Source organism: Ensifer sp. SL37, assembly GCF_026672675.1.
Lineage (GTDB): Bacteria > Pseudomonadota > Alphaproteobacteria > Rhizobiales > Rhizobiaceae > Ensifer > Ensifer adhaerens.
Map to the genome: position 1 here is coordinate 2,454,094 of NZ_JAPPRN010000006.1, position 114,038 is coordinate 2,568,131.

The window sequence follows — 114,038 nt, forward strand, 5'->3', positions numbered from 1 at the left end:
CCGCCGAAGCAGGCTGTGAGCGGTTCTTAGCCTAGCTTGCGCGTCGCTTCAATGGTCATTGCAAGAGATTGTGGTAGAAACCGCCATCCTGTGCTTGCGTTGTGGTCGCGGCGCATCGCTTCGGGCAATGGCGCCGGGCGACGGCCAACCCATCTGACGGGATCACCCACCCGATGTAGCTAGAATTGGTCAGGCGAACGTCCTTGCGACGAAAGGCGGCGCGTTATAAATTCTGCATTAAAGATAATTCTAAATTAAAGTGCCAGTGCTCAAGTAGGCAAGCGTTCCAGTAACCAAGTGCTCCAGTACCCAGTGCTCGCGTAATTGTTTCAGGCGAGGGGGCAAGTTTTGGTCAACCGATATCTCACGACCGGCGAACCGGCGTTGGAGAGGCTGCGCTCCGATCCCGCATTGATGTTTCTTGTTGCTCTCGCGGCCGTGCTTTTCGTGCTGAACACCTGGAACGGTATCGGCATCCTCCCGGATTCGACGCGTTACATGCAGATCGTCAGCACGCCCTATGACGCGCCGCTTTACGCGTGGATGCTGGGTGCCGGGGGATCCCTTGGGTTTGCGCTTGAGCATGTCGCGCTCGGCATCGCCTTTCTGCTTTATCTTCTCAATACCTGGCTCGTCTTTTCGCTGTTCAGGACGGCGCTGCCGGATCAACCGTTCTTCGTGACTGTCGGAACGCTTTTGATCATCGTCAATCCGACATTCCTCTGGACGAGCACGATAGCGATGTCGGAGGCGCTGTTCCTTGCGCTGACATTTCTCGCCATCCGTTTCTTCATTCGCTATATGCGCGGTGAAGGGCGGGGGCCCTTGCTTGCCTCGTCTGCCTGCGTCGGGCTTGCCATGCTCGCTCGCTTCGTGGCGCCTCCGGTCGGGGCGGCCTTTGCCACAATCGCGCTCTTCTACAATTCGGCGCGATCCCTTCGCCAAAGGCTCCTCGACGTCGTCCTCCTGTTCGCTGGTAGCGCCGGTATCTTTCTCGCCTGGGTGATCGTCAGCAAGCTGCTTATCGGCCGGTCGGTTGGCCGCGCGCTATGGTTCTATGGCAATGCCGATGCCGATCGCTGGCTAGGCGGGCTGTCGCTTCTGGCGAGCTTTCTCCTGCCGAGCCAGGTGCCGCAGGTGATCCGCATCCCGGTGCTGCTTCTCGCGCTTGTCGCGGCGACGGTTGTTCTGGTGCAGACGCTGAAGCGAAACTGGCCCGAACGCCGGCCGGACGACCACGATCTGATGACCCTCATCTTCGGCCTGTTTGGATATTTCTATCTGCTGTTCGTCGTGCTCGCCGTGCATGTGGAGGCGAACCTGCAGCTTAATTCGCGCTACTCGCTTCCCTTCTATGTCGCCATCATCTTCGTTCTGGTAATTGCGGCGGCGGACTATTGCGGTCGCGTCGATGCAGCACCTGTCGTCCGGCGTTCGCTTGCGCTGATCCTGCTCTGCCTTCTCGCCATCCATGGACTGCGCAGCACCGCCCAGACGGCGGAGGCCTTCCGTGACGGGGTGGGGTTTCAGAGCACGGCCTGGAAGTCGTCGCCGATCGTGCGCGCAGTCAGGGCGTTGCCGGCAGATGCGGTCATCTTCACCAATGCGTGCGACCCGCTCAATTTCCTGACGCGCCGCGCGACGGACTGGATCCCCTCCCACAGCGAAAGGCGAACCGGCCTTGAGAGTGACGCGGGTTCGCTCGACGTACAGCTAGAGCGGTTTCGCGAGGATATGGCGCAGAAGAATGCCTATGTCGTCTTCGTCGATGCGATCGACTGGCGGTTCTACCTGGTGACGGAGAAAGAGCTCGTCAAACTCGCCAAGCTGAAGCTCGTGCGCTCCGAGAGGGACGGTCGCATCTACCAGACGGCAAGTACCGGCGCGCCGTAGGCGTCCCGACTCAGGCGCGTGGTCTCTAGACAAGGAGAGGGACATGCCAGCAAACCCGGAAGAGACGACGCCTATCGAGGCGTTGGGGCCCCAACCGCGGGGGAGGGCAAGCGACTACCTGTCGCTGGCCCGGTTCGACCATGTCACCAAGCACGTTTTCATCCTGCCTGGGCTGATCCTTGCCTGTGCCCTCAGCGAGCCTGATCCGGCCGCTCTCGTCATCAATATTCCCGTGGGGCTTCTGAGCGCCGTCTCGATCGCATCGGCCAATTACGTCATAAACGAGTGGCTCGACCGGGAACGCGACGCGGCCCATCCGACCAAATCGCAGCGTCGCGCCGTCGTCGTCGAGATGCAGCCGCGCATCGTCTACGGCGAATATCTGCTGCTTGCCGTCATCGGACTGCTGCTTGCGTCGGTCGTCGGTAAGCTGTTCTTTGCCACGTCGCTGCTCTTCCTGCTGTCCGGCATCCTCTACAACGTCGAGCCCATCCGGGCGAAGGACAAGCCCTATCTCGATGTGCTGACGGAATGCCTCAACAATCCGATCCGCTTCCTGCTCGGCTGGGCCATCGTCGATCAGGTGACCTTGCCGCCGGTCAGCGTGCTTGCGGCCTACTGGATGGCCGGCGCCTTCCTGATGGCGGCCAAGCGGCTCGGGGAGTATCGCGACATCGCCGCGAATGCGGGGGTCGCCGTCCTGAAGAAATACAGGCGGTCGTTCGAATACTACACCGAGGAGAGCCTCACCGTTTCCTGCTTCGTCTACGCGATGATGACGGCGTTTCTGCTTGGCGTTTTCCTGGTGAAATACCGGGTGGAATACATCCTCGTCTTTCCGTTCATCAGCGGCCTCTTCGCCGTCTATCTCTGGCTTGCCACGCGCCCCGGATCGGTGGTGCAACGGCCGGAAAGGCTGTTTCACTCCCGGCGGCTGGACGTCATGCTGACCTTGACCATCGTCGTCTTCCTGTTCGCGAGCTTCGTCAACGTGCCGGTGCTGGACTTCCTGGCCGCTTCGTTCCTCGTGCCGATATCGTCGCTGCAATGACCGGTTCGACGCTGCCGAACGGGGCCTTGCCAAATGGACCGGTGGATTGGGATCGGGTGCGCCTCGTGGTGTTCGATCTCGACGGCACGCTCTACGACCAGCGGCGGCTGCGGGCGCGGATGCTGCTGCGGCTTGTTGCTGACGCGGCGCGCAGGTGCAGCCTTGGCACCATCCGCGTCCTGCGCGCCTTTCGCGACTGCCGCGAGGAACTGGGCGATGCGTTGGCGACCGATGTGGCAGCCCGGCAATACGAACTGACTGCGGAGCGGTGCGGGCAGTCGCCGCAGAGCGTCCGGAAGACGGTCGAGGAATGGATCGAACGGCGTCCGCTCGATCTCCTTCCGGCTTGCCGGTGCCGCGGCGTCGAGCGGGTGTTTGCCGGCCTTGCGGTTCAGGGAAAGACGATTGCGGTTTTGTCCGACTATCCGGCGTCGGAGAAACTGAAGGCGCTTGGCCTTGGCGCCAGCATCGTCGTCTCCGCCATGGATCCCGAAGTCGGCGCTTTGAAGCCGCATCCGGCCGGTCTTGCCCATGTGCTCAATCGTGCGCAGGTGCCGGCGGAGCAGGCGATCATGATTGGCGACCGGGTGGAGCGCGACTGGGCGGTGGCGCAGAGCCACGGCATGCGCGCCCTGATTCGCAGCGCAAGCCCAATTGCCGGCGTCGATACGTTCCGCGGCTATGACGACGAAATCTTTTGGCCAGTGACGGAGCCGCAGCCGATGGGCGCGCCGGCTCCGGCGCCCCGCTCGCTTACGATATCATCTTGAGCAGCCAGAGCGCGCCCTGCTTGAGCGGCGCGCGGTGCGGGCTCTTTGCGGTGACGGTTGACGCGAGCTTCGCGCTTTGGCGATACCAGTCGTAGCTCTCCTGCAGCATGGCTTCGTTGGAGTATTTCGGCCGCCAGCCCATGGCAAGCAGGGGCTCGACGTCGAAGTAGCATTCCTTGTGGTAGGTGAGGTAGTGCCAGGGCACCAGCGGCGAGACCCTCAGCCAATGCAGCGCCCGCAGCGTGTTGATGGTGGCAGCGGTCGGAAGGCTCCGGACTTTCGATGTGCTGCCGGCATAGCGGATCAGGGCCTCCAGGTCATGGCGCAGCGTGCCGAAGCTGTCGGTGCCGACATTGTAGGTGCCGCTCCGACCGGCCTTGAGCGCCAGCATGTAGAAATCCATGAGATCATGGGCGTGGACGAACTGGAACTTGATGTTGCCGGATCCGATGACATAGACGGCGCGGTTCTCGCTGATCCATTCAAAGAGGATCTGGAAGATGCCGAGCCGGCCGCCGCCAAGGGTGGCGCGGGGCCGGATGGTGATCAGGGTCATATCGGCGGCCGTGCAGATGGCCTCGGCCACTTCTTCGCCGGCGCGCTTCGATTTTCCATAGGGCTCCACCGGGCGAAGCGGGGTTGTCGCCGTGATGGGGCCGGAAGGCGGGATGCCGTAGGCGGCGGTCGAACTGACATGGATCAGCGACCGGACGCCCGCTCTTGCGGCTTCCTCGCAGACGATACGGGTCCCCTCGACGTTGACGTTCCAGTAGTCGCGCCCCGCATCCGTCTGCGCCACCAGCGCCGCATTGTGGTGGACGACGTCGACGTCGCGCATGGCGGCGCGCACGCCGTCGCGGTCGAGCACGGAGCAATTGACGAACTCGATATCCGCCGGGCGGGAGCGATCCTCCCAGAGGTCGAGCACCCGCACCTCGTCGCCGTGTTCGCGCAACCGTCGAGCTGCGAGGTTGCCGATGAAGCCTGATCCGCCGGTGATGAGATGTCGCATATGTCCCTCCAGCCCCTGTCTGCGGAAGTTTTCTGATCAGATCGCCCGATCCTCGAGCGCGCGTGTGATGTTGCGATGCGCGACGGCCATCACTGTCCCTTGTGGATTGACGACCGTCGGCCCGCACAGAAGCGAAGCGTCGGCGATGTAGAGATTGCTGGCGCCATGCACGCGTCCGAACGAACTCGCAGCGCATTTCTCGGCGTCCTCGCCCATCGGGCAGGAGGAGAAGAGGTGAAGCGCAGTGGCGTTTGCCTGCTTGGGAGGGAGCGTTTCGGGAAGCTTGGCGATATCGGCCAGCGATTTCAGCACCGGATAGCCCGGAATGCTCGGATAGACTGCAAGGGCACCGGCGGCAAAGAGCACTTCGGCGAGGCGTGCAAGGCCGACGGCCAGTTCCTTCAGGTCCGACGGTTGAAGGCCGACCCGCACCAAGGGATCGCGAAAGCCGGGCAGGGATCTCACCTTGCCGGATCCGCCGGTGCTCTGCACGTAGTAGATCGCCATGCGCCGCCAGTCCCGATCGACCGCATCGATCATCTCCGGGTGTGCCGCCATGGCCAGCGCCAGCGCCGGCCGTTTGCTCATCGAGCAGCCCATGCTGAAGCGCGGGTCGAATTCCTTGATCTGGTGGACGGGTTCGAGTTCGCCAGGGGTGTTGAGTTCGTCGGGGAAGACTGCCACCACCTTCAGCATCGGATGGAAGCGCAAGCTGTCGCCGACATGGCGCGTGATGCCTGAGCGGCGCAGCAGCCACGGGGTCTGCACCGCGCCGCCGGCAACGAAGACGGTTTTTGCCTTCAGTTCGATCTGGCGCGTGCCCGCCGGTCCCTTGCTGCGCGCATGCACCGTCCACTGCCCGTTCGCATGGGTAAGCTTGGTCGCGCAGGTATCGGCGAGCAGCATACCGCCGGCGTCGAGGAAGCGCGGCACGAAGGTTGCCGACATCGATTGCTTGCGGCCCGGAGATCCGCCGGCCCCGGCGGCGGCGTAGGCAAAGAGGCGCGGCACTTCGAGGGAAGACCATCCGAGCCGCTGCGCACCCTCATCGAGCCGTGTCGACAGCTGCGGCGCAGGGCCGGGCAGGTATTCGACCCGGGCTACTGCCTCGCAGGCATCGAAATGCGGGGTCAGTTCTTCGAGCGTCAGGGCATCGACCCGATAGTCGCGGTTCCAGCGGTCGAGCACCGCTTGCGGCGTGCGGTGGTAGAGGCCGCGGTTGATCTCGCTGCCGCCGCCGACGCAGCAGCCCTCGACATAGGCGATCTTCGTCGCGCCGAAGCCGATGTTGATGCCGGCGTTGCGGTACTTCTGAAGGATTTCCTCGCGGGAGAAATGCGGCGCAGACTCGAGCGCCAGATGCGGACCTTCCTCGATCATCAGCACGGACTTGCCCGCCTCCGCGCAACGGGTGGCGGTCACCGCACCGCCCGGGCCGGAGCCGATGACGATGATGTCGGGGGCAAGCCTCTCAGGGGCTAGCAGGTGCTCCGGTTGCAGGTTCATGCTGGTAATCCTGGCCGTAAAGGTCTGAGTAAATACAGAATAATGCCAATGACATATGGAACTCGACGAAGCGCCGCCGGAACTCGAGGCGGGATTGCCGCCATTTGTCGAGTTCGGCCAGTCGGTCGTCGAGCGAAAGCTGATGAAAGAACTTGCCTCTGCGCAGCAGCGGCCAGGCATTGAAAAGAAGCACGAGACTATGGAAGGGCGGGCGCAGATAGTCGGGCATCTGACGATGAACTTTCAGCAGAAACTCTGCCGCACGTACGCCCAGGGCGCCTCGGCTGTCATCGGTAGCGCCGCGTTCATGGGCAATCGCCTCGCCGAGCGCCAGGATGGCCTGTTGAAAGTGCTGCGACATGGCCGAGCCCCGTTATCAAGCCGGCCCCTCGAAAGGAGCCTGGCGCTGCTTTGATGAATACGGTTGTCTGCTCTTTACTGCCTGTATTTCTAGCTGCTCTTATAAGCAAAAGCTACTAAAACGTTGTTTTCGACCAGGCGGCGACCATCTATGCGCCAGCCGCTGGATGTCGCTCGATGCGAAAGGCACCGGATGAGACGCCTTCTGGATATGAGCTTTGTTCGCTATTTCGCCTGCGGCTGCATCGCGGCGAGCCTGCAGGTGGCTACGCTCGCCGTCCTGGTCGAGACGGCGCGGCTCGAACCGGTCTATGCGTCCACCATCGCTTTCTACTTTGCCGTCGTCGTCAACTATTTCCTGCAGCGGCGTTTCACCTTCCGATCCGACGAACCGCACCTGAAGGCGTTGCCGAAGTTCTTGGCGGTGTCGACCTTCGGCGCCGGAATAAACGCGGTCGCCTTCACGCTGCTATCGGCCGTCATGCACTATGTCGTTGCCCAGGCGCTGGCGCTGCTCCTGGTCTTTTCGGTGAACTATGCGCTGAGCCGGACGCTGATCTTTCGCGCCGGCAGCGCGGGGGAAGGGCGCGGCACAGAGCCGGCCCGTGCTGCGGGGCGAGCCCCATCGGGCAAATAGAAACGCCGCGCCCGGGGGGCGCGGCGTCATTGAGAGGGTGGTCTTGTGCGACGCTGGGCTTACGCCACCTGCATGGCGCCTGGGCCGGGGATCGCCTTTGGCGGCACCTTGCCCATGATGATCATGCCGAGCACCTCGTCCTTGGTGACGTCCTCGGTGCGGGCCTGGCCGACGACCTGGCCATTCTTCATGACAGACACGCGGTCGGCGAGGTCGAAGACGTCGTGGATGTCGTGGCTGATCAGGAAGATGCCGATGCCTTCGCGCTTCAGCTGCTTGATGAGATCGCCGACCTGGGCGGTTTCCTGCGGCCCAAGGGCTGCCGTTGGCTCGTCCATGATCAGGATGCGGGCGTCGAAGAGGATCGCGCGCGCGATCGCCACCGATTGCCGCTGGCCGCCCGAAAGCGCCTTCACCGGCTCCTTGAAGCGCTGGAAGTTGGGGTTGAGGCGCCCCATGACTTCGCGGGCCTTGGCCTCCATCGCCACGTCGTCGAGCGTGCCCCAGGGGGTGCGCAGCTCACGGCCGAGATAGAGGTTGGCGGCGGCGTCGACATTGTCGGCGACGGCGAGCGTCTGGTAGATCGTCTCGATGCCGTATTTCTTGGCGTCGCGCGGGTTGTTGATGTCGGCGGCCTCGCCATTGATCAGGATCTCGCCGGCATCGCGCTTGTAGGCGCCCGAGAGGATCTTGATCAGCGTCGACTTGCCGGCACCGTTGTGGCCGAGCAGCGCCACGACCTCTCCGGGGTAGAGGTCGACGGAGGCGTTGTCCACGGCGTGAATGCCGCCGAAGGAGATGGAAATGTTCTTCATTTCCACAAGCGGAGTGCGTTGGTCTTTCATGGATCGTACTCCTTACTTGGCGCGGGCGCGGTAGACGGTGTCGAGCCAGACGGCGACGACGAGGACTACGCCGACGACGATGCGCTGGAACGGACTGTCGATCCCCAAGAGCACCATGCCCGACTGTAGGGATTGCATGACGAGCGCGCCGATCATGGCACCGGCGATCGTGCCGACGCCGCCGGCAAGCGAGGTGCCGCCGATGACGGCTGCAGCAATCGTGTAGAGCTCGTCGAGTTCGCCTTGCGCGTTGGTTGCCGCATTGAGGCGGGCGGTCGAGATCGCCGCGGCGATGGCGCAGAGAATGCCCATCAGCGTGAAGATCTTGACGGTAACCCAGCGGGTCTTGATGCCGGCGAGTTCGGCCGCTTCCGGGTTGCCGCCGAGCGCAAAGACGTAGCGGCCGAAACGCAGGCGGGTGGCGATGAAGGTCATGACGATGCCGACGGCGATCGCCATCAGCACCGGAATGGCAATGCCGTGCGAGATCAGCAGACCGCCGTCCGGCCAGGCGATGCCGTTGGCGTCGGCATATTTGCGGGCGATGTTGGTCGGCCAGTAGTAGCTGTTGGCAACGGCGATCGCGCCGAGAACCAGGATACAGCCGAGGATCGCCAGGAAGTACTCCGCCCAGATCGGACGGAGCGGGAAGCGGAAGCGCTTGCGCTGCTTGCGCGAATTGAGGATGGCGGCGACGATGGCGATGCAGGCAAGGATGCCGACGATCCAGCTTGCCGTTGCGCCGATCGAGCCTTCAGTGCCGCCGCCCATCAGGCGGAAGGTGGCGTTCATCGGCGCGACCGTCTGGCCGCTGGTGACGAACCAGGTGGCGCCGCGCCAGACGAGCAGGCCGCCCAGCGTGACGATGAAGGCGGGCACGTTGAGGAAGGCGACGATCGAGCCCTGCAGCGCGCCGATGGCGGCACCGACGGCGATGCCGCTCAGAAGGGTGATGATCCAGATGGCCGGGTGTTCGAGGCCGAGATATTGCGGCAGGAACTTCGCCTGCATGACCCCCATGACCATGCCGCAGAAGCCGAGCACGGAGCCGACGGAGAGGTCGATGTTGCGGGTGACGATGATCAGCACCATGCCGGTCGCCATCACGGCGACGGAGGAGGTCTGAACCGTCAGGTTCCACAGGTTGCGCGGCGTCAGGAACAGCCCGCCGGTCATGATCTGGAAGCCGACCCAGATGATGACGAGCGCGCCGACCATGCCGAGCAGCCGGGTGTCGATCTCGGTGGCGCGGAAGAAACGTTTTACCGGGTTCTCGTCCGCTGTACGGGCGCGATTTGTCTGTGCGCCCTTTGTGTTGCCTTGTGTGATGTCGGCCATGGACGTGCCTTCCCCCCACTTATGTTGTTGATGTCATCGCGTCAGTGGCACCAAGAGCCCCAAGTGGACGCGACAAGTCCGGTACGACGGCAGAAACCGAGCCTTCGTGCTGATTGTGCGGTCGCGGTAGCGGTATTGTCCGCCGCGTCCGCACCTTGCGCAAGCGCCGCAACGGGTTGCGTTGCGGCGCTTGTCTTTTGTCAGCGCTCAGTTCTGCTGGTGCGGCTTATTTGCAGGCCGCGACGTCGCCCTTGACGCCCTGGCAGGCTTCAGCCTTGGAGATCCAGCCCGCGTCGATGACGACGTTCAGGTTGTCCTTGGTGATCGGCAGGGGAGCCAGGAAGACCGACTGCATGGCCACGCCCTTCGGGCCGCCGTTGAAGGTAGTGACGCCAGAGACTTCTTCCATCTTCTTGCCGCCGGCAAGTTCGACGGCGACTTCTGCGGCGCGCTTGCCGAGTTCACGGCTGTCTTTCCAGACCGAGACGGTCTGCGTGCCGAGAGCAACACGGTTCAGGGCCGCCTTGTCGGCGTCCTGCCCGGAGACCGGAACGGAGCCGGCCAGGCCCTGGGCATCGAGGGCTGCGACTGCACCGCCCGCGGTGCCGTCGTTGGAAGCGACGACCGCATCGACCTTGTTGTCGTTGGCGGTCAGGAACTGCTCCATGTTCTTCTGGGCGTTTTCAGGCTTCCAGCCGTCGGTATAGGCTTCGCCGACATTCTTGATCTTGCCGGCGTCGACGGCTTCCTTCAGCACTTCCATCTGTCCGGAGAAGAGGAAGTCGGCGTTCGGGTCGGAGGACGAGCCCTTGATGAAGACATAGTTGCCTTCCGGCTTGACCTTGAACACTTCGCGGGCCTGCATGCGGCCCACTTCCTTGTTGTCGAAGGTGATGTAGAAGGCGGCCGGGTTTTCGATCAGGCGGTCATAGCCGACGACCGGAATGCCTTCGGCAGCGGCCTTTTCGATCGCCGGGCCGATGGCGTCGCTGTCCTGGGCGAGCACGATCAGTGCGTTGGCGCCCTGAGCGATCAGCGACTCGATGTCGGTCAGCTGCTTGGCGGCGGACGACTGGGCGTCAGCGGAGATGTACTTGTCGCCCGAGGCTTCGAGGGCTGCCTTGATGGCGGCTTCGTCGGTTTTCCAGCGCTCTTCCTGGAAGTTGGACCAGGATACGCCGACGACCAGGTCCTTCGCCTGGGCAACGGAATGCAGGGAAACGATGACGGCAACCCCTGCCATCAGCTTCAAAACGGTTTTCATTTCATCCTCCCGAGTGAGGGCCGGCCAAGCGTGCGAACCTCCCGCACCATCCTCCGCCAGCCTTAAGACGCTGTCGTAGATCGTGCCGCTACATTGTGCGGAATTATTTTCTCGACAGTCGAGAAAATGAATGTCATGGATTTTTGAGGCTGTCAACACGGTGCGAAAGCGGTGGTTGCGGCATCAACAAGGTGCTCCGCGAGCGGTCGCGTCCGATGTTTCTCGACCGCCCTGAAAATCGGTGCCACAAGGCTGTCGACAAGGCGTTCTGCTCCTTGTCTTGCCGTTCAACAGATGCTTTGGGAGGGGCATGTGTTCGAAGGATCCGCCACTGACAGGGACGTCTCATGCTGACCAAGTCCAGCACTGAGCTCGTGCGTCAGCAAAACAGCGCGCTGGTCCTTGCGGCGCTCAGGCGCGCCGGCAATCTCTCCCATACGGAAATCTCTGCCGAGACCGGGCTTGCCTCCGCGACCGTTTCGGCGATCACGGCGGAACTGGAAAAGGCTGGTGCGCTCGCCAAGGCAGAGCAGCAGGTCCAGGGCGGGCGCGGGCGGCCGCGGGTGCTGTTCACGCCACGCCGCGATCACGGTCATCTGATCGTCGTTCGGATCTCGTCCGACATCGTGCAATATTCGCTGGTCGACTACGGCGGCACGTTGCTCGACCGCTTCGACGAAAGCCGAAACCACGACGAGCGCGGTACGGCCCCTTTCGCCCGGGCATTCGTCGATGCGCTCGAGCGCCTGTTGCAGCGGTCGAGACTGGAGCGGAACCAGGTACTGGCCGTCTCTATCAGCAGCAAGGGCCTGGTCGACGGCGCGTCCGCGCGGCTCTTGTGGTCGCCGGTGTTCGGGCGGGAGGAGCTGGATTTCGCCGCGCTGCTCGCGCCGGACTGGCGGGCGAAGGTCATGCTCAGCAACGAAACCCTTCTGGTCGCGCAGGCCCTCGCCGCCCAGGCAGAGCGCAAGCCGGAGAGCGGCTTCAGGGCGCTTGCGGCGATCTCGCTCGGCCACAGCATCGGCCTTGGTGTTGCCCGCAAGAGCCAGAGCGGCGATATGGATGTCAGCGCGCCGAATTTCGGCCACATGCTGCACGCGCCGTCCGCGGGCCTTTGCCGCTGCGGCGCCTATGGCTGCATCGAGGCGGCGGCCGGCTTCTACGGCATCCTGCGCGCGGCCTTTGAGGTGCCGGCAGACACGATCCCCGCCAAGTTCGTTCCGGTGACGGAGCTCGACAAGATTGCCGCCAGCGCACGACAGGGCCACCGCATGGCCGGCTATGCCTTTCGCCAGGCCGGCATCGCGCTCGGCAACGGCATCTCACGCATGTTGAGCCTCTACGAGCGCATGCCGGTCCATGTCACCGGACCCGGCATCCGATACTTCGATCTGATGCTGCCCGGGATCGAGGAGGGGCTTGCCCAATCGATGCAGATCCGTCTTCAGGGGCCGCCGGAAATCACGGTCGTTGCCGACGAGCAGCGCCTGGTTTTCGAGGGGCACCTGGCGCGGGCGCTGGGTGTGATCGATGGCGACATCGCCAGCGTCGGCGGATCGGCGATGCACGGTTGAGGCGAATTTTCGGGCAACCATTTTTGGGGTTGTACCGAAGGCGAACAATTCCAGTGATACAATTTACAGTTATTTAGCGACTCCTTGTCAAGGTGACCCTGACGCGGGAGACGATTATGTTTTCAGTGATTGCATGCATACGCGACGATCATGACTGGCGCCTCATCCTGGTTGCCGCGATCGTCTGCCTGGCAGGCAGCGTCGCGACGATGCTGCTCCTGTTGCGCGCGCAACGAAGCGAAGGCAGCCAACGCGGTTTGTGGATCGCGGCCAGCGGTTTTGCCTGCGGTATCGGCGTCTGGTCCACCCATTTCATCGCCATGCTCGCCTATGACGGCGGCGTTCCCGTTGCCTATGGCGCCTGGGGCACGCTCCTGTCGGTGGCCGCGGCGATCGCAGCGTCCTGGATGGCCTTTGCGATCGGTCTTGGCGGGCGCTCGCATCTCTCGATGACCTGCGGTGGCCTGCTGCTCGGCGCCGGCATTGCGGCGATGCACTTTACCGGCATGCGGGCAATCGAGATCCAGGGACATATTGCCTACGATCCCCAATCCACCGTCTCCGCCGTCCTCGCCGGGACGGTGCTGGCCGGTGCCGCGCTCTACGCCTTTCAGCTCTTGCGCGGCGTGCGGCGCCTGGTCGTCGCGTCGCTCCTGCTGGTCGTCGGCATCTGCGCGCTGCACTTCACCTCGATGAGCGGCATCACGCTGGTGCCCGAGGCCAATGTCGCCGTTGCCGATACCATCCATCCCGCCTGGCTTGCAGGCGGCGTCATTGCCGCTTCGACCACATTGATCGTGCTCGCCTTCGGCGCGCTCTTCCTCGACCGGCATCTGACGGATCTGCGCGGACTCGCCAATGCATCGCTCGAAGGCATGGCGATCGTCTTCGATGGCGTAATCGTGGACGCCAACGAACGCTTCGCGGGCCTGACAGGTCGCAAGCTCTCGGAGCTTTCCGGACGGCACCCGGCAGACATCTTCGTCTTCGGCGAGGAGGGGTTGGACGCCCACAGACACGGCGACGGTCCGGGCGAAATCGACCTCTTGAACGCAGAAGGTCGCACCATTCCCGTCGAGTTCATGTGCCGGACGATCGAGTATCGCGGCCGGGAATGCGACGTGATCTTCGTGCGTGACTTGCGGGCGCGTAAGGAAGCCGAGCGCACGATCGAACATCTCGCCCATCATGACGCGCTGACGGACCTGCCGAACCGCGCCTTCTTCGACCGCAGGCTGGGCCAGACGCTGGCGGCGGCGGCTGCGAGAAACGAGGAACTGGCGATCCTCTGCCTCGACCTCGACCGCTTCAAGGCGGTCAACGATATCTTCGGCCATGGCGAGGGCGACCGCATCCTGATGAAGGTCGCCGATATCCTGCGCGCAGCCGTCGGCGAGCAGGATACGATCGCCCGGCTCGGCGGCGACGAGTTCGCGATCATCCAGGTGGGCGGCAGGGAGCCGGAGGCGGCGCGGCAGTTGACGGACCGGATCCTGGCGCTGTTTGCTGCCGAGATGGACACCAATCGTGACCCGACCGCCGTCGGCGTCAGCATCGGGGCTGCGATCTTTCCGGCAGACGGGCAGACGGCGGATCAGTTGCGCAACAATGCCGACACGGCGCTCTACCGCGCCAAGCAGAGCGGCAAGGGCATCGCCTGCTTCTTCGACCGGGAGATGGACGAGGCGGTACGCACCCGCCGCCAGATCGAAAACGACCTGCGCCATGCGGTGCTCCGCCGACAATTCTTCCTCGAATACCAGCCACTGGTCGAAGTCCAGAGCGACCGGATCATCGGCTACGAAGCGCTGCTGCGCTGGGAGCATCCGCAGCGCGGGTTGATCGGCCCGGATGTCTTTATCCCGATTGCCGAGGAGAGCGGCTCGATCATCCAGATCGGCGAATGGGTGCTGGAGCAAGCCTGCACGGAAGCGGCGAAGTGGAACGAGCCCCTGCCGATCTCCGTCAACATTTCGCCGGTCCAGTTCCTTTTGCCCAACCTCTTCGACCAGGTTGCGAACATCCTGCGCCGCACCGGCCTTAATCCCTGGCGGCTCGAACTCGAGATTACCGAGGCGGCGCTGATGCACAATCGCGAGGACGTGCTGGCAGTGCTGGTGCGGCTACGGGTCCTTGGTGTGCGGATCGTCATGGACGATTTCGGCACCGGCCATTCGTCGCTGAGCAACCTTCAGACGTTCCCCTTCGACAAGCTGAAGATCGACTGCAGCTTCACCGCGGCGCTGGAAAAGGACCCTTCGGCGCAGGCGATCGTCCGGGCGATCATCGCGCTTGGCCACAGCCTTAGGCTCGCGGTCGTGACCGAGGGCGTCGAAACCGAACGGCAAAGACAGATCCTTGCGGAGGAGGGCTGCCTGCAGATACAGGGCTTTCTCTCCGGTCGGCCGGGTGCCGCGCCCAGCACCGGCCAGGAAACCGCGCGCCGGGAGAAGGTGCCGGCGCGCGCCGACGGTTGAAACGGCCGCGGCCGGGCAGTGCGGATACGAAAAAGGCCCGGCCTTTTTCCTTGATCGGTCGTCGGTCGAAGGCTCAGGCGACGCTGATCTGGCGCTTTTCGACGACGGACTTTACAGCCGCATCGGCAAGCGCGAGAGCCGCGAGACCATCCTTGCCGGACGGCGTGATTTCCGCACCCTTTTCGATCGCGGCGATGAAGCTCTCGATCTCGTTGGCATAGGCTTCGGTATAGCGGGTCATGAAGAAATCGTGCAGCGGCGGGCGGGTGTAGCCGTCGCCATTGGCGATCTCGATCGAGACCGGGCGCTGGTTCTCGGCGGAAGCCACGCCCTTCGAGCCGTGGACTTCGATGCGCTGGTCGTAGCCGTAGGTGGCGCGACGGGAGTTGGAGATGATCGCCTGCTTGCCGGACGCCGTCTGCAGGATGACCGAAACGCTGTCGTAGTCGCCGGCTTCGCCGATCGCCTTGTCGACGAGAACGGCAGCGGTTGCCGTCACCGAGACCGGCTCTTCGCCGAGCAGGAAACGGGCCATGTCGAAGTCATGGATGGTCATGTCGCGGAAGATGCCGCCCGAACGCTTGATATAGTCGACCGGCGGGGCGCCCGGATCGCGCGAGGTGATCGTCACCATTTCGACATCGCCGATCTTGCCGGCGTCGATCGCCTTCTTCACGGCCATGAAATGCGGGTCGAAGCGGCGGTTGAAGCCGACCATCAGCTTGGCCTTGGTCTCGCTCACGACCTTGAGGCAGGCCTTCACGCGCTCGGCGTCGAGATCGACGGGCTTCTCGCAGAAGATCGCCTTGCCGGCGCGGGCGAAGCGTTCGATCAGGTCGGCATGGGTATCGGTCGGCGTGCAGATGACGACGGCGTCGATGTCCTTGGCCGCTTCGATCGCTTCGATGGTGCGGACCTCGCAGCCATACTGCTTGGCGATGGCATCGGCGGCGGCGGGGAAGGCATCGGCGACGGCAACAAGCACAGCGTCGGGATTGCCGCTGACGGCTTTCGCATGAACCTTGCCGATGCGGCCGGCGCCCAGAAGACCAAATCTGACTGTCATCTCTGTTTCTCTCGAATTCCGGTTCGCGACCGGGAAGGGGCGTGATGATCGGCGCTCATCGCGCAAAGGCGCCGCGGAACGCTGCTTCCGCGAATGGTTTGGAGAATTGCCACGAAAGACCGCGCGTTGGAACGCTGCGCTCAGCACCTCTCCCTTGATACCTCCGTTTCTACTCGGCAACTTCCTATTTAGAATGAAGTCGCCGATGTAGATTATTTCGGAATTTTTATTCCATTTTTATTGCGTCCGTCAAGGGAGTCGGAGGCCATGGCCTTGCCGTCAGCGACGAATTTCCCCTAAATGGGACGCACGCGACAAGGCCACCAGAGGACAGAATGCTCAAATTCATCGATCCGGACCATCCCTTCTACCGCCCACTGTGGATCCGTCTGCTGATCGTGGGCTTCTGCGGCGTCTGGACAGTGGTCGAGTTCCTGGGCGAGCAAGCGATGTGGGGGATGATTTTCCTCGCGGTGACCGCCTATGCCTCGGCGGCTCTCTTGGTTTTCTACAAGCCGAGCGAGAAGGGCGTCGAGAAAGCTGGGGACGAGGGGCAAGGCAAGGGCGACGGGAGCGACGCTGCCGGCTGAGGTTCACGGCGCCGGGGTGATGGCGCGCATCTGCTTTGCGGCTTCGTCAATCAGCATGTTGGCGAGTTTCATGCGCACGGTGGCGTTGGCGCGAAACGCGGCCGGCAGACGGTCCGGATGGTTCAGGGCCGCGAAGGCCCGGCGCTTTGCCGCAAGCGTCATTTGTGTTTCGCTGTCGACAAGGGCCAGTTCCTCGGCCACGTCGGCAAGGGTCGTACGGCTGAGATAGTCCGGCATCACCGGCGGAGGTGGCGGCTCCACGAAGGACGCATCGAGATAGGCGCGCTCCACGGCGCCGAAGGCCGCCGAGCGGGCGCTTTCGGCCGCAAAGGCGTTGTCGAATGCCGGGGCGTAAGGCGTGGCGACGCGCGTCGCTTCGGCCGGTGCCGGTTCGATATCCTCTTCCGATTTCAGCCGCTCGAGCACCGACTGAAAGACTGACATTCCAAACATGACGTCTCCGATCGCGGCGCACCATGGCAGGCGGAGATTATCTCGGGCTGATCAGACTGATCATGCCAGGGCTGATCAGGCGCGGCCCTGCTTGAGGATCAGGTCGTAGAGCAGCTTGGCGCTCGGCGGCAGCGCGCGTCCCTCGGCAGTGATCAGCCCATAGGGTTTGATTCGGATCGGGATTTCGGTCTTCAGGATGCGGATTTCGCCGGCCGGCGTACCGTTGCCGGCAATCAGGTTGGCGACGTCGAGTGCCACAGGTGCAATCGCGTTGGTGTTGCGCACCATCGACAGCGTCAGGATGATCGAGGAGGTGTTGATCACCGTCGCCGGCAGTCTCACCCCGGCCGCCACGAAACTGTCTTCGACTGCGCGTCTCAGAAGGGTGCCGGGCGGCTGGAATACCCAGTCATAGGAGGGCAGGTCCTCGGCGACGACCATGGGCTTGTCGAGCAGCGGATGGCCGTCGCGCACGATCAGGCAAACCTCCTCGTAGCCGATCTCTACCATGTTGAAGAGCCGCGGCGGCTGGTCGTCGGGGATGCGGCCGATGATGAAATCGTGGCGGGCGGCGAGCAGTTCCCTTGCCAGCACGTTGCTGTTTTCGATCTGGACGTTGATCTCGATGCCGGGATAGGCGGTCATCACCTGACGGATGGCGGGCACGGCGAGATTGAGCGCCGGGCCCGTGACCGAGCCGAGCGAAACCGAGCCGCCGCTGCCGGTCTTCAACTCGTTGATCTCGCGCGATGCCTCCCGGAGTTCCAGAAAGATGCTGCGCGCGCGTCGCGCCAGCGCTTCGCCATAGGGCGTCAACAGGACACCGCGGGCAACGCGTTCGCAGACCGGCGCCTTCAGCATGGTCTCGATTTCCGAGAGCATGCGCGAGGCCGCCGGTTGCGAGATGCCGAGGGCGTCAGCGGCGGCGCTGATGCGGCGGTGATCGTCGATCGCCAGAATCAGCCGGAGGTGGCTGATCTTCAGGCCCGAGCGGAAAAGCGTCGAATCGAAGAGTTCGCCGGCGGTGCTCGGTTTCTGATCGCGCATTTCAACCTCTGCGTTTTTTTCTTTGGTTTTCAGGGATTTTCAAAAATCACACTGTTTGCGCTCGATATATCATTTTTGGTATGTATTCAAAGCAATATTGTATTTGACAGTTATATGGTTTCATTCCAGTTTTTGCTTATGTGCCAGCGCATGTAGGAGCATGCGAGGCGGGGAGGCCTCTCCTTCACCTTGATCCGCTGCCGGAGACGAAGATCTCGGGCGGCGGATTGCTGCGCATAGACGGAAAGGCTCTCGCCTGCCGGCTTCAACTTTTTTGGGAGAGAACTGATGAAATTGATGACTTCGCTTCTCGCAGCCGCCGCGATTTCGATCGCGTCCTTCGCTGCACCGGCATTTGCGCAGGACAAGGGCACGGTCGGCATTTCCATGCCGACGAAGACGTCGACCCGCTGGATTTCCGACGGCGAGACCATGGAGAAGCTGTTCAAGGAAGCTGGCTACACGCCGGACTTGCAGTTTGCTGACGACGACATCCCGAACCAGCTCGCTCAGATCGAGAACATGGTGACCAAGGGCGCCAAGGTTCTCGTCATCGGCGCCATCGACGGCACCACGCTCTCCGACATCCTGCAGAAGGCCCACGACGCCGGCGTCAAGGTCATCGCCTATGACCGCCTGATCCGCGACTCGGGCAATGTCGACTACTACGCCACCTTCGACAACTTCCAGGTCGGCGTGCAGCAGGCAACGTCGCTGGTCCAGGGTCTCAAGCTCGACGGCGCAACCGAGCCGAAGAACATCGAGCTCTTCGGTGGTTCGCCGGACGATAACAACGCCTTCTTCTTCTACGACGGCGCGATGTCGGTCCTGCAGCCGCTGATCGACAGCAAGAAGATCGTCGTCAAATCCGGCCAGAAGGGCATGGACCAGGTCGGCACGCTGCGTTGGGACGGTGCCGTGGCCCAGGCCCGCATGGAAAACCTGCTGTCGTCGAACTACACCGACGCCAAGGTCGATGGCGTTCTGTCGCCCTATGACGGCCTGTCGATCGGTATCATTTCGGCGCTGAAGGGCGTCGGCTACGGTTCGGGCGACATGGCAATGCCTGCCGTCACCGGCCAGGACGCCGAACTACCGTCGGTCAAGTCGATCCTTGCCGGCGAACAGTATTCGTCGATCTTCAAGGACACGCGCGAACTCGCCAAGGTCACCGTCGGCATGGTCAACGCGATCATGGAAGGCAAGGAGCCGGAAGTGAACGACACCAAGACCTATGACAACGGCGTCAAGGTGGTTCCGTCCTACCTGCTGAAGCCGGTTGCCGTCGACAAGTCCAACATCAAGGACGTGCTCGTCAGCTCGGGCTACTACACCGAAGACCAGATCAACAACTGATCTTTTTGAGCGTGAGGGCCCGTGCATGCGCGCGGGCCCTTTTATCCAGATGACGGAGCCGGTACTCTCTTGAAGACTGCCGCTGGAATGACTGAACATGGACAATATCATTCTTGAAATGCGGGGCATCACCAAGACGTTCCCGGGCGTCAAGGCGCTGGACAATGTCAGCTTCAAGGTCCGCGAAGGCGAGATCCACGCACTCGTCGGCGAAAACGGCGCCGGCAAGTCGACGCTGATGAAGGTGCTGAGCGGCGTCTATCCCGCCGGCACCTATGATGGCGAAATCCACTATGGCGGCGAAGCCCGCCGCTTCTCGACGATTTCCGACAGCGAAGACCTGGGCATCATCATCATCCACCAGGAACTGGCGCTGGTGCCGCTGCTGTCGATCGCCGAGAACATCTTCCTCGGCAACGAGATCGCCAGCAACGGTGTGATTCACTGGCCGCAGACCTTTGCCCGTACGCAGGAACTGCTGAAGAAGGTTGGCTTGAGCGAATCCCCGGCGACGTTGATCACCGACATCGGTGTCGGCAAGCAGCAACTGGTCGAGATCGCCAAGGCGCTTTCGAAGAAGGTGCGGCTGTTGATCCTTGACGAGCCGACCGCCTCGCTCAACGAAACCGATTCCGATGCGCTTTTGAAGCTGCTGATGGAGTTTCGCACCCAGGGCATGACCTCGATCATCATTTCGCACAAGCTGAACGAGATCCGGAAGGTTGCCGACCAGATCACCATCCTGCGCGACGGCGGCACGGTCGAAACGCTCGACTGTCACAGCGAAGACATTGGCGAAGACCGGATCATCAAGGGCATGGTCGGCCGCGCCATGGAAGACCGTTATCCGCCGCGCGAGCCCAAGATCGGCGAGACTCTGCTCGAAGTGAAGAACTGGAACGTCTTCCACCAGCAGCACCGCGACCGGCAGTTCCTGCACGACGTCAATTTCACCGTGCGCGCCGGCGAGGTCGTCGGCATCGCCGGGTTGATGGGGGCAGGGCGCACCGAAACGGCGATGAGCCTCTTCGGCAAGTCCTGGGGCCACAAGATCACCGGCGACGTGACGATGCGCGGCAAGCCCGTCGACGTCAGTACCATTCCGCGTGCGATCGATGCGGGGCTCGCCTATGTCACCGAAGACCGCAAACAGCTCGGGCTCGTGCTGATCAACAACATCAAGGAGAACACAACGCTCTCCAATCTGAAGGCGGTGGCCGCGAACGGCGTCATCGACGATCGCAAGGAAGCGAAGGTCGCCTCCGACTATCGCTCGAAGCTGCGCATCCGTTCGCACTCGATCTATCAGGAAACGGTCAACCTTTCGGGCGGCAACCAGCAGAAGGTCGTCTTGTCCAAATGGCTGTTCACCAATCCGGAAGTTCTCATCCTCGACGAGCCGACACGCGGTATCGATATCGGCGCGAAGTATGAGATCTACACCATCATCAACCAGCTTGCCGCCGAGGGTAAGGGCATCCTGATGATCTCATCGGAAATGCCGGAGCTGCTTGGAACCTGCGATCGCATCTACGTCATGAACGAGGGCCGCATCGTCGCGGAGCTTTCGAAGGCGGAAGCGAGCCAGGAATCCATCATGCGTGCCATCATGCGTTCAGGGGAGAAACACTAATGGTCGCCGATACGAGCACCCAAAACAACAAGCCCTCGATCGGGGACTATCTCAAGAACAACATCCGCGAATACGGCCTGCTCGTCGCGCTCGTGGTGATCATGCTGTTCTTCCAGTTCGTCACCAACGGCGTGCTGTTCAAGCCGGTCAACATCACCAACCTGGTGCTGCAGAACTCCTTCATCGTCATCATGGCGCTCGGCATGCTGCTGATCATCGTTGCCGGGCATATCGACCTGTCGGTCGGCTCGATCGTCGCCTTCATCGGCGCGATCTCAGCGATCATGCTGGTCAAATGGGGCTTGCCCGCCATTATCGTCATTCCCGCCTGTCTGATCGTTGGCGGCATCATGGGGGCGGCCCAGGGCTATTGGGTTGCCTACCAGAAGATCCCATCCTTCATCGTGACGCTGGCCGGCATGCTGGTGTTCCGCGGGCTCACCTATGTGGTGCTCGGCGGCCGCCCGATCGGTCCGTTCCCGAAGGAATTCCAGCTGCTGTCGACCGGCTTCGTTCCGGATTTCCTCTATTTCCTCAATCCGGCGCCCGAGACCATTCAGAACATGGTGGCGCTCGTCGCCGTCATCGCGCTCGTCGGCTACGCGATCTACGCGGGCATTCGTGACCGCAAGATCAACGAGCAGCACGGCACGGAGAACGAGCCGTTCATTTTCTTCGCCGTGCAGATGGCTGTCATCGCTGCCGTGGCGCTGTTCATCGGCTTCCAGCTTGCGACCTATCGCGGCCTGCCGAACGTGCTGATCGCCATGGCCGTGCTGATTGCGCTCTATACCTTCGTCACCACGCGCTCGACGATCGGTCGCCGCATCTATGCCATGGGCGGCAACGTCAAGGCGACCAAGCTTTCGGGCATCAACACCGAGCGGCTGACCTTCTACACCTTCGTCAACATGGGCGTGCTTGCGGCACTCGCCGGCATGATCATCACCGCTCGCCTCAATTCGGCAACGCCGAAGGCCGGCGTCGGTTTCGAGCTCGACGTCATTGCGGCCTGCTTTATCGGCGGTGCCTCGGCGTCGGGCGGTGTAGGCAAGATCATCGGGGCCGTCATCGGCGCCTTCATCATGGGCGTGATGAACAACGGCATGTCGATCATGGGCATCGGCATCGATTACCAGCAGTTGATCAAGGGCCTCGTGCTGCTCGCTGCCGTGTTCTTCGATGTCTACAACAAGAACAAGGGTTGAGCGGAAAGCCATAAGACCCGACGCGAACCAGTAACATTCACCGGCAGCCACAGCTGCCAGGATCGGCGGATTGGTCCGCCGGAATTGGGTGGCGAAAGCCACCCACGGGGACGCTTTTGCCTTGAAGAGGCGAACACAGCGACCCAAGACGATAGGAAGGATAGCATCGTGCTGATTTCGCAGATCAGGAACGAAGACGGGTCGATCACGGTGGCGGTACGGCTGCCGGGTGAGGCGGCGCATGCGGTGAACGGCGCGACAAGCGTCTATGCGCTGGCGATGGAAGCGGCCAATGCCGGACGGAGCCTGAAGCAGACGATCGAGGCCAAGGGGCTCGGCGCCGCCGTCGACCTCGAAAAGGCCTATGCGGAGGGGCGCTTCCTGCCGCCGATCACTCATCCGGATCCGGCACACCTGCACCTGACCGGCACGGGTCTCACCCATCTCGGCTCGGCTGCGACCCGCGACGCCATGCACAAGAAGACGAGCGAGGCGGCCGAGGAAACCCTGACCGACTCGATGAAGATGTTCCGCATGGGGCTCGAAGGTGGCAAGCCGAGGGCTGGCGAAACAGGCGTGCAGCCGGAATGGTTCTACAAAGGCAACGGCACCTCCGCGGTCGCGCCGGGGTCGGCACTCGTTTCGCCCGCCTTTGCCGAGGATGGTGGCGAGGAGCCGGAAATGGCCGGGATCTACGTGATCTCCGAGAAGGGCGTGCCGTTCCGCATTGGTTTTGCCGTTGCCAACGAATTCTCCGATCACAAGACCGAGCGGGTCAACTATCTCTGGCTCGCGCATTCGAAGCTGCGCCAGGCGAGCTTCGGTCCGGAGATCCGCATCGGTGTCGCACCGGAGGACATTCGCGGCATGTCGCGTATCCTGCGTGGTGGCAAGGTGCTGTGGGAAAAGCCGTTCCTGTCGGGCGAAGCCAACATGTCGCACAGCTTCGCCAATCTCGAGCATCACCATTTCAAGTATGGCCTGTTCCGCCAGCCGGGCGACATCCACGTGCACATGTTCGGCACGGCGACGCTGTCCTTCGGTGATGGCATCCGCACCGAGGAAGGTGACGTGTTTGAGATCGAGGCCGATGGTTTCGGCCTTCCGCTCCGCAACGCTCTTGCGATCGCAGCTGACGAAGAGGTCGCGATCCGCCAGCTCTGACACATCTCCTAAGCGCGACCGTTCGCGAGGGACGGTCATGCGCATCTATGAAGGAGGCCTGAGGCCATGACTTTGCACCAGAACCTGATAGCCGGCGAATGGGTCGGCGGTGACGGGGTCGCCAATATCAACCCGTCCGATACCAACGACGTGGTCGGCGAATATGCCCGCGCGTCAGCCGAGGATGCGCGCGCAGCGATCGCGGCCGCCAAGGCGGCGTTTCCGGCCTGGTCGCGCTCCGGTATTCTCGAGCGCCACGCGATCCTGAGGAAGACCGCCGACGAGATCCTTGCCCGCAAGGACGAACTCGGAAAGCTCTTGTCGCGTGAGGAAGGCAAGACCTTGGCCGAAGGCATCGGCGAGACGGTGCGCGCCGGCCAGATCTTCGACTTCTTCGCCGGCGAGTGCCTGCGGTTGGCGGGCGAGGTGCTGCCGTCGGCAAGACCCAATATCGGCGTCGAGATCACCCGCGAGCCGGTCGGTGTCGTCGGCATCATCACGCCCTGGAACTTCCCGATCGCCATTCCCGCCTGGAAGATCGCGCCGGCGCTTTGCTACGGCAACACCGTCGTCTTCAAGCCGGCCGAACTTGTGCCCGGCAGTTCCTGGGCGATCGTCGACATTCTTAACCGCGCCGGTCTGCCGAAGGGCGTCTTGAACCTCGTGATGGGCAAGGGCTCGGTCGTCGGCCAGGCGATGCTCGACAGTCCCGACATTCACGCCATCACCTTCACCGGCTCGACCGGCACGGGCAAACGCGTGGCGCTCGCCTCGGTCGAGCACAATCGCAAATACCAGCTGGAAATGGGTGGCAAGAACCCCTTCGTCGTGCTCGATGACGCCGATCTTTCGGTTGCAGTGGAAGCCGCGGTCAACTCCGCCTTCTTCTCGACCGGCCAGCGTTGCACCGCATCTTCGCGGCTCATCGTCACCGAGGGCATTCATGATCGCTTCGTGGCGGCCATGGGCGAACGGATGAAGGGGCTTGTTGTCGACGACGCCTTGAAGGCCGGCACCCAGATCGGTCCGGTGGTCGATGAGAGCCAGCTCAACCAGGACACCGACTATATCGCCATCGGCCGACAGGAAGGCGCCAAGCTTGCCTTCGGCGGCGAGCTTCTGAAGCGCGACACGCCCGGCTTCTACCTGCAGCCGGCGCTGTTTACCGAAGCGACGAACGCGATGCGCATTTCTCGGGAAGAGATCTTCGGCCCGGTTGCATCCGTCATCCGCGTCAAGGACTACGACGAAGCGCTCACGGTCGCCAACGACACGCCCTTCGGTCTGTCCTCGGGCATCGCCACCACCAGCCTCAAGCACGCGACCCATTTCAAGCGCAATGCGGAAGCCGGCATGGTGATGGTCAACCTGCCGACGGCGGGCGTCGATTTCCACGTGCCCTTCGGCGGCCGCAAGGGCTCGTCCCACGGCTCGCGCGAGCAGGGGCGCTACGCCGCCGAGTTCTACACCACCGTCAAGACGGCCTACACGCTCGCCTGAAGCACGCCGTCATCGGGCCCACGTGAACGGTGCGGGCCGCATAAGGAAGGAAGAGATGAAGAAGAAAGCTGAATGGCCGCGCAAGCTGCGTTCGCAGGATTGGTTCGGCGGTACCGGCAAGAATGCCATCATGCACCGCTCCTGGATGAAGAACCAGGGCCTGCCCGCCGACACCTTCGATGGCCGGCCGATCATCGGCATCTGTAACACCTGGTCGGAGCTGACGCCGTGCAACGCGCATCTGCGTGATCTCGCAGAGCGGGTGAAGCGCGGCGTCTACGAGGCCGGTGGCTTCCCGGTCGAATTCCCGGTGTTTTCCGTTGGCGAAAGCACGCTGCGGCCCACGGCGATGATGTTCCGCAATCTCGCGGCCATGGACGTCGAAGAGGCGATCCGCGGCAATCCGGTCGATGGCGTCGTGCTGCTCGGCGGTTGCGACAAGACCACGCCGAGCCTGCTGATGGGGGCTGCCAGCGTCGACATCCCGGTCATCCTCGTTTCTGGCGGCCCGATGCTGAACGGCAAGTGGCGCGGCAAGGATGTCGGCTCGGGCACGGCGATCTGGCAGTTTTCGGAAATGGTGAAGTCCGGCGAGATGTCGCTCGCCGAATTCATGGATGCGGAGCAGGGCATGGCCCGCTCGGCCGGCAGCTGCATGACCATGGGCACGGCCTCGACCATGGCCTCGATGGCCGAAGCGCTCGGCATGACGCTGCCCGGCAATGCGGCGATCCCTGCCGTCGACGCCCGCCGCCGGGTGATAGCCCAGCTCTCCGGCCGCCGCATCGTCGACATGGTCAAGGAGGATCTGAAGCCTTCGGATATCCTGACGAAGCAGGCCTTCGAGAACGCCATTCGCGTCAACGGCGCTGTCGGCGGCTCGACCAACGCCGTGCTGCACCTCTTGGCGCTTGCCGGCCGTGTCGGTGTCGACCTCAGTCTCGACGATTGGGATCGCCTCGGCCGCGACGTGCCGACGATCGTCAACCTGCAGCCGTCGGGCAAGTACCTGATGGAGGAGTTCTATTATGCCGGCGGCCTGCCGGTCGTGATCAAGGCCGTGGGCGAAATGGGCCTCCTTCACAAGGATGCTGTGACCGTCACCGGTGACACGATCTGGAACGACGTCAAGGATGTCGTCAACTACAATGACGACGTCATCGTGCCGCGCGACAAAGCGCTGACCAAGTCCGGCGGCATCGCGGTGCTGCGCGGCAATCTTGCGCCCAAGGGCTGCGTGCTGAAGCCGTCCGCCGCATCGCCGCACCTGATGCAGCACAAGGGCCGGGCGGTCGTGTTCGAGAGCATCGAGGACTACCACGCTCGCATCAATCGCGATGATCTCGACATCGACGAGACCTGCGTGATGGTGCTTAAATATTGCGGCCCGAAGGGTTACCCGGGCATGGCCGAGGTCGGCAACATGGGCCTGCCCCCGAAGGTGCTGAAAAAGGGCATTACCGACATGATCCGCATCTCTGATGCGCGCATGTCCGGCACGGCCTACGGTACGGTCATCCTGCACACGGCGCCGGAAGCGGCCGATGGCGGCCCGCTGGCACTGGTTCAAAACGGCGACATGATCGCCGTCGACGTGCCGGCCCGCACCATCCATCTCGATGTCTCCGACGAAGAACTGGCCCGTCGTCGCGCTGCCTGGGTGTCGCCGGTGATGCCGCTCAAGGGTGGTTATGCCGGCCTCTACGTCAAGAGCGTGATGCAGGCCGACACGGGCGCGGATCTCGACTTCCTCGTCGGTCCGCGCGGCGCGGAAATTCCGATGAACCGCGACAGCCACTGACGCTGTCGGCGCGAGAGCGGACAGTTCGCTCTTGTCTTTGGCGCTCAACACAGCTCGCGTCATATCAGACGCGCAAAGGCCGCCGTCGCACCGTAATTGCGGTGCGACGGTCCCAGGTGCCAGCGTCGAGGAGGCCGCTGCGAGCTGAGCAGGCTTGGCGCACCCGCAAGCATCGTCGCGGGACGGGACCTGTAACTTTTATGCTGGCACTGACCCGCGACCGTCTTCATCGCTGCAATCAGCCCTAGGGTCAGGACTCGTTAATTACAGCCAGAAGATGACGGAAGCTGCGATGCAGATTGCTGAAAAGAAGGTGTGGGCGCATCGGTCGTAGCGAGTTGCGATGCGTCTCCAATCCTTGAGTTTGGCGAATAGGTTCTCGACCTTGTGTCTGCGGCGATAGAGAGCTTTGTCGTAGGCGTACGGTTTCGTCCGGCTTTTAGAGGACGGAATGCAGGGCTCGATGCCCCTGGCGAGGAGCTCTTCGCGGAACCAGGTGCTGTCGTAGCCCTTATCGGCGATGAGGCAATCGGCCTTGGGTAACGCGTCGAGCACCATCCGGGCGCCCCTGTGGTCGCTCATCTGACCCTCGGAGAGCAGCATGATGATCGGTCGGCCGTCATCATCGCAAACGGCATGGAGCTTCGAGTTCAGTCCGCCCTTGGTTCGCCCGATACGGCGGGGAACATCCCCTTTTTTAGAAGGCTTGCCGCGGTGCGGTGGGCCTTCAGATGTGTCGCGTCGATCATGATGCGCTCAGGCTGAGGACCTTCGCCGGCCAAAGCGGCGAAAATCCTGTCGAACACGCCGAGCCGGCTCCAGCGAATGAAGCGGTTGTAGAGCGTCTTATGTGGCCCGTACTGCGAAGGTGCATCCTTCCACTGCAGACCATTGCGGATCACATAGACGATACCACTGACAACGCGCTGGTCATCGACACGCGCAACCCCGTGTGAAAGAGGAAAATGTGGAGAGATGCGAGCCATTTGGCGCTCGCTTAGCAGAAACAAATCACCCATCAGAACCTCCTTCAACGGAGACTCTGAATCACATCTCAAACGAAATTAATAGGTCCTGACCCTAGTCGGCGGGCCTGTTCATCTTCCCTTACCTCTGGGTAACCACTGACCGCGCGGTGCGTATTGGCGTCGCAGCGTCGACGTCATAGTTTTCCCCCGCGACGTTGCGTGCCTGCAGGTGGGCGGCCGCGGCAGTGCTCCATTGATCGGAGACGATCGAAGGATAAATGCAGCAGCCGAACAGCCGTCAGCTATCTTGCGGCGAGAAGGAGCATGCGCCTCGGCTTGGCCGTCGGAGCGTGTCGGAACCTATGATCTACGGGAGTGAAGAAGCGTGCCGTTAACAGATCTTATCGATTCGTATTGCGCTGCCTGGTCGTCGGAGGACGCCCAGCATAGGCGGGCGTTGCTGGTGCCGATCTGGGCCGATGGCGCAACGTACACGGACCCGACGGTTCATGCCGCCGGTGCAGAAGAACTGCTCGCGCACATTGCAGGTATTCAGGCTGGGCACCCGGGCGCGCGTATTACTCGGACAAGCGACGTGGACGTTCATCATGGGATCGCACGCTTCGCCTGGCGATTTGTGATGCCCGACGGATCATCTTTCCCCGAGGGTCTGGACATCGCATTCCTCGATCCCAACGCGACGCGCATTACGCGCATCATCGGTTTTTTCGGGCCATTGGCCAGCCTTCCAGCGTCATCAGACGTCCTTTGATCGGCTAAGAGCCTCAGAGCGATCACCGCACCACTTTCGGTGCGGCGATCCTGTTTGGGTGCCAAGGTCATCGTTTCGAAAAGACACGCCTTCGGCCGCATCTTCGCCCTGTGTTATCCACACCGGGCAAAACCCTCGCTTTTCGGCTGATCCGCTGCAACCGGCAGCAACCCTGCGACGTATCCCCATTGTCGGGGCCATTCCGACCCTGACCTTGTTAGGAGGACGATCATGCGGAGGAATGTATTTGCGTTGTCGCTCGGTCTTCTTGCGACGGTGGCGCTGTCCCAGCCGGCATTTTCACAGAGTGCGAACGGTCTTGGCGTCGGCGTGTCCGTCGGTGGCCCGAGCGGGCTGAACGCCAATGTCGGACTTGGTGGCTCGAACGGCCTTAAGGCCGATGTCGACGCATCGCTCGGCGGCGCAAACGGCGTCAATGCCAACGCAAACGCCTCGATCGGCGGTGCGCAAGGCGTCAACGCCGATGTGCAGGCGAGCGCCGGCGGCGCCAATGGCATCAACGCGGATGCCGATGTCGGCCTTGGCGGCGGAAAAGGGCTCAACACTTCGGTCAATGCCACGGTCGGTGGACGGAATGGCCTGACTGCTGGTCTCAAGGCCAATGCAGGCGGTGGCAACGGCGTCGGGCTTGGGCTCGGCGTGGGAGTTGGAACGGGATCCGGCGGCGGGAGCTCCGGGGGTGGCGGCAGCGTTGGCGGTGGCACCGGAGGCGGTTCGGGAGGCTCGGTTTCACCAGGCGCTTCGATGGCCGCGTTCAATGCACTGCCCGCCGGCGAGCGGGTCAAGCTGATCAAACGCTGTCGCGATGTCGTTGGCGGCGGTTATGACAGCGGGCTGGTTTCGCTCTGCCGCATCCTGCAGGCGAGCGCCTCGCGGTAGTCGGAACATCCGGTAGCTTCGACGGGGCGTCGCCGCCGCCCCGTCTCCGACCTACTGACTCTGATTTTGGCTCTGGCCCCGGGCCTGGCTTTGATTCTGGCTTTGGCTTTGGCTTTGCTGCTGCTGTTCGACCGTGACCGACACCTTCAGCGTCTCCTTCGCCTCGCCGTGGATCAGCCCGGAGATGGGGGCGGCGTCGCGGTAGCAGAGGCCGGAGGCGATGCGGACATAGCGATCATCTGGGCAGATCTTGTTGGCTGCATCGAAGCCGACCCAGCCGAGCCCGTTGAGATGCACCTCGGCCCAGGCATGGCTGGCCGTCTGTTCGGGGTGCCCCTCCATCATCAGGTAGCCCGAGATGTAGCGCGCCGGTAGATCGAGCGAGCGGGCCGCTGCGATCAGGATATGGGCATGGTCCTGGCAGACGCCTTGGCCGCTTTCCAGCGCATCCTCGGCCGTCGTTTCCGCATGAGTCTCGCCGGGTTTGTACGTCACCGCCTCGTGGATCGTCTCCATCAGCGCATGCATGCGGGCGAGGGCGGTGTCACCTTCGGCGGATTTTGCGAGCTCGCGGATGAGCTTTCCGGCCTTGGTAAGCGGTGTTTCGCGTGCAAAGAGCCACAGCGGCACATAAGACTGGTGCGGGCCGAAGACGCCGGCGCGGTCCTCCGTGTGGACCTCGCCGGAGGCCGTGATATGGATCGTTTCGCGGTCGCCGTCGATGCTGACGAGGTGAACACGGTTGCCGAAGTGGTCGTCGTAGTTCACTTCGATCGCAGCGCCATCGACGAGGGTCTCCCAGCCGAGCACGGTCTGGCCCACCTGGGTGAGCGGCGTCAGCCGCAAGCGCTGAAGGGCATACTGCACGGGCTCGTCATAGTGATATTCGGTCGTGTGGCTGATCTTCAGGTGCATGCCATCCTCCGATCTAGAACGCTTCCGGTCAACGGAGTTGTGAAAGCGCTCTATCTCCTTGTTTTTACGCATTCCAAACGCGAAACGGCGTCACACTTTCGCTGGAACTGCTCTAGTAGAATCGGTAGCCGTCGGAGATTTCCTGTCCCAGGCGGTTGTTGTGGCTGATGAACTCTTCGAGATACTCATGCAGCCCCTGATCCATGATGTCCTTGATCGACTGGCTGCGCAGCGACGCAAGCGTCCGGTCGGCCGTCTCGTGGGCGGCATGGCGTTCGCCATACTCCCGCTCGAGATAGCCGAGGTTGCTGGCGATCTTCTCGTAGCAATAGGCAAGCGAGCGCGGCATGCGGCCGTTGGAAATCAGGAAGTCGGCGATGTTGGCGGGGCGGAGCTCGGCGTCATAGACCCAGCCATAGGCGCGATGCGCCGAGACCGAGCGCAGAATCGATTCCCACTGCACATTGTCCATCGACGAGCCGACGGCTGCGACCGCCGGCAGGAGCACATAATACTTAACATCGAGGATGCGGGCGGTGTTGTCGGCCCGTTCGATGAAGGTGCCGATGCGCGAGAAATTGAAGATCTCGTTTCGAAGCATGGTGCCGTGGAAGGCGCCACGGATGAGGCCGGCGCGGCGCTTGATCATGTCGATGATCTCCGGCATGTCCGTCGGGCGCGCCTTCTTCGACAGCATTGCCCTCATCTCGAGATAGCACTCGTTGGTGGCTTCCCAGGTTTCGCGCGTCAGCGCCGTGCGCACCATGCGGGCATTGTGACGCCCCGCCTCGATGCAGGACATCACGCTTGAGGGGTTGGCCCGGTCGCGCAGCAGGAAGTCGATCGCGTCGATGCTCGTCAGCGTCTCGTGCACCTCGTCATAAAGTTCGCGCACGCCCGCACTTTGCAGCACACCGTCCCAGTCGCCCTCCGTTGCCTCGCTGCGGGTCAGCGCCATGCGCAGGCCGGCATCGATCAGCCGGGCGCTGTTTTCGGCGCGTTCGATATAGCGGAACATCCAGTAGAGGCCGTTTGCAGTTCTTCCCAGCATCTCTCAGTCCTCCAGCACCCAGGTGTCCTTGGTCCCGCCACCCTGGCTGGAATTCACGACGAGCGAACCGGCTTTCAGCGCCACGCGCGTCAGGCCGCCGGGGATGATCTGGACCTTGTCGGAGACGAGGACATAGGGGCGAAGGTCGACGTGCCGGGGCGCGATGCCCTTGTTGACGAGGATCGGCACGGTGGAAAGGGAAAGCGTCGGCTGGGCGATGTAATTGGTCGGGCGGGCTTTCAGCTTCTCGGCGAAGACGGCGCGTTCCTTCCTGGTCGCCGTCGGGCCTACCAGCATGCCGTAGCCGCCTGAGCCGTGGACCTCCTTGACCACCAGCTCTTCCAGATGCTCGAGCACGTATTTGAGACTCTGCGGCTCGGAACAGCGCCAGGTCGGGACGTTTTCCAAGAGCGGCTTGCGGCCGGTATAGAACTCGACGATCTCGGGCATGTAGGAATAGATCGCCTTGTCGTCGGAAATTCCGGTGCCGGGCGCGTTGGCAATGGTGATGTTGCCGGCGCGGTAGACGTCCATGATGCCGGGAATGCCGAGGGCGGAATCCGGTCGGAAGGTGAGTGGGTCGAGGAAGTCGTCATCGACGCGGCGGTAGAGCACGTCGATCGCCTCGTAGCCGCGGGTGGTGCGCATCTTCACCTTGCCGTCGATCACCCGCAGGTCCGATCCTTCGACGAGCTCGACGCCCATCTGGTCGGCGAGGAACGCGTGTTCGTAGTAAGCCGAATTGTAGATGCCGGGCGTCAGCACCGCGACGCGCGGCTTGCCGCTGCAGCCGGGAGGGGCTAGCGACGAAAGGCTCTGCCGCAGCAGGTAGGGGTAGTTCTCGACCGGGCGCACGCGGTTCTGATGGAAGAGTTCCGGGAACATCTGCATCATCGTTTCGCGGTTTTCCAGCATGTAGCTGACGCCGGACGGGGTACGCGCGTTATCTTCGAGAACGTAGAACTGGTCTTCGCCGGTTCTGACGATGTCGGTGCCGACGATATGGGTATAGACGCCGCCCGGCGGGCGGAAACCGATCATCTGCGGCAGGAAGGCTTCGTTCTTCTCGATCAGTTCGCGCGGGATGCGGCCGGCGCGGATGATTTCCTGCTTGTGGTAGATGTCGTCGAGAAAGGCGTTGAGAGCGATGACCCGCTGTTCGATGCCCTGGGCGAGCTTGCGCCATTCGCGGCCGGAGATGATGCGGGGGATGAGATCGAAGGGGATGAGCTTTTCGGAACTGTCTGCGTGTCCGTAGACCGCGAAGGTGATGCCGGTTTTCCGGAAGATGTTCTCGGCGTCCTTGGATTTCGCTATGAGCCGATTTCTGTCCTGGCTGGCATACCAATCATGATAGGTCGAATATGGCTGGCGCGGACTGCTGTCCGCATTCATCATTTCGTCAAATGCCAAAGGCGTGGTCCCCTTATTTTTGACCATTTGAGTACAAGGCTGGTTGCAATGCAAGAAGCGTGCTCAGTCGCCTGAAAAGAAAGTTGGCCACGCCAGAAGCGCCCGTTCGCGGGGAAATCTGCCCAACGACAGGGCAGCCGCATCCGGTCGCAGAAAGTGGTTGCGACCGGGTGGGCAAGAAATATGCACTTGCTCTAAATTTGGACGCGGGCGCCGAAGCTAGCCGAGACCCAGGCAGACGATCGCGAGGACCGCGAGGACACCGAGCACCAGCAGCGACAATGTGGCGGCAGCACTTGCACGCGGCCCGCAATGGGCGAGCGCGCGGATGTCGACCTCAAGGCCGAGGGCGGCCATGGCGATGACCGTCAGCCAGGTGGAGACCGTCAAGGCGTCGGTCGCGAGTGTGTCGGAGATTGCGCCGCTGTTGCGGGCGATCGCAACGGCGAGGAAACCCAGAATGAACCAGGGAACGAAATGGAGGATCGTGGCGAGGCGCGACTTCCGTTGTCCGGGCGCTTTGCATTCCGGCTCGGTATCGCGGCTGCCAATTAGCGAGAAGCAGAAGACGACGGGGCCGAGCATCAGCACGCGCACGAGCTTGACCAGCGTGCCCACCTGGACCGAGAGCGGGCTGAAGGGGCTGGCCGCGGCCAGGACCTGGGGTACGGCATAGACGGTCATGCCGGCAAAGACGCCGTAGCCCTGAGGCGTCATGCCGAGCCAACCGCCGACGAAGGGCAGCGACAGGACGACGGCGATGCCGAGGATGGCGGTAAAAGAAATTGCAGCTGCGACCTCCTCGCCGCGGGCACCGATGGCCGGTGCGACGGCGGCGATCGCCGAGTTGCCGCAGATGGCGTTGCCGCAGGCAATCAAGGTCGCTAGGCGTTTCGGCAGCCCGAGCATGCGCGCAATCACGTAGCCGGTGGAAATCGACAGAAGAACCATGGCGACGATGGTGACGAGCAGGGTCGGCCCGCTCGCGGCGATCGCATCGAAGCTCAGCATCGCGCCGATCAGCACGATCGCTGTCTCCAGCAGGACTTTCGCCGAGAAGTGGATGCCGGAGAGGAAGCGGGGGCCGGGTGTCCAGAGGCTGCGGACGATAGCGCCGAGAAGGATCGCGAGAACGAGCGCTTCCAGCCAGGCGCGGCCGGTCCAGCGCCGCTCGATCCATTCCAGACCGATGGCCGCAAGTGCGACGAGACAGCAGAGGAAAAGGCCCGGAAGAATGCACGTCAGGCGGGAGGCGACTGAGGAAAATTGGGAGCGAAATGGGGAATGCGATCTGGACATGGGCGCAACCTACGCTCATCCATGAATCAGTCTAACGGATTATTCTTGTCATTCTGATCGATTTTTGCGATTGATCTACCATGACACTCGATCAGCTTAAAATCTTCGTCGCGGTCGCCGAGCGGCTGCACATGACCAAAGCCGCCGAGGCGATGAACGTCACGCAGTCGGCCGCAAGCGCGGCCATCGCGGCGCTCGAAACCCAGCACGACATCAGATTGTTCGATCGCGTCGGCCGCGGCCTGACGCTGACCGATGCCGGCAAGATCTTCCTGCCGGAGGCAAAGGCGGTGCTCGCCCGGGCGCTCGCCGCCACTGCCTGCCTGCGCGATCTCTCGGAGCTTCGCCGCGGCGAACTGTCGATCGCTGCCAGCCAGACGGTCGCGAGCTATTGGCTGCCGTCGCGCCTTGCCCGCTTCACCCACGACTATCCCCAGGTCGATGTGAAGCTCACCGTGCGCAACACGGCCGTCGTCGCCGAGGCGGTGGAAGAGGGCACGGCGCAGCTCGGCTTCGTCGAGGGGCGCGTGGATGGCGCCAAGCTCGACCATCGCCGCGTCGCCGTCGATCGCATCGCCGTCTATGCCGCGCCCTTGCACGCGTTCGTTGGGGCTGCCGTCAATCTGGAAATGCTGCTTTCTGCGCGCTGGGTGCTGCGCGAGGAAGGCTCCGGCACGCGGGCAATGTTCCTGCAATCGATGAATGATCATGGAGCAGACGTCGATCGGCTCAGGATCGAGCTTGAGCTGCCCTCGAACGAGGCGGTGCTGACGGCGGTCGAAAGCGGTCCTTTCGTCACGGCCGTTTCCCGGCTCGCAGCACAACCTTTCGTCGATAGCGGCCGGCTCGTGGAACTGCCGTTCGAACTGGCTGAGCGCAGCTTCGAGCTTTTGACCCACCGCGAGAGGCAGTTCAGCCACGCGGCGCGGGCCTTCGTGGAACTGCTTTGAGGCAAATTCCGTTTTGCTCCAGGGCTTGCCATGCGGGAGACCCCTGGCAATCGCTGCAGGATCTCTTTTTTAAGAGGCGACCATGGTGTTCGAAATTGTCGAGAGACCCGCACAGCGCATTTCCGGATCGTTCTGGGAGGGCACCTTCGGCGAGGCGGCCGATGGTGCCGTTCGCCGGCTGATCGCCGAAATGCAGGGGCATCACCAGCATCTGCATCCAGGCGATCATGCAGCCTTGGTCGGCATCTCCTGGAACGATCGCCCGGATGGATTGAACTAAGCCGCTAGTCGCGGCAATTGGTGGCCTCTTTGAGAGATGTCTCCTGTCTGAGAGGATTTGGGTGTTGCAAACCCACCCTTCAGACAGGAGATCCAGATGGCCGAGATGAGCCCTCTGCGTCGCCGGATGATCGAGGACATGACGGTCCGCAATCTTTCTCCGGCCACGCAGCAATCCTATCTTTATGCAGTCGCAAAGTTTAGCCGCCATTTCGGCCGATCACCGGCTCGGCTCGGCCTGGACGAGGTCCACGCCTTCCAGGTTCACCTTGTGTCGACGGGCATCTCCTGGTCCGGATTGAACCAGATCGTCTGCGCCCTCCGGTTCCTCTATGGCGTGACGCTCGGCCAGAATACGATCCCGGAGCATATTCCGTATGCGCGCGAGCCACGCCAGTTGCCGGTTGTTCTTTCGAGCGACGAGGTGGTCGACTTTCTGCAAGCCGTCTCCAGCTTGAAGGCGCGGGTGGCTCTGACAACGGCTTATGCCGCCGGCCTGAGGGTTTCGGAGGTCTGTGGTCTTCGCGCCAACGATATCGACAGCTCAAGGATGGTGATCCACATCACGCGTGGCAAAGGCGGCAAAGCCCGCTACGTCATGCTGTCGCCGGAACTGCTCGGGATCCTGCGCAGCTATTGGCGGTTGGCGCGGCCCAAGGACATTGTGTTTCCTGGGCGCGATCCAGACAAGCCGATCGCGCCGTCGGTGCTGCATTCCGCCTGCCGTTCGGCGGTTGCGGCGGCGGGTCTTTCCAAGCACGTCACCGTCCATACGTTGCGGCATTCCTTTGCCACTCACCTGCTCGAGAACGGGACCGATATCCGCATCATCCAGGTCCTGCTCGGTCACGCCCACCTCTCCACGACAGCGCGCTATACGCAGGTCTCTACCGACACGATCCGGTCGACGGCCAGTCCGCTCGATCGGTTACGACTGGAGGTGACACCGCCGGAATCGTGATCGGTTGCGTCCCACCTTCGAAGTCGCCGACATCTTTCGGCGACATGGGAGCTCCTACAGACGTGAGAACGCCGGTCATCTTGGCCGCGGCGAACGACGCGTCATGGGCGCGATCGAAGCCTGCCGGACGCCGAGGCTCGGCGGTCACGTCGATGCCTGCGACGATTGCGGCAGGACCCGCATCTCCTATAATTCCTGCCGCAATCGCCATTGCCCGAAGTGCGAAGGCGCGGCCCGCAAGGAGTGGGTCGCTGCACGCGTCGCCGATCTGTTGCCGGTCCCGTACTTTCATGTGGTCTTCACGCTCCCACCGGGCATCGCCGAGATCGCTTTCCACAACAAGGCGGTCGTCTATGCATTGCTGATGCGCATCGTGGCCCAGACGCTGCAGACCGTTGCCGCCGATCCCAAGCGGCTGGGCGCCGAGATCGGCATCGTCGCCGTGCTTCACACCTGGGGCCAGGCCATGACCCATCATCCCCATGTTCATTGCGTCGTGCCCGGCGGCGGTCTCTCGCCCGACAGAGCTAGGTGGGTGGCATGCCGGCCGGGCTTCTTTCTGCCCGTGCGCGTACTGTCGCGGCTGTTTCGGCGGCTCTTTCTGACGGCCCTTGCTAGAGCCTTCGCTCACGGTGAACTCCGCTTCTCCAACGAACTCAGCCATCTCAACGATGACGAGGCGTTCACCCGCCATCTCGCGCGTGCGCGCCGCGTCGAATGGGTCGTCTATTCGAAGCCACCGTTCGGCGGCCCCGACCAGGTGCTCGCCTATCTCGTACCGCTACACCCATCGTGTTGCCATCGCCAACAGCCGCATCGTCGAGGTCGATGATGACCACGTTGCCTTCCGATGGAAGGATTACCGTGGCAAGGGTCGCGACCGCGAGAAGATCATGCGCCTTGACCCGCACGAGTTCATCCGGCGTTTTCTTCTACACGTGCTCCCGGACGGCTTCCACCGCATGCGCCACTTCGGCTTTCTCGCCAATAGCCACCGACGGGATCGTATCGGCCTCTGCAGGCAGATCCTCGATCAACCATCATCAGCAGGGGAGCGGTCGCAGGCAGGCAAATCACAGCCCGGGCAATCCTACGAATGCCCTGACTGCCGGCGTCCCATGCGTAGGACAGGAATCACTGTTGCGCCTGTTTCGCCGCCCCGGCCATCATCTTTCTGGTGCGATACATCATGAACTCCGACAATCCGCACCCCCTCCCATATGCCCACAAAACCAAGCGCCGCGCCGGCGCGCGATACCGCGTGGCCCTGGCCACACCGAAAGACCGACAGTGTGCATTGAGAGCGCAAAAATCGCTTCCTATCGTCCGGCAAGCTGCTCGCGAAGGTCGCCAGATCACCACAAAAATCGGCGGTGCGATTGCCGTCCACGACGAATCCGCTATCGGCATCAAGCGGCGTGCTTTACTATTCCCATAACGGCGCCAAACAACCCGCGCCTTACTTCAATCCGGCTTATGTGAGGTCGCTCGAGCTCGCCGCGACGACGGATGCGACCTCACATAACCCTCCAGATTCCGCTATCTCGTCGGCTATGTTTCCGACAAGGCAGAGACGACCGTGCACCCAGGCTTTGTCGACCTGCCGGCCATGCGCTTCGTCACGGCCCTGCATCACCCTGATAGTGGCGACGTCTTTGCCCATTACCAGAGAATGTTCGACTGGATCGCGGCCGAAGGCCACGCGGTCGATACCGCCTTGCTGCACTATCGCGAGGAGTACGATCCCGGTTTCGTCTCGCTGTCGCTATCCTCGCTCAGGCTGATGGTTCCGATTGGCTGATGCTTCCCATCAGAAAAATTGCTTTGACCATCGATACCGGCGCGGATACTTGCATGAGTGCTTAAATCGGAGGGATTTGAGCGCGAAATCAGCGGCAGATCAAAGCGTTACAACAGCCCGACGCGCTTCAGCGAGGGCGGTTCATTGCTTCCACCTGCCGCCGTCATTCCGATAGGCTCACCATGCTCGCCCGTCTGGCTCCCGCCATCTTCGTTCTGCTCTGGTCCACCGGCTGGGTGGTGGCGAAATATGCTGCGGTCTACGCAGATCCGCTGACCTTTCTCGTGTTGCGCTACACGCTGGCGATCGCGCTCTTCATCCTGTTCTGCGTCGTCACCGGCGCACGATGGCCGAAGTCCTGGAAAATGGCCGGTCATGCGATCGTGTCCGGCATGTTCCTGCACGGGCTCTATCTCGGGTCGGTCTGGTGGGCGATCGGCGAGGGCGTGCCGGCCGGCATTTCCGGCATCATCGCCGGCCTGCAGCCGCTGATGACCGCGGTCGCCGCGGCCTTCGTCATCGACGAGAGGCTGAGCACGCAGCAGAAGCTCGGGCTGGTGCTCGGCTTCTTCGGCATTGCGCTTGCCGTCCTGCCGAAGGTGCTGGCGATCGACACGGGGGCGACGCCGATCCACTTTCTGCCTGTGATCATCAACGTGCTCGGCATGGGCGCCGTCACCTATGGCACGCTCTACCAGAAGCGCCATCTGCAGAGCGGTGACATCCGCACCATCGCAGCGCTGCAATATCTCGGCGCGCTGATCGTGACGATCCCGCTGGCGCTGATGCTCGAAGACTTGCACGTCACTTGGAACCTCCAGGTGGTTCTGGCACTTGCCTGGTCGGTTCTCGGGCTCTCGATGGGCGCGATCGCGCTGCTGCTTTATTTGATCCGTCGGGGGCAGGTGTCGCGCGCAGCGTCGCTGATCTATCTCGTGCCGCCGCTTGCCGCCGTGCAGGCGTGGCTCTTCTTCGGCGAAGCGCTGACGCTGCCGATGGTCATCGGCACCATCATTGCCGTTGCCGGCGTCTATCTCACCAACCGCAAGCAGGCGTGAAGCACGACGCGCGAGAGTGTGAAGCGGTTTTGCAATAGCGGCATGCGCTTGGCCCAAAACTAAAACGGCGGGCCGAAGCGACCCGCCGTTCACATTTCAAAGTTCTACGCTGGCTTTTGCGCGCCCGGTTGACGCGCAGCGCCTCGGTCAGCCCTGGTGGCCGCGATTGCCGCCATTGCCCCGACGCTGGCCCTGGCCGCCTTCGCGACGCTCGCCACCGCCGCGGTTTTCGTTGCGGCCGCCATGGTTGCGGTCACGACGGTCGCCTTGCTTCTGGCCGGGACGTCCGTGGTGCTTCTTGCCTTCGTGGTTGCGGTTGCCTTCGCCACGGCCGTCGGTCTGCGGATGGCCGTGATCGCGGCGCTCCTGGCGCTGCGGGCGACGCTCGTCGCGCAATAGGTCGTCACCGGTGAAGCCGCTGGTCGCAGCAACCGGTTCGCCGGCCGGACGCTCACGGCGCGGCGGACGGCCGCCGTTCTGGTGGTGACCGCCGCCATTGCCCTTGCGGTGGCCGGCGCCGTTGTTGCCACGGCCGCCGCGGCCCTTGGCTGGACGCGCCTGGTCGGCGGGAGCCTCGCCGCTGGCAACGGCAATGTTGATGCCCATCAGCTTCTCGATGTCGCGCAGCAGGCGGATTTCGTCCGGCGCGCAGAAGGCGATGGCGATGCCGTCGCGGCCGGCGCGCGCGGTGCGGCCGATGCGGTGAACATAGGCATCCGGCACTTCCGGCAGGTCGTAGTTGTAGACGTGAGTAACGCCGGGGATGTCGATGCCGCGGGCGGCGACGTCGGTCGCGACCAGCACGCGGATCTCGCCGTCACGGAAGGCCTTGAGCGCGCGCTCGCGCTGGCCCTGGCTCTTGTTGCCGTGGATCGAGGCGGCCTTGAAGCCGACGTGGTCGAGATGCTTCATCAGCTTCTCGGCGCCATGCTTGGTGCGGCTGAAGATCAGCGACAGGCCGTCCGGGTTCTCTGTCAGCGTCTTCTTGAGGATGGTCGTCTTCAGGTCCTTGCCGGGAACGAAGTGAACATACTGTTCGACCTTGTCGGCAGCCTTGCCCGGAGGCGTGACTTCGACCTTGACCGGGTTGGTCAGGTACTCGCCAGCAAGCTCTGCGATCTGCTTCGGCATGGTGGCCGAGAAGAGCAGCGTCTGGCGGTTCTTCGGCACCAGCTTGGAGATCTTGCGCAGGTCGTGGATGAAGCCGAGGTCGAGCATCTGGTCGGCTTCGTCGAGCACCAGGTAGCGGCCCTGCGTCAGCGTCACGGCCTTGCGGGCAACGAGGTCGAGCAGGCGGCCGGGGGTTGCGACCAGGATGTCGACACCGCGGGCGAGCTGTTCGGTCTGCTTGTTGATCGAGACGCCGCCTACGACAACGCCGATCTTCAGCGGTGACTTCTTGACGAACAGCTTGAGGTTGGCGGCGATCTGGTTGACCAGTTCGCGGGTCGGCGCCAGAACCAGGGCGCGAATGTTGCGCGGATCGGGGCGCTTGCCTTCGGCAACGAGCTTCTCGATCATCGGCAGGCCGAAGGCGGCCGTCTTGCCGGTGCCGGTCTGGGCGAGACCGATGAGATCGTTGCCCTTCAGCACCAGCGGGATCGCCTGAGCCTGGATCGGGGTCGGCTTTTCGAAGCCGTTGGCAGTCAGGGTTTCCAGAATGTGCTCGGAGAGGCCGAGATCTTTAAAGGTGGACAAATGCATATACCTTTTGGGGGCGCCAAACGCATTCGCCGGAACCGCATTGTTGCTGTTCCGGTGTCGTTCGGCGTCAAGAACCCCGCGTGAATTGGGAACTTGTGGGTTGAATTAAGTCGTCAAGCGCCTGTGCTGTACCGCCTATCGCGGTGATATGTGCGCTATCCTTCTTCACGGCTTTCGATGTCTGCCGAGGGCGCGCTCACGCGGCGGCCGGAAGGTGACGCTGGGCACCATGTCGTTGGTTTGGACGAAAAAGTCAAGGTCCATCTTTTCGCAGGTGCGAAATGAGATCTACTCAAGCGCGAGATCGAAGCCCGCTTCTGCCGCTTCCTGGCCGTTGACGAGGATGACGATGCGATGCGCGCCCGGGTAATAGCGACGGGTGGTAATGGGCCGGATCGCATGGCGTTTCTCGATCTCGATCGATGCGCCGGGGGTAAGCAAAGCCGACGTCCACTTGAAGACTTTCGGCGAGGTCGCACCGTTTGCCTTGCGATGGTGCACGGCGTAGTCGATCATCACCTTCTGGCTCGTCTCGGCGTCATGGCTGACGGCGAGGCGCAGGCCGAGGCTTTCGCCAAGCACGATGTCCGAACGATCGAGCGAAAAGCGCGCATTGATGCCGGCCGGGGGAGCGAAACCGAAATTGCCGAGCGCGTCCGCGTGCCCCTGCTTCAGCAGCGTGCGCGAGGCGTGGCGCAGAAGCTGGCGGCGCTCCGGCGATGCGTCGCCGATATGTTCGGCGACGAAAGCAGCCACCAGATCCGAATGGTCCTTGGCGATGTCGTTGAGGCTGTTGGCAACCGAGCGGCGCACATACTCCTCGGGGTCGTCGAGAAGCGCGGTCAGGATCGGCAGGATCGGCTGCGGATCGCGGATGAGCTGCGGCAGTCGCATCGCCCAGGGCAGGCGCGGGCGGGTGCCTTCGCTCGCCAGTCGCCGGACGTGATGGTTGGGATCCTTCGTCCAGTCCCGGATCGTCGCGAGGGCGCGCTCCTGGTCGCGATCGATGAAGACGCGGATGCCGAACTCGGCTGTGAAATGCGGCGTCAGCGCCCGCAGCAGCGACAGCGAAAGGTCGAAGTCGTCGAGGCCGCGCAAGGCGACGTACTGGCTGAAGGGCAGCAGCGACCAGCCGCTGATGCCGTCGGCGCCGTCGCGAGGAAGGCAGGCGTGGAGGTTGGCGGCCGCCTCCGGAAACGCCTGCGGCAGCGTCTCGACCAGCGCGTCGCGGATCTGCAGCGAGCGCTGCATCAGCTCCAGCGCCTCCAGCCCGTCACCCGCAAGCGCCACGAACCTCTTGCGGTCGAAACCGGCGGCGTTGCGTTCGAGCGCATCGGCGATGGCGATGACGACACCGGGGTGCAGCAGATTCTTCAGTGGTTCGGCCATCGCTCAGGCAGTCCTTTGCTCGTCCAATTCCGGGCCGGTCAGATCCTCTGGCCGCCGCTAAAATGCTGCACGAGCATTACCGCGCTGATCGTCGCTGCGTAAGGTGCGAACTCCGGATCGACCCGGACGCGCTCTCCGGCCGATTGCGCAGCCTCCAGTGTCTCCCATTCGACCAGGTCTGCGAACATGCCCGAGGTCTCGCAGGAATCGACCGCGCGCCAGGAGACGAAGCCCGGATAGCGGGAAACGGCCTGCATCGCTCGCTGGCGCGTGGCTGTGGCCGCCGGCCTGTCGGTGACGATGCAGACGGCAAGTTCAAGGATGTGATCGCTGGTCATGATGAGGCTCCCTGTGAGTTGCCGCTTGATTTAACACAGGGCAACTGACAGCCTTATGGCCATTATCGGCGGTGCCGTGCTTGTGGACACGCGATGCGCGCGGTAGCCTTTTGAACGAAGTCTTGCCGCGGGGAGGCCAGGCATGAGACCCGCCGACCGGCTGTTTCGCATCATCCAGCTCCTGCGCGCGAGCGGCCGGGTGATGACGGCGCGCGAGATCGCCGAGAAGATGGAGGTCGCCCAGCGCACCATCTATCGCGACATGGAGCACTTGATCGCCTCCGGCGCGCCGATCGACGGCGAACGCGGTGTCGGCTATCTCTTGCGCGGTGCGTTCGATGCGCCGCCGCTTGCCTTTACCTTCGAGCAGCTCGAAGCGCTCGCTTTCGGCGCCCGCGCCGTGCAGATGCTCGGCGACGGCAGGCTCGCCCAGGCGGCGCGCGAGGCTATGGAGAAGATCGCCCATCGTCTGCCGCCCGAACATCGGCAGCGGCTGACAGCCGCGCCCCTTCGCGCCTTCCGCTCTTCGCTCCAGCCGGAACCGCCGGCGCTGCTCGGCGAGATCCGCCTGGCGATCGCCGGTCGCCGCAAGCTTCGCCTGGCCTATGACAGCCTCAAGGACGAACATTCCGAGCGCACCATCTGGCCGCTCGGCCTCAGCGTCTTCGGCCACTTCTGGCTGCTGACGGGCTGGTGCGAACTGAGGTCGGATTTCCGCGATTTCCGGGTCGACAGGATCAGCACGCTTCGTGTCCAGCGCGAGCGTTACGAGGTGACGCCGGAACGCAGCTTCGAAGCCTATATCGCGCGGATGTGACCGGCGCATCCGGCCAAATAATCAGCATCATCGCCACCTTCCGATGGAACCGGATCGCCGCTCGTTCGTTTCCTTTACAGGGTCTTCATGACCCTTCGCGATCCACACCTTTCACTGGGAGACAATCGTGCAGAACCGGACTTGGATACTGGCCGCGGATGGCAACACCGCGCGCATCGTCAAGGGCGTGAACCTGTTGAAGGAAGAGCGCCAGCGGCCGGAGGAGGAGACCTTTCACACCGAACCGAAGCGCGTTCAGGACATCATGGCCGACAAGCCGGGCCGGTCGCATTCGTCCGTCGGACACGGCCGCTCGGCCATGGAATACAAGAGCGATCCCGTTCGCGAGGAGCAGCAGCGCTTTGTTGCGGACGTGGCCGGAAGGCTGGAGAGCTACGCCGCCAACCATGCCTTCGACAGCCTGGTGATTTGCGCAGCACCCCGGACGCTTGGCGATCTCCGCAAGCAGCTTTCCGCCCATGTCCGCGAGCGGACAGTCGCCGAGATCGACCGCAACTGCGTGGCTGCAACCACCGAGCAACTGATCGCAACGGCACGGGCCGCGGTGTTCCCTTAAGGCTCGGCCGCAGCCGGACTTCGTAACGCTTTCCGGTTTACCCAAGGCGTCCCGTCAGAAGTCGGTGGGGACGCCGCCCTCGGCCTTGCGCTTGGCGACAAAGGCATCGAGTTCCTCCTCGATCGCCGGATCGAGGGGCGGGCGCTCGTATTCGTTCAGCTTCTGTTTGAAGATCCGGTTGGCGTGATCGTATGTCGTCGGCCGCCCGGCTTCGGTCCAGGTCTCGAAGTTGCGCCAGTCCGACAGGATCGGTGAATAGAAGGCGGTCTCGTAGCGCTGCAGCGTGTGCAGCGTGCCGAAGTAATGGCCGCCCGGGCCGACGTCGCGCACGGCATCGAGGCCCAGCGCATCTTCGCTGACATCAAGCGGGGTCAGGTATTCCGCCACCATCTGCAACATGTCGACGTCGAGAATGAACTTCTCGAAGGAGGCCGTAAGCCCACCTTCGGTCCAGCCGGCGGCATGCATGACGAAATTGCCGCCCCCTTGCGTCAGCGCCCAGAGCGACATGGCGGATTCGTAGGCCGCTTGAGCGTCCAGCGTATTGGCGGTGTTGGTGTTTGAGGTGCGGTAGGGGATGTTGTAGCGGCGGGCGAGCTGGCCCCCGGCGACCACCGCCTTCATGTATTCCGGCGTGCCGAAGGCGGGCGCTCCGGTCTTCATGTCGACGTTGGAGGTGAAGCCGCCATACATCACAGGTGCGCCGCGCCTGACCATCTGGGTGAAGGCGATGCCGCAGAGCGCTTCGGCGTTCTGTTGGACGAGCGCACCGGCGATCGTCACCGGCGCCATGGCGCCGGCGAGCGTGAAGGGCGTGACGACCACCACCTGGTTGCGCGAGGACATCTCGATGATGCCCTGCAGCATCGGCCCGTCGAGCCGGAGCGGCGAGGAGGTGTTGATGATGGTGAAGAGCGACGGCTCGCGCTCCATCTGCTCCATCGTGATGCCACGGCCGATGCGGGCGATCTCGATGCCGTCGGTGTTGCGCTGCTTGCCCAGCGAATAGACGTGGAACACCTTGTCGGTGAGCTTCACCATGTCGGAGAGGCAATCGAGGTGGCGCACCGAGGCATGGATGTCGACCGGCTCGACCGGATAGCCGCCGGTCGTGTGGACGATGTCATAGGACTGCGCGAGCTTCACCAGCTTGCGGTAGTCTTCCTGGTTGCCGGTGCGGCGGCCGCCGTCCCGGTCTGCGACGAACGGCGCGCTGGCGATCTGGGCGAAGACGAGATTGTTGCCGCCGATCGCGACATTGCGGGCCGGGTTGCGGGCGTGCATGGTGAAGGCCGGAGGAACAGAGGCGATCATGTCCATGATCAGGCCCCGGTCGAAGCGCACCCGGTCGGTGCCGGGTGTCACGTCGGCGCCAGCCGCCTTCATCCGCTCGCGCGCCTCCGGCAGGATAACGTCCATGCCGATCTCTTCGAGGATCGTCAGCGATGCCTCATGCACAGATTCAAGTGCATCATCCGAAAGTACGGTGGATTTCGCCAGCGTATTGACAAGATTGAGGTATTTCCCGCCGGGAGACTTGCGCACACGCTCGGCGCTGCGCCCGCCCGGGCGGCGTCGGCGCTCCAGCGGGGTCGAGGCTGCGTCGCCGGTTGCTGCATCGGGAAACTGATCGTCGTTCATGAAAGACCCACCGTGTTGCCGATGGGGAGTGTGTCGCAGATTCGAGACGGCGATGGCCCGCCATTTGCGACAGTTCAGTTCTCTTGTGGAGTAAAATGCTTGCGCTGACGCATTTCTGCAGTCGGGTGGCGCAACCGTTCAAGACAGGCCGCAATCGCGACGAGCGCTAGGGTCGGTCGCCCCGCAACATCTCGCGTTTGCCGGCAAAACCCTTGCGCTTCTCGACGGCAAAGCCTGCGGCCTGCAAATTGCGTCGGACGAAGCCGGCGGCGGCATAGGTGGCGAAGCTGCCGCCGGGCGTGGTCTTTTCGAAGACCAGCCGCATCAGTTCCTCCGACCACATGTCGGGATTGCGCGACGGCGCGAAGCCGTCGAGATACCATGCTTCGAACGGGTCTTCCGCGCGGGCGACGCCGCCGAGTGCCGCGCCGCAGACGACCGTGAGGCTGACGCCGTCACCAAAGTCGATCTGGACGTCACCATCAGGCTCGGCCGGCCAGCGAGAGGCCAGCGCCTGGCGCTCCGTGTCGATCTCCGGCCAATGGCTGAGGGCGCGCGAAATCTCTTTGGCCGCCATCGGAAAGCGTTCGAAGGACACGAACTGCAGCTGATCGCCAGCGGCCGCGGTCATCTTCCACTGGCGCCACGTCTCGCAGAAATTGAGCCCGGTACCGAAGCCGAGTTCGCCGATGCGGAAGGTGCCCGCACCGACCCAACGATCGGGCAGGCCGTTGCCCGACAGGAAGACGTGGCCGCACTCCAGCCGCCCGTCGGTGCGGCAATAAAAGTGATCGCCAAACTCCCGGGAATAGGGCATATCGCCCTCGTGCCAATCAAGGTTCTGGTGCGCCGGGGGCTCGATCGGGTCTGCGGATCCTGTCATGGCCAAGGCGATAATCCGCCGGCCGGAGAAGGTCAATCGATGAGCGAGCTTTTGGTCGTCGGCGGCGGCATCATGGGGCTGTGGGCCGCCATTTGCGCCACGCGCAGGGGCATGACCGTGCGGGTCGTCGAGCAACAAGCGATCGGTGCAGGCGCCAGCGGTGGCCTTTTGGGCGCGCTCATGCCGCATATGCCGGATCGCTGGAACGATAAGAAGCAGTTCCAATTCGACGCGCTTGTGACGCTCGAGGAAGAGATCGCGGCGCTCGAGGCGGAGACAGGCCTTTCGACCGGCTATCGGCGGACGGGTCGTTTGATCCCGCTTGCCAAGCCTCACCTGCGCGATATCGCCCTCCGGCACGAGCAGGATGCACGGAGCCATTGGCGCGCGGCCGACAGGCAGTTCCACTGGCACGTGAAGGACGACGGGCCCGAGGGCTGGCCGGGTGCTGCCGCGGCGGCGCATGGCATGGTCTTCGACACGCTCGCCGCACGGGTTTCGCCGCGTCGCATGCTTGCTGCGCTCCGCACAGCGCTCCTGCAGGCACCGAACGCCTATTTAGACGAGGGCAGGGGCGTGCGCCGGATCGAGCCGGAACGCGGCCGGGCCGAACTCGACGATGGCACCCGGATCGATTTCGAGGATTGCATCATCGCGGCCGGCGTCGGCAGTTTTCAACTGATCGACGACGTGTCGGTGCCGCTGGCGGAAACGAGCGGCACGGCTGTCAAGGGGCAGGCGGCACTGCTGCGGGCGGAGATCGATCCGGCGCTTCCGGTGATCTTTGCCGACGGCGTTTACATCATCGCGCATGACGACGGACATGTGGCGGTCGGCAGCACCAGCGAAAACAGTTTTGCCGATCCCCTGTCGACGGACGAGCAGCTGGATGAGCTGCTTCGGCGCGCCGTAGCGCTCGCGCCGCGCCTGGCAGGTGCCGAGGTGGTGGAGCGATGGGCAGGGTTGCGCCCGAAAGCGACGGGGCGCGAGCCGATGGCAGGCCGGCATCCGGACCATCCGAACGTCTCGGTCCTGACCGGCGGGTTCAAGGTGAGCTTCGGCATCGCACACCGCCTGGCGCGTTTCGTCGTCGAAGAGATCGCCGGTTCTCCGGCGATCGATATTCCCGATTCTTTCTTCTGCCGGAATCACATAGCCGCACTTCGCGAGAAACATCTTTAGGGCCGGACATGCGAAGGGCCCCGCCCGCGGCGGGACCCGAAAGATCGAAAGTCAGGCATTACATCCAGTAGGGCGGCACGCCGTAGTAGCATCACATCCAGTAGGGCGGCACGCCGTAGTAGTCGTAGACACGGCGTCCGTTTTCCGCGTTCCAGTCGTATTCTTCGGTGCCGTGATATTTCGGCGCGTTTTCGACCTGATCGCGAGTCACATCAGTGCGATAGCCGCCGAGCTTCTCGTCATAGGTCAGCTTTGCCCAAGGCAATGGATAGTGGTCTTCGCCGAGGCCGAGAAAACCGCCGAAGCCGAGCACCGCATAGGCGACGCGCCCGCTGCGCTTCTCGATGATCACGCGCTCGATCGAGCCGATGTGTTTGTCGTCGGGGCCATAGACCCTCGTGCCTTCAACCTTGTCGCTTGCGATCAGGTCGTGGGTCTCCTTGATCCGGGCGTCCTGAAGGTTCGCATTGTGATAGGTCACGCTTCTTCTCCATCCTTGTTTTCCTACCTTTTAGGAACGGGCGATGGGCCGGATGGTTCCGAAAAACGAGGGGTGACGTTCGCACCGCTGCCGCGCTCATCCCCGGCCGACTTCGTCAATCTGTCACGCAAATCACCTAAGACGCGGCCATTGGACAAGTCGGGGTGAGGGCGGAAAACCGCAGCTATTGCTCATCCTGCGCTGACGGATACCCGGAGCCAGCCGATGCGCTATGCCATTTGTTTTACGCCGCCGATGGCCGACCCGCTTTCCGCGACCGCTGCAAGCTGGCTGGGGCGCAATGTCTATTCCGGGGAACCTGCCGAGTTGCCGTCGGTCGCGGGCTTGAGCGCCGCGGATGTCGCCTATCACACGGCGGTTCCGCGACGCTTCGGCTTTCATGCAGTGATGATGTCGCCGTTCCGCCTGCATCCGGACATGACGGAACCGAAGCTTCTGAAGGCGCTGATGCATTTTGCCGGCGCCCAGACTCCGTTCGAAATCGATCGCCTGGAGGTCGCCCGCATCGGCCGATGCTTCGGGCTGATGCCGCAGGTGCCGAGCACGGCCATGCATCTGCTTGCCGCCAACGTCGTCCAGGAGTTCGACGCCTTCCGCGCGCCGCTCAGCGAAGACGAGATCGAGCGCTCCGATCCGGACAGGCTGACCGCCCCACAGTTCTCCAACTTGCACCGTTGGGGCGATCCGCATGTGATGGACGAATACCGTTTCCACATGATGCTGACCGGTCCGCTTGCGCCAGACGCGATGCGGCGGGTCGAGGCGCCGCTCCGTGACCTGTTCGAGTCCTGCCTATCAAAACCGCTTTCGATCGGCAGCCTTGCGCTGTTTGTCGAGGAGACGGGCGCACCCATGCGGGTGCATTCGCAGCACCCGCTCGGCAAGATCTCGACGAACACGCGCGCAGAGCGGGCGAAGCGGTCCGCCGCCGACCCGTCGCTGGCGCCGCAAGGCGCGGTCCGGCCGCTGCCGCTGATCGTCGCTGCGCTGATGGCGCAGCGCTAATCGGAAACGGACGCGGGCGAAGCTGCAAAGAGCAGCGCTTTCGGATAGGGCAGGCCGAGGTCCGGCATGTCCGCCGGCGCGAAGTAGCGCAGCGACTTCGTTTCGCCATCGGTGATCGGCTGCTGGGAACCGACGATCCGGCATCGATAGAGGGTAACCACATATTCGACGTGGTCGCCGTTCGGGTAGGTGTAGCGAAACGCTTCTCCGCCGAAGACGCCCAGTATCCGCTCGACCGAGACCGGATAGCCGGTTTCCTCCATGACCTCGCGGATGACCGCATCGACAGGCGTCTCGCCCGGCTCGATCGCGCCGGCCGGCAGGCTCCAGCCTTCGCCACTTGCTTTCTCCTGCAAGAGGACCCGGCCATCGGAATCGACAATGACGGCCGCCACTGACGGGCAGAGAAGCAGGCCGGAACCGACTTTTTCGCGGAGCGCTTGAATGTAGGATTTCATCTCGATGAGGGCCGTTGTCCTTGCCGATCCATTCAACGCTGTTTCGAAAAATCTCTCAACCTCGGGTTCAGCCGAATTTTTCTGGTAATTTCCGTCAGGGCCGTGGCGCTGCCGCTGCCCTGCCTCACGTCATTTCGGTATCGACAATCCGGTCGGCGGTGATACCGTTCCTAAAAATTCGAAGGGTGATTTGATGTCTGAGACTAAGTATCCGCGCGACCTCGTTGGCTACGGCCGCAATCCGCCGAAGGCAAACTGGCCGGGCGATGCGCGCATCGCCGTGCAGTTCGTGCTGAACTACGAAGAGGGCGGCGAAAGCTGCATTCTCGATGGCGACCCAGCGTCCGAGTGCCTGCTGTCGGAAATTGTCGGCGCGCAGCCCTGGGCTGGCCAGCGTAACCTCAACATGGAATCGATCTACGAATACGGTGCCCGTTCCGGCTTCTGGCGGCTGTGGCGCATGTTCACCAGCCGCAACGTCCCGCTGACCGTCTATGGCGTGACGCAGGCCATGGCGCGCAATCCGGAAGCGGTCGCTGCCATGAAGGAAGCCGGCTGGGAAATCGCCAGCCACGGTCTGCGCTGGCTGGAATACAAGGACGTGCCGGAAGAGGTCGAACGCGAGCATATCCGCGAGGTCGTCCGCCTGCACACGGAGCTCACCGGCGAGCGGCCGCTCGGCATCTACCAGGGCAAGCCTTCGGCCAATACGCTGAAACTCGTGCTGGAGGAGGGCGGGTTCCTTTACTCCTGCGACAGCTACGCCGACGAACTGCCCTACTGGGTGCCGGGTCTTTCGGCCGACAAGCCGCACCTGATCATTCCCTATACGCTTGATGCCAACGATATGCGCTTTGCGACGCCGCAGGGCTTTAACAGCGGCGACCAGTTCTTCAGCTACCTCAAGGACACATTCGACGTGCTCTACGAGGAAGGTCGCCAGGGCGACGCCAAGATGATGAATATCGGCCTTCACTGCCGTCTCGTCGGCCGCCCGGGCCGCGCTGCTGCGCTCGCTCGCTTCATCGACTACGTCATGTCGCACGACAAGGTCTGGGTGCCGCGTCGCATTGACATCGCCAACCATTGGTACCAGCACCACAAGCCGGAAGGGGCGCTCTGATGACCGACCGTGATGCCTTCGTTGCCCGTTTCGGTGGCGTGTTTGAGCACTCGCCCTGGGTTGCCGAACGCGCCTACGACCGAGCCGCGGCGACCGGGCTGACGGCGGGCACGGTGCATTCGGCGCTCTGCCAGGCCTTTCGCACGGCGCTGCCGCGCGAGAAGATGCAGGTGCTGCGCGCGCACCCCGATCTTGCCGGCAAGCTGGCGATCGCCGGTAAGCTGACGGCGGACTCGACGGCGGAGCAGGCGTCTGCCGGCCTCGACCGGCTGACACCAGAGGAGCATGAGCGCTTCACCGCGCTCAACGACGCCTACACGAAAAAATTCGGCTTCCCCTTCATCATCGCGGTGAAGGGGCTGACCAAGGGGCAAATTCTTGCCTCCTTCCAAAGCCGCATTGACAATTCGCCCGAAGAGGAATTTGAAACCGCTTGCGCACAGGTCGAGAAAATCGCCCGCCTGCGCCTGCAGTCGATGATTCCTGGAGACGAAAATGCCTGACAAAACCGTTCGATGCCTGTCCCCGCTCATGAGGAGGGCCCTCGAACTGGATCGGACATCCGCAAGCGCAAAATCGTCTTGCGAGGTCTCCGCATAATGTCGCGCCTGCTCAAAATCGAACCGCTGACACGCGAGGCCTTCGCTCCCTTCGGCACCATCATCGAAGCCGATCCGGCAACGATGCGCCACATCAACGGCGGCAACACGGAACGTTTCCACGGTCTTGCGCGTGCCGATGTCGTCGGCGACGGCGCCAATGTCATCATCAACATCTTCCGCGGCCAGCCGCGGTCTTTCCCCTATTCGGTGACGATGATGGAGCGCCACCCGCTCGGCAGCCAGAGCTTTTCGCCGCTCGACGACCGCCCATGGCTCGTCGTGGTGGCGGACGACGAGGACGGGCGCCCGGGCACGCCGCGCGTTTTCCAGGCGAACGGCCGGCAGGGCGTCAACTACGGCCGCAATATCTGGCACCACCCGCTGATGTCCGTCGGCGCCGTCAGCGATTTCCTCATCGTCGACCGCGAAGGGCCGGGCAACAATCTCGAGGAGTTCTTCTATGACGAGCCCTTCGTCATCGAGAGCGCTATCTAGCAGGACGTGCGCGCGGCTTCTGACAGCATCCCGCGCCAATGTGTGAAAGAGAGAAGCCATGAGCAGCACCGGCCGCCTGACCACCCATGTTCTCGATACCGCTCTCGGCAAACCGGCCGAGGGTCTGCGCATCGACCTCTACTGGCTGGAGGGTGAAGAGCGGCAGTTGATCCGCACCGTACATACCAACAGCGACGGCCGCGTCGACGGCCCGATGGTCGAAGGCATCGGCTTCATGGCCGGCAATTACGAGCTGGTGTTCCATGCCGGCGACTATCTGCGCCGGTCAGGCGTAACACTGCCGGAGCCGGCCTTCCTCGACCGCATCCCCTTGCGCTTCGGCATCGCCGATCCGGCCAGCCATTATCACGTGCCACTGCTTCTCTCGCCCTACGGCTATTCGACCTACCGGGGTAGTTGAGGCTTAGGAGGCTTGCGCTCGCTTCGCGTTTTGCCGGAAGGGTCACTCCAAGCTCCCTCATCCTCGCCCTTGTGGCGGGGGTCCAGCGGCCCGACGTCCGTCGGGTCAAAAGACCTTTCAGCCCAAGGACTTGTGCTGGTCCCGCAGTTCCAACGGAACTGCTAGAGATTCCTGTGACAAGCACAGGAATGAGGGCGGGAGTGGCTGGTGCCGCGGCTATTCCGCCAGAATGCTACGATCCACGTCGTTGATATCGCGCTTGCCGCAGAGGGCCATGGTGATGTCCATCTCCTTGCGGATGATTTCCAGCGTCTTGGTGACGCCCTCCTTGCCCATGGCGCCGAGGCCGTAGAGGAAGGGGCGGCCGATATAGGTGCCCTTGGCGCCCATGGCGACGGCCTTCAGCACGTCCTGGCCGGAGCGGATACCGCCATCGATATGCACCTCGATCTGGTGGCCGACCGCATCGACGATGCGCGGCAGCATGCTGATCGAGGAATGGGCGCCGTCGAGCTGGCGGCCGCCGTGGTTGGAGACGATGATCGCGTCGGCACCGGTCGCCGCTGCCATCTTGGCGTCCTCGGGGTCGAGAATGCCCTTGAGGATCAGCGGTCCGCCCCAGCGTTCCTTGATCCAGGCGACATCCTTCCACGAGAGCTGCGGGTCGAACTGTTCCGCCGTCCAGGCGCCGAGCGACGAGAGGTCGGTGACGCTTTTCGCGTGGCCGACGATGTTGCGGAAGGTGCGGCGCTTGGTGCCGAGCATCTTCATGCACCAGCCGGGGCGCGTCGCCATCTGCCAGAGGTGCTTCGGCGTCATCTTCGGCGGTGCCGAGAGGCCGTTGCGAAGATCCTTGTGACGCTGGCCGAGGATCTGCAGGTCGAGCGTCAGCACCAGCGCCGAGCACTTCGCCGCCTTGGCCCGGTCGATCAGGTTCAGCACGAATTCGCGTTCGCGCATGACATAGAGCTGGAACCAGAAGGGTTTGGTGGTAACCGAGGCGACGTCCTCGATCGAGCAGATGCTCATCGTCGAGAGCGTGAAGGGCACGCCGAAGGCTTCCGCCGCCTGGGCTGCCAGCATCTCGCCGTCGGCGTGCTGCATGCCGGTGAGGCCGGTCGGGGCGAGTGCCACCGGCATCGACACCTTCTGGCCGATCATCGTCGTTTCCAGCGACCGGTCGGTCATATCCACCAGCACGCGCTGGCGCAGCTTCACCTTGCCGAAATCCTCCTCGTTGGCGCGATAGGTGCCTTCGGTCCAGGCGCCGCTGTCGGCGTAGTCGAAGAAGAGTTTCGGCACCCGGCGCTTGGCGAGCGCCTTGAGATCGCTGATTTCGAGGATTTGCGTCATGGATAAGGCCTTCGTCCAACGGAGATTGAACGAGCCATTACCATGTTTGGCAGAGGCTTGTTAATAGCCAGAACGCAGAGAGGTCAATTTTCTTGACCTCTTTGGTTTTGGTCGGTCATGCGGCGGCAAGCGCCGATTTTGCCGGCTTGCCGGCGACATAGGTTTCGACGATCGACCGGTCGTCGCCCATGGTCTGCAGCAGGAAGAGTTCGTCTGCCAGAGAGTTGACCACTTCGGCCCGAAGCGCCATCGCCGACGTCGCGGCCATGTCGAGCACGATGAAATCGGCATCGGTGTCGGCTTCCAAGGTTCCGATCTTGTCGACCAGCGATAGCGCCTCGGCATTGCCGCGGGTCATCATGAAGAAGCTGTCGAACGGGTTCAGCCGCTCGCCCTGCAGTTGCAGGATCTTGTAGGCCTCGTCGAGCGTCTTCAGCATGGAATAGCTGGTACCGCCGCCGATATCGGAGGCGACCGACGTGCGCACCGGCTTTTCGCGGCGGCTGAGCGCGCGCAGCGGGAAGAGGCCAGAACCGAGAAAGAGATTGGAGGTCGGGCAGAAAACGGCGACCGAGCCGGTCTCGCTCATGACATCCGCCTCGCGCTCAGACAGATGGATGCAGTGGCCGAACAGGCTCTTGGGTCCGAGCAGGCCGTAGCGGGCGTAGACGTCTGTGTAGTCCTCGGCTTCCGGATAGAGTTCGCAGGTAAAGGCGATCTCGTCGCGGTTTTCCGAAAGGTGCGTCTGGACGTGCAGGTCGGGGAATTCGTGCACCAGCGACTTCGCGACGTCCATCTGCTCCGGCGTTGAGGTGATGGCGAAGCGCGGGGTGATCGCCACATGATTGCGGCCCTTGCCGTGCCATTCGCGGATGACCGCGCGGGTTTCGTCGTAGCTCATCTGCGGCGTGTCGAGCAGGCCTTGCGGGGCGTTGCGGTCCATCATCACCTTGCCGGCGACCATGCGCATGTCACGGCGCAGCGCCTCGGCGAAGAAGGCATCGGCCGACGCCTTGTGAACCGAGCAATAGGCGGTTGCTGTTGTCGTGCCATAGCGCACCATCTCATCGAAGAAGCGCGTCGCGATGCGCTCCGCATGGGCGGTCTCGACGAAGCGGCACTCCTCGGGGAAGGTGTAGGTGTTCAGCCATTCAAGCAAGTTGGCGGCATAGGAGGCCATGACCTGCATCTGCGGGAAATGCAGATGCGTGTCGATGAAGCCGGGCACGATCAGGTGTGGGCGATGGTCCACTTCCGCGACGCCGTCAGGCGCGCTTGCCTTGACCGCAGCATAGGAGCCGCTCGCGGCGATCTGTCCACCCTCAATCAGAAGCGCACCGTCGCTCTCGTAGCTGTAGGCGGCGCTGTCGTCGATCGACGTTGGCGCGCGGTTGAAGCTCAGCAATCGGCCGCGGATGAGGGTGGTCGTCATTGTGTCTTGCCTTCCTCGACGGCGCTTTCGAACCAGGCTGTCAGAAGCTGGCGCTCGTCCGTCGTCATGTCTGTCACGTTGCCGGGCGGCATCGCATGGCTGCGCCCGGCCTGGATATAGATTTCGCGGGCATGGGCGGCAATCTCCGCGTCGCTTTCGAGCATCACGCCCTTCGGAGCCTGGGTGATACCCTCATAAACCGGTTCTGCCGCATGGCACATGGAACAGCGTGTCGAGACCGTGTCCTTGACTGCAGGGAAGTGGGCATTGGCGGCGAAGCGGCTGAAGGCGGGCGCAACCTCGGCCTTTTCGCCGCCGGTCAGCACCTTCGGCACGGTCGAAAGCCACATGATCAGGATGAAGAGGAGGGCGGTGACGAGCCAGGTCCAGGTCGGCCGGCCCTTGCGGGCGTGGGTGGTGTTGAACCAGTGGCGGATGGTGACGCCCATCAGGAAGACGAGTGCGGCGATGATCCAGTTGAACGCGGTGGCAAACGCCAGCGGATAGTGGTTCGACAGCATGAAGAAGATGACGGGCAGCGTCAGGTAGTTGTTGTGCAGCGAGCGCTGTTTGGCCTGCGCGCCGAGTTTCGGATCCGGCGTGCGGCCGGCGATCAGGTCGGCGACGACGATCTTCTGGTTGGGGATGATGATGAAGAACACATTGGCCGACATGATCGTCGCGGTGAAAGCGCCAAGATGGAGAAAGGCGGCGCGGCCGGTGAAGACCTGCGTATAGCCCCAGGCCATGACGACCAGCGCCACATAGAGCAGTGCCATCAACCCCCAGGTGTTCCTGCCGATCGGCGACTTGCACAGCAGATCGTAAAACAGCCAGCCGATGCCGAGCGAGGCGAGCGAAATCAGGATCGCCGTGGTCGCCGAGATGTCGAGCACGTGGCGGTCGATCAGGAACAGATCGGCGCCGCCATAGTAGACGACACAGAGCATGGCGAAGCCAGAAAGCCACGTCACGTAGGATTCCCATTTGAACCAGGTGAGATGCTCGGGCATCGAGGCCGGTGCGACCAGGTATTTCTGGATGTGATAGAAACCGCCGCCATGCACCTGCCATTCCTCGCCATAGGCGCCGACGGGCAGGTGATCGCGCTTCACGAGACCCAGGTCGAGCGCGATGAAATAGAAGGATGAGCCGATCCAGGCGATGGCGGTGATGACGTGCAACCAGCGCACGGCAAAGGCCAGCCATTCCCAGGCGATGGCGAACTCGTACATTCAGATCCCCTTTGTCTCCGTTGCCTCACTTTGCGCATAAACCGCGGAGGGGAAAAGGGGCTTGCGCGCTCCTCAAGCGCTATTTGCTTGCAGGAAGTTCGGCGCGCAAAGTTCGCCGAGGATCCAGTCGCGGAAAATCCTGATCTTGGGTGTGTTGCGGCGGGCGTGCGGATAGGCGAGCCAATAATCGCAGCCATCGCTGCAGCGCAGCTCGAAGGGCTGGTAGAGCCGACCGAGCGCCACGTCATCGGGGTAGAATTCCGGTGTCAGGATCGCCACGCCCTGGCCGGCGATGGCGGCGCGCGCCTCGAAGGATTGCGCGCCGAGGCGGCTGTGCGGCCGTCCTTCGAGATCGGGATCCTTGACGCCGGCGGCCTTGAACCACATCGGCCACCAGGGGTCACCGGGATCGATGATGCGCAGCTTCAGCAGGTCGCGCGGCTCGTGCACGCCGCCAATGGTCTCGGCAAGCGCCGGGCTCAGCATCGGGCTGAATTCCACCCGCATCAGCGGATGCGTGTCGAGGCCGGGCCAGACGCCGGCACCGGAGCGGATGGCGAGGTCGGCCGGCTCGCGGGTAAAATCGGTGAGCGAGTCGCTGGTCGTCAGCCGAACGGCGATGTTCGGATGGGCGAGCTGGAAGCTGCCGATGTTGCGGGCAAGCCATTGCGAGGCGAAGGTCGGCGTCGAGCTGATCAGGAGCGCGCTGTCGATATCGCCACGGGCATTCGAAACCGCTTCCTGCAGCATCTCGAAGGCTTCGGTGACGCGCGGCGCCATGCGCTGGCCGACTTCCGTCAGCGAGATCTGGCGCGGGCGCCGCAGGAACAGCGGCTCGCCGACATTCTCCTCGATCAACTTGACCTGGTAGCTGACGGCCGTCTGGGTCATGCCCAGCTCTTCACCGGCCTTGGTGAAGCTGCCGAGCCTTGCGACCGCCTCGAAGACCCGCAGCGCATTCAGCGGAAACTGCTTCGACATCTTCATGGATAAGTTCTCTTGATGCATCCAGACGGATGTTCGATTGGATTTCGATCCTCCCCCACGGCATCCTTCAAGTCAACTTCCCAAGACGAAACAGGTGCTGAAATGACTTGCGACACTTACGAACGTACTGAAAGAAAAGCATTTCTTTCATTCGAGCCGGTCGCCCGGCTCACAGCCGCCCTGTTCGGCGGCCTTGTTGCCCCCAAGCCGATGCTCGATGTCAACGCGCTCTCCGATCATATCAAGAGAGACATGGGTTTCATGGATGTTCATAGCCCGCACCGCGACGACGAGGAGGCGCTGGCCAACGCTCGCCGCCTGTTCAGCATCAATGAACTGCCGCGGATCTGAGGCAAATCGTGATGGCCGTCAGCGATTTCGCAGACGCTCGACGGCCATCAGCACACGCTCCGGTGTTGCCGGAGCATCGAGCCGCGGGCACTCGCGGTAGTCGGCGACACTCGCCACCGCCATCGACAGGGCTTCCAGAACCGAGATCGGCAGCATGAAGGGCGGCTCTCCCACCGCCTTGGAGCGGCCAATGGTCTTCTCGGCGTTGCTCGACCATTCGGCAAGCTTGACGTTGAAGATCTTCGGCCGGTCGGAGGCAAGCGGGATCTTGTAGGTGGAGGGGGCGTGCGTGCGAAGCCGTCCCTTGTCGTCCCACCAGAGCTCTTCCGTCGTCAGCCAGCCCATCCCTTGCACGAAGCCGCCCTCGATCTGACCGAGGTCGATCGCCGGATTGAGCGAACGGCCGACGTCGTGCAGCACGTCGACCCGGTCGACCATGTATTCGCCGGTCAGCGTGTCGATCGAAACCTCCGAAACCGCAGCGCCATAGGCGAAGTAATAGAAGGGTGTGCCGCGGCCGCTGGCGCGATCCCAGTGGATCTTCGGCGTCTTGTAGTAGCCGGCGGCCGAAAGCTGGATACGGCCCATATAGGCCTGCTTGATGAATTCAGGGAAGGGGATCAGCTCTTCGCCGATCTTTACGTGGTTGGCGACGAAGCTGACATTCTCGGGCGTCGTCTGCCAGCGCTCGCAGGCGAAACCGACGAGACGGTCCTTGATCTGGCGCGCGGCGTCGAAGGCGGCCATGCCGTTCAAGTCAGAGCCCGAAGAGGCGGCGGTCGCCGACGTGTTCGGCACCTTGCCGGTCGTCGTCGCAGTGATGCGAACGCGGTCGAGGTCGACCTGGAAGCTGTCGGCGATCACCTGCGCGACCTTGATGTAGAGGCCTTGGCCCATCTCGGTGCCGCCGTGGTTGAGGTGGATCGAGCCGTCCTGGTAGATATGCACAAGCGCGCCCGCCTGGTTGAAGGCGGTCATGGTGAAGGAGATGCCGAACTTCACCGGCGTCAGCGCGATGCCCTTGCGGATGACGCGGCTTTCCCGATTGAACGCGAGGATCGTCTGACGGCGCGCCTGATAGTCGGCGCTTTCTTCCAGCTCCGCGACGATCTGCGCGATGATGTTGTCTTCGACCTGCTGATGGTAGGGCGTGACATCGCGGCCGGAGCCCTTGTCGCCATAGAAATTCAGCTTGCGGATTTCGAGCGGATCCTTGCCGAGCTGGTAGGCGATTTCCTCGATGATGCGCTCGCCGCCGACCATGCCTTGGGGGCCGCCGAAGCCACGATAAGCGGTGTTGGAGACGGTGTTGGTCTTCAGCGGCTGTGAGGTGAGCTTCACATGCGGATAGAAATAGGAGCTGTCCGCATGGAACAGCGCGCGGTCTGTGACCGGGCCGGAGAGGTCCGAAGAGTAGCCGCAGCGCGCCGCGTAGTTGGCATGGACCGCATGGATGCGGCCCTCGTCGTCGAAGCCGACGTCGTAATCGACCAGGAAGTCGTGGCGCTTGCCGGTTGCCGTCATGTCCTCGTCGCGATCCGGGCGGAATTTGACGGCGCGGTTGAGCTTCTTCGCCGCGACCGCGGCAAGGGCAGCGAACTGGTTTCCTTGCGTTTCCTTGCCGCCGAAGCCACCACCCATGCGGCGCACGTTCACGGTCACCGCATTGGAGGGCACGCCGAGCACGTGCGAGACCATGTGCTGGATCTCGCTCGGATGCTGGGTCGAGGACCAGACGGTGACCTCGTCGTCCTCGCCGGGAATGGCAAGGGCAATATGGCCTTCGAGGTAGAAATGCTCCTGTCCGCCGATGCGCATGCTGCCTTTGAGCCGCCGTGGCGCCTTTTCTAGCTCCGCTTCGGCATCGCCGCGCTGCAGGGTGAGCGGCTGGGTGACCAACTGCCCGCCATGGGCGACGGCATCGAGAATGTCGGTGAAATGCGGCAGGTCGCGATAGGTGATCTTGGCGAGCCTTGCCGCCCGACGGGCGATGTCACGGGTTTCTGCAATCACGGCGAAGGCCGGCTGGCCATGAAACTGCACGAGGCCATCGGCAAGCACCGGCTCGTCATGCAGGTGGCTCGGGCTGATGTCGTTGGAATGCGGCATGTCCTTGGCGGTCAGCACCAGCATGACACCGGGCACGGCGGCGACGGCCGAAAGGTCCATGGCGGTGATTTCCGCATGCGCCCGGTCGGTCATGCCAAGCGCGCCATGCAGCGTGCCCGCCGGCTCGGGCATGTCGTCGATGTAGTCGGCGGTGCCGGAGACATGCTTGTGGGCGCTGTCGTGACGCTGGGAAACATGCATCTCGCCGCGGATCGTCTTGCGTTCCTCGTAGGTGGATTTGTCCATGATTATCGGCCTCCCGCAGCAAAGCGAACCAGTTGCGCCGGCTCGCCGCCGCTTTCCAGGAAGAAACGCATCAGAAGGTTCTTCGCCGCAAGCATGCGGTAGTCGCTCGTTGCCCGCCAGTCGGTGAGCGGCTGGTAGTCGGTCTCGAAGGCGGCTTGCGCGGCGCGGACCGTTTCCTCGGTCCATGGCTTGCCGATCAGCGCCGCCTCGACGTTGCTGGCGCGCTTGGGCGTCGCGGCCATGCCGCCGAAGGCGATGCGGGCGGAGCGGACGATGCCGCCATCCACCGATAGACGGAACGCGCCAAGCAGCGCGGAGATATCTTCGTCGCGGCGCTTGGAGATCTTGTAGGCGGCAAAGAGATCGCCCGCCGGTAGGCGCGGCACGAAGATGCTTTCGACGAATTCGCCGGGTTGGCGATCCTGCTTACCATAAGCGATGAAGAAGGATTCGAGCGGCAACGTCCGCCGACCGGCGGTCGAGCGCAGGGTCACCGTCGCGCCAAGCACGATCAGGGGCGGCGGACTGTCTCCGATCGGTGAGCCGTTAGCGATATTGCCGCCGATCGTGCCCATGTTGCGCACCTGTTCGCCGCCGATGCGGTTGATCAGCGGACCGAGCCCGAGAAACGTCTTGGCGAGGGCGGCATAGGCCATGGTGTAGCTGACGCCGGCGCCGATAATCAGACCGTCCGCGGTTTCCTCGATCTGCTGCAATTCGGTGATGCCGTTGATGAAGATCACCGGGTTGATCGCCCGCATCTGCTTCGTCACCCAGAGGCCGACATCGGTGGAGCCGGCAACGACCGTCGCCCCGGGATGGTCGGCGAGCGCTTCCGCCAGGCCACTGCCGTCGGCCGGCACGATCAGACAATTTTCGCCCTGGCGGAGTGTGATCGTTTCCGTCGGTGCCAGCGCCTTCAGCCTGATGGTGATCGTTTCCCGCTCCCTGGTGATCGGATCGAAGATGTTGGAGGGGCGCGCCTCTGCCGCCGCTTCGGCCGCGCGCACGATCGGCTCATAACCGGTGCAGCGACAGAGATTGCCCTGCAGCGCCTTTTCGATATCGGCGCGGCTGGGGCTGTCGTTGCCAAGCCACAGGCCATAGAGCGACATGACGAAGCCGGGCGTGCAGAAGCCGCATTGCGAGCCGTGAAAATCGACCATCGCCTGCTGCACCGGATGCAGCGTGCCATCCTGACCGGCGAGATGCTCGACGGTGACGACATGGGTTGCCTGCAGCGAGCCGAGGAAACGGATGCAGGCGTTGACGCTTTCATAGACGAGCCGGTCGCTGACCAGCCGCCCGACGAGCACGGTGCAGGCGCCGCAGTCGCCCTCCGCACAACCTTCCTTGGTCCCGGTCAGCCGGCGTTCCAGCCGCAGATAGTCGAGCAGCGTCGTTGTCGGTGCGATGTCGGAAAGAGCGACCTCGCGGTCGTTAAGGATGAAGCTGATTGAACCGGTCGGCTGGGGCATGCCATTCATTCCCTGCTGCTGCATACGTCCTGAAATCACTTTGATCTTAGGTGGTTATGCAGAAAAGCAAAGGGCTGAGCGGACTTTTGCACGCCATGCGGGCAGCGCGGGGGGCATCCGGTCCGCGCTGCCGACCACTTGACGGATGTCGGCCGTTACTGCGCCGTCCAACCGCCGTCCATCGACACATGGGTGCCGGTGATCTGTGCCGCGTCGTCGCCGGCGAGATAGACGGCAAGGGCTGCGACCTGTTCGACGGTGATGAACTTCTTCGTCGGCTGCCCCTTCAGCATCACGTCGTTGATCACCTGCTGCTCGGTGATGCCGCGGGTGCGGGCTTGATCGGGGATCTGCTTTTCGACGAGCGGCGTCAGCACGTAGCCCGGGCAGATCGAGTTCGCGGTGATGCCGCTTTCGGCCACTTCGAGCGCCACGGTCTTCGTCAGACCGAGAACGCCGTGCTTCGCCGCCACATAGGCCGCCTTGAAGGGCGAGGCGACGAGGCCATGGGCCGAGGCGATGTTGATGATGCGGCCCCAGCCTTTCGCCTTCATGCCGGGAATGGCGGCGCGGATCGTGTGGAAGGACGAGGAGAGGTTGATCGCGATGATGCGGTCCCATTGCTCGATCGGGAAATCCTCGACCTTCTCGACATATTGGATACCGGCATTGTTGACGAGGATATCGACGCCGCCGAAGCGGGTCGTCGCGGTGGCGATCAGATCGGCGATCTCGGCTGGCTTCGTCATGTCGGCAGCATGATAGACGACCGTTCCTGTCGTCAGCGCGCTGACGTCGTCCGTCGCCTTCTTGATTTCGTCCGGGCTACCGAAGCCGTTCAGCACGATATTGGCGCCACCCTTGGCGAAGGCCTTGGCGATCGCAAGCCCGATGCCGCTCGTCGAACCGGTGATGACCGCTGTTTTCGTCATTGCTGCTCTCTCCCTTTGTGGCGCCGCGCACTGCTTTGTTGCGGCGCAACAGCGCCAGCCTACGCGGAAAACGCCGGCGCTGACAATTGTGTTTTTGGGTTCGGGACAGCAGAGTTGAGGAGGGGAATGGCGAAGTCGACGGTTGCGTTTTGTTTTCGTTTGACATTCGTTTTGCCATCGTATTGAAGTTTTCGAAATGAGATCCCGCCTTCAGGGCCGGGTGAACAAACATGCGTGTGGCCGGGGAGGGGCATATGGGCGGATATATTCTCGCGATCGATCAGGGTACGACCTCGAGCCGGGCGATCATCTTCGACGGTCAGCAGCAGATCGCCGGGGCCAGCCACAAGGAATTCAAGCAGTATTTTCCGAAATCCGGGTGGGTCGAACACGATCCCGAGGAAATCTGGCAGACGGTGCTTTCGACGGTTGAGGACGCTATCGCCAAGGCCGGCATCAAGGCCGGCGACCTTTCGGCGATCGGCATCACCAACCAGCGCGAAACCGTCGTCGTCTGGGATCGCGAGACCGGCAATCCCATTCACAACGCCATCGTCTGGCAGGACCGTCGCACCGCCTCCTATTGTGATCGGCTGAAGAAGCAGGGGCTGGAAAAGACCTTCACCCGGAAGACGGGCCTGCTGCTCGATCCCTATTTCTCCGGCACCAAGCTCAACTGGCTGCTGACCAACATCGACAGGGCGCCGGCCCGCGCCGCCAAGGGCGAACTCTGCTTCGGCACCATCGATACCTTCCTCATCTGGCGGCTGACCGGCGGCAAATCCTTCGTGACCGACGCGACCAACGCCTCGCGCACGCTGCTCTATAACATCGCCGAAAATGCCTGGGACGATGAGCTTCTGAAGATCCTCAAGGTGCCGCGCGCCATGCTGCCCGAGGTCAAGGATTGCGCCGCCGATTTCGGCGTTACCGATACCGCACTTTTCGGCGCGGCGATCCCGATCCTCGGCGTTGCCGGCGACCAGCAGGCGGCGACCATCGGCCAGGCCTGCTTCAAGCCGGGCATGTTGAAATCCACCTATGGCACCGGCTGCTTCGCACTGCTCAACACCGGCAAGGACATGGTGCGTTCGAAGAACCGGTTGCTCACCACCATTGCCTACAAGCTTGATGGCGAAACCACCTATGCGCTCGAAGGCTCAATCTTCGTCGCGGGTGCTGCGGTGCAATGGCTGCGCGACGGGCTGAAGGTGATCAAGGCTGCGCCCGATACCGGGACGCTTGCCGCAAGCGCCGATCCGACGCAGGACGTCTATCTCGTGCCGGCCTTCACCGGGCTCGGCGCGCCGCATTGGGATCCGGACGCGCGCGGCGCGATCTTCGGCATGACCCGCAACACCGGTCCGGCGGAGTTTGCCCGCGCGGCACTCGAAGCCGTCTGTTACCAGACGCGCGACTTGCTTGAGGCGATGCACAAGGACTGGCGCAACAACGGCAAGGAGACGGTTCTGCGCGTCGACGGCGGCATGGTTGCCTCCGACTGGACGATGCAGCGGCTTTCCGACCTGCTCGACGCGCCGGTCGATCGGCCCGTCATCCTGGAAACGACCGCGCTCGGCGTCGCCTGGCTTGCCGGCAGCCGCGCCGGCGTCTGGCCGAAGCAGGAAGACTTTGCCAAGTCCTGGGCACGCGACCGCCGCTTCGAGCCCGCCATGGACGAAAAGACGCGTAAGGCCAAGTTCAAGGGTTGGCGCAACGCGGTCAAAAGGACGCTGAGCTAAGAGCCGGGCGAGCAGCGATTTTCGCCGCGCGTCCGTTTCTCCCGACCATACTCTGCCTTCCGGGCCGCCGTCAGTCGATGACAGCGACCGCTTCCACCTCGAACAGCATGCCGTCGACCGCCAGCTTGGGCACGGGTACCAGTGTCTGCGCCGGCAGCGTCGCGCCGAACATTTCCTTGACGCTGCCGGTCAGGACCTCGAGCTTGGACATGTCGTGGTCGACCACGAAGATGGTGAGCTTGGCGACCTGGTCCGGCCTTGCGCCGAGCCCCTTGAGCGCTGCGCCCAGATTGGCATAGGCCTGCTTGACCTGAACCGCGAAGTCGGGAGACAGGCCGCCGGTGCTATCCTGGCCGCCCTGTCCTGAAATGTAGGCCACCCGTGCCCCGGCAGGCACGATCACCGCGGTGCTGTAGCCATGCGGCGTCGGGTCGTAGAGGTTCTTGGGGTTGACGACCGTCAGCTTGGCCGCCTGCTCGCTCGCTGTGGCCGCCGTGGAAACGCCCGTAGTCATGATGATGAGTCCTCCGATCATGAGATGTCTGATTGCGCGTGACATGGTGTTCTCTCGTCTCCGAGGTCTGCGCGCGATGCCGCTTGCAGGCCTGCAGGTTTGACCTTTCGCCGTCGCTCTTGCTATTGACTCGTACGGCGTACGATTCATTTACATCGTACGCCGTACGAGTCAATCGTTCAGGATCGACATGCGGCGCGTTGTCGGCGTAAATCGACACTCCAATCAGCAAGGAAGACGCATGGCGGCGAAAGGGAACGGCGGGCAGGGCAAACGCTCCCAGCGGGTAGAGTCGGCAGCCCAGGCCGGGAAGAAGCCGGGCGGCGAGCCGTCCCTGTCTCTGGAGCGCATCGTGGCGACCGCGGTCGAATTGCTGGACGCCGAGGGTATCGACGGCTTGAAGATGCGCCGTCTCGCCGACCGTCTCGGTGCGGGCGTCATGAGCCTCTATTGGCATGTCGCCAACAAGGAGGAGGTCTTCGACCTGGCGCTCGATGCGGTGTTTGCCTATCGCGCCCCCCCGCAAAGGATCGAGCCCGAGGACTGGCGCAGGGATGTGGTTTACATGCTCGAAGACTGGCGCGCAATCATGCTGCGCCATCCCTGGTCGGCGTCGCTGCTGCCGCGACGGGCGCTCGGCGCGAATGTACTCGGCCGCCTGGAAACCATGAGCGAGGTGCTGTCGAGAGCCGGCGTTGCCGACGCGGACATGAATGTCGCGATCTGGTCGCTCTGGAACTACGTGCTCGGCGCCACCGTCACCCGGGCGAGCTTCGCGCTTTCGCACGCCGATCAGGCTGCCGGACAGAAGCGCCTCTCGGCGCTCAGCGAACGCTATCCGACGATCGAGCGCACGCGCCTGCTCCTGGACAGCGATTGGGATGGCACGTTCCGGAAGGGCCTCGACGTCCTGCTTGACGGTCTACCCAGAGGGTAAGGTCTCGTTCGTATGCATCCGGGAAACACAGCGTTTCCCGGATGCGCATTTGCTGCTCATGTGTGCGCCAACTATCTGTTGTGCAAACAGAAAAAGGACAGACCTCATGGAACTCGGGCTTTACACATTTGCGGATGTCGATCCGAACGCGGATCACAAGGGCAGGGAGGGCCAGCGTCGCCTCAAGAACCTTCTCGAGGAAATCGAGCTTGCAGATCAGGTTGGCCTCGATGTTTTCGGGCTCGGCGAACACCATCGGCCTGACTACGCGGCCTCCGCGCCGGCGGTCATCCTCGCGGCCGCAGCGGCAAAAACGAAGAATATCCGGCTGACCAGTGCCGTCACGGTGTTGAGCTCGGACGATCCCGTACGCGTCTTCCAGCAATTCTCGACCCTTGATCTGATCTCGGGCGGCCGCGCCGAGATCATGGCCGGTCGCGGGTCGTTCATCGAATCCTTCCCGCTCTTCGGCCAGTCGCTCGATGACTACGACCAGCTCTTTGCCGAAAAGCTCGACCTCCTGATGGCGCTGCGCGAAAGCGAAAAGGTCTTGTGGGCCGGCGAGATGCGGCCGGCGATCCATGATCGCGGCGTCTATCCGCGGCCGCTGCAGGAGGTGCTGCCGCTCTGGATCGCCGTTGGCGGCACGCCGCAATCGGTAGCGCGCGCCGGCGCGCTCGGCCTGCCGGTGGCGCTTGCGATCATCGGCGGCGAGCCGCGCCGGTTTGCGCCGCTCTTCGACCTCTACCGCGAGGCCGCGCGCCGCGCCGGTCAGGATCCGGCAAAGCTGAAAACCAGCATCAACGTGCACGGTTTCATCGCCGATACGACCGATCTTGCCGCCGACCAGTTCTACGGGCCGCAGGCGGAAGTGATGAACCGCATCGGCCGCGAGCGCGGCTGGGGACCGACGAACCGGGCGCATTTCGACCAGGCGCGCAGCCCCTCCGGCAACCTCTTCCTCGGTGATCCGGAAACGGTGGCCGAGAAGATCGTCGAGAACTGGAAGCTGTTCCGTAACGATCGCTTCCTGCTGCAGATGGCGATCGGTCCGATGCCGCACGACCAGATCATGCGCGGCATCGAACTCTACGGCACCAGGGTGGCGCCGCTGGTGCGCCAGGCGTTGGCCGAGGAAAGGGCAGCAGCGGCGGCCTCCGTCTGACCATTCGACGACCGGGGCTGGGGCCCGGCTCCGGTCGTCCCGCTCGACGCTGGTATAACGCGTTGCGACACGCTACATGTGAGCGCGAAAGCGAGACACGGATGACCCTCAACAACGAAGAAGATCTGCTGCGGCTGAAGGAAATCGGCCGCATCTGCGCCAATGCGCTGCAGACGATGGGCGAGGCGCTTGAGCCCGGCATCACCACGGCGGAGCTGGATGCGATCGGCCGCAAGGTACTGGAAGAGGCCGGCGCACGCTCGGCGCCCGAACTCTGCTACCAGTTTCCTGGTGCCACATGCATCAGCGTCAACGAGGAAATCGCCCACGGCATTCCCGGCGGCCGTGTGATCAAGGCGGGCGATCTCGTCAACATCGATGTCTCGGCTGAAAAGGACGGCATCTTCGCCGACACCGGCGCCTCGTTCCCGGTACCGCCGGTCACGGCCGCGATCGACCGGCTCTGCCGCGATGGCAAGCGGGCCATGTGGGTCGGCCTCAAGCAGGTGCGCCCCGACCAGCCGCTGGCTGCCATCGGCAACGCGATTGGCGACTTCGCCCGCAAGAACCGCTATTCGCTTGTCACCAATCTCGCCAGCCACGGCATCGGCCGCTCGCTGCATGAGGAGCCGACCGAGATCGCCACCTGGCCGGACCCGCGCGAGCGTCGCCGGATGACCGACGGCATGGTCTTCACCGTCGAGCCCTTCCTGTCGATGGGCGCGCAATGGGCCGAGGGCGGCAACGACGACTGGACGCTCTACAGCGACCCGCGCGCGCCGACGGTGCAGTATGAGCACACAGTTGTCGTCACCCGCGGCGGGCCGCTGGTGGTGACACTACCGGGCTGAATGAACCAGGGATACGGCGGCGGCCTGCAGCCTCCGTCGTCCTCCAGACGATTTTTTGCTCCATCGCCGCGATGCATGATCTGCCGCCGTGATGTGGTGCATCTCACCTTTCCGGTGATTGGTCTAAGCCATTGAAATCGGCGATCGTTCGATTTCTTCAATAGATCCTTCAATTATTGTCGTTTGTCGTGCGTCGTGTTGCGGCGCAATAAAATGATATGACCACGCTCGACCGACCGCTGCAGACCAACATCTCCGCCACCGCGACTGCCGGCGCCATCGCCATGGCTGTTGCCATGGGCTTCGGACGCTTCTCCTATACGCCGATCCTGCCGGCGATGATGGTGGATCTCGGCCTGTCGCCGGGTGATGCCGGGCTCATCGCCTCGGCCAATTTCGTCGGCTATCTCGCTGGCGCCATTCTTGCGGCCTATGGCTGGGCCCATGGGCACGAGCGGCGGATCGGTCTGCTGTCCCTCGTCGCCACGACGGCTCTGCTGGCGGCCATGGGCCTCTCGTCCTCCGTCGTCGTGCTGGCGCTGATCCGTTTCCTCGCCGGCCTTGCCAGCGCCTTTGCGATGATCTTCATCTCCGGCATCGTGCTCGGCCATGGCGTGCTTGCGCGCTCGGAACACGTGCCGGCCGTCCACTTTGGCGGCGTCGGCCTCGGCATCGCGTTTTCATCGCTTTGCGTCTGGGCGAACCCGATCGCGGGTCACGCCGGCCTGACGACCTCCATGGGCGACTGGTTTACCGGCGCGCTGGTCGGATTGGTCGGGACGATCGTGGTTGCCGCACTTCTTCCCGGCGTTCCTTCGTCCGGTTCTGGTCCGGTGCGCGAAAGGCCGCTGCGCTGGACGCGGCCGCTGACCGTAGTGACGTTCACCTATGCGCTCTTCGGCTTCGGCTACGTGATCACCGCAACCTTCCTCGTCACCATGGCGCGTGATCCGAGCGGCGGCCACAGCATCGAATTTCTCGCCTGGCTGCTGACGGGGCTTGCCGCAGCGCTCTCCGTCTATCTCTGGCGCTTTGCCGTGCCGCGCTTCGGTCTTGCCGGTGTCTACGCGATCGGCCTTCTGGTCGAGGCGGTCGGGCTGGTGCTGACGGTCAGCCTGCCTTTGCCCTACGCGCCGCTTGCCGGCGGCCTGATGCTCGGCGCAACCTTCATGATGATCACTGCCTATGGCCTGCAGATCGGCCGGAAGCTGGCGCCCGAGAGCCCGCGCAAGGCGCTTGCTTTGATGACGGCTGCTTTCGGTATTGGGCAAATCGTCGGTCCGCTGGTCGCCGGCTGGCTTGCGGAGCACACCGGCAGCTTCGCCGCACCAACCTTGATCGCGGCTGCCGTACTTTTCCTGTGCGGTGGGGTCATTGTCGTCGAGTTGAAGCGGATTTCACAGGCTTTGAGGACCTGAGCGGCGGCGAAAAAAGACCCTCCGGCACCGGCGCTCGCCTGGATGAAATAACAGTAACGTTTACATTACCCGATTGTTGACGACGGCGCTTTGCCCTAGTTTCGGCGCTTCGGGAGGCGAGTTGTTCGTCTCCACCGAAACGAGAGTGCCGCACTTGTTCCTATCCTTCTTTCCGAAGCCGAAGCTCTTCTTCATTTCCTTTGTCGTCTGGTCGCTGGTTGCCATCGCCTTCTGGTATGGGGAAGGCGAGCAACTGGGCGCAGTCTTCGGCATGCCGCCTTTGCCGTCCGACGCGCCGCCGATCGTCGGCATTTCCGCCTTCTGGTCTCCGGCCTTCCTCTGGTTCTACATCTATTTCGCGCTGGTCACGGGGATATTTGCGGCGTTCTGGTACGTCTACTCACCGCATCGCTGGCAGAATTGGTCGATCCTCGGATCCGCCCTCATTCTGTTCGTCACCTATTTTCAGGTGCAGGTCAGCGTCGCCATCAACAACTGGTATGGGCCGTTCTGGGACCTGATCCAGGCGGCGGTTTCCAAGTCAAAGGTCGTCACCGCGGAAGAGTTCTACGGCGAAATCGCCACCTTCCTCGCGATCGCGCTCGTCGCCGTGGCCGTGGCCGTCATGACGCGCTTCTTCGTTAGCCACTATATCTTCCGGTGGCGCACCGCGATGAACGAGTACTACATGGCCCATTGGGGCAAGCTGCGCCATATCGAAGGCGCCTCGCAGCGTGTGCAGGAAGACACGATGCGCTTTTCCACGACCGTGGAAGGTCTCGGCGTCAGCCTGATTGACAGCGTGATGACGCTGATCGCGTTTACGCCGGTGTTGATCCGGCTGTCCGCAAACGTCACCGAACTGCCGATCGTCGGCGCCATTCCCTATCCGCTGGTCACCGCCGCGGTGCTCTGGTCGCTGTTCGGCACCGTGTTCCTGGCTGTCGTCGGTATCAAATTGCCGGGGCTTGAGTTCCGCAACCAGCGCGTCGAGGCGGCCTACCGCAAGGAACTGGTCTATGGCGAAGATCACGCCGATCGCGCCCAGCCGCCGACCGTTGCCGACCTTTTCGAGAACGTGCGCCGCAACTATTTCCGGCTGTACTTCCACTATCTCTATTTCAACATCGCCCGCATCTTCTACCTGCAGATCAACAACATCTTTTCGCTGCTGATCCTGGCGCCGTCGATTATCGCCGGTAAGATCACGCTTGGCGCGCTGAACCAAATCTCCGGCGCCTTCGGCCAGGTCACCTCGTCGTTCCAGTATCTGGTTTCTTCCTGGCCGACGATCGTCGAGCTCCTGTCGATCTACAAGCGCCTGCGCGCGTTCGAGGCGACGATCGACGAAGAGCCGCTGCCGCATATCGATCAGAAGTTCATCGAGGTCGGTGGTGAAGAGGAACTGGCCTGAGCTTGGCCGAACGCATAGCAATCAGAAGGCGGTTCGACCCGCCTTCTTTTTTGCCTGCTCGATCAGCGGCAGCGCCTGGGCGTAGCTGACGCAGGCGACGTCGGGCTTGCCGCAGACTTCGCCCAACAGCCGATCGAGCGCGCGCCAGTAGGCGCCGCCGTTCATTTCGACGAAATGGAAGCCGAGCTGCAGCGGGATGCGGTCGCCCGCATATTCCCGGTCGAAGGCTTTCCTGTAGGCCTCGTAGGTGCGCTCCTCGAAGCGGGCGCTGTCCTTCTTGTTCTCCACACCCATGGAGTGGCGGACGAAGAGATTGTAGTCCATGCCGATGACAGGGCGCTGCGACGGCCCTTCGGGGATCAGCGGCAGTCCGAAACGCGGCAGGCCATCCTTTGTCGTCGGCCAGCCCGGACCCTTGGTCACCAGGCTTGCGTCATAGGTGAAGTTGTTCGCCTTCAGCGCCGGCAGCAGGCCGTCGCTCAGCGACAGATAGGGGGCGCGGAATCCCTTGATCCCGGTTGCGGCGAATTCGGCCCAGCCGGCCGGCTCGGCCTCGGGCTTGTCCGCCTTCTTCCAGGCGTCCTTGAGCGCCGCGTTGAAGGTCGAAAACTCGCTTTGCCAGTCGGCTTTGCTCCAGCCCTTGCCGTCGAAGTGGCCGCAGGCGTGGCTGGCGATGTCGTGGCCGTCGAGATGGGCCTGCCAGATGTGGCCGACGCGGGCCGCGATCTCTTCACGGCTCTGCGCGAAGCCGACATTCGAGCGGCCCGCCTTCTGACCCGGCGGCTTGTAGAGTGTCTTGCCGTCCGCCCGGGTCATCAGAAAGGTGCAGGAGAGGAAATAGGTGAAATGCGCACCGGTGCGCTTGGCCATCGCCAGGCTTTTTTCCCAAAGCGCGTTGTCATGCGCGCCGTCGAACGAGACGATCACCAGCTGCCTGTCACCGGCGGGCGCGGTGGCCGGCGACGCCGGCTCGGCCCTGGCAAGAGCGGGAAGAAGGGCGAGCGAGAGGGCAAGCGGAATACGGATCATGATCAACTGCACTGTTTTGGTTTTGTCGCAAATGGTTCGAAAATGCGGCAATCCTTTGATCGGTCTGGAAAAAACGCGCTATCAAGGCTACTCCATAGCAACCTGGGCGGAATCGGTCCGGGAACCGAATACACTGGAAATCAACACGCTTCAGCGGCCAACTCCCGTCTTTTCCGACGAGCGGCGCTGAGTTTGCCCGATACTCGAACAAAGCGGTGGCCCCATGGCGATACTCGTTCTCGGCATCATTCTTTTTCTCGGCCTGCATCTCATCCGCGTCGTCGCGCCCGGTTTCCGCGCCGGCGTCATCGAGCGCCGCGGCAAGGGCACCTGGATGGGGATCTATGCAATCCTCAGCCTCATCGGCCTCTGTCTGATCATCTATGGCTTCGGCCAGGCCCGCAGCGAAACGGGCATGCTCTACGATCCGCCCGTATTCATGCGCCATATCGCGCTGCTTCTGATGCTTTTTGCCTTCATCTTCCTTGCCGCCGGCTTCCTCCCGGCCGGGCGCATCGCGGTTGCGGTCAAGCATCCGCAGGTGCTTTCGATCAAGGTCTGGGCGCTGGCGCATCTGCTCGCCAACGGCGAGACGTCCTCCGTCCTGCTGTTCGGCTCGTTTCTCGCCTGGGCGGTGATCCTGCGTATCTCGCTGAAACGCCGCGAGCGGGCAGGCGAACGCGTACTGCCGGTGTTCAAATCGGCCTCCAACGACGTGCTCGCCATCATCATCGGCCTCATCGCCTACGTGCTCTTCGTCTGGAAGCTGCACGAATGGTTGATCGGCGTTGCACCGGTCGTCATGGGCTGATGCAATTTCCAGCAAAAGTGCACCGCGGTTTTGCGTCCGGAATTGCAGTAACAGAAAATTTAGAGCGACGGAGTCGGCCTCGTGTCGGCCATAGGCGCTCTAAATCGCGCCGGCCCCCTTACAAGCGCCGCAAAATCGGGTAGAAGGCGCAAAATCCATGAGAGTGCGGCGGGTGCGGCAAGGACCCCTCGTGCATGCTCGAACAGTTTGAGAGTGTCCGTTTCGCCGATCGTCATATGACCGTTGGCGCGACGGGCCAGTGTGCAGGCAAGGCCGGGGCAATAGATGGCGAACCAAGACGACAGCTTTATCCGCGAGGTCAATGAGGAACTGCGTTCCGACCAGATGAAGAGCATCTGGGCCCGCTTCGGCGGCGTCATCGTGGCCATCGCCGTGCTTATCGTACTCGGCACCATCGGCAAGGTCGGCTTCGATTACTGGCAGGATGGCGCCTCCTCGAAGTCGGGCGATGCGTTCCTGCAGGCGTTGAACCTCGCCAAGGAAAACAAGACGGACGAGGCGCTCGCCGCCTTGAACACGCTGGAGAAGGACGGCTACGGCGCCTATCCGGTGCTGGCGCGTCTGCGCGCTGCCACGCTGCAGGCGCAGAAGGGCGAGACAGAGGCGGCTGCCAAGGCCTTCTCCGCTATCGGCAAGGACAGCAGCGTCCCGGCAGCTATCCAGGAGGCAGCGCGTCTGCGTGCAGCCTACCTGCTCGTCGATACCGGCGGTTACGACCAGGTTTCGGCCGAGGTCGAGCAGCTTGCTACGCCGCAGAACAACATGCGCCACTCGGCGCGTGAAGCCCTTGGCCTCGCTGCCTACAAGTCCGGCGACTACGCCAAGGCGAAGACCTGGTTCCAGCAGATCGTCGACGATGCGCAGAGCCCACGCAACGTCACCGGTCGCGCCCAGATGCTGCTCGACGTGATCGCCGCGAGCGGCAAGGCATAAGACGACAGCCCATCCCACCGGAAGGGCACAGGGTGAAAGACCCTTACGAATCAGCGCATGATCCCAATGTCGGTCTCGACCTTGGGATTGTGCGCTAAAGCGTTTAAAGCAGTTTCAGCAAAAGTGCTCAGCGGTTTTGCGTCCGGAACTGCGAGAGACAAGGCAAGCAGTTCCAGCAAAAGTGCTTAAGCGGTTTTGCGTTCGGGATTGCCGAGTACAATCGCAACAGTTCCTGCTGGAACTGTCGCTGCCAGATGCGGCAGAAAACGAATTTATGAGCGCAGCCGCGTTGTTGGCAGCAGCGCTCCAAGCGGAAACGGATAGATCCATGAGCTTCACCGTCGCCATCGTCGGGCGTCCCAATGTCGGCAAGTCCACCTTGTTCAACCGTTTGGTCGGCAAGAAGCTGGCGCTCGTCGACGATACGCCGGGTGTCACCCGCGACCGTCGCCCGGGGGACGCCAAGTTGATCGATCTGCGCTTCCGCATCATCGACACGGCCGGTCTCGAGCAATCGGGACCCGACACGCTGCAGGGGCGCATGTGGGCGCAGACCGAGGCCGCGATCGACGAAGCCGATCTTTCGCTGTTCCTGGTTGACGCAAAGGGCGGACTGACGCCGGCAGACGAGACGCTTGCCGAAATGCTGCGCCGCCGCGGCAAGCCGGTGGTGCTGGTCGCCAACAAGTCGGAAGCACGCGGTTCCGATGGTGGCTTCTACGATGCCTTCACGCTCGGCCTTGGCGAGCCGTGCCCGATCTCGGCCGAACACGGCCAGGGCATGCTCGATCTGCGCGACGCGATCGTCGCTGCGATCGGCGAAGACCGGGCCTACCCGCCGGAAGACGACGTGGCCGAAACCGATATCGATCTGCGCCCCACGTTCAAGGACGACGGTGAAGACGAAGAGGTGGAGACCGCCTATGACGAGACCAAGCCGCTGCGGGTGGCGATTGTCGGCCGGCCGAACGCCGGCAAGTCGACCCTGATCAACCGCTTCCTCGGCGAAGACCGGCTGCTGACGGGTCCGGAAGCCGGCATCACCCGCGATTCCATCTCGGTCGAATGGGACTGGCGCGGTCGCACCATCAAGATGTTCGACACTGCCGGCATGCGCCGCAAGGCCAAGGTTCAGGAGAAGCTCGAGAAGCTCTCGGTCGCAGACGCGCTGCGCGCCATCCGCTTTGCCGAAACGGTGGTCATCGTCTTTGATGCAACCATTCCCTTCGAGAAGCAGGATCTGCAGATCGTCGATCTCGTGCTGCGCGAAGGCCGGGCGGCCGTTCTCGCGTTCAACAAGTGGGACCTGGTCGAGGATTGGCAGGCGGTGCTTGCCGATCTTCGCGAAAAGACCGAGCGGCTGTTGCCGCAGGCCCGCGGCATCCGTGCCGTGCCGATTTCCGGTCACACCGGCTACGGCCTCGACCGGCTGATGCAGGCGATCATCGAGACCGACAAGACCTGGAACCGCCGCATCTCCACCGCGCGGCTCAACCGCTGGCTGGAATCGCAGACGGTTCAGCATCCGCCACCGGCCGTTTCCGGTCGCCGGCTCAAGCTCAAGTACATGACCCAGGTGAAGGCGCGCCCGCCGGGCTTCATGATCTCCTGCACGCGGCCGGACGCGCTGCCGGAGTCCTACGTGCGCTACCTGATCAACGGTCTGCGTAACGATTTCGATCTGCCGGGCGTGCCGATCCGCATGCACTTCCGTTCGGGCGACAACCCGTACGAGTCCAAGGCGAAGAAGCGCCGCTAAAGAGGGAGCGGAAAACCAAACAGGCTTTCCGTCTGCATCCTTCCTAAAGTTCCTGAAAAGTGACCCCGCCGCTCACGCGGCAGGCAGCTTCTCCCGCGCCACGAGCGCGCCGTGATGGCCGATGACACCGGCAGCGACGCTTGCCGCAAAGGCGGCGGCCTGGGCCGGCTTGTCGCCTGCCACCAGGCGGGAGACGAAGGCGCCGTTGAAGCTGTCGCCGGCGCTGGTCGTATCGACCACGCGCTCGACCGGGGTCGCCGGCACATGCTCAACCGGGGCATCGCCGAAGGCGAGCGTCACACCCTTCTCGCCATCCTTGACGACGAGGTTGGTGGCGCCCAGGCTCTTGTAACGGGCAATCGTCGCGTCGATCGAAGCATCGCCGAAATGGGTCATCTCGTCGTCGAAGCTCGGCATCACCAGGGTCGCGGCGCGGGCACCGTCGGTCAGCGTGCGGCGCATGCGCTCGGCATCGTCCCAGAGACGCGGGCGAATGTTCGGGTCGAAGACCACCGTCTTGCCGGCAGCCTTGGCGCGGCGCAGCTCCGACAGCAGCGTTTCTACGGCATCGGGCGCAAGGATCGCCAGCGTGATGCCCGAGAAGAGGATGAGGTCGGAGCTTTCGATCGCGCGACGCAGATACTCGGCGTCGTCCGCGAGCAGCTTGGCGGCCGAGTGCGAGCGCCAGTAGGAGAAGCTGCGCTCGCCATCCTTCAGGTGGATCATATAGAGGCCTGCCGAGCGGTTCTCGATGCGGCGGACGGCCGAGGTGTCGATCGCTTTTTCCGCCATGAAGGCCAGCATCTCGTCGGAAACCGTGTCGGTGCCGACGGCGGAGCAATAGGCGACGGTCCAATCAGCAGGCATGAACAGCCGCGCATAGTAGGCGGCGTTGAACGTGTCGCCGGCATAGCCTTTGCGCAAGAGCCCGCCTTCCGCCTGCATGAGCTCGACCATGCACTCCCCGATCGCAAGCATCTTTCCGGCCAACGGCTTTCCTCCTCACAAGATTTCGCCTGAGACGGGATAAGGGTCTCGATCGTTCTCGGCAAGAGATAGTTTCCGGCTGCTCGGTGGCGATCGGTGCGTGGCGGTGAATGGCGTTTACTCCAGCGCCGGGCAACGCTACACCTTTGCGCGACAGACCGTCTTCAGGGGGCTTACATGGCGTCTCGGCAGGTATCGGGTGACGATTGGTGGCGCGGTGCGGTGATCTATCAGGTCTATCCGCGCTCGTTCCAGGATACCGACGACGACGGCATCGGCGACCTCAAAGGCGTTACCCGCAGGCTGCCGCATATCGCCTCGCTGGGCGTCGATGCGATCTGGCTGTCGCCGTTCTTCACCTCGCCGCAAGCTGACATGGGCTACGACGTGTCGGATTACTGCGACGTCGATCCGATGTTCGGAACACTCGCCGATTTCGACGAGATGCTTGGCGAGGCCCATCGTCTTGGCCTGAAAGTGATCATCGACCAGGTGATCTCCCACACCGCCGATCGCCATCCCTGGTTTGTCGAAAGCCGCTCCAGCCGAACGAACGGGAAGGCGGACTGGTATGTCTGGGCCGATCCGAAGCCGGACGGCACGGCGCCCAACAACTGGCTGTCGATCTTCGGCGGACCGGCCTGGGAATGGGACGGGGTGCGCAAGCAGTATTACATGCACAACTTCTTAGGCTCGCAGCCGGACCTCAACTTTCACAATCCCGAAGTTCAGGACGCGGTGCTCGATGCTGCCCGCTTCTGGCTCGACCGCGGGGTCGACGGCTTCCGTCTCGATACGGTGAACTTCTACTTCCACGACAAGCACTTGCGGGACAACCCGCCGCTCGTGCCGGATCCGGATGCCACCAGCAACGATGCGCCCGACGTGAACCCCTACGGCATGCAGGACCATCTCCACGACAAGAGCCAGCCGGAAAACATCGCCTTCCTCGCGCGGTTCCGGGCGTTGCTTGATCGCTACGAAGGCCGCATGACCGTCGGCGAGGTGGGCGACGGCGCCCGCTCGCTGAAGACCGTGGCCGCCTATACCAGCGGCGGCGACAAGCTCAACATGTGCTATACCTTTGACCTCCTGGGGCCGGACTTTACCGCGACCCATATCCGCCGCTGCGTCGAGAACTTCCAGGAGGCGGTGACCGACGGCTGGGTCTGCTGGGCCTTTTCCAACCACGACGTGACGCGCCATGTCAGCCGCTTTGCCCGCAATGAAGCGGAGCGGGAGAGGGTGGCGCGGCTGGCGATCACGCTGCTTTCCAGCCTGCGCGGCTCGATCTGCCTTTATCAGGGCGAGGAACTGGGGCTGCCGGAGGCGGAGCTTGCCTTCGAAGATCTGCGCGATCCCTATGGCATCCGCTTCTGGCCCTCCTATAAGGGCCGCGACGGATGCCGCACACCGATGGTTTGGGAGCAGGCAGCGGCCAATGCCGGCTTTACCGCCGGCAAGCCGTGGCTGCCGGTGCCCGAGGACCATCGGCGGCTTTCGGTCGACGCCCAGCAAACCGGGGACACGGTGCTCGATCACTATCGAGCGACGCTCGCCTTCCGCCGATCGCAGCCGGCACTCAGCGATGGCACGATGCGGTTCGTCGACACGAACAGCGATCTCCTGGCCTTTGTTCGCGAGAAAGACGGCGAGCGGCTGCTCTTCGTCTTCAATCTCACCCGGGAACCGCTGGAGTTTCTGGCGCCGTCGGCGGTTGAGCCCCTGGAATCGCCCGGATATCCGGCACGGCTTGAAGCCGGTAGCATCAGGGTTGCCGGCCTATCGGCCTTCTCAGGGAAGTTCTGATGCGCGTATTGTTGATGGATGGCGAAACCATCGGCCGCTGGGTCGAGATGCGGCTGGCGCTCTGGCCGGATACACTGGCGGCGGATCATCGCGCCGAAGTCGAATCCAGTCTCGCGGAGCGCGACCGCTACGCTTCGTTCCTTTGCGAGGACGAAGCCGGTGTCGCTGCCGGTTTCGCTGAAGCGTCGATCCGCCACGATTACGTTAACGGCTGCGAGACCTCGCCCGTCGGCTTCCTCGAAGGCATTTACGTCTTGCCCGCCTACCGCCGTCGCGGCGTGGCGCGCGCCCTGATCACCGCGGTCGAACGCTGGGCGACAAGCCGGGGCTGCCAGGAACTCGCCTCCGACACGGCGACCGACAATCTGAGGAGCCAAAGCCTGCACATGGCGCTTGGCTTTGAGGAGACGGAGCGCGTCGTCTATTTCCGCAAGGAACTGGCGCCCGCCGTGGCCGACAACTGAGTGCCGCCGCCAATCACCCGATCAGCATGAACTTGTCGACATCGACCAGCCCGCGATCCGAGATCTTCAGATGCGGGATGACCGGCAGCGGCAGGAAGGCGAGCTGCAGGAAGGGTTCCTCCAGCGTCGCGCCGAGCGCGAAGGCGGCGTGGCGCAGGTCGTGCAGCGTATCGCGCACGCTCTCATAGGGCTCGAGGCTCATCAGGCCTGCGACCGGAAGCGCGATCTCGCCGGTCACCTTGCCGTCCTCGACGACGACGAAACCGCCCTTGATTTCGCCGAGCCGGTTGGCGGCGATCGCCATGTCCTCGTCGTTGACGCCGACGACGCAGATGTTGTGGCTGTCATGGCCGACGGTCGAGGCGATCGCGCCCTTCTTCAGCCCGAACCCCTGCACGAAGCCATTGGCATGATTGCCGTTGACGCCGTGGCGTTCGATGACGGCGACCTTGATGATGTCGCGGCCGAGATCGACGCCGGTCTGGTTGCCGACCGCCGGCAGGCGGTAGCGGCGGTGCTCGGTGATGATCTTGCCGGGCAGAACGCCGATGACCGAGGTCTCGCCGTCTGCGACCGGAATGCCGAAGGCGCTGGCATGGACTTGGCCGGCCTTGACGCTGTCGAGCCCGACGGGGGCGACCGGCTTGCGGGTGGCAAAGAGCGCGTCGGTGACGCGGCGGCCACCGGAGAACACTGTTTCGGCCTTGCAGTTTTCCAGGCTGTCGATGACCACGAGATCGGCGCGCCAGCCGGGCGCGACCAGGCCGCGGTCGCGTAGCCCGAAGGCGCGGGCGGCCGAGATCGAGGCGGCGCGGTAGATCGCCAGCGGCTCGACGCCGGCGGATATCGCCGTGCGGATCATGTGGTCGAGGTGACCCTGTTCGGCGATGTCGAGCGGGTTGCGGTCGTCGGTGCAGAGCGCCAGGTGCGGCGACAGCCGCTCGGTGATGATGGGCATCAGCGCATGCAGGTCCTTGGAGACCGAGCCCTCCCGCACGAGGATGTGCATGCCCTTGCGGATCTTCTCCATCGCTTCTTCAGCGCTGGTGCATTCATGGTCGGTGCGGATGCCGGCTGCCAGATAGCCGTTCAGGTCCTTGCCTGAAAGCAGCGGTGCGTGGCCGTCGATATGGGCGCCCTGGAAGGCATCGAGCTTGGCCAGGCAGACCGGGTCCTTGTGCACAACACCCGGAAAGTTCATGAACTCGGCAAGGCCGATGACTTTCGGATGGTGGCGGAAGGGCAGGAGACGTTCGATCGGCAGGTCGGCGCCCGACGTTTCCAGATGCGTCGCCGGCACACAGGAGGAGAGCTGGACGCGGATGTCCATGATCGTCTCGAGCGCCGAATCCAGGAAATACTCGATGCCCTCGGTGCCGAGCACGTTGGCGATCTCGTGCGGATCGCAGACGACGGTGGTGATGCCGAGCGGCAGAACGCAGCGGTCGAACTCGTGCGGCGTGACCAGCGAGGATTCGATGTGCAGATGGGTGTCGATGAATCCGGGCACGACGATGCGGCCGGTGATGTCGATTTCCTCGCGCCCCTCGTAGCTGCCGAAGGTGCCGACGATGCGGTCGCCGGAGATCGCGATGTCGGAGGCGACCAGTTCGCCGGTGACGAGATCGAAGAACTGCCCGCCCTTCAAGACGATGTCAGCCGGCTCGCGTCCAACGCCCTGATCGATATAGCGTTCCAGCGCTTCGGGCATGAGGCAACTCCATTTCTTATACGCGCCCCGGATGCTCTTTCGGCGGGACGACGCTTGGTTTCATTGTTGCGGATAAGAGTAACCCTTCCCCCGTTGCCGGGGAAAGGGTTCTGACGGTCTCGACGAGACCTGCTTAGATATTGCTGTTGAGAACGGCGCGCAGCTTGCCGAACAGCTCGTCGATTTCTGCCTTGCTGATGATCAGCGGCGGTGACAGCGCAATGATGTCGCCGGTGGTGCGGATCAAGAGGCCGCTCTCATAGGCCTTGAGGAAGGCGGAGAAAGCGCGCTTCGTCGGCTCGCCGGCGATCGGCTGAAGCTCGATCGCGCCGATCAGGCCGAGATTGCGGATGTCGATGACATGCGGGCAGTCCTTCAGCGAGTGCAGGCCCTCTTCCCAATAGGGCGCCAACTCGGCGGCGCGGGTCAATAGGCCCTCTTCCTTGTAGGTATCGAGCGTGCCGAGGGCGGCGGCCGAGGCGATCGGGTTGCCCGAATAGGTGTAGCCGTGGAAGAACTCGATCATGTGCTCCGGGCCATTCATGAAGGCATCATGGATCTCGGAGGTGACGAAGACCGCACCCATCGGGATGACGCCGTTGGTGAGCCCCTTTGCGGTCGTAATGATATCCGGCTTCACGTCGAAATACTGCGCGGCAAACGGCGTGCCGAGGCGGCCGAAACCGGTGATGACTTCATCGAAAATCAGCAGGATGCCGTGCTTGGTGCAGATCTCGCGCAGTTTCTGCAGGTAGCCCTTCGGCGGGATCAGCACGCCGGTGGAGCCGGCCACCGGTTCGACGATGACGGCTGCGATGGTGGAGGCGTCATGCAGCGTAACGATCCGCTCGAGTTCGGTCGCGATATCGCCGCCATGCTCCGGCTCGCCGCGGGTGAAGCCATTCTGGGCCGGCAAGTGGGTGTGCGGCATATGGTCGACGCCGGTCAGAAGCGTGCCGAACATCTTGCGGTTGGAGACGATGCCGCCGACCGAAATGCCGCCGAAGTTGACGCCGTGATAGCCGCGCTCGCGACCAATCAGGCGGAAGCGCGAGCCGTCGCCCTTGGCGCGGTGATAGGCGAGTGCCACCTTCAGCGCGGTTTCTACCGATTCCGAGCCAGAGTTGGTGTAGAGAACGTGGTTCATGCCCTCGGGCGCGATGTCGACCAGGCGGTTTGCCAGTTCGAAGGCCTTGGGGTGGCCGAGCTGGAAGGCCGGCGCATAGTCGAGCTCGCCCGCCTGCTCACGGATCGCCTCGGTGATCTTCGGGCGACAATGGCCGGCGTTGACGCACCACAGACCCGCCGTGCCGTCCAGTACCGTGCGGCCGTCATGGGTCGTGTAGTGCATGTCCTTGGCGCCGACGAAGAGGCGCGGTTCCTTCTTGAACTGCCGGTTCGCAGTGAACGGCATCCAGAAAGCACGCAGGTCGTTCGGCGTGTTAAGGCGGTTCGACATTCCAGTTCTCCTCGGTCTCTCTTGTCGTCCGGGCGGTGCTGCCGCCCAAATTTTTACCCTTTGGTCAAACTATCAGGGCGCCGAGGCGCGTCAAGCCTCGCACCGGTCCGCCAGACAGGTCGCGACGGATCTTGGCGACAGCGAAATTTCGCCGCGCCGCCGGATCTTTTCTCAAGCTTAACTTGTTTGCGGCAACGCTCTGCTGCCATGGCTTGTCGGCTCCGTGGCGCCTTTTGAGTGGCCGGCGAGTTCGGAGTTGGAAACGTGTCGAGGTTCGGGATAGCACACGCGGCGATTGCCGCGCTCTTCCTGCCGGGCCTGGCAAGGGGCGCCGAACTGATTGCTGACGGCCACTTTGACAAAAGACAGGACACGTTCTGGGCGAGCGACGGGCTGGCGTTCGCGCGCGAGAACGGCCGGCTTTGCGTCGAGGCTGCGCGGGGCGGTGAAGCCTGGAGCCAACTCATCGGCACCAATGGCTTGAAGCTCGAGCCCGGTCGCATCTACCGTTTGTCGATGAGGGTGATCGCCGAGCCGGCGCGCAGCGTCCAGGCAAGGGTGCAGCGCGCCGCCGATCCCTGGACCATGGTGGACGAATTCACGATGGAAGGCACGCCGGAGGGCAGCCTTTTTTCGGCGGAGTTCGCGGGGCAGGAGCCGGACGAAGCGCAGCTCGTTTTTCCGCTTGGCGGCGGCGAGAGCGGCCGTGTCTGCCTCGACGACGTCTCGCTGGTGGCGACCGGGGCTTCCTCGCCGGCGGCGCGGCGGGCGGCCGAAGGGCCGGCCATTCGCGTCAACCAGCTCGGCTACCTGACGGATGGCCCGAAGCGGGCGACCTTCGTCGCCGATGCGAAACAACCCATCGATTTTCAACTGTTGGATTCTGCGGACATGATCGTCGGCAAGGGCAAAACGCAGCCCCACGGTTTCGATCCGACGGCCGGGGTCGAGACGCAGGTTGCGGACTTCTCGGCGTTCAAGACGCCGGGCGACGGCTATCGACTGGTGTCCGGCGACTGGGCAAGCGACCGCTTTTCGATCGGCGAGGATCTCTACACGCGGTTGCGGGTCGATGCACTGTCCTGGTTCTACTCGCAAAGAAGCGGGATCGAGATCAGGGGGGCGATCGCCGGCAAGGCCTATGCCCGATCGGCCGGCCATGTCGGCGTCGCGCCGAACCAGGGCGACAAGGCGGTTCCGTGCCTTGGCGGCGCGCAAGCCGAGGCGCTCTACGGCGGCTGGTCCTGTTCCTACCAACTGGACGTGACCGGCGGCTGGTATGACGCGGGCGACCACGGCAAATATGCGGTGACCGGAGCGCTGGCTGCTGCGCAACTGCTTGCCGCCTACGAACGCGGCCTGACGTTTGCGCCCAAATCGGCGGTGACGCGCGATGGGCTGTCGCGCATTCCGGAAAACGGCAATGGCCTTCCGGATATTCTCGACGAGGCGCGCTGGGAGCTGGAGTTCCTGCTGCGGATGATAGTGCCGGACGGCGAGCCGCTCGCCGGCATGGTGCACCACAAGATCCACGATACGGCCTGGACCGCCGCACCGATGCTGCCGGGCGACGACCCGCAGCCGCGCGCGCTTTACCGCCCCTCGACCGCGGCGACGCTCGATGTTGCGGCGGTGGCTGCCCAGGGCGCGCGGCTCTTTGCCGAGCATAACCCGACATTTTCTGCGCGGCTGCTTTCGGCGGCGCGCAAGGCGTGGGTGGCGGCGAATGCCAATCCGGCGCTCCTTGCCCCCAAGTCCGATGGGTTCGGCGGCGGCGGCGACTACGACGACGACAGCATTTCCGACGAGCTTTTCTGGGCGGCGACCGAGCTTTATCTGACGACCGGCAACGGCGAATATCTCAAGACCCTGCGGGCCTCGCCGCTCTGGGAAGCGGATATGTTTTCGCCCGGCGGCGCTTTCAACTGGCGCGACGTTGCCGGCTTCGCGCGGCTGCAACTCGCCCTTTATGGCAGGGCGCTGCCGGCGGTCGATCAGGAAACGATCCGCAATTCGGTGCTCACGAGCGCGCAGCACCTGCTGTCGCTGCAACAGGCGGAGCCATTCGGTATCGTCTACCGGCCGAACGAGCGCCGCTACGACTGGGGATCGAACCAGTTGATGCTGCAGAACATCGTCGTGCTGTCGGCCGCCTACGATCTCTCCGGCGACAGGGTCTTTCTTGACGGCGCGCGCGAGGGCATGGACTACATCCTCGGGCGCAATGCGATGGGGCTTTCCTACATAACCGGCTATGGCAGCCGCTCGCCGCAGAACCAGCACAGCCGCTGGTATGCCCGTCAGCGCGATCCGCAGCTGCCAAATCCGCCCGTCGGTTCGCTTGCCGGCGGTCCGAACTCGACCTTTGTCGACGACATCGCCAGGGAGCGGCTGCGCGGGTGCGCGCCGCAAACCTGCTATGTCGACGATATCGAAGCCTATGGGTCCAACGAAATCGCCATCAACTGGAATGCGCCGCTCGTTTACGTCGCGTCGTTCCTGGCCGACGCGCGATAGGAGACTGAAAGCGTGACCGGGATTGCCTTTGTCGGAACCGGCTTCGTCGCCGACTATTACATGACGACGCTTGCCAACCATCCGGAGCTGCGGCTCACCGGCGTCTGGGACCGCGATGCCGAGCGCCTCGACGCGTTCGCACGCTACTGGAAGGTTTCGCCCTATGCCTCGCTCGACGCCGTGCTTGCCGATCCCGCGGTGTCGATCGTCGTCAATCTGACGACGCCGGAGAGCCACTATACCGTAAATTGCCGGGCGCTTTCGGCCGGAAAGCACGTCTATTGCGAAAAGCCCCTGGCGATGACGGTGGAGCAGGCGAGCGAACTCGTCGACCTGGCAAGGGCCAAGGGGCTTGTTCTGGCCGGTGCACCGGCCAATGGGCTCAGCGACGCGCAGGCGCTCTGCGCCCGTCTGCTTGCGGACGGTGCCATTGGCACGCAGCGGCTTGTCTACGCCGAGATGGAAGATGGCCCGGTGTTCAAGGCCAACTGGCGCGCCTGGCGCAGCCGCTCGGGCGCCCGCTGGCCGGGCGTGCATGAGTTCGAGGTCGGCTGCACGCTCGAACATGCGGGTTATGCAGCAAGCTGGCTTGTCTCGCTCTTCGGCCCGGTCGCCGAAGTCAGTGCCGTCTCGGCGCTGACCTTTCCGGACAAGGGGCCGGGAACCGAGACGCTGGCGCTCGGGCCTGATTTTTCCGTGGGTTGCCTGACGTTCCGCTCCGGCCTGACGGCGCGGGTCACCTGCGGCCTGGCGGCGCCGCGCGACCGCTCGCTGACGATCATCGGCGAAAAGGGCATGATCGCCGTTCGCGATCTCTGGGACAATCGCTCGCCGATCCATCTGGAGATCTTCGGGGCGAAGCGGCCGCTCCTGCATCGCGGGCTCGACTGGCTGGAGTGGAAACTCGGCCGCAAGCTTCCGCTTCGGCTCTATCCCGGAACGAAGATGCGCTATCCGACGGCGCCATCGGCAAGTGCGCTTCCGGCCTTTCCGTCGCAGATCGATTTCGTGCGCGGCATTGCAGTGCAGGCGCAGGCGCTCAAAGGCGGCGAAACACCGTTTTTCTCCGGCGCGACGGCGCGACATCTGACGGAGGTGGTGTTGGCGCTCAACGGCGGCTGGCGGGACTACCGTCCGCTCGACCTCTAGAGGCGCAGCGTCGGCCACGTTTTGCGTTCCGTTTCGAGGTAGAACTAGCCTGCCTCAGGTGTCCTTGAGCGGACCGTCTCGATGATTTCCAGGGCCTTTATGCTGGCCGATAGCGGCATCGACGGATGTTCGCTGCGGCCCTCGAGAATCGCCGCGCTTGCTGCCTCGATCTCGAATTGCAGGCCGCTCCCGGGGGAGTGATGATCGTGGCGGGTAAGGCCGGGCAGGGGGATATGCCGGGCCAGCCGGCAGGCCGTTTTTCCGTTGAAAGCCAGTAGCTTGCGCGCCGCGCCGCCGGTGGAAACGAAGAGGCGGCTTGCCTTCAGAAACGGCGCGTCGATAACCAGCGTGCCGCGCTCGCCCTCGATAACGAAGCGATTGTGCCCGTTTCGATCGAAGCCGCAGCCGAGTTCGGCGTCAAAGCCGTCATAGGCCAGCTTGATCTTGGCTGAACTGTCGACGCCGGTCGGCGCGCGCTTCCATGTGCCATCGACGGACCCGGGGTGCCCGAACAGATTGAGGCAAAGGGCGATCGGATAAATGCCGAGGTCGAGCATCGACCCGCCGCCGAGCGCCGGATCGAAGAACCGGCTGCCGGCATCGAACGGTTTCTCGTAGGCGAGGTCCGCCCGGACATGGCGGATCGCGCCGAGTGTTCCGGCCGCGAGCAGTTCGCGAACCCTGGAAATCGCCGGAAGGAAACAGGTCCACAACGCTTCCATGGCGAAGGTGCTGCCGGCGGCAGCGGCGTTTGCAAGCGTGCGCGCGTCGGCCGACGACGTCGTCAGCGGCTTTTCGACGAGCACGGCTTTGCCGGTGGCCAAGGCGAGGGTGGCCTGTTGAAGGTGCTCAGCATTGGGTGAGGCGACGTAGATCGCGTCGATATCGGTAGAGGCCGCCAGTGCCTCGATGCCCTGATAGCCGCGGATGCCGCCGAAACGCCCAGCGAAGCTCTCGGCCCTCTGCGCGCTGCGGGACGAGACGGCGACGAGGCTCGCAAGGGTTGCGAAGCGGAAGTCCGAGGCAAGACTGTTTGCGATCGTGCCGGTTCCGGCGATGCCCCAGCGGACCTTGTCACGCATATCCCGATGTCCGCTTTCCGGCTGATTCTGTCGCGGCGCATCGTGCCCCGGAAGTCTCAAGGCTCGGTAAATGCCAGCAAGCGCCGGCACCTTTCGCGTGCAAACTGGGAAGACTATCCGCCAAAGAATAAGCCCCGCGCGATTTCTCGTGTGGGGCTGTTCGAACGGGTCCGCAGATGCGGACCGAATATCAGGCCGATTTACGGACCGGAGTCTTTTCTGCAGTGGCGCTCTGGTCGTCACCGTAGATTTGATTGAGCGTGCCTAGAATCCGCATGACCGCGTCGGATGAGCTCGAATAGTAAATCGTCTGCGCATCGCGACGGGTGCTGACGAGATTCTGAGCACGGAGCTTAGAAAGATGCTGGGAGAGAGCCGACTGGCTCAGCCCAACCTTGTTGGCCAATGCGCCGACTGCCATCTCTTCCTTCACGAGGGAATCGAGGATGAGGAGGCGCTTAGGATTTGCCATGGCCGAGAGGAAACCGGCTGCTACCTCGGCTTCATCGTGTTTTTCAGGCGAAAGTGGCTGCATTGCGTGCTCCATGCGAAAATTACATCACACGTAGTTATGGTTGACGAAGCAAGATAATTAGTCGTGATGCATAAAAGGGCAACCACCTACTGCAAGAAATGGGGGTAGCTCTCCAGCGATTAACCGTTAAGTTCACGCAAAATTGCCCGTAAATTGGAACTATCTTCGATAGGTGTCGGGAACTCAAGGCGTTTTAGCTGATCGCCATCTGCAAGATCGAGCCCCGCGGCGTCGATACCCACGACTTTCCAGTTGCCTTCCGGTGCCTTGCAGAGCTTCACCGCATACCGCTGAACTGCGTCAGAATGATCCGTATTCATGTGATCGATCGCGTTCGCCTCCATCGCGGCGAGCGAGGCGATGGCAGGCGTGTCGATCAGAAGGTCTTCGGCGGTCAAGACATAGGCGCGGCCGAAGCCGCCGTTGAGACTGGCACGCAGCGGCGACAGCCGGAAGAAGCCGAAATCGGGAAAATCGACGTAGAGTTTCGACTTGGGGTGGCGGCGGACGAATCGCTCGCGGATGCGGGTATGTGCTTCGCTGTCGCGCGCAACCTGTTCGGCGGTGCATTGCACGGTCAGGCGAGGATGGGCGAGCGGGTCGCCCTTGCCAGGCTCGCCGGTCAGGAGCGAGGCCCTGGCGTCGGCCAGCAGCGCCTGCGTGTGTGTCGACAGTTTCGAGATCAGGATGACAGGCACCCCGTCGACATCCATGCCGACGAGCACGCGGCTGACGAAGGGGAAGCCGCCGCTCTCCGGCTCGATCGCCGCAAGCGATGCGCTGCGCGCGCCCCGCAGAAGCGTGCGGGCCAGCGTGCGGGCTTCGTTATCGGTGTCGCGCAGAACGTTCGGCTTGTCGCTCATGGTCTTTCCCTTTTCCTGCCATGCGGTCGTCGCCGGGACGAAAAAAGCCCGGAACGACGCTCCGGGCTTTTATTGGCTTGTTGAGCGGCTTCGTCAACTTTTGTTGCGGTGGCGCGTCAGTCCCTGGACGATATCCTGGGCGTCGATCGTACCGACCACGGAACCGTTGTCGACGACCCCGATGCTGCCCGGCTGGCGGGACATGGCGTCGAGGATGTCGACGAGCGGTGTCGTGGGCTTGGCCGTCGCGGTCACGCCGGCAACAGTCACTCCGCGCTGGACGCCGGTCTGCATCACGTCCTTCGCCGTCAGCATGGTGATCGGGTTCATGTGCTGGACGAAATCGGCGACATACTGGTTGGCCGGGTTCTTGACGATATCTTGAGGCGTGCCGCACTGGATGATGCGCCCGCCCTCCATGATGGCGATGCGGTTGCCGATGCGGAAGGCCTCGTCGAGATCGTGGCTGACGAAGATGATGGTCTTCTTCAGCCGCCGCTGGAACTCCAGCAACTCGTCCTGCAGGCGGGTGCGGATCAAGGGGTCGAGGGCCGAGAACGGCTCGTCCATCAACAGGATCGGTGCACCGGTCGCAAAGGCGCGGGCAAGCCCGACGCGCTGCTGCATGCCGCCCGAAAGCTCGTTGACCTTGCGACCCGCCCATTTCGAGAGATTGACGAGTTCGAGCTGTTCGCCGACGCGCGCCTTGCGTTCGGCGTCCGGCATGCCGGCAAGCTCAAGCCCGAAGCCGACATTGTCGGCGACGGTGCGCCAGGGCAGAAGCGCGAACTGCTGAAACACCATCGAGACCGTGTGCATGCGGAAGTCGCGCAGCGACTTCGGATTGGTTCGATAGGGATTGAGCGCACCATTTGCGGTCTTCACCTCGACGTCGCCCCGCACGACCGGGGCAAGGCCGTTGACCGCGCGAAGCAGCGTCGACTTGCCGGAGCCCGAAAGCCCCATCAGCACGAGGATCTCGCCCTCGGTGATTTCGAGCGAGGCGCCGGCGACGCCGAGCACGAGGCCGGTTTCGGCGCCGATCTCGTCGCGGGTCTTGCCCTGGTCGACCATCTGCAGCGCGACTTGAGGGTTGTTGCCGAAGATGATGTCGACATTCTTGAAAACGACGGCGTTGGTCATGCGCCTTCTCCTTCGTCGGACGAGCGGAAAAGGCGGTCGAGAATGATCGCCAGGATGACGATGCAAAGGCCGGCTTCGAAGCCCTTGGCGATGTTGACCGTGTTCAAGGCTCTCACGACCGGAACGCCGAGGCCGCTGGCGCCGACGAGCGCGGCGATGACGACCATCGACAGCGACAGCATGATGGTCTGGGTGAGGCCAGCCATGATCTGCGGCATGGCAAAGGGCAGCTCCACCTTGCGCAATACCTGGCCGGGCGTCGCGCCGAAGGCCTGTGCGGCTTCCACCAGCGACGGCGGCGTCGAGATGATGCCGAGGCGCGTCAGCCGGATCGGTGCGGGAATGGCGAAGATCACGGTCGCGATCAGACCCGGAACCATGCCGAGGCCGAAGAGGATCAGCGCCGGGATCAGATAAACGAAGGTCGGGATCGTCTGCATCAGGTCGAGGATCGGCCGCATGACGGCGTAGACCCATGGGCGACGGGCGGCTGCGATGCCGAGCGGCACGCCGACGGCCATGCTCACGGCGGTGGCAGCGAGCACAAGCGCCAGGGTTTCCGTCGTTTCCTTCCAGTAGCCCTGGTTGATGATCAGGAGCAGGCCCAGGCCGGTGAACAGCGTTATGCCGATCGAACGGCGGAACCACCAGGCGAGCCCGGTGATGACGGCGACGACGATCAGCGGGTGCGGGGCATAAAGCACCCAGAGCAGCGAGTCGGCGACGGCCTGAAGGAAGCGGGCGAGCTGGTCGAAGAAGAAATCGAAATTCGTCGTCAGCCAGTCGACGAATGCCTTGGCCCAGCCGCCGATGGGGATGCGGTTATCGGTCAGATATTCCACGAAGGTAATCCGTCTCGTCAGGTCAAAAAGGAGCGCATGACGCGGTGAAAATTCCCCGCCTTGATGCCGATCAGAGGCCGAGCGCGGCCTTGACTGCGGCCAAGCCGTCGCCGCCATCCTTGGCGGTCACGCCGGCGAGCCACGGGTCGACGGCAGTCGGGTTGGCCTTCAGCCATTCCTCGGCCGCCTTGTCCGGCTCCTGGCCGTCGTTCAGGATCTTGCCCATGATCTCGTTTTCCATCTGGAGCGAGAACTTGAGGTTGGTCAAAAGCTTGCCGACGTTGGGGCACTCGGTGGTGTAGCCGGCGCGCACATTGGTGAAGACTTCCGCGCCGCCGAAATTGGCGCCGAAGATGTCGTCGCCACCCGAAAGATAGGTCAGCTTGAAGTTGGCATTCATCGGATGCGGTTCCCAGCCGAGGAAGACGACCGGCGCGCCGTCCTTTTCGGCACGGGCGACCTGCGCCAGCATGCCCTGCTCGGAGGATTCGACCACTTCGAAGCCCTTGAGGCCGAAGGTATCCTTGTCGACCATGTCGATGATCAGGCGGTTGCCGTCATTACCCGGCTCGATGCCGTAGATCTTGCCGTCGAGTTCGGTCTTCTTGGTGGCGATATCCTTGAAGTCCTTGATGCCGAGCTCGGCGCCCTTGGCGTTGGTCGCCAGCGTGTACTTGGCACCGACCAGGTTCGGCCCGAAGGATTCGACCGACTTGTCGTCGAGGAAGGGACGAACATCGTTTTCCTGGGTCGGCATCCAGTTGCCGAGGAAGACGTCGATGTCCTTGTTCTTGAGCGAGGTGTAGGTGACCGGAACCGAGAGAACCTTGATGTCGGTCTGGTAGCCGAGGCCCTTTAGAACGGTGGAAACGGTGGCAGTGGTCGCGGTGATATCCGTCCATCCGACGTCGGAGAAACGGACGGTGCCACAGCTTTCCGGCTCGGCAGCTGCAGCCTGCTGAGCGGTGATGGCGACGACCGAAACGGCGCCTGCCAGTATCAGTTTGAGAGAGAGTCGTTTTTTCATCGTTGTCGTTCCCCTGCCTCGATTATTGTTTTAGCCAAACACCATTGGATAGCGAATTCAAGCGCTTTGATGTCGGAGGAAGTGTATTGCGTCAATATGCTGGCGGGGTGCACGATGCGACGCTCGATGTCGCAATGTCCACGAAATAGTCTAGTCCGCCGAAAAACTGTGGGTGCTGCAAACGGGCTCTGGCCTTCCCGGCCAAGCCTCGTCATTACCCAAAAAACGGAAAAACCGGACGCGGTGACTATGGCCAAACTCTATTTCAGCTATGCGACGATGAATGCGGGCAAGAGCACGATGCTCCTGCAAGCCTCCTACAACTACCAGGAGCGCGGCATGCGCGTGGTGATGCTGATCGCCGCCCATGACGACCGGGGCGGCGTCGGCCGCATTTCCTCCCGCATTGGTCTTGGTGCGGACGCCATTCCCTTTCACGGCGACGACGATCTCTATGTGCTGATCGATCGGTTGCACTCGGATGGCGAAGGCGAGATCGCCTGCATCTTCGTCGACGAGGCGCAGTTCCTCAATGAGGGGCAGGTCTGGCAGCTCGCCCGCGTCGCCGACCGCATCGGCATTCCGGTCATGGCCTATGGTCTGCGTACGGATTTCCAGGGCAAGCTGTTTCCGGGCTCGATGGCGCTGCTGGCGATTGCCGACGAGCTGCGCGAAGTGCGCACCATCTGCCATTGCGGCCGCAAGGCGACGATGGTCGTGCGCCTGGACGGTGAGGGCAAGGTCGCACGCGAGGGCGCCCAGGTCGAGGTTGGCGGCAACGAGAAATATGTCTCCTATTGCCGGCGCCATTGGGACGACCTGATGCGCTGCGAGTGAGTGCGGCGTCGTGGCGGCTTGAAACCGCCACGCGCGCGATGCCATTCTTCGCCTCTATCGCACGCCAGGGGTCTTCGATGTTGCGTCTCGTCACCAGCCTTTCCATCACGCTCTGTCTTGGCACGCTCTGTCTTGGCGCAACGGTCGCCCATGCCGGCGGCGACGCTACGGCTGGCGCTGCCGTCTTTCGCAAATGCGCGGCCTGTCACACGGCAAGCGAGCCGACAAACCGCGTCGGCCCAAGCCTCATGGGTGTCGTCGGACGCCCGGCCGCATCCGTCGCCGACTACAACTACTCCGATGCAATGAAGGCCTTTGGCGCTGAGGGTCGCGTCTGGGACGAGGCGACGTTGAGCGAATACCTGCTGAGCCCCAAGGCAATGGTCGGTGCCACCAAGATGGCCTTTGCCGGTCTGAAGAAGCCGCAGGACATCGCCGACGTGATTGCCTATTTGAAGGCGTCGCCGGCTGCCAAATAGGGACGACGCAAACCCCGGACGGAAAGCCGTTTCCCATCTTTCCTGGACCTGCGCGCGGCAATGCCGTCGATATCTCAAGCACTTCGCTGTGGTGGCTGATCAAAAAGCTGCCGGGAAAGGCTTGTTCTCTTTCGGTAAACACCCTTTATATAACTGCAATCGAAGGCTGAATAATTCAGCCGGGCTGGCGGATATCGCCACGGTGGACCGAGGGGCAGGGCATGGCGACTCTTCAGAATTTTGACGCGGAGATCGAAAAGACGAAGGGCGTGGTCGAGCAGATGCGCGGCAAGCTCGAACAATCAGGTGTCGTGCTCGAACAGTTCGCCAAGGCCGAAACCAAGCTCGGCGACGTCAACTTCGACATCGAGAATGCCCGCATCCAGGACGTTATCAACCAGCAAAAGGTGATGGAAGCCAACATCGCCGACCTGATCATCGGCCTTGAGGACGCGACCAATGTCTTCGGCTCCGAATTCGAGAGCATGAAGAACTATACGGGCTACGAGAAGTTCATCGGCATCTTCTCCAAGCAGAAGATGCAGCGCATGCGCACCGACCGCGTGCGCAACATGTCGCTTGCCGGCAACCTGCAGGAACTGCTTTCCAAGTCCGACATGATCGTCGGCATCCTCAAGGAACAGAAGTCGATCCTAGACCAGCGCTACAAGACTTCGGAGCAGAGCCTGATCCAGGTGATCGAGCGCCGCAAGGGCACGATGGCGAACCTCGAAGCGGTGCAGAAGCGCATCGAGGAACTGAACCCGCTGCTGCTCGACATCGAAAACCGCATCGCCGCCTCGACCGAGCAGAAGGTGCGCACCGAGCTCGAAGGCGAGCGCTCCGCGCTTGCGACCGAATATAACGAGAAGCAGGCCAAGGAACAGGAACTGCTGGCCGAGAGCCAGACGCTCGAGCGCTATACCTCGATGTTCCAGACCTTCGTCGATTCGCTCAACAACCAGATCGCCGCGCAGAACACGCTGATCAACAAGCTGACGATCGATACCGAGCAGCGCATCGTGCTCTACAAGGCGCTGGAAGATTCGCTGAAGACCGCCGCCCAGCAGGACGTCGCGCACAAGATCAACACGCTCGGCAGCCAGGTCGACACGGCCGCCGAGGAGACGATGGCCGGCATCGGTGCCGCCGCGCAACGCCACATCGGCGATCTCCTGGAAATGCATGAAAAGAACATGCTTTCAACGCAGGATATCCAGCGCCGCAAGAAGCTGGCAGACGATGCCTTTGCCCGCCGCTTCCAGGCTGTCATGGACAAGCACAACACTGCCAATTACGTGAAGCAGTGAACGGGCGGCGCATGATCCGAACCGAGTTTGCCTTTCGGCACGCGCCACGGGGATTTGCATGAAGGTCGCGGCTTCATCCGCTGTCGCACAGTATTTCGCGTCGATCCACGCGGCACTCGCCGGGCTTGAGCTCTTTCTCGGCGACCGCAACTCGCCGCTCTATCGCAACACCGTCGTCGGCGAAGTGATCGTTCCCTATCTTGGCCGGCTGAAGGCCTCGATCGACTGCTGGGAGAACAGGATCGGCTTCGTCGACCAGTTCCGGATTTCGCGCGCCGAAAGCGGCTTTCCGGTCTTTCAGAACGTGCTGGAACTGGAGAACGATCGCCAGACGGCGACGAAGCGCCTGGCCGATATTCCATCGGCCGATGCGCTGCGCGACGAGATGGTCGACTTCATCCTGCGCCAGAAGGCGTTTCCGGAAGCGCTGCAGACGCGCATGGCCGAGCGACTCTATCTGGAGCAGATCGGCAAGGGCGAGATCTTTTCGCCCTTCATCCTGCCGGAGACCATCCGTGTCGCCGTCAATTCCAAGACGATGCGGCCCTATTACATCGTGAGCTGGGGCGCCTTCGACGGGGCCAATACTCTGCCGATGGTCTACATGGCGACGATCGAGGATTCCTCGGAAAAGATCGTCGACATGCTGGTGACCGCTGATGGCAAGCTCAACCCGCAGGTGGAAATTCCTCTGCCGGTTGGCGGCCTGCTCAATCCGGAGCTTGCCAGCCGCTTTGACGATTTTGCGTCCAAGAACAGCAGCTATTCGCTGACACCGGTGACGATCGCCACCAATCTCGACAAGGATTTTGACGAGCTGCATCCGAAGCAGTTGCGCCGCATCGTGCTCGGGCCGTTCTACTCGGCTGGGATCACTGAGAATAATGCGCGCATCAACGACATCCTCTCGAAGGTACGCAAGACCGAGAACGCCTGGCTCCTGACCTGGACGGTGCAGGAGGTCTTCTCCAAGTCGGAACGGCCGGCCAAGCGCGGCTTCTGGTCATCGACCCCGGCGCAGGAGGAATTCCACATCGATACCGCCAATCTGGAAGCGACACGCATGGGCGTCTCCTCCTACGAGAAACACGCGCTGGTGCCGCACGACGCCTATCAGGCGCTCTATGCCGCCGGCGAGGCGGAACAGGTGTTCGGCGACTACAAGGTCCACGTCATTTCCGGCAACCAGGTCGTGAGCGAGGTTTGACGATGACACTCAATACGGGGCTGACGACGCTGCACGAGGACGACATCGCCAAGTACCAGGCGGTGGCGCAAGGGTTGGTGACGAAGCTCATCATCCTGGAGCGGGAAGATGCCGCCGCCGGAACGTCGCTTGCCGGCACCGGCCGGCGCTTCGTGTCGACAGTTTCGACTGGCGGCCAGCGGCGCACGCGCGAGGTGGAGCTGACGAAGACGATCCAGGCGGTGCGCCATGGCGACCCGATGTTCTCTCCGGCCCAGCACGCCGTGCTCTACCGGACGCGCCGCGGCATCCAGGTGGCGCTGGCCGTCGTCGATGTCTTTGCCCGCCAGACGAGCCTCGAACAGCTGCAGGCGAAGAACGCCACCTCGCCGCTTGGCGGAGAGGAGGCGAACCAGTTCAAGGCGCTGCTGTCGGCTTCGGCTTACGTCGCGGCCTTCACACTCGCTGCCTATCTCGGCGCGACCCTGGCGGGCGAGGGCGAGCCGGTCGACGATGCTGTCGAGCCCGACTTCCTGTTCGACACGCCGCAGGACGCGCTGAAGAGCCTGATTTCGGCGCTCGATCGCGGTCTTGCCGGGGCCCCCGATGATCTGGCGCTGACCGCCCGGGCGCGGGCCTTCTCGCGGGTGGCGATCGAAGGGCTGATTGCCCGCAAGGCGCGCTTTACCGGGCTGCAGAGCTTCGAGACCGTGCATATCCGGCTCGACCAGGACGATTTTACGCTGAACGGTTTGGACGTCGCACCCGGCCAGAAGCGCAAGCCACTGGTCATGACCTTCAAGAAGCCCGAGGAGATCATCGGCAACCACATCGCCAAGTATCAGGCGCTGAAGCTTGCCAAGATGCTGATGGCCTACGACTTCGACCGGCAGATGAACCCGTTCGTCGAGCTCGGCGGCTTCCTCTTCACCTTCATCGGCGACGGCATGCCGGGCACCGGCAAGACGATCCTGATCCAGATGCTGGCCGGCATGCTCAACGACTATTGCGAGATCGCCGGCTACGCCTTCCACTACGAGAACTTGGGCGTCGACCAGATCTCCTCCTATCAGGGCAAGTCCGGGCAGAACTGCAAGGAGTTCGTCAACAACGTCATCAATCCGCGGGCGATCGGTTTCGGCACGATCGATGATGTCGACCAGGTGGCGGCGAAGCGCTCCGACGATCGAGCCTCTGCCGGCCAGCACGAGGTGACGGCGGTGTTGATGGAGAGCTTTGCCGGCGCCTCTACCGTGGTGCGCGGCAACTGCACCTTCGGCATGTTCTCCAACTACCCGGAGAATGTCGACGACGCGCTGCGCCAGCGCGCTGGCGCCCGCTGGCTGGTCGACGGTCCGCAGACCGAAGACGACTACATCGACATCTTCGCGCTGCTCGTCGGCAAGAACCACAAGATCCCGCTTGGCGAGCACCAGCTTTTCGAGGGGCAGGAGATCAAACGCGCGGTTGCTCAGTCCTATGCTGAGCACGCGCGGCCGAAGGAAGATGGCCTCGCCGCTGTCTGGGAGCGTTACGAGAAGGAGAAGGGCGCGATCGCCTCGCTTGCCGATGTCGGCGCCTATCTGCACATGATCAAGGAGGCCGAGCCGCGCTTTACCGGTCGGGCGATCAAGAACATCACCGACGCGATCAAGCTGAGAGCAATGGACGTGGAACTGCCGGATGACTGGTTCAAGGACGCCGGCTCCTTCATGCACAAGGGCTATGACGAGAAGAAAGCGATGATCGAGGCGCTGCGGGGTCCGATCACCATCGACATGGTGCTGCAGGAGATCAACCGCTACGCCGACAGCGAATTCCGCTACACCGACAAGTCGGACGATGCCGCCGTCACCGACATCATCCGCCGCGAGCGCCAGCGCGAAAAGGCGATCCGCGAGATCGAGGCGATGAAACGCGACGGCCGGTGGCAGGGGTGATGCTAGGAAAAACTGACCGATGAAACGCCTGCTTGAAGCGGAACTCATCTATGGACGGCTGCTCGATATCTCCGAGCCGCATTTGATCGCGCGCTACAACAAGGCGCTCGAAGGGTTTGGCCTGCGACCGACGGCGCTGACCCAGTTCAGCATCGACATGACCGGCTTTTCGCCGGAGATCGCCGAGGAACTGGGGGATCGTGACTACCTCGATCCGAACCGGGTCAACCGCCGCTTCATCATCATGACGCCGGAGCAGGCGGAGCTGCCGGTCGTGCATACGAGCTTTTCCAACACGGCCGCGCTGATGCACGAGTTCTTCAACGCCAACAGCCGTGCGATCAACGCGATTACCATCAAGGATGCGCTCTATGGCGAGATCGAGGATTCGGTCTCGGTCGTAAACGACATCGACGATCTCTTGTCGATCAACGAGGTGCGGTTCCGGGTGCTTTCGGCCGAGGACATGCTCGGCAAGGCGGCCGAACTGCGTGGTCTCGTCGACCGCTTGAAGAAGGTGCCGACGGCCTGGGCCGACGACGAGATGCTGACGCGCATGGTCGAGCTTGCCAAGCAGACCGGCGATATCCGCCAGAACGCACTGGTGCCGGATCAGCTCGTCTTCCATCACGAAGCCTTCTGGGCCAATCATTTCGGCGGCGTCTATGTCTTTCTCGACGACAAGACGACGACAGTCATCTGCGACCCCTCGGTGCCAGGCTTCCGCCGCTCGCGGCCCTGGCAGGTGAGCTATATCGCCATAAACGATCACGCCCGGATCTACGATTTCCTCGCCTCGACCAAGCGGCTGCAACTGCCGCAGGCCTCCTGGGTCGAGGATTCCGGGCTCTATCAGCACCGCGCAGACATGGTGGTGCGCGGGCTGATCAACGAGAGCGACCCGACGGCCGATCTTGCCAATGCCGACCGGATCTGGCTGCAGACCTGGATGCACCGATATGCCGCCGCGGTCGCAAAAGACGGCGCCTATCCGTTCCTGCAGGAGATGATCCGCACGGTCGCTGCCACCGGCACGATCAGGATGCAGGACGTGGCGCCGGCAAATCGCTTCATGTTGGTGCGCGCAGCACCCACCCATCCGGACCAATGGCTGGTCAACCGGCTGATATCCCAGCTCGTGCCCCGCGATTTCGTCTCGCGCTTCGTCTTCGACAAGCAGGGTTTCTACGACGCCTACGAGCGTTATAGCGAAACCTTCAAGGAGTATGTTGTGGCGACGCTGACCGGCACATATCTGAAAGACAAGGCGGCCTTCCGCCACAAGCTCTATGGGCTCAGAGAGGAATAGGACATGTTCGATCCGATCGTTGCGTTTTTCCAGCGTGTCTTCACCGCGATCGGGCGCGGCATCGGGCTCGTCGTTGCCTGGCTGCTTTGGCCCTTCGTGGCGGCGGGCAACTGGTACCGGCAGCGCAGCTGGCTGCTCAAGGGGCCGATCGGCCTCATCCTCATCGGTCTGGTCCTGTTCTACGGCTACTTCATCTGGCAGACCCAGGCCTGGACGAACTTCAACGAAGACTACATCGACCAGTACAAGCTGGCAGAACGCAAGGTGCCCGCCGGCTCGCCGATGAGCGGCCCCGGTGCGACGTCGACGGGACAATCGACGACCGGCGGCACTGCCAACAACCTTGCGGGTGTCGCAACGCAGCCGATGGAATCGACGCCGGAGGCGCTCGCGGCCGTTCAACTGCCGGCCGGCACCGTGTGCCAGACGTCGGCGATTGTCGATGTCACCGCCGACCTCATCGATTTCAATGTCAACGAGAATGCCTGGATCTCGTCGATGCTGCTCTACAAGGTCGGTCTCTTCGGGCTCGACTGGGACGACACGCCCTGGCTCGACAACAAGGCGTCGTTCCAGCGCGGGGTCAACCAGGCGATCCGCCGTACTTCCGTGGAGCTCGTCGACTCGCTCGGTCGCATGCGCGGCACCTCGGGCATCAACAACGCCCTGCAGAGCGCGCGCGGCAACATGCAGTTCGATGAAGAGACCTGGTATTTCGGGATCAACCCGTTCGGTCCGAAAACTCCGACGCCGAGCTTCTATCGCGCGGCGATGAAGGATCTGAGGTCCTTCAACACCTCGCTCAGCAAGTGTGAGGCGATTTTCGACGGCCGCTCCGATAACCTCGTCGAGTTCCTCGACCGTGTCGCCAACGACCTCGGCAACACCTCGGCGATCCTGCGCGAGCGCTCGGAAAACCACAATGGCGGCTGGTTCGACACGCGTGCGGATGACCGCTTCTGGTTCGCCTATGGCCAGCTCTACGGCTACTACGGCATCCTTTCGGCCGCCGGTGCCGACTTCGACAACGTCGTCGCCCAGCGCGGCCTGTTGCCGATCTGGACGGAAACGATCAAGCAACTGCGGGCAGCACTCCGCATCCAGCCATGGATCATCTCCAATGGCGAGGAAGCCGGCTGGATCATGCCGACGCATCTGGCGACGATGGGCTTCTATACGCTGCGCGTCCGCTCCAACATCGTCGAGATGCGCGACATCCTCGCGCGCTAAGACCGAACGGTAAGGTGGCGCCCGAGTATCCGGGCGCTGCCGATTACTTGAGTTCAAGCGGGACGCGGGTCGAAAACCGCAGACGCGTTTCCTCATCCCGCTCCGGTATCATGAACTGCGCCTTGAAAGGCGCGGGTAAAAACGAGACCCTGGGGAGGGAACTGTCATGGCGGAGGTCAAGTCCGATATCGAGATTGCGCGCGCGGCGAAGAAAAAGCCGATCCTGGAGATCGGGGCCGCACTCGGCATACCGCCGGAGGACCTGTTGCCCTACGGCCATGACAAGGCGAAGATCAGCGCCGATTTCATCGCCCGCCAGCGCGGGAAGAAGAACGGCCATCTGATCCTGGTGACGGCGATCAACCCGACGCCGGCAGGCGAAGGCAAGACGACAACGACCGTGGGCCTCGGCGATGGGCTGAACCGCATCGGCAAGAAGGCGATCATCTGCATCCGCGAGGCGTCCCTCGGGCCCTGCTTCGGCGTCAAGGGCGGTGCTGCCGGCGGTGGTTATGCGCAGGTTGTGCCGATGGAGGACATGAACCTCCACTTCACCGGCGATTTCCACGCGATCACCTCGGCGCACAATCTGCTGGCGGCGCTGCTCGACAATCACATCTACTGGGGCAACGAGCAGAACATCGACGTCCGTCGTATTTCGTGGCGGCGGGTGATGGACATGAACGACCGCGCACTGCGCAACATCGTCGGCTCGCTCGGCGGGATCGCCAACGGTTATCCACGCGAGACCGGCTTCGACATCACCGTTGCCTCCGAAGTCATGGCGATCCTCTGCCTTTCGGCGGATCTTAGGGATCTCGAGCAGCGGCTTGGCAACATCATCATCGGCTACCGCCGTGACAAGAGCCCGGTCTTTGCGCGCGACATCAAGGCCGATGGGGCGATGGCGGTGCTGCTCAAGGATGCTATTCAGCCGAACTTGGTGCAGACCCTCGAAAACAACCCCGCCTTCGTCCATGGCGGCCCCTTTGCCAACATCGCCCATGGCTGCAACTCGGTGATTGCGACGACGACGGCACTGAAGCTTGCCGACTATGTGGTGACCGAAGCCGGCTTCGGCGCCGATCTCGGCGCGGAAAAATTCTTCGACATCAAGTGCCGCAAGGCCGGGCTGAAGCCGGATGCCGCGGTGCTGGTCGCGACCGTCCGCGCGATCAAGATGAACGGCGGCGTCAAGAAGGACGACCTCGGGAAGGAAAATCTGGAGGCGCTGCGCAAGGGCTGCGCCAACCTTGGCCGGCATGTGCAGAACGTCAAGAAGTTCGGCGTACCCGTCATCGTCGCGATCAACCACTTCACCTCCGATACCGAGGCCGAAGTGCAGGCTATCAAGGATTATGTGGCGACGCTTGGCGCCGAAGCGGTGCTCTGCCGCCATTGGGCCGAGGGCTCCGCCGGCATCGAGGAGCTGGCGATGAAGGTGGCGGCACTTGCCGAGGGCGGACACTCGCAGTTCTCGCCGCTTTACCCCGACGACATGTCGCTCTTCCACAAGATCGAGACGATCGCCAAGGACATCTACCATGCGAGCGAGGTGATTGCCGACAAGTCGGTGCGCGACCAGCTGCGCAGCTGGGAAGATCAGGGTTACGGCCATCTGCCGATCTGCATGGCAAAGACGCAGTATTCCTTCTCGACCGATCCGAACCTGCGCGGTGCGCCGACAGGCCATGCTGTGCCGATCCGTGAAGTGCGGCTGGCCGCCGGCGCCGGCTTCATCGTGGTGATCACCGGCGAGATCATGACGATGCCCGGCCTGCCGAAGGTGCCTTCGTCGGAAAAGATCTTCCTCAATGATCAGGGCTACATCGAAGGGCTGTTCTAGGCGCTTCCTGCCTGCCTGAAAAACAATGCCGCGCATCCGGGTGGATGCGCGGCATTGCTGTGTCCGGGGTCTCCCGCGGCGGAAATCAGGCGGTGAGGCTGAGGAAGTCTGCCTTGCCGAGCGGCACGCCCTTGTGGCGCAGGATGTCGTAGGCGGTCGTCAGGTGGAAGTAGAAGTTCGGCAGCACGAATTTTTGCAGGTATTCCTCACCCGTGAGCGTCACCTTCAGGTTCGGGAAATTCAGCACGACTTCGCGACTGTCGCTGTCTTCGAGATCGACAGGGCGCACCGTTTCAAGGAAGGCGACGGACTTGGCGATGCGCTGGCGCAGTTCGTCAAACGTCTTTTCCTCGTCCGGGAACCGGGGCACTTCGATCGACGTCAGCCGGCCGACCAGGCCCTTGCTGGTGTCGCTGACACGCTGCACCTGGCCGGCAAGCGTCAGCATATCGGGCGCCAGCCGGGCGTGGAAGAGATCATCCGTGGGGATGCCCTTTTCCTCAGCGAAAGCCTCTGCCTTGTCGAGCAGCTTGGTGAGGACACCAAGGCCCCGAACGAGTGCGGGAATGGAGAGCTGGTACATCGTCAATGCCATGACAGATTTCCTTGAGATTAGGCGCAAAAACGGGTGGATTTTCCTCGCGCCGTATTTGGGAGCCGGGGCGGGCTCCTGCAAGGCGCGCAGCCCGGTATCTTTTGGGCTACGGGAGGCTTGCGGGAGACGACAGGACGCAGGCGCCTTGCTCTGGTCAGGACACGTGGTCTCGTGCACTGATCCGCGCAGGAACGCATCAGGGATGCCACGATGACGCCAGAGGAACTCCAGTCCTATCTTCATAACCACATCCCGCTGTCAGCGGCGATGCAGGTCCGCGTGGATGCGGTGAGCGACGATCATGTGCTGCTCTCGGCGCCGCTTGCACCCAACATCAACCACCGTGACACGGTGTTCGGCGGCAGCGCCTCGGCGCTCGCGATCCTGTCGGCCTGGTCGCTGCTGCATGTGCGCATGCGCAAAAGCGGCGTTGCGGCGCGCCTGGTGATCCAGAGCAACCGGATGGATTATCTGAAGCCGGTCGCCGGCGCTTTCGCCGCACGCTCGTCGCTGGCGGATGCCGGGCAATGGCCGGGCTTTCTGCGATTGCTCGAACGTCGGGGCAGGGCGCGCGCCGTGGTCGTTGCCGACCTCCTCGACGGCGACACCTTGGCCGGTCGCTTCGAGGGCGAGTTTGTCGCCCTTGGCTACGACAACGCCTGACGAGCGCCAGCGCAAGGAGGCTCATTCCTAGCGGCAGTAGCGGTAGTCGTTGCGGCGCTCGATGACGTCGAGATGCAGGTGGGTTTCGTGGGCGGCGTCGCTGCCGGGGTCGAGCACAGTCTTGAAGTAGAGGCAGGCGGACGCAGTGACCGCGCGCTGGAAGGCACCGTCCATGGTGCCATCCTCGTCGCGCGGCTGGATGGCGATCGTCGCGCCGTTGCTTAACGTGAAGGACGCGATGTCGACGGCGTTGCCGTGGGCGTGCTCGGAGATTTTGCCCGTCGTCGCATTGTTGCGCAGGCGGCAGATATAGGTCGATGCCTGGTTCAGCGCCTTGATCTTGATGGTCTTGTCGAAGGCGACTTCGGCGGCCGGCTGGGCGGTCTCCTTGGTCCAGCGTGCAAGCGCCAGCGCCGTTTCGCACCGCATAAGCCCCTTGGGCGCGAGTGTGACGGCGGGCAGGATGCTCGTGACCTCCAGTGGCTTGTCGATGCCGCAGCCCTTGCCGTCGTCGATGCGTTTGGCTTCGACAAACGTCGCTCCGATCGCCTTCAGGTCGGCGACACACTTTGCGTAGTCGGCGGCGTCCTCCGCTTCGACCGGCGGATAGACGATCGGTGCCGGCTTTTCCTCTTTCTTGTCGTCGGCGGGCTGGTCCTTTTCACCTGTGGCCGGCTTTTGATCCTTCGCCGCTCCTTCACTCCCGTCCTTGGGCTTTGGCTGCGGCACGGGCTGTTCGTCGCCAGCCGGCACCCCTGGCTGATCGGCCTTGCCGCCGTCCGTAGGCGTCGCCGGTTTCTCTTCGGGTGTGGGAGCAGCCTCTTTCTCTCCCGCCTCGCTCGGCGGCTTTCTTAGCGGGATCGGTCCGGATTTCGGCAGGCTGGCGCCGGTGAGGATCAGGAGTGACAGCAGGATCAAGGGAAAAGAGCGACGCATCCGGGTCCTTTCGCATTGCCCCCGCAGCGGGGCCTGGAAGGGAGGGAACGCACGGAACCGGATCTGGTTTCATCCGGCCCTCGGCAAAAGCGTTGCAGTTTAGCAACGCCTCGAATTGGCGCGACCCCATAAATTGTGGGGACTGCCTTTGTATGTTGACAAGAACACTCATGTTTTTTATGCGGCTTAAATGAGGCGACGACATGTCGCGCCGCTCTAGAATCTACCGCCCAGCCAGCCCCTTGAGTTTGCCGCTCAACAGCAAGCCCGGCCTCCGAAAATCAAAGGATTGGTCCATGCTCACCCGGCATCGTCGCCTGGCTCTTTTGGCTTGCACGACAACTCTTGCAATTTCAGTCGCTACCGTCGCATTCGCGCAAAGCGCAACAACCCAGGCTAAGTCGGAAGAGAAGGCCGAGGAGACAAAGAAGGGCGAAACTTACCTCTCGCCTATCGTTGCCAAGGGCGGGCGCACCGCTGACCCCTATGCCAAGCCCGGCCCCGTCAGCGTCGTCACGACGGACCAGATCGATCTGCAATCGGGGCAGGAGACTGACGACCTGTTGCGCAGCGTTCCCGGCACCTCGACCGCGAACAACCCGCAAAACCCGGGCGTCGCGGTCAACATCCGCGGTTTCGAGGGTTCCGGCCGCGTCAACATGATGATCGACGGCGTGCGCCAGAACTTCCGCTTCACCGGCCACGAAGCCCAGGGTTTTGCCTATTTCGACCCGGCATTCCTTTCCGAAATCGATGTGACCCGCGGCGCCGTGACCGGGGTTGGCGGCGGTGCACTGGCCGGTTCGGTCAACTTCCGGACCTATGATGTCGAAGACCTGATCCAGGACGGCAAGAACTACGGTGGCATTGCTTCGGCTACGTACGGCACAAACGGTGCCGGCTGGTCGGAATCACTGATCGGCGCCTACCGTTTCAATGACGTCTTCTCCGTGCTCGGCGGCATCAGCAAGGCTGATCCCGGCAACTATGACAACGGCAACGGGGTCGAGGTACCCTTCACCGAGGAAGACCTTCTGTCGGGCCTGTTGAAGTTCGAAGTGACGCCGGACAAGGATCACACCTTCAAGCTCACCGGCCTCACCTATGACAACGACTTCTTCGCGAACTCCTACTTCCAGAACGTGAAGAACCAGACGGTTTCTGCAAGCTATTCCTACACGCCGGACAACGAACTCATCGATTTCCGTGCGAACGCCTACTGGAACCGGCTAAAGATGAAGTACGACACCGACATTCGCGGTGGCGGCACGGCGGCCGGTCGGCGCATCACCGACACGGGTAAGGGCTTTGACATCTCGAACACCTCTCTGTTCGACCTTGGCGACGTTGCCGTCAAGGCGAACTACGGCGTCGAGTATTTCCGCGACGACTACGATGTCATCAACAGCACGGCCCGGCCGGGCGCCGGCGTCAACGGCAGCGGCACCAATGCCACCACCGGCGTCTTCAGCAATACGACCTTCACCTATGGCATGCTGGATCTGACGGCAGGCCTGAGATGGGATCACTTCAGCCTCGATGGCTCCGGCGCTGTCGTTGCCGGCAACCCGATCGGTCTGCCGGCCGGCCCTTATACCGTCGATAAGTCCGAAGGTCGCCTCAACCCGAGCATCACGGTCGCGCTCAACCCGACGGAGTGGTTCCAGCCATACGTTACATACGCGGAAACCTCGCGTTCGCCGACGGTCAACGAGACCTTCGCCGGCGGCACACATCCGGGACCGTCGGGCCAGTCGTTCTTCCCCAATCCGTTTCTTGAGCCGGAAACCTCCAAGGGCTGGGAAATCGGTGCGAACTTCGCCTTCGACGGGCTGCTCGATCCCAGCGACAGCCTGCGGGTCAAGGCCAACTACTTCCATAACCGCGTCGACAACTACATCACCGCAGCGATGCTCAACGGCGGTCGTCAGATCTTCTTCGTCAACAATCCCGGGATCTCGACGGTCCAGGGTTTCGAGCTGCAGGCGGCGTATGACGCCGGATACGTCTTCGGCGACCTTGCCTACACCTACACCGAGAGCGATCTGCCGTCGCAGATCAATGGTTTCGGCGTGCAGAGCTACCTGCCTGAAAACATTGTCAGCGCAACGCTTGGCGCCCGCTTCCTCGAAGACCAGCGCCTGACGGTCGGTACGCGCCTCTACGCCGTTTCGAACGCGTTTGTCGGCGAAATCAATCGTACGCCGCCGAACGTTCCGGGCTACGGTCTCGTCGATCTCTTCGCCAACTACAAGTTCGAAAACGGCTTTGAAGTCACGGCCCAGGTCACGAACCTGTTCGACAAGACCTATACGCCGTCGTCGAGCACCATTGCCGGAAGCACGATCGATACCGGCCGCGGCCGCACCTTCCTGGTGACGGCGAAGGCGAAGTTCTGATAGGATCAGATCAATTCCAGTCGGGGCGGCTCTTCGGGGCCGCCTCTTTTTTTGGCGCAACCGTGACGATGCGCGCCGCTTTCCCGCTTGCGCAAGTCCGCAACCCAAGCTAACACTTTCGCCCATGGAAAACGCACGCAACATTTCGATCTGGTGGTGGGCTCGCTGAAGCGGCCTTGACCAGTCATGCGTGATTGAGAGATGAAGCCGCCCGGAGATTTCGAGGCGGCTTTTTTGTATCCAGGCCGCTCAAGGACCGGGCTTTTACGGAGCGAGGCGAATGGCAACGGTAATTCTCGAGGACGGCTCGGAGAGCTACACCACCAAGGGCGGCATTACGGTGACGCGCCGGCGGCGGGAAGCGTCCTATGGCCAGGCGATCGCGAGCTATGTGGACAAGCTCGACGAACGCCGCGGCGCAGTGTTCTCCTCCAACTACGAATATCCCGGCCGCTACACTCGTTGGGACACGGCTGTCGTCGATCCGCCGCTCGGGATCTCGTCCTTCGGCCGCTCGCTCTGGATTGAAGCCTATAACGGCCGCGGCGAAGTGCTGCTTGCGATCATCGCCGAGCATCTGAAGACCGTCGCCGACATCACGCTCGGCGCTTCGACCAGCCGACGCCTCGACCTGACGATCAACGCGCCGGATCGCGTCTTCACCGAAGAAGAGCGCTCGAAGATGCCGACGGTGTTCAGCGTGCTGCGCGCCGTCACCAATCTTTTCCATTCGGCCGAGGATGCGAGCCTCGGGCTCTACGGTGCCTTCGGCTACGATCTCGCCTTCCAGTTCGATGCGATCGACCTGAAGCTGAAGCGTCCCGACGACCAGCGCGACATGGTGCTGTTCCTGCCGGATGAAATCCTCGTCGTCGACCACTATGCAGCCAAGGCCTGGATCGACCGCTACGATTTCGCCAAGGACGGCAAGACCACCGAAGGCAAGGCGGAAGAGATCGCCAGCGAACCCTTTAAGACCGTCGACAGCATTCCGCCGCATGGCGACCATCACCCGGGCGAATATGCCGAACTCGTCGTCAAGGCGAAGGAGAGCTTCCGCCGCGGCGACCTTTTCGAAGTGGTGCCCGGCCAGAAATTCTTCGAGCGCTGCGAGAGCAAGCCGTCGGAGATTTCCAACCGGCTGAAGGCGATCAATCCGTCGCCCTATTCCTTCTTCATCAACCTCGGAAATCAGGAATATCTCGTCGGCGCATCGCCGGAAATGTTCGTGCGTGTTTCCGGCCGCCGCATCGAGACCTGCCCGATCTCGGGCACGATCAAGCGCGGCGACGATCCGATCGCCGACAGCGAGCAGATCCTGAAGCTGTTGAACTCCAAGAAGGACGAATCCGAACTCACCATGTGCTCGGACGTCGACCGCAACGACAAGAGCCGGGTCTGCGTGCCGGGCTCGGTCAAGGTCATCGGCCGCCGCCAGATCGAGATGTATTCGCGCCTGATCCATACGGTCGACCATATTGAGGGACGCCTGCGCGATGACATGGATGCCTTCGACGGCTTCCTCAGCCACGCCTGGGCGGTGACCGTCACGGGTGCGCCGAAGCTCTGGGCCATGCGCTTCATCGAAAGCCATGAGAAGAGCCCGCGCGCATGGTATGGTGGCGCGATCGGCATGGTCGGCTTCAATGGCGACATGAACACGGGCCTGACGCTGCGCACGATCCGCATCAAGGACGGTATCGCCGAGGTGAGGGCAGGGGCGACGCTGCTCTACGATTCAAATCCGGAAGAAGAAGAAGCCGAAACCGAACTGAAGGCCTCCGCCATGATCGCTGCCATTCGCGATGCGAGATCCGCCAATGCCGGCAAGGCCGGTCGCGACGTTGCCGCTGTTGGCGCCGGCGTCAACATCCTCTTGGTCGATCACGAGGACAGCTTCGTCCATACGCTTGCGAACTATTTCCGCCAGACGGGGGCGACCGTTACGACGGTGCGCTCGCCGGTGGCCGAAGAGATCTTCGATCGGGTGAAGCCGGATCTCGTCGTGCTTTCGCCCGGACCTGGCAATCCCAAGGATTTCGATTGCAAGGCGACGATCAAGAAGGCGCGGGCGCGCGACCTGCCGATCTTCGGTGTCTGCCTCGGGCTGCAGGCGCTTGCCGAAGCCTACGGCGGGGATCTCCGCCAACTCGCGATCCCGATGCACGGCAAGCCGTCGCGCATCCGCGTGCTGGAGCCGGGCATCGTCTTCTCCGGCCTCGGCAAGGAAGTGACCGTCGGTCGTTACCATTCGATCTTTGCCGATCCGGCGAGCCTGCCCGCGGAGTTCATGATCACCGCCGAAAGCGAAGATGGCACGATTATGGGCATCGAGCACACGAAGGAGCCGGTGGCGGCGGTGCAGTTCCATCCGGAATCGATCATGACGCTCGGCGGCGACGCCGGCATGCGGATGATCGAGAACGTCGTGGCGCACCTCGCCAAGCGCGCCAAGATCAAGGCCGCCTGATATCCCAAGTCAACCGAGGCGGTGTTTCACCGCCGCTTCCGCTTGCGGCCGTTTGCTGGAGGTCCCGTTACGGGGAAGGACGGCATGGCAGACGATACACCTTTAAGCGGAGGCGGTCGCACGGCCGTCAGCCGCAGGGGCACGATCGTGCTTCGGGAAACAGGCCCCTGGGCGCCTTCCGTGCATGCGCTTCTCAGACATTTCGAGACCGCCGGCTTTGACGGCGCGCCGCGTGTCGTCGGCTCCGGCTTCGACGATCATGGCCGCGAAATGCTGACCTATGTCGAGGGCGACATCCTCAATCCCGCACCCTGGTCGGACGAGGCGATCTTCGCGCTCGGGCGGCTGATGCAAGAGATGCATAACGCGGCCGCATCCTTTCAGATTCCGGCGGAGGCGAACTGGCGCCCATGGTTTGGGCGCACGGTCGGTACCGCCGATATCGTCGGCCACTGCGATGCGGCCCCCTGGAACATCGTTTCGCACGACGGTCTTCCGGCAGCGTTTATCGATTGGGAGGCGGCCGGGCCTGTCGATCGCCTGACCGAACTTGCGATGGTCGCCTGGAACAATGCCCAGCTCTATGACGACGGCGTTGCCGAGATGAACGGTCTGGCCGATGCCGCTTCAAGGATCCGGCAGGTGCGTCTCTTTGCCGACGGCTACGGCCTTGCTGCAGGCGAGCGACATCGCCTTGCGGACCGGATCATCCACTTTGCCGCGGAGAGCACTGCAAACGAGGCTTTCGAACTCGACATCCGCCCGGAGAGCGAACACGTGCCGCGCGTCTGGGGCATCGCCTGGCAGGCCCGCAGCGTCGCGTGGCTCTTGCGCAACCGTTCGATGCTCGACGCTGCCCTTTCCTGATCTACGGCGCCGTCTGCACTGCCGGCACATTCTCGCAGCGATCGGCAAACAGTCGCTCGCTCAGAAAATCGACGAAGACGCGGACCTTGGGGGAGAGGTGACGGTTCGACGGCCACAGCAGGTGGAACTGTCCGGGCGCGTCGAGATGGGCGTCGAGCACTGTGTGCAGTCTGCCGTCGCGAAGATGGTGGCGGGCGAGAAAGTCCGGCAGGCAGCCGATGCCGAGGCCGCTAAGCACGGCGCCGCCGAGCGCTTCCATGTTGTTGCAGTTTAGCACGGTCTTGAGGCGCGGCTCCTTTCCCTCAGGCGGCAGCGTGATCGGCCATTCCTGCAGCTTGCGGCTGTTGGGAAAGCGGAAGCGAACCGCATGGTGTCCTTCGAGGTCGCGGGGGCATTCGGGCCTGCCATGCTCTCGAAGGTATGACGGAGCAGCGCAGAGCAGAAGCTGGAACGGCCTGAGCGCGCGCGTCATCAGTCGTGAATCCGGCAGCACGCCGCTGCGGATCGCGACATCCACTTCCTCGTCGATCAGGTCGACGATGCGGTCGTTGAAGTCGAGGTCGAGTTCGATTTCGGGATAACGCCGTACGAACGCCGGCAGCACCGGCAACAGCAGGTGGTAGCTGACGATCGGCACGCTGACGCGCAGCCGACCGCGCGGCGTCGCCACGGCGTCCGCCAATGACGCCTCGGCGTCGTCGAGATCATCGAGGATGCGGCGGCAGCGCTCGTGAAAGAGGCGTCCCTCCTCGGTCAAGCGGATACTACGGGTCGAGCGCTGCAGCAGGCGGACGCCGAGTTCTCGTTCGAGAGTGGTAACAGCCTTTCCGACCGCGGAAGCGGACAGGCCGAGCACGCGACCGGCCGCGACGAAACTGCCGAGGTCGGCGGTGCGGACGAAGGCGGTCAAGCCGCTCAAGCGATCCATGCTACCTCCATTCGAGCGTTTTGTTCCGGTATGATCGGAGCATTGATGCCGTTCTCATCGAATTATGTCGAAACTATCCTGCATTCGTCAATCGATACCCGGCAAGTGTCGACCTCAAGACGCAAGGTCCTACCGGGCCTGCGCGGGTATCCCCTTTGCTCGAACGGATGGAACGGGGAATGAGAACCGAAATTCGAGAACCGCGCGGGCGCCGGCTCGTCCTAATTGCGGTCTGTTGCGCCGCGGCGGCAATGCCGCTCACCTTCACCGGACCGGCGGTGGCGCTGCCGTCGATCTGTCGCAGCCTCGGCGCCGATCCAGTTGCCCTCAACTGGGTCACCAACGCCTTCATGCTGGCCTTCGGCAGTTCGCTGATGGCGGCCGGTGCGCTTGCCGACAATTTCGGTCGCAAACGCGTGTTCCTGGGTGGTCTTGCGGCCTTCCTGCTGTTTTCGGCCGGGCTCGCCTTCGCTCGGGATATCCTATGGTTCGATGCCCTGAGAGCGCTTCAGGGTTTTGGGGCAGCCGCCGCCTTTTCCGGCGGCATGGCTTCGCTCGCACAGGAGTTCGACGAGAACGAGCGGCTCCGGGCCTTCAGCCTGGTCGGCGCCAGCTTCGGTGTCGGCCTTGCCTTTGGGCCGATCGCCTCCGGCCTGATGGTCGAGGCCTTCGGCTGGCCGGCGATCTTCGTCCTGGTCGTGGCGCTCGCCGGCCTGTCTCTGGCACTCGGTGCGGTCTTCCTGCGGGAAACACGCGATCCGGACGCTGCTGGCCTCGACTGGAAGGGAGCGGCAAGTTTCACGGCGGCGCTCACCGCACTCACCTTCGGCATTCTGCAGGGTCCGGAAAACGGCTGGAGCCATCCGCTCGTGCTCGCGATGCTCGCGGCATCGGTGTTCTTCTTCCTGGCCTTCTGGCGGATCGAGCGTTCGGTCGCGCGGCCGATGCTGGATCTGACGCTGTTTCGATATCCGCGTTTTGTCGGCGTGCAATTGCTGGGGGCAGCCCCCGCCTACGGCTTCGTGGTGCTGCTCATCCTGCTTCCGGTCCGCTTCATCGGTATCGAAGGCATGAGCGCCGTCGCGGGCGGGCAGATGATGATCGCCATGTCCGCGCCGCTTCTGATCCTGCCGATCGCGGCGGGCCTTCTGACGCGCTGGTTCACGCCGGCGGTTATCTGCGGTGTGGGCTTGCTGATATCGGCGGCCGGGCTCCTCTGGCTCAGTCTGTTTCCGGCGGGGTCCGGGCCGGCCACGCTGCTTGCACCACTGATGATGATCGGTCTCGGCATCAGCTTGCCTTGGGGGCTGATGGACGGGCTTGCGGTCAGTGTCGTGCCGAAGGAGCGCGCCGGGATGGCGACGGGCATCTTCAGCACCACGCGCGTGGCCGGGGAGGGCATTGCGCTGGCGATCGTGACCGCCATCCTCTCCGCGCTTACAGCCTGGAACCTCGGATCGGAAGCCGGCGCCAATGCGGCTCCCATGGCGCAGCGCATCGTCACCGGCAATCTGCCTGCGGCGATGCAGCTTGCCCCTGAGACATCGCACGCCGCGCTGCTGCAGGCCTATGGCGACGCGTTCAGCGTCCTGCTTCTGGTTTTGACCGGTATCACTGTCGCAACTGCGGCCGTGGTATTCTTCTTCATCGGCCGGGGCGACAAGGCCGCCGGTGATGCGGAGATCGAAGCCGGTGCTCTGCCTTTCGAGGCGATTGCCTGCGGAGAAACCGGAACCGGCCGATCCAATCTTTGACAAGCGCCGCTTAATCCAGCATATGCTTGTCCATCGACCGCCTGCGCGAAAATTCGCGCGGGCGGTTTTGCGTTTGAATGGGCTTGCGTTTGCAACTCGTTTGCATCTGCACGAGGAATGACAATGACGACTGGAACCGAAAACCGTACCGTGCTCCGCCTTGCTTTCTGCGGCATACCGCTCTCGCTCGCTGTGCTCGGCCTGAAGCTGCTTGCCTGGTGGCTGACAGGCTCGATCGCGCTTCTCTCCGACGGGCTGGAGTCGACCGTCAACGTGATCGCGGCGGTCATCGCCTATCTGATGATCGGCTATGCTTCCAAGCCGGCCGACGCCGGCCACCCCTTCGGTCACCACAAGGCGGAGTATTTCTCGGCCGTTATCGAAGGCGTTCTGATCGTCGTTGCGGCACTGCTCATCGTCTGGGAGGCGGTGCCGGCAATGATGGCGCCAGTGTTGATGGAAGCACCGGCTCTCGGCCTGGCGATCAACTTCGTCGCCGGCGTCATCAACGCCATCTGGGCCTATGTGCTGATCACCGCCGGCCGCAAGCACCGCTCGCCGGCACTCAGCGCCGACGGCCACCACATCCTGTCGGACGTCGTCACCTCGATCGGCGTTCTCGTCGGCCTCGTGCTTGCAATCGCCACCGGCTACGCGATCCTTGATCCGCTGCTGGCCGTCATTGTCGCCTGCAACATTCTTTACCAGGGCTGGATGGTGATCTCGCGCTCGATCGACGGGCTGATGGACCGGGCCGTCTCGGGTGAGGAAGAAGAAGCGATCAAACAGGCGATCGCCGCCAACGCCGCGGGTTCGCTCGGCGTGCACGATCTGAAGACCCGTCAGGCCGGTCCGGCGATCTTCGTCGATTTCCACATGGTCGTGCCGGAGTTGATGCCGGTCGGCGAGGCGCATGACATCTGCGACCGGATCGAGGATGCGATCCGGGACGTGCATCCCGGTGCCAAGATCGCGATCCATGTGGAGCCCGAAGGTGAGAAGGCGCATGGTGTGCGCGTCAAGACGACGGTCGGGCGCCACTGATTCAAGGTCGACGGCACTTCAACCGTGACGAGGTTTCCTTCTTGAGGCAGTTCTGATTTAAGGGCCGCAAACGGAGCGGGCCGACGAGGGCAGAGGCCAATCGACCGCACCCACGCGCGGATGTTCTCATGGAGCAACAGGCATATGAGCAAGACTGACGTATCCGGCCTTTCGCAACTGGGCGCAAAGGTCGACCTGCCGCAGAGCCCGGAAGACGCGGTGCTGGAGCGGGTCCCGAGCGGCAACAAGGGCAAGGACTATCTGGTGCGCTTCACCGCGCCGGAATTCACCTCGCTCTGCCCGATGACCGGCCAGCCGGATTTCGCCCATATCGTCATCGATTATGTGCCGGACGAATGGCTGGTGGAATCGAAGTCGCTGAAGCTGTTCCTGCATTCCTTCCGCAACCACGGCGCATTCCACGAAGACTGCACCATCGAGATCGCCCAACGGCTGGTGTCGTTGCTTCAGCCACGCTGGCTTCGCATCGGCGCCTATTGGTATCCGCGCGGCGGCATCCCGATCGACGTCTTCTGGCAGACCGGCAAGCCGCCCGAGGGCCTGTGGCTGCCCGATCAGGGCGTGCCGACCTATCGTGGTCGCGGCTAATGCGGGAGATCCCCCGCTACGGTCTGAGTGACTGGCGTTTGAGCCAGGCGTCAACGATGCGCGCGGCAACCTGATCGGTCGGGTCGCGCGTGTCCACTTCTAGGTCGTAGGCGCAGTAATCGTGCGTCTTCAAGTGAAAGCGGGCTTCGCCGATCGTGCGGTCGCCGCGCTCGCGCTCGCGACGCTCCAGGTCTCCGATGGGCGCGTGCACTCCGACCCAGAAGATGTCCAGATGCGCGGTTTGCCTTCTTATATCGTCGGCCCAGCTCTTCTCCTCGACGATGTGCTCGACGATCAGGTCGTTGCCGGCCTCGGCGAAGGCTGCGATCGAGCGATGAAATCCGTCGAAGAACCTCGCGCGCTCGCCGCGCATTCCATGATGCATGCCGCGCCTAAGGACCCGAAATCCGGCGTCGGCAAGCTGGTCGGAGGCATAGTAACAAAAGGGCTCCGGGAGGATTTCCCGGAGCGCCTTTGCCAGCGTTGACTTTCCGGCACTCGACGTGCCGTTCAGAAAGATAATTCGTCCGTGCTGCATGCCCGTTTGATTTCAGCCGAAGATCAAGGCAGCGCCGGCCAGAGCCGTGAGACCGCCGAGGAGGCGGGCAAGCAGGCCGCCGCCGGAGAGGCGCTGAAGGGCGATGCCGAGGCCGATGCCGGCCACGTGCAGCGCGCCGGTGGCGAGGATGAAGCCGACCGAGAAGGCAAGCGCCCCGGCGCTGCCGAGTTCGCCGCCATGGGCATGGCCGTGGAAGAGGGCGAAGACGCCGACGATCGCAGCGGATGCTGCCGTGTCGAGCCGCACCGCCATGGCAACAAGCAGGCCGAGTGCCACCACCGAGGCGAGGATCGCCGGCTCGACGAAGGGCAGGTCGACACCGGCAACCGCCAGCGCGAAGCCCGCTGCCATCATCGCGACGAAGGCCGCCGGCACGACGACGAGCGCCCGGCCGCCGATCTGCGCCGCCCAGAGGCCGACGGCGACCATGACGAGGATATGGTCAAGTCCGAACAGCGGATGCGAGAAGCCGGCGGCAAACGAGCCGTGCTCTGCCGGATTGAGATGGGCGAAGGCGGGTGCGGCGGAGGCGATCAGCGCCGCAGTGGCGATCAGGATGCGTCTGTTCATGCGTGTCCCCATGGATCGGCGGGACCTGGGAGGCTGGCCCCACTCTTGAGTGTTTGACGCGACCGATCTTATTGGCCTCCGTCCCCCTGTCTATACGGCATTTGGCGGTAGGTGTTTTTACCATAAGCATAGTCGACCTTGCTGCTTTGTCGC

Annotated in this window: 103 protein-coding genes and 1 pseudogene; 60 read left to right on the forward strand and 44 right to left on the reverse strand. The window is 63.1% G+C overall.

Annotation, left to right across the window (positions count from 1 at the left end):
• The first annotated feature begins 348 nt into the window (after positions 1 to 348).
• From OVA00_RS23965 to OVA00_RS23975, 3 genes are read left to right on the forward strand one after another with little or no spacing between them, the layout of a single operon-like run.
• On the forward strand, positions 349 to 1,893 hold the full coding sequence (locus tag OVA00_RS23965; RefSeq protein WP_268089725.1) for an ArnT family glycosyltransferase: 1,545 nt from the start codon (positions 349 to 351) through the stop codon (positions 1,891 to 1,893).
• A gap of 43 nt (positions 1,894 to 1,936) precedes the next feature.
• A complete protein-coding gene (locus tag OVA00_RS23970) occupies positions 1,937 to 2,944 on the forward strand; it encodes a UbiA family prenyltransferase (RefSeq protein WP_051659300.1) in 1,008 nt (335 codons plus the stop codon).
• A complete protein-coding gene (locus OVA00_RS23975) occupies positions 2,941 to 3,714 on the forward strand; it encodes an HAD family hydrolase (RefSeq protein WP_268089726.1) in 774 nt (257 codons plus the stop codon). Before OVA00_RS23970 ends, OVA00_RS23975 begins: the two co-directional genes overlap by 4 nt.
• Here the strand turns inward: OVA00_RS23975 and OVA00_RS23980 are convergent.
• The 3 genes from OVA00_RS23980 to OVA00_RS23990 are packed head-to-tail and all read right to left on the reverse strand — an operon-like array spanning position 3,698 to position 6,593.
• Complete coding sequence (locus OVA00_RS23980) at positions 3,698 to 4,726, reverse strand: NAD-dependent epimerase/dehydratase family protein (RefSeq protein ID WP_268089727.1); 1,029 nt, start codon at positions 4,724 to 4,726, stop codon at positions 3,698 to 3,700. The two genes, OVA00_RS23975 and OVA00_RS23980, sit on opposite strands and share 17 nt — an antisense overlap.
• Positions 4,727 to 4,762: 36 nt before the next feature.
• Positions 4,763 to 6,232, reverse strand: coding sequence for a GMC family oxidoreductase N-terminal domain-containing protein (locus tag OVA00_RS23985; RefSeq protein ID WP_268089728.1), 1,470 nt, complete (start codon positions 6,230 to 6,232; stop codon positions 4,763 to 4,765).
• Positions 6,198 to 6,593: a hypothetical protein gene (locus tag OVA00_RS23990; protein WP_060605073.1), complete on the reverse strand. Its 396-nt coding sequence runs from the start codon at positions 6,591 to 6,593 to the stop codon at positions 6,198 to 6,200. The genes OVA00_RS23985 and OVA00_RS23990 overlap by 35 nt, the downstream gene beginning before the upstream one ends.
• 192 nt (positions 6,594 to 6,785) lie before the next feature.
• Here OVA00_RS23990 and OVA00_RS23995 point away from each other — a divergent pair, with 192 nt between their 5' ends.
• Complete coding sequence (locus tag OVA00_RS23995; RefSeq protein WP_060518852.1) at positions 6,786 to 7,229, forward strand: GtrA family protein; 444 nt, start codon at positions 6,786 to 6,788, stop codon at positions 7,227 to 7,229.
• A 59-nt stretch (positions 7,230 to 7,288) separates the two neighbouring features.
• Here the strand turns inward: OVA00_RS23995 and OVA00_RS24000 are convergent, their stop codons facing one another.
• From OVA00_RS24000 to xylF, 3 genes are all read right to left on the reverse strand, one after another.
• Positions 7,289 to 8,074, reverse strand: a complete 786-nt coding sequence (locus tag OVA00_RS24000) for an ATP-binding cassette domain-containing protein (protein ID WP_034793927.1) — start codon at positions 8,072 to 8,074, stop codon at positions 7,289 to 7,291.
• 12 nt (positions 8,075 to 8,086) lie between these two features.
• The gene (locus tag OVA00_RS24005) at positions 8,087 to 9,412 is read right to left on the reverse strand and encodes a sugar ABC transporter permease (protein ID WP_060518850.1); all 1,326 of its coding nucleotides are present in this window, start codon (positions 9,410 to 9,412) and stop codon (positions 8,087 to 8,089) included.
• 226 nt (positions 9,413 to 9,638) lie between these two features.
• Positions 9,639 to 10,676, reverse strand: a complete 1,038-nt coding sequence (gene xylF, locus OVA00_RS24010; protein ID WP_034793921.1) for a D-xylose ABC transporter substrate-binding protein — start codon at positions 10,674 to 10,676, stop codon at positions 9,639 to 9,641.
• Positions 10,677 to 11,023: 347 nt separating this feature from the next.
• On the opposite strand from xylF, the gene OVA00_RS24015 reads away from it, so the two are divergent.
• Positions 11,024 to 12,250: an ROK family transcriptional regulator gene (locus OVA00_RS24015; RefSeq protein WP_060518848.1), complete on the forward strand. Its 1,227-nt coding sequence runs from the start codon at positions 11,024 to 11,026 to the stop codon at positions 12,248 to 12,250.
• Positions 12,251 to 12,366: 116 nt separating this feature from the next.
• Positions 12,367 to 14,727 (forward strand): bifunctional diguanylate cyclase/phosphodiesterase, encoded by a 2,361-nt coding sequence (locus OVA00_RS24020; RefSeq protein ID WP_268089729.1) that lies wholly within the window; start codon positions 12,367 to 12,369, stop codon positions 14,725 to 14,727.
• Positions 14,728 to 14,800: 73 nt separating this feature from the next.
• Here the strand turns inward: OVA00_RS24020 and iolG are convergent, their stop codons facing one another.
• A complete protein-coding gene (iolG, locus tag OVA00_RS24025; protein WP_034793914.1) occupies positions 14,801 to 15,793 on the reverse strand; it encodes an inositol 2-dehydrogenase in 993 nt (330 codons plus the stop codon).
• 335 nt (positions 15,794 to 16,128) lie between these two features.
• On the opposite strand from iolG, the gene OVA00_RS24030 reads away from it, so the two are divergent.
• Entirely contained in the window at positions 16,129 to 16,383 is a 255-nt protein-coding gene (locus OVA00_RS24030) for a hypothetical protein (protein ID WP_090298120.1), read from the forward strand.
• A 3-nt stretch (positions 16,384 to 16,386) separates the two neighbouring features.
• Here OVA00_RS24030 and OVA00_RS24035 read toward each other — a convergent pair whose 3' ends face one another.
• Both OVA00_RS24035 and OVA00_RS24040 read right to left on the reverse strand, forming a co-directional pair.
• Positions 16,387 to 16,836, reverse strand: coding sequence for a hypothetical protein (locus OVA00_RS24035; RefSeq protein ID WP_060582450.1), 450 nt, complete (start codon positions 16,834 to 16,836; stop codon positions 16,387 to 16,389).
• 75 nt (positions 16,837 to 16,911) lie between these two features.
• Positions 16,912 to 17,883: a LysR family transcriptional regulator gene (locus OVA00_RS24040; protein WP_034793895.1), complete on the reverse strand. Its 972-nt coding sequence runs from the start codon at positions 17,881 to 17,883 to the stop codon at positions 16,912 to 16,914.
• A gap of 288 nt (positions 17,884 to 18,171) precedes the next feature.
• On the opposite strand from OVA00_RS24040, the gene chvE reads away from it, so the two are divergent.
• From chvE to araD, 6 genes are all read left to right on the forward strand, one after another.
• Positions 18,172 to 19,239 (forward strand): multiple monosaccharide ABC transporter substrate-binding protein, encoded by a 1,068-nt coding sequence (chvE, locus tag OVA00_RS24045; RefSeq protein WP_034793892.1) that lies wholly within the window; start codon positions 18,172 to 18,174, stop codon positions 19,237 to 19,239.
• Positions 19,240 to 19,336: 97 nt separating this feature from the next.
• Positions 19,337 to 20,872 (forward strand): multiple monosaccharide ABC transporter ATP-binding protein, encoded by a 1,536-nt coding sequence (mmsA, locus tag OVA00_RS24050; RefSeq protein WP_034793889.1) that lies wholly within the window; start codon positions 19,337 to 19,339, stop codon positions 20,870 to 20,872.
• Complete coding sequence (mmsB, locus tag OVA00_RS24055) at positions 20,872 to 22,080, forward strand: multiple monosaccharide ABC transporter permease (protein ID WP_060582451.1); 1,209 nt, start codon at positions 20,872 to 20,874, stop codon at positions 22,078 to 22,080. Before mmsA ends, mmsB begins: the two co-directional genes overlap by 1 nt.
• Before the next feature lie 168 nt (positions 22,081 to 22,248).
• Positions 22,249 to 23,244, forward strand: a complete 996-nt coding sequence (gene araD1 / locus OVA00_RS24060) for an AraD1 family protein (protein WP_250806127.1) — start codon at positions 22,249 to 22,251, stop codon at positions 23,242 to 23,244.
• A 66-nt stretch (positions 23,245 to 23,310) separates the two neighbouring features.
• On the forward strand, positions 23,311 to 24,744 hold the full coding sequence (locus OVA00_RS24065) for an aldehyde dehydrogenase family protein (protein WP_268089730.1): 1,434 nt from the start codon (positions 23,311 to 23,313) through the stop codon (positions 24,742 to 24,744).
• Positions 24,745 to 24,799: 55 nt separating this feature from the next.
• Entirely contained in the window at positions 24,800 to 26,545 is a 1,746-nt protein-coding gene (gene araD, locus OVA00_RS24070) for an L-arabinonate dehydratase (protein ID WP_218685891.1), read from the forward strand.
• Positions 26,546 to 26,809: 264 nt separating this feature from the next.
• Here the strand turns inward: araD and OVA00_RS24075 are convergent.
• A protein-coding gene (locus OVA00_RS24075) for an IS5 family transposase (protein ID WP_090429178.1) occupies positions 26,810 to 27,564 on the reverse strand; the annotation gives its coding sequence in 2 pieces (ribosomal slippage) (positions 26,810 to 27,231 and positions 27,231 to 27,564; 756 coding nt in all).
• A 406-nt stretch (positions 27,565 to 27,970) separates the two neighbouring features.
• On the opposite strand from OVA00_RS24075, the gene OVA00_RS24080 reads away from it, so the two are divergent.
• On the forward strand, positions 27,971 to 28,285 hold the full coding sequence (locus OVA00_RS24080; RefSeq protein ID WP_143556364.1) for a nuclear transport factor 2 family protein: 315 nt from the start codon (positions 27,971 to 27,973) through the stop codon (positions 28,283 to 28,285).
• 231 nt (positions 28,286 to 28,516) lie between these two features.
• Positions 28,517 to 29,185 (forward strand): hypothetical protein, encoded by a 669-nt coding sequence (locus tag OVA00_RS24085; protein ID WP_060518841.1) that lies wholly within the window; start codon positions 28,517 to 28,519, stop codon positions 29,183 to 29,185.
• 51 nt (positions 29,186 to 29,236) lie between these two features.
• On the opposite strand, the gene OVA00_RS24090 is transcribed toward OVA00_RS24085, so the two are convergent.
• From OVA00_RS24090 to OVA00_RS24105, 4 genes are all read right to left on the reverse strand, one after another.
• Positions 29,237 to 30,100 (reverse strand): transglutaminase family protein, encoded by an 864-nt coding sequence (locus OVA00_RS24090; RefSeq protein WP_060518839.1) that lies wholly within the window; start codon positions 30,098 to 30,100, stop codon positions 29,237 to 29,239.
• A 112-nt stretch (positions 30,101 to 30,212) separates the two neighbouring features.
• The gene (locus OVA00_RS24095) at positions 30,213 to 31,151 is read right to left on the reverse strand and encodes an alpha-E domain-containing protein (RefSeq protein WP_034803460.1); all 939 of its coding nucleotides are present in this window, start codon (positions 31,149 to 31,151) and stop codon (positions 30,213 to 30,215) included.
• A gap of 3 nt (positions 31,152 to 31,154) precedes the next feature.
• Complete coding sequence (locus OVA00_RS24100) at positions 31,155 to 32,549, reverse strand: circularly permuted type 2 ATP-grasp protein (RefSeq protein WP_034803477.1); 1,395 nt, start codon at positions 32,547 to 32,549, stop codon at positions 31,155 to 31,157.
• 234 nt (positions 32,550 to 32,783) lie between these two features.
• Positions 32,784 to 33,863, reverse strand: a complete 1,080-nt coding sequence (locus tag OVA00_RS24105) for a YeiH family protein (protein ID WP_268089731.1) — start codon at positions 33,861 to 33,863, stop codon at positions 32,784 to 32,786.
• 80 nt (positions 33,864 to 33,943) lie between these two features.
• On the opposite strand from OVA00_RS24105, the gene OVA00_RS24110 reads away from it, so the two are divergent.
• The 6 genes and pseudogenes from OVA00_RS24110 to OVA00_RS24135 all read left to right on the forward strand — a co-directional run bounded on the left by OVA00_RS24110 (position 33,944) and on the right by OVA00_RS24135 (position 38,912).
• On the forward strand, positions 33,944 to 34,813 hold the full coding sequence (locus OVA00_RS24110) for a LysR family transcriptional regulator (protein WP_034803462.1): 870 nt from the start codon (positions 33,944 to 33,946) through the stop codon (positions 34,811 to 34,813).
• A gap of 82 nt (positions 34,814 to 34,895) precedes the next feature.
• A complete protein-coding gene (locus OVA00_RS24115; RefSeq protein WP_268089732.1) occupies positions 34,896 to 35,093 on the forward strand; it encodes a hypothetical protein in 198 nt (65 codons plus the stop codon).
• Between the two features lie 96 nt (positions 35,094 to 35,189).
• Entirely contained in the window at positions 35,190 to 36,053 is an 864-nt protein-coding gene (locus OVA00_RS24120; protein ID WP_268088550.1) for a tyrosine-type recombinase/integrase, read from the forward strand.
• Between the two features lie 4 nt (positions 36,054 to 36,057).
• A pseudogene (locus tag OVA00_RS24125) lies at positions 36,058 to 37,246 on the forward strand (IS91 family transposase).
• A gap of 386 nt (positions 37,247 to 37,632) precedes the next feature.
• A complete protein-coding gene (locus OVA00_RS24130; RefSeq protein WP_268089733.1) occupies positions 37,633 to 37,854 on the forward strand; it encodes a hypothetical protein in 222 nt (73 codons plus the stop codon).
• A 182-nt stretch (positions 37,855 to 38,036) separates the two neighbouring features.
• Complete coding sequence (locus OVA00_RS24135) at positions 38,037 to 38,912, forward strand: DMT family transporter (RefSeq protein ID WP_034803471.1); 876 nt, start codon at positions 38,037 to 38,039, stop codon at positions 38,910 to 38,912.
• 147 nt (positions 38,913 to 39,059) lie between these two features.
• Here the strand turns inward: OVA00_RS24135 and OVA00_RS24140 are convergent, their stop codons facing one another.
• The 3 genes from OVA00_RS24140 to OVA00_RS24150 all read right to left on the reverse strand — a co-directional run bounded on the left by OVA00_RS24140 (position 39,060) and on the right by OVA00_RS24150 (position 42,343).
• Positions 39,060 to 40,610: a DEAD/DEAH box helicase gene (locus OVA00_RS24140; RefSeq protein ID WP_060518966.1), complete on the reverse strand. Its 1,551-nt coding sequence runs from the start codon at positions 40,608 to 40,610 to the stop codon at positions 39,060 to 39,062.
• Positions 40,611 to 40,904: 294 nt separating this feature from the next.
• The gene (locus OVA00_RS24145; protein ID WP_268089734.1) at positions 40,905 to 42,005 is read right to left on the reverse strand and encodes a DNA alkylation repair protein; all 1,101 of its coding nucleotides are present in this window, start codon (positions 42,003 to 42,005) and stop codon (positions 40,905 to 40,907) included.
• A gap of 38 nt (positions 42,006 to 42,043) precedes the next feature.
• A complete protein-coding gene (locus OVA00_RS24150) occupies positions 42,044 to 42,343 on the reverse strand; it encodes a hypothetical protein (RefSeq protein ID WP_034789021.1) in 300 nt (99 codons plus the stop codon).
• Positions 42,344 to 42,485: 142 nt separating this feature from the next.
• On the opposite strand from OVA00_RS24150, the gene OVA00_RS24155 reads away from it, so the two are divergent.
• Entirely contained in the window at positions 42,486 to 43,160 is a 675-nt protein-coding gene (locus OVA00_RS24155; RefSeq protein ID WP_268089735.1) for a helix-turn-helix transcriptional regulator, read from the forward strand.
• A gap of 127 nt (positions 43,161 to 43,287) precedes the next feature.
• Complete coding sequence (locus tag OVA00_RS24160; RefSeq protein ID WP_034789016.1) at positions 43,288 to 43,737, forward strand: host attachment protein; 450 nt, start codon at positions 43,288 to 43,290, stop codon at positions 43,735 to 43,737.
• Positions 43,738 to 43,791: 54 nt separating this feature from the next.
• On the opposite strand, the gene OVA00_RS24165 is transcribed toward OVA00_RS24160, so the two are convergent.
• Positions 43,792 to 45,378 (reverse strand): trimethylamine methyltransferase family protein, encoded by a 1,587-nt coding sequence (locus tag OVA00_RS24165; RefSeq protein WP_268089736.1) that lies wholly within the window; start codon positions 45,376 to 45,378, stop codon positions 43,792 to 43,794.
• A gap of 166 nt (positions 45,379 to 45,544) precedes the next feature.
• Positions 45,545 to 46,261, reverse strand: coding sequence for a tRNA (5-methylaminomethyl-2-thiouridine)(34)-methyltransferase MnmD (gene mnmD / locus OVA00_RS24170; RefSeq protein WP_113187183.1), 717 nt, complete (start codon positions 46,259 to 46,261; stop codon positions 45,545 to 45,547).
• 39 nt (positions 46,262 to 46,300) lie between these two features.
• Here mnmD and OVA00_RS24175 point away from each other — a divergent pair, with 39 nt between their 5' ends.
• Positions 46,301 to 47,443: an NAD(P)/FAD-dependent oxidoreductase gene (locus tag OVA00_RS24175; RefSeq protein ID WP_268089737.1), complete on the forward strand. Its 1,143-nt coding sequence runs from the start codon at positions 46,301 to 46,303 to the stop codon at positions 47,441 to 47,443.
• Positions 47,444 to 47,534: 91 nt separating this feature from the next.
• Here OVA00_RS24175 and OVA00_RS24180 read toward each other — a convergent pair whose 3' ends face one another.
• A complete protein-coding gene (locus tag OVA00_RS24180) occupies positions 47,535 to 47,924 on the reverse strand; it encodes a PRC-barrel domain-containing protein (protein WP_034789006.1) in 390 nt (129 codons plus the stop codon).
• 225 nt (positions 47,925 to 48,149) lie between these two features.
• Here OVA00_RS24180 and OVA00_RS24185 point away from each other — a divergent pair, with 225 nt between their 5' ends.
• Positions 48,150 to 48,950: a DUF1045 domain-containing protein gene (locus OVA00_RS24185; protein ID WP_268089738.1), complete on the forward strand. Its 801-nt coding sequence runs from the start codon at positions 48,150 to 48,152 to the stop codon at positions 48,948 to 48,950.
• Here OVA00_RS24185 and OVA00_RS24190 read toward each other — a convergent pair.
• The gene (locus OVA00_RS24190; protein ID WP_060609378.1) at positions 48,947 to 49,408 is read right to left on the reverse strand and encodes an NUDIX domain-containing protein; all 462 of its coding nucleotides are present in this window, start codon (positions 49,406 to 49,408) and stop codon (positions 48,947 to 48,949) included. The two genes, OVA00_RS24185 and OVA00_RS24190, sit on opposite strands and share 4 nt — an antisense overlap.
• 193 nt (positions 49,409 to 49,601) lie before the next feature.
• Here OVA00_RS24190 and puuE point away from each other — a divergent pair, with 193 nt between their 5' ends.
• The 4 genes from puuE to uraH all read left to right on the forward strand — a co-directional run bounded on the left by puuE (position 49,602) and on the right by uraH (position 52,049).
• Entirely contained in the window at positions 49,602 to 50,531 is a 930-nt protein-coding gene (puuE, locus tag OVA00_RS24195) for an allantoinase PuuE (RefSeq protein WP_034789000.1), read from the forward strand.
• A complete protein-coding gene (gene uraD / locus OVA00_RS24200; protein ID WP_060518819.1) occupies positions 50,531 to 51,034 on the forward strand; it encodes a 2-oxo-4-hydroxy-4-carboxy-5-ureidoimidazoline decarboxylase in 504 nt (167 codons plus the stop codon). The genes puuE and uraD overlap by 1 nt, the downstream gene beginning before the upstream one ends.
• A gap of 96 nt (positions 51,035 to 51,130) precedes the next feature.
• Positions 51,131 to 51,628 carry an ureidoglycolate lyase gene (locus tag OVA00_RS24205; RefSeq protein ID WP_113187186.1) on the forward strand — a complete coding sequence of 166 codons (498 nt, stop codon included), beginning with the start codon at positions 51,131 to 51,133 and terminating at the stop codon, positions 51,626 to 51,628.
• A gap of 58 nt (positions 51,629 to 51,686) precedes the next feature.
• Positions 51,687 to 52,049, forward strand: a complete 363-nt coding sequence (gene uraH / locus OVA00_RS24210) for a hydroxyisourate hydrolase (protein WP_043623670.1) — start codon at positions 51,687 to 51,689, stop codon at positions 52,047 to 52,049.
• A 216-nt stretch (positions 52,050 to 52,265) separates the two neighbouring features.
• On the opposite strand, the gene OVA00_RS24215 is transcribed toward uraH, so the two are convergent.
• From OVA00_RS24215 to OVA00_RS24230, 4 genes are all read right to left on the reverse strand, one after another.
• Positions 52,266 to 53,402, reverse strand: coding sequence for an alpha-hydroxy acid oxidase (locus tag OVA00_RS24215; RefSeq protein WP_110819318.1), 1,137 nt, complete (start codon positions 53,400 to 53,402; stop codon positions 52,266 to 52,268).
• Between the two features lie 115 nt (positions 53,403 to 53,517).
• Positions 53,518 to 54,834, reverse strand: coding sequence for a guanine deaminase (guaD, locus tag OVA00_RS24220; RefSeq protein ID WP_268089739.1), 1,317 nt, complete (start codon positions 54,832 to 54,834; stop codon positions 53,518 to 53,520).
• Positions 54,831 to 56,069 (reverse strand): urate hydroxylase PuuD, encoded by a 1,239-nt coding sequence (gene puuD, locus OVA00_RS24225; protein WP_034788980.1) that lies wholly within the window; start codon positions 56,067 to 56,069, stop codon positions 54,831 to 54,833. The genes guaD and puuD overlap by 4 nt, the downstream gene beginning before the upstream one ends.
• A 72-nt stretch (positions 56,070 to 56,141) precedes the next feature.
• Entirely contained in the window at positions 56,142 to 57,056 is a 915-nt protein-coding gene (locus tag OVA00_RS24230) for a LysR substrate-binding domain-containing protein (RefSeq protein ID WP_034788978.1), read from the reverse strand.
• 102 nt (positions 57,057 to 57,158) lie between these two features.
• Between OVA00_RS24230 and OVA00_RS24235 the strand changes: the two genes are divergently transcribed.
• A complete protein-coding gene (locus tag OVA00_RS24235) occupies positions 57,159 to 57,407 on the forward strand; it encodes a hypothetical protein (RefSeq protein ID WP_268089740.1) in 249 nt (82 codons plus the stop codon).
• Positions 57,408 to 57,425: 18 nt separating this feature from the next.
• On the opposite strand, the gene xdhB is transcribed toward OVA00_RS24235, so the two are convergent.
• The 3 genes from xdhB to OVA00_RS24250 all read right to left on the reverse strand — a co-directional run bounded on the left by xdhB (position 57,426) and on the right by OVA00_RS24250 (position 62,172).
• Positions 57,426 to 59,762, reverse strand: a complete 2,337-nt coding sequence (gene xdhB / locus OVA00_RS24240) for a xanthine dehydrogenase molybdopterin binding subunit (protein ID WP_268089741.1) — start codon at positions 59,760 to 59,762, stop codon at positions 57,426 to 57,428.
• A 2-nt stretch (positions 59,763 to 59,764) separates the two neighbouring features.
• Positions 59,765 to 61,240, reverse strand: coding sequence for a xanthine dehydrogenase small subunit (gene xdhA / locus OVA00_RS24245; RefSeq protein ID WP_113187233.1), 1,476 nt, complete (start codon positions 61,238 to 61,240; stop codon positions 59,765 to 59,767).
• A 155-nt stretch (positions 61,241 to 61,395) separates the two neighbouring features.
• A complete protein-coding gene (locus OVA00_RS24250; protein WP_089045040.1) occupies positions 61,396 to 62,172 on the reverse strand; it encodes a 3-hydroxybutyrate dehydrogenase in 777 nt (258 codons plus the stop codon).
• A gap of 254 nt (positions 62,173 to 62,426) precedes the next feature.
• Here OVA00_RS24250 and glpK point away from each other — a divergent pair, with 254 nt between their 5' ends.
• A complete protein-coding gene (gene glpK, locus OVA00_RS24255; RefSeq protein ID WP_113293689.1) occupies positions 62,427 to 63,914 on the forward strand; it encodes a glycerol kinase GlpK in 1,488 nt (495 codons plus the stop codon).
• Positions 63,915 to 63,984: 70 nt separating this feature from the next.
• Here glpK and OVA00_RS24260 read toward each other — a convergent pair whose 3' ends face one another.
• Positions 63,985 to 64,473: a RidA family protein gene (locus tag OVA00_RS24260; protein ID WP_060518799.1), complete on the reverse strand. Its 489-nt coding sequence runs from the start codon at positions 64,471 to 64,473 to the stop codon at positions 63,985 to 63,987.
• Between the two features lie 196 nt (positions 64,474 to 64,669).
• On the opposite strand from OVA00_RS24260, the gene OVA00_RS24265 reads away from it, so the two are divergent.
• The 5 genes from OVA00_RS24265 (at position 64,670) to sbmA (ending at position 70,213) form a co-directional block, all read left to right on the forward strand.
• A complete protein-coding gene (locus tag OVA00_RS24265) occupies positions 64,670 to 65,365 on the forward strand; it encodes a TetR/AcrR family transcriptional regulator C-terminal domain-containing protein (RefSeq protein WP_268089742.1) in 696 nt (231 codons plus the stop codon).
• 106 nt (positions 65,366 to 65,471) lie between these two features.
• The gene (locus tag OVA00_RS24270) at positions 65,472 to 66,530 is read left to right on the forward strand and encodes an LLM class flavin-dependent oxidoreductase (protein ID WP_268089743.1); all 1,059 of its coding nucleotides are present in this window, start codon (positions 65,472 to 65,474) and stop codon (positions 66,528 to 66,530) included.
• Positions 66,531 to 66,631: 101 nt separating this feature from the next.
• Entirely contained in the window at positions 66,632 to 67,381 is a 750-nt protein-coding gene (gene map, locus OVA00_RS24275) for a type I methionyl aminopeptidase (protein WP_268089744.1), read from the forward strand.
• A gap of 218 nt (positions 67,382 to 67,599) precedes the next feature.
• Positions 67,600 to 68,799: an MFS transporter gene (locus tag OVA00_RS24280; RefSeq protein WP_268089745.1), complete on the forward strand. Its 1,200-nt coding sequence runs from the start codon at positions 67,600 to 67,602 to the stop codon at positions 68,797 to 68,799.
• 154 nt (positions 68,800 to 68,953) lie between these two features.
• Positions 68,954 to 70,213: a peptide antibiotic transporter SbmA gene (gene sbmA / locus OVA00_RS24285; RefSeq protein ID WP_060518958.1), complete on the forward strand. Its 1,260-nt coding sequence runs from the start codon at positions 68,954 to 68,956 to the stop codon at positions 70,211 to 70,213.
• A 21-nt stretch (positions 70,214 to 70,234) separates the two neighbouring features.
• Here the strand turns inward: sbmA and OVA00_RS24290 are convergent, their stop codons facing one another.
• Positions 70,235 to 71,242: a polysaccharide deacetylase family protein gene (locus OVA00_RS24290; RefSeq protein ID WP_083523777.1), complete on the reverse strand. Its 1,008-nt coding sequence runs from the start codon at positions 71,240 to 71,242 to the stop codon at positions 70,235 to 70,237.
• Here OVA00_RS24290 and OVA00_RS24295 point away from each other — a divergent pair.
• The 4 genes from OVA00_RS24295 (at position 71,241) to der (ending at position 74,766) form a co-directional block, all read left to right on the forward strand.
• The gene (locus tag OVA00_RS24295) at positions 71,241 to 71,432 is read left to right on the forward strand and encodes a hypothetical protein (RefSeq protein WP_268089746.1); all 192 of its coding nucleotides are present in this window, start codon (positions 71,241 to 71,243) and stop codon (positions 71,430 to 71,432) included. The two genes, OVA00_RS24290 and OVA00_RS24295, sit on opposite strands and share 2 nt — an antisense overlap.
• A gap of 33 nt (positions 71,433 to 71,465) precedes the next feature.
• Complete coding sequence (locus tag OVA00_RS24300) at positions 71,466 to 72,053, forward strand: NnrU family protein (protein ID WP_268089747.1); 588 nt, start codon at positions 71,466 to 71,468, stop codon at positions 72,051 to 72,053.
• Between the two features lie 285 nt (positions 72,054 to 72,338).
• Positions 72,339 to 73,007, forward strand: coding sequence for a tetratricopeptide repeat protein (locus OVA00_RS24305; protein WP_034788954.1), 669 nt, complete (start codon positions 72,339 to 72,341; stop codon positions 73,005 to 73,007).
• A gap of 328 nt (positions 73,008 to 73,335) precedes the next feature.
• Complete coding sequence (gene der, locus OVA00_RS24310; RefSeq protein ID WP_034788953.1) at positions 73,336 to 74,766, forward strand: ribosome biogenesis GTPase Der; 1,431 nt, start codon at positions 73,336 to 73,338, stop codon at positions 74,764 to 74,766.
• 72 nt (positions 74,767 to 74,838) lie between these two features.
• Here der and OVA00_RS24315 read toward each other — a convergent pair whose 3' ends face one another.
• On the reverse strand, positions 74,839 to 75,756 hold the full coding sequence (locus OVA00_RS24315; RefSeq protein WP_113187196.1) for a sugar kinase: 918 nt from the start codon (positions 75,754 to 75,756) through the stop codon (positions 74,839 to 74,841).
• A gap of 174 nt (positions 75,757 to 75,930) precedes the next feature.
• Between OVA00_RS24315 and bglA the strand changes: the two genes are divergently transcribed.
• Complete coding sequence (gene bglA / locus OVA00_RS24320) at positions 75,931 to 77,562, forward strand: beta-galactosidase BglA (RefSeq protein ID WP_268089748.1); 1,632 nt, start codon at positions 75,931 to 75,933, stop codon at positions 77,560 to 77,562.
• Positions 77,562 to 78,026 (forward strand): aminoglycoside 6'-N-acetyltransferase, encoded by a 465-nt coding sequence (gene aac(6') / locus OVA00_RS24325; RefSeq protein ID WP_089045033.1) that lies wholly within the window; start codon positions 77,562 to 77,564, stop codon positions 78,024 to 78,026. The genes bglA and aac(6') overlap by 1 nt, the downstream gene beginning before the upstream one ends.
• 13 nt (positions 78,027 to 78,039) lie before the next feature.
• Here the strand turns inward: aac(6') and ade are convergent, their stop codons facing one another.
• Complete coding sequence (ade, locus tag OVA00_RS24330; RefSeq protein ID WP_268089749.1) at positions 78,040 to 79,737, reverse strand: adenine deaminase; 1,698 nt, start codon at positions 79,735 to 79,737, stop codon at positions 78,040 to 78,042.
• Positions 79,738 to 79,870: 133 nt separating this feature from the next.
• Positions 79,871 to 81,196, reverse strand: coding sequence for an aspartate aminotransferase family protein (locus OVA00_RS24335; RefSeq protein WP_060581709.1), 1,326 nt, complete (start codon positions 81,194 to 81,196; stop codon positions 79,871 to 79,873).
• A 264-nt stretch (positions 81,197 to 81,460) separates the two neighbouring features.
• Here OVA00_RS24335 and OVA00_RS24340 point away from each other — a divergent pair, with 264 nt between their 5' ends.
• The gene (locus OVA00_RS24340) at positions 81,461 to 83,713 is read left to right on the forward strand and encodes a glycoside hydrolase family 9 protein (protein ID WP_268089750.1); all 2,253 of its coding nucleotides are present in this window, start codon (positions 81,461 to 81,463) and stop codon (positions 83,711 to 83,713) included.
• A 60-nt stretch (positions 83,714 to 83,773) separates the two neighbouring features.
• Complete coding sequence (locus OVA00_RS24345) at positions 83,774 to 84,862, forward strand: Gfo/Idh/MocA family protein (protein WP_268090362.1); 1,089 nt, start codon at positions 83,774 to 83,776, stop codon at positions 84,860 to 84,862.
• A gap of 44 nt (positions 84,863 to 84,906) precedes the next feature.
• Here the strand turns inward: OVA00_RS24345 and OVA00_RS24350 are convergent, their stop codons facing one another.
• The 6 genes from OVA00_RS24350 to OVA00_RS24375 form a co-directional block, all read right to left on the reverse strand.
• Positions 84,907 to 85,944, reverse strand: coding sequence for a Gfo/Idh/MocA family protein (locus OVA00_RS24350; protein ID WP_268089751.1), 1,038 nt, complete (start codon positions 85,942 to 85,944; stop codon positions 84,907 to 84,909).
• A gap of 190 nt (positions 85,945 to 86,134) precedes the next feature.
• Positions 86,135 to 86,479, reverse strand: a complete 345-nt coding sequence (locus tag OVA00_RS24355) for an ArsR/SmtB family transcription factor (RefSeq protein WP_034788940.1) — start codon at positions 86,477 to 86,479, stop codon at positions 86,135 to 86,137.
• Between the two features lie 119 nt (positions 86,480 to 86,598).
• On the reverse strand, positions 86,599 to 87,342 hold the full coding sequence (locus tag OVA00_RS24360) for a HugZ family pyridoxamine 5'-phosphate oxidase (protein WP_034788934.1): 744 nt from the start codon (positions 87,340 to 87,342) through the stop codon (positions 86,599 to 86,601).
• A gap of 93 nt (positions 87,343 to 87,435) precedes the next feature.
• Positions 87,436 to 88,485, reverse strand: a complete 1,050-nt coding sequence (gene choV / locus OVA00_RS24365; RefSeq protein ID WP_034788932.1) for a choline ABC transporter ATP-binding protein — start codon at positions 88,483 to 88,485, stop codon at positions 87,436 to 87,438.
• The gene (gene choW, locus OVA00_RS24370) at positions 88,482 to 89,327 is read right to left on the reverse strand and encodes a choline ABC transporter permease subunit (protein ID WP_034788930.1); all 846 of its coding nucleotides are present in this window, start codon (positions 89,325 to 89,327) and stop codon (positions 88,482 to 88,484) included. Before choW ends, choV begins: the two co-directional genes overlap by 4 nt.
• Positions 89,328 to 89,397: 70 nt before the next feature.
• Positions 89,398 to 90,354, reverse strand: a complete 957-nt coding sequence (locus OVA00_RS24375; protein WP_034788927.1) for a choline ABC transporter substrate-binding protein — start codon at positions 90,352 to 90,354, stop codon at positions 89,398 to 89,400.
• Between the two features lie 249 nt (positions 90,355 to 90,603).
• Here OVA00_RS24375 and OVA00_RS24380 point away from each other — a divergent pair, with 249 nt between their 5' ends.
• From OVA00_RS24380 to OVA00_RS24415, 8 genes are all read left to right on the forward strand, one after another.
• Positions 90,604 to 91,191 carry a thymidine kinase gene (locus OVA00_RS24380; protein WP_268090363.1) on the forward strand — a complete coding sequence of 196 codons (588 nt, stop codon included), beginning with the start codon at positions 90,604 to 90,606 and terminating at the stop codon, positions 91,189 to 91,191.
• 77 nt (positions 91,192 to 91,268) lie between these two features.
• The gene (locus OVA00_RS24385; RefSeq protein ID WP_082566328.1) at positions 91,269 to 91,670 is read left to right on the forward strand and encodes a c-type cytochrome; all 402 of its coding nucleotides are present in this window, start codon (positions 91,269 to 91,271) and stop codon (positions 91,668 to 91,670) included.
• A gap of 221 nt (positions 91,671 to 91,891) precedes the next feature.
• Positions 91,892 to 92,980 (forward strand): hypothetical protein, encoded by a 1,089-nt coding sequence (locus OVA00_RS24390; RefSeq protein ID WP_060606673.1) that lies wholly within the window; start codon positions 91,892 to 91,894, stop codon positions 92,978 to 92,980.
• Between the two features lie 58 nt (positions 92,981 to 93,038).
• Positions 93,039 to 94,187 (forward strand): hypothetical protein, encoded by a 1,149-nt coding sequence (locus tag OVA00_RS24395; RefSeq protein ID WP_034788914.1) that lies wholly within the window; start codon positions 93,039 to 93,041, stop codon positions 94,185 to 94,187.
• A gap of 2 nt (positions 94,188 to 94,189) precedes the next feature.
• On the forward strand, positions 94,190 to 96,106 hold the full coding sequence (locus OVA00_RS24400; protein WP_268089752.1) for an AAA family ATPase: 1,917 nt from the start codon (positions 94,190 to 94,192) through the stop codon (positions 96,104 to 96,106).
• 19 nt (positions 96,107 to 96,125) lie between these two features.
• The gene (locus OVA00_RS24405; RefSeq protein ID WP_060581717.1) at positions 96,126 to 97,415 is read left to right on the forward strand and encodes a DUF6638 family protein; all 1,290 of its coding nucleotides are present in this window, start codon (positions 96,126 to 96,128) and stop codon (positions 97,413 to 97,415) included.
• A gap of 3 nt (positions 97,416 to 97,418) precedes the next feature.
• Entirely contained in the window at positions 97,419 to 98,645 is a 1,227-nt protein-coding gene (locus tag OVA00_RS24410; RefSeq protein WP_034788906.1) for a DUF2333 family protein, read from the forward strand.
• Positions 98,646 to 98,811: 166 nt separating this feature from the next.
• The gene (locus tag OVA00_RS24415; protein WP_034788903.1) at positions 98,812 to 100,491 is read left to right on the forward strand and encodes a formate--tetrahydrofolate ligase; all 1,680 of its coding nucleotides are present in this window, start codon (positions 98,812 to 98,814) and stop codon (positions 100,489 to 100,491) included.
• An 85-nt stretch (positions 100,492 to 100,576) separates the two neighbouring features.
• On the opposite strand, the gene OVA00_RS24420 is transcribed toward OVA00_RS24415, so the two are convergent.
• Positions 100,577 to 101,086, reverse strand: coding sequence for a DUF1993 domain-containing protein (locus OVA00_RS24420; RefSeq protein ID WP_089045023.1), 510 nt, complete (start codon positions 101,084 to 101,086; stop codon positions 100,577 to 100,579).
• Between the two features lie 210 nt (positions 101,087 to 101,296).
• Between OVA00_RS24420 and OVA00_RS24425 the strand changes: the two genes are divergently transcribed.
• Complete coding sequence (locus OVA00_RS24425; RefSeq protein WP_060581723.1) at positions 101,297 to 101,749, forward strand: thioesterase domain-containing protein; 453 nt, start codon at positions 101,297 to 101,299, stop codon at positions 101,747 to 101,749.
• A 27-nt stretch (positions 101,750 to 101,776) separates the two neighbouring features.
• Here OVA00_RS24425 and OVA00_RS24430 read toward each other — a convergent pair whose 3' ends face one another.
• Positions 101,777 to 102,685: an extensin family protein gene (locus tag OVA00_RS24430; RefSeq protein WP_268089753.1), complete on the reverse strand. Its 909-nt coding sequence runs from the start codon at positions 102,683 to 102,685 to the stop codon at positions 101,777 to 101,779.
• Positions 102,686 to 102,981: 296 nt separating this feature from the next.
• On the opposite strand from OVA00_RS24430, the gene OVA00_RS24435 reads away from it, so the two are divergent.
• The 4 genes from OVA00_RS24435 (at position 102,982) to OVA00_RS24450 (ending at position 108,421) form a co-directional block, all read left to right on the forward strand.
• A complete protein-coding gene (locus OVA00_RS24435) occupies positions 102,982 to 105,084 on the forward strand; it encodes a TonB-dependent hemoglobin/transferrin/lactoferrin family receptor (RefSeq protein ID WP_034788880.1) in 2,103 nt (700 codons plus the stop codon).
• A gap of 124 nt (positions 105,085 to 105,208) precedes the next feature.
• The gene (trpLE, locus tag OVA00_RS24440; protein ID WP_178385070.1) at positions 105,209 to 105,253 is read left to right on the forward strand and encodes a trpE operon leader peptide TrpLE; all 45 of its coding nucleotides are present in this window, start codon (positions 105,209 to 105,211) and stop codon (positions 105,251 to 105,253) included.
• A gap of 111 nt (positions 105,254 to 105,364) precedes the next feature.
• Positions 105,365 to 107,554: an anthranilate synthase gene (locus tag OVA00_RS24445; RefSeq protein WP_060518756.1), complete on the forward strand. Its 2,190-nt coding sequence runs from the start codon at positions 105,365 to 105,367 to the stop codon at positions 107,552 to 107,554.
• 84 nt (positions 107,555 to 107,638) lie between these two features.
• Positions 107,639 to 108,421: a phosphotransferase gene (locus OVA00_RS24450; protein WP_268089754.1), complete on the forward strand. Its 783-nt coding sequence runs from the start codon at positions 107,639 to 107,641 to the stop codon at positions 108,419 to 108,421.
• 1 nt (position 108,422) lies between these two features.
• On the opposite strand, the gene OVA00_RS24455 is transcribed toward OVA00_RS24450, so the two are convergent.
• Positions 108,423 to 109,349, reverse strand: coding sequence for a LysR substrate-binding domain-containing protein (locus tag OVA00_RS24455; protein ID WP_268089755.1), 927 nt, complete (start codon positions 109,347 to 109,349; stop codon positions 108,423 to 108,425).
• 179 nt (positions 109,350 to 109,528) lie between these two features.
• Between OVA00_RS24455 and OVA00_RS24460 the strand changes: the two genes are divergently transcribed.
• From OVA00_RS24460 to queF, 3 genes are all read left to right on the forward strand, one after another.
• Positions 109,529 to 111,103 carry an MFS transporter gene (locus OVA00_RS24460; protein ID WP_268089756.1) on the forward strand — a complete coding sequence of 525 codons (1,575 nt, stop codon included), beginning with the start codon at positions 109,529 to 109,531 and terminating at the stop codon, positions 111,101 to 111,103.
• A 123-nt stretch (positions 111,104 to 111,226) separates the two neighbouring features.
• Complete coding sequence (locus OVA00_RS24465; RefSeq protein ID WP_442780557.1) at positions 111,227 to 112,147, forward strand: cation diffusion facilitator family transporter; 921 nt, start codon at positions 111,227 to 111,229, stop codon at positions 112,145 to 112,147.
• 144 nt (positions 112,148 to 112,291) lie between these two features.
• Positions 112,292 to 112,756 (forward strand): preQ(1) synthase, encoded by a 465-nt coding sequence (gene queF / locus OVA00_RS24470; RefSeq protein ID WP_034788869.1) that lies wholly within the window; start codon positions 112,292 to 112,294, stop codon positions 112,754 to 112,756.
• Positions 112,757 to 112,772: 16 nt separating this feature from the next.
• Here queF and OVA00_RS24475 read toward each other — a convergent pair whose 3' ends face one another.
• Positions 112,773 to 113,294 (reverse strand): chloramphenicol phosphotransferase CPT family protein, encoded by a 522-nt coding sequence (locus OVA00_RS24475; protein ID WP_268089758.1) that lies wholly within the window; start codon positions 113,292 to 113,294, stop codon positions 112,773 to 112,775.
• Between the two features lie 12 nt (positions 113,295 to 113,306).
• Positions 113,307 to 113,885, reverse strand: coding sequence for a HupE/UreJ family protein (locus OVA00_RS24480; protein ID WP_268089759.1), 579 nt, complete (start codon positions 113,883 to 113,885; stop codon positions 113,307 to 113,309).
• Between the last annotated feature and the right edge of the window lie 153 nt (positions 113,886 to 114,038).

Coding starts and splice junctions, on each gene's coding strand:
- OVA00_RS24040 (WP_034793895.1), bottom strand. CDS start 17,883: ATGCGCGATCAGAAACCGAGCACCGCCGGCGAACTCTTCGATTCGACG.
- OVA00_RS24415 (WP_034788903.1), top strand. CDS start 98,812: ATGGCGGAGGTCAAGTCCGATATCGAGATTGCGCGCGCGGCGAAGAAA.
- queF (WP_034788869.1), top strand. CDS start 112,292: ATGAGCAAGACTGACGTATCCGGCCTTTCGCAACTGGGCGCAAAGGTC.
- OVA00_RS24345 (WP_268090362.1), top strand. CDS start 83,774: ATGACGACGCTTGCCAACCATCCGGAGCTGCGGCTCACCGGCGTCTGG.
- OVA00_RS24465 (WP_442780557.1), top strand. CDS start 111,227: ATGACGACTGGAACCGAAAACCGTACCGTGCTCCGCCTTGCTTTCTGC.
- chvE (WP_034793892.1), top strand. CDS start 18,172: ATGAAATTGATGACTTCGCTTCTCGCAGCCGCCGCGATTTCGATCGCG.
- iolG (WP_034793914.1), bottom strand. CDS start 15,793: ATGACAGTCAGATTTGGTCTTCTGGGCGCCGGCCGCATCGGCAAGGTT.
- OVA00_RS24165 (WP_268089736.1), bottom strand. CDS start 45,378: ATGAACGACGATCAGTTTCCCGATGCAGCAACCGGCGACGCAGCCTCG.
- OVA00_RS24480 (WP_268089759.1), bottom strand. CDS start 113,885: ATGAACAGACGCATCCTGATCGCCACTGCGGCGCTGATCGCCTCCGCC.
- puuE (WP_034789000.1), top strand. CDS start 49,602: ATGTCTGAGACTAAGTATCCGCGCGACCTCGTTGGCTACGGCCGCAAT.
- OVA00_RS24085 (WP_060518841.1), top strand. CDS start 28,517: ATGCGGAGGAATGTATTTGCGTTGTCGCTCGGTCTTCTTGCGACGGTG.
- glpK (WP_113293689.1), top strand. CDS start 62,427: ATGGGCGGATATATTCTCGCGATCGATCAGGGTACGACCTCGAGCCGG.
- OVA00_RS24455 (WP_268089755.1), bottom strand. CDS start 109,349: ATGGATCGCTTGAGCGGCTTGACCGCCTTCGTCCGCACCGCCGACCTC.
- OVA00_RS24110 (WP_034803462.1), top strand. CDS start 33,944: ATGACACTCGATCAGCTTAAAATCTTCGTCGCGGTCGCCGAGCGGCTG.
- OVA00_RS24065 (WP_268089730.1), top strand. CDS start 23,311: ATGACTTTGCACCAGAACCTGATAGCCGGCGAATGGGTCGGCGGTGAC.
- puuD (WP_034788980.1), bottom strand. CDS start 56,069: ATGTACGAGTTCGCCATCGCCTGGGAATGGCTGGCCTTTGCCGTGCGC.
- OVA00_RS24280 (WP_268089745.1), top strand. CDS start 67,600: ATGACCACGCTCGACCGACCGCTGCAGACCAACATCTCCGCCACCGCG.
- OVA00_RS24145 (WP_268089734.1), bottom strand. CDS start 42,005: ATGGCCGAACCACTGAAGAATCTGCTGCACCCCGGTGTCGTCATCGCC.
- OVA00_RS24205 (WP_113187186.1), top strand. CDS start 51,131: ATGTCGCGCCTGCTCAAAATCGAACCGCTGACACGCGAGGCCTTCGCT.
- OVA00_RS23990 (WP_060605073.1), bottom strand. CDS start 6,593: ATGTCGCAGCACTTTCAACAGGCCATCCTGGCGCTCGGCGAGGCGATT.
- OVA00_RS24135 (WP_034803471.1), top strand. CDS start 38,037: ATGCTCGCCCGTCTGGCTCCCGCCATCTTCGTTCTGCTCTGGTCCACC.
- OVA00_RS24265 (WP_268089742.1), top strand. CDS start 64,670: ATGGCGGCGAAAGGGAACGGCGGGCAGGGCAAACGCTCCCAGCGGGTA.
- mnmD (WP_113187183.1), bottom strand. CDS start 46,261: ATGACAGGATCCGCAGACCCGATCGAGCCCCCGGCGCACCAGAACCTT.
- OVA00_RS24015 (WP_060518848.1), top strand. CDS start 11,024: ATGCTGACCAAGTCCAGCACTGAGCTCGTGCGTCAGCAAAACAGCGCG.
- OVA00_RS24435 (WP_034788880.1), top strand. CDS start 102,982: ATGCTCACCCGGCATCGTCGCCTGGCTCTTTTGGCTTGCACGACAACT.
- OVA00_RS24115 (WP_268089732.1), top strand. CDS start 34,896: ATGGTGTTCGAAATTGTCGAGAGACCCGCACAGCGCATTTCCGGATCG.
- OVA00_RS24095 (WP_034803460.1), bottom strand. CDS start 31,151: ATGCTGGGAAGAACTGCAAACGGCCTCTACTGGATGTTCCGCTATATC.
- uraD (WP_060518819.1), top strand. CDS start 50,531: ATGACCGACCGTGATGCCTTCGTTGCCCGTTTCGGTGGCGTGTTTGAG.
- OVA00_RS24235 (WP_268089740.1), top strand. CDS start 57,159: ATGACTTGCGACACTTACGAACGTACTGAAAGAAAAGCATTTCTTTCA.
- OVA00_RS24090 (WP_060518839.1), bottom strand. CDS start 30,100: ATGCACCTGAAGATCAGCCACACGACCGAATATCACTATGACGAGCCC.
- OVA00_RS24350 (WP_268089751.1), bottom strand. CDS start 85,944: ATGCGTGACAAGGTCCGCTGGGGCATCGCCGGAACCGGCACGATCGCA.
- ade (WP_268089749.1), bottom strand. CDS start 79,737: ATGCCCGAAGCGCTGGAACGCTATATCGATCAGGGCGTTGGACGCGAG.
- OVA00_RS24425 (WP_060581723.1), top strand. CDS start 101,297: ATGACGCCAGAGGAACTCCAGTCCTATCTTCATAACCACATCCCGCTG.
- OVA00_RS24020 (WP_268089729.1), top strand. CDS start 12,367: ATGTTTTCAGTGATTGCATGCATACGCGACGATCATGACTGGCGCCTC.
- OVA00_RS24355 (WP_034788940.1), bottom strand. CDS start 86,479: ATGCAGCCACTTTCGCCTGAAAAACACGATGAAGCCGAGGTAGCAGCC.
- OVA00_RS24450 (WP_268089754.1), top strand. CDS start 107,639: ATGGCAGACGATACACCTTTAAGCGGAGGCGGTCGCACGGCCGTCAGC.
- OVA00_RS24155 (WP_268089735.1), top strand. CDS start 42,486: ATGAGACCCGCCGACCGGCTGTTTCGCATCATCCAGCTCCTGCGCGCG.
- OVA00_RS24120 (WP_268088550.1), top strand. CDS start 35,190: ATGGCCGAGATGAGCCCTCTGCGTCGCCGGATGATCGAGGACATGACG.
- OVA00_RS23980 (WP_268089727.1), bottom strand. CDS start 4,726: ATGCGACATCTCATCACCGGCGGATCAGGCTTCATCGGCAACCTCGCA.
- map (WP_268089744.1), top strand. CDS start 66,632: ATGACCCTCAACAACGAAGAAGATCTGCTGCGGCTGAAGGAAATCGGC.
- OVA00_RS24430 (WP_268089753.1), bottom strand. CDS start 102,685: ATGCGTCGCTCTTTTCCCTTGATCCTGCTGTCACTCCTGATCCTCACC.
- mmsB (WP_060582451.1), top strand. CDS start 20,872: ATGGTCGCCGATACGAGCACCCAAAACAACAAGCCCTCGATCGGGGAC.
- OVA00_RS24335 (WP_060581709.1), bottom strand. CDS start 81,196: ATGTCGAACCGCCTTAACACGCCGAACGACCTGCGTGCTTTCTGGATG.
- OVA00_RS24150 (WP_034789021.1), bottom strand. CDS start 42,343: ATGACCAGCGATCACATCCTTGAACTTGCCGTCTGCATCGTCACCGAC.
- OVA00_RS24445 (WP_060518756.1), top strand. CDS start 105,365: ATGGCAACGGTAATTCTCGAGGACGGCTCGGAGAGCTACACCACCAAG.
- OVA00_RS24230 (WP_034788978.1), bottom strand. CDS start 57,056: ATGAAGATGTCGAAGCAGTTTCCGCTGAATGCGCTGCGGGTCTTCGAG.
- guaD (WP_268089739.1), bottom strand. CDS start 54,834: ATGACGACCACCCTCATCCGCGGCCGATTGCTGAGCTTCAACCGCGCG.
- OVA00_RS24360 (WP_034788934.1), bottom strand. CDS start 87,342: ATGAGCGACAAGCCGAACGTTCTGCGCGACACCGATAACGAAGCCCGC.
- OVA00_RS24385 (WP_082566328.1), top strand. CDS start 91,269: ATGTTGCGTCTCGTCACCAGCCTTTCCATCACGCTCTGTCTTGGCACG.
- OVA00_RS24460 (WP_268089756.1), top strand. CDS start 109,529: ATGAGAACCGAAATTCGAGAACCGCGCGGGCGCCGGCTCGTCCTAATT.
- OVA00_RS24270 (WP_268089743.1), top strand. CDS start 65,472: ATGGAACTCGGGCTTTACACATTTGCGGATGTCGATCCGAACGCGGAT.
- OVA00_RS24215 (WP_110819318.1), bottom strand. CDS start 53,402: ATGACGCAAATCCTCGAAATCAGCGATCTCAAGGCGCTCGCCAAGCGC.
- OVA00_RS24005 (WP_060518850.1), bottom strand. CDS start 9,412: ATGGCCGACATCACACAAGGCAACACAAAGGGCGCACAGACAAATCGC.
- OVA00_RS24300 (WP_268089747.1), top strand. CDS start 71,466: ATGGCGATACTCGTTCTCGGCATCATTCTTTTTCTCGGCCTGCATCTC.
- OVA00_RS24305 (WP_034788954.1), top strand. CDS start 72,339: ATGGCGAACCAAGACGACAGCTTTATCCGCGAGGTCAATGAGGAACTG.
- OVA00_RS23995 (WP_060518852.1), top strand. CDS start 6,786: ATGAGACGCCTTCTGGATATGAGCTTTGTTCGCTATTTCGCCTGCGGC.
- OVA00_RS23985 (WP_268089728.1), bottom strand. CDS start 6,232: ATGAACCTGCAACCGGAGCACCTGCTAGCCCCTGAGAGGCTTGCCCCC.
- OVA00_RS24190 (WP_060609378.1), bottom strand. CDS start 49,408: ATGAAATCCTACATTCAAGCGCTCCGCGAAAAAGTCGGTTCCGGCCTG.
- OVA00_RS23970 (WP_051659300.1), top strand. CDS start 1,937: ATGCCAGCAAACCCGGAAGAGACGACGCCTATCGAGGCGTTGGGGCCC.
- OVA00_RS24100 (WP_034803477.1), bottom strand. CDS start 32,549: ATGATGAATGCGGACAGCAGTCCGCGCCAGCCATATTCGACCTATCAT.
- OVA00_RS24410 (WP_034788906.1), top strand. CDS start 97,419: ATGTTCGATCCGATCGTTGCGTTTTTCCAGCGTGTCTTCACCGCGATC.
- xdhA (WP_113187233.1), bottom strand. CDS start 61,240: ATGCCCCAGCCGACCGGTTCAATCAGCTTCATCCTTAACGACCGCGAG.
- xylF (WP_034793921.1), bottom strand. CDS start 10,676: ATGAAAACCGTTTTGAAGCTGATGGCAGGGGTTGCCGTCATCGTTTCC.
- OVA00_RS24395 (WP_034788914.1), top strand. CDS start 93,039: ATGAAGGTCGCGGCTTCATCCGCTGTCGCACAGTATTTCGCGTCGATC.
- OVA00_RS24400 (WP_268089752.1), top strand. CDS start 94,190: ATGACACTCAATACGGGGCTGACGACGCTGCACGAGGACGACATCGCC.
- OVA00_RS24295 (WP_268089746.1), top strand. CDS start 71,241: ATGATCAACTGCACTGTTTTGGTTTTGTCGCAAATGGTTCGAAAATGC.
- choV (WP_034788932.1), bottom strand. CDS start 88,485: ATGACCAACGCCGTCGTTTTCAAGAATGTCGACATCATCTTCGGCAAC.
- OVA00_RS24380 (WP_268090363.1), top strand. CDS start 90,604: ATGGCCAAACTCTATTTCAGCTATGCGACGATGAATGCGGGCAAGAGC.
- mmsA (WP_034793889.1), top strand. CDS start 19,337: ATGGACAATATCATTCTTGAAATGCGGGGCATCACCAAGACGTTCCCG.
- OVA00_RS24260 (WP_060518799.1), bottom strand. CDS start 64,473: ATGTCACGCGCAATCAGACATCTCATGATCGGAGGACTCATCATCATG.
- araD (WP_218685891.1), top strand. CDS start 24,800: ATGAAGAAGAAAGCTGAATGGCCGCGCAAGCTGCGTTCGCAGGATTGG.
- OVA00_RS24105 (WP_268089731.1), bottom strand. CDS start 33,863: ATGTCCAGATCGCATTCCCCATTTCGCTCCCAATTTTCCTCAGTCGCC.
- OVA00_RS24405 (WP_060581717.1), top strand. CDS start 96,126: ATGAAACGCCTGCTTGAAGCGGAACTCATCTATGGACGGCTGCTCGAT.
- OVA00_RS24000 (WP_034793927.1), bottom strand. CDS start 8,074: ATGAAAGACCAACGCACTCCGCTTGTGGAAATGAAGAACATTTCCATC.
- der (WP_034788953.1), top strand. CDS start 73,336: ATGAGCTTCACCGTCGCCATCGTCGGGCGTCCCAATGTCGGCAAGTCC.
- OVA00_RS24030 (WP_090298120.1), top strand. CDS start 16,129: ATGCTCAAATTCATCGATCCGGACCATCCCTTCTACCGCCCACTGTGG.
- xdhB (WP_268089741.1), bottom strand. CDS start 59,762: ATGGACAAATCCACCTACGAGGAACGCAAGACGATCCGCGGCGAGATG.
- OVA00_RS24375 (WP_034788927.1), bottom strand. CDS start 90,354: ATGAAAAAACGACTCTCTCTCAAACTGATACTGGCAGGCGCCGTTTCG.
- OVA00_RS24475 (WP_268089758.1), bottom strand. CDS start 113,294: ATGCAGCACGGACGAATTATCTTTCTGAACGGCACGTCGAGTGCCGGA.
- OVA00_RS24035 (WP_060582450.1), bottom strand. CDS start 16,836: ATGTTTGGAATGTCAGTCTTTCAGTCGGTGCTCGAGCGGCTGAAATCG.
- OVA00_RS24250 (WP_089045040.1), bottom strand. CDS start 62,172: ATGACGAAAACAGCGGTCATCACCGGTTCGACGAGCGGCATCGGGCTT.
- OVA00_RS24185 (WP_268089738.1), top strand. CDS start 48,150: ATGCGCTATGCCATTTGTTTTACGCCGCCGATGGCCGACCCGCTTTCC.
- OVA00_RS24420 (WP_089045023.1), bottom strand. CDS start 101,086: ATGGCATTGACGATGTACCAGCTCTCCATTCCCGCACTCGTTCGGGGC.
- bglA (WP_268089748.1), top strand. CDS start 75,931: ATGGCGTCTCGGCAGGTATCGGGTGACGATTGGTGGCGCGGTGCGGTG.
- OVA00_RS24175 (WP_268089737.1), top strand. CDS start 46,301: ATGAGCGAGCTTTTGGTCGTCGGCGGCGGCATCATGGGGCTGTGGGCC.
- OVA00_RS24290 (WP_083523777.1), bottom strand. CDS start 71,242: ATGATCCGTATTCCGCTTGCCCTCTCGCTCGCCCTTCTTCCCGCTCTT.
- OVA00_RS23975 (WP_268089726.1), top strand. CDS start 2,941: ATGACCGGTTCGACGCTGCCGAACGGGGCCTTGCCAAATGGACCGGTG.
- uraH (WP_043623670.1), top strand. CDS start 51,687: ATGAGCAGCACCGGCCGCCTGACCACCCATGTTCTCGATACCGCTCTC.
- OVA00_RS24390 (WP_060606673.1), top strand. CDS start 91,892: ATGGCGACTCTTCAGAATTTTGACGCGGAGATCGAAAAGACGAAGGGC.